Annotated in this window: 73 protein-coding genes and 2 pseudogenes; 33 read left to right on the top strand and 42 right to left on the bottom strand. The window is 61.4% G+C overall.

What is annotated here, in order from left to right; translation table 11 throughout:
• Positions 1 to 80: 80 nt before the first annotated feature.
• Positions 81 to 614, bottom strand: a complete 534-nt coding sequence (locus ACYYKW_RS12845) for a ferritin-like domain-containing protein (RefSeq protein ID WP_090280893.1) — start codon at positions 612 to 614, stop codon at positions 81 to 83.
• Between the two features lie 92 nt (positions 615 to 706).
• Positions 707 to 1,636 (bottom strand): LysR substrate-binding domain-containing protein, encoded by a 930-nt coding sequence (locus ACYYKW_RS12850; RefSeq protein ID WP_172833299.1) that lies wholly within the window; start codon positions 1,634 to 1,636, stop codon positions 707 to 709.
• A 108-nt stretch (positions 1,637 to 1,744) separates the two neighbouring features.
• On the opposite strand from ACYYKW_RS12850, the gene ACYYKW_RS12855 reads away from it, so the two are divergent.
• The 3 genes and pseudogenes from ACYYKW_RS12855 (at position 1,745) to ACYYKW_RS12865 (ending at position 3,418) form a co-directional block, all read left to right on the top strand.
• Positions 1,745 to 2,383: an FMN-dependent NADH-azoreductase gene (locus tag ACYYKW_RS12855; protein ID WP_090280901.1), complete on the top strand. Its 639-nt coding sequence runs from the start codon at positions 1,745 to 1,747 to the stop codon at positions 2,381 to 2,383.
• A pseudogene (locus tag ACYYKW_RS12860) lies at positions 2,383 to 2,445 on the top strand (QacE family quaternary ammonium compound efflux SMR transporter); the annotation flags it as partial. The gene ACYYKW_RS12855 and the pseudogene ACYYKW_RS12860, both read left to right, overlap by 1 nt.
• Before the next feature lie 94 nt (positions 2,446 to 2,539).
• Positions 2,540 to 3,418: a triacylglycerol lipase gene (locus ACYYKW_RS12865; RefSeq protein WP_336355823.1), complete on the top strand. Its 879-nt coding sequence runs from the start codon at positions 2,540 to 2,542 to the stop codon at positions 3,416 to 3,418.
• 95 nt (positions 3,419 to 3,513) lie between these two features.
• Here ACYYKW_RS12865 and ACYYKW_RS12870 read toward each other — a convergent pair whose 3' ends face one another.
• A complete protein-coding gene (locus ACYYKW_RS12870) occupies positions 3,514 to 4,401 on the bottom strand; it encodes a DMT family transporter (protein ID WP_093105272.1) in 888 nt (295 codons plus the stop codon).
• A gap of 96 nt (positions 4,402 to 4,497) precedes the next feature.
• Here ACYYKW_RS12870 and ACYYKW_RS12875 point away from each other — a divergent pair, with 96 nt between their 5' ends.
• The 3 genes from ACYYKW_RS12875 (at position 4,498) to ACYYKW_RS12885 (ending at position 7,003) form a co-directional block, all read left to right on the top strand.
• A complete protein-coding gene (locus ACYYKW_RS12875; RefSeq protein ID WP_464990289.1) occupies positions 4,498 to 5,292 on the top strand; it encodes an AraC family transcriptional regulator in 795 nt (264 codons plus the stop codon).
• 63 nt (positions 5,293 to 5,355) lie between these two features.
• Entirely contained in the window at positions 5,356 to 5,661 is a 306-nt protein-coding gene (locus ACYYKW_RS12880) for a PsiF family protein (RefSeq protein ID WP_090280913.1), read from the top strand.
• Positions 5,662 to 5,989: 328 nt separating this feature from the next.
• Positions 5,990 to 7,003, top strand: coding sequence for an AI-2E family transporter (locus ACYYKW_RS12885; RefSeq protein WP_090280916.1), 1,014 nt, complete (start codon positions 5,990 to 5,992; stop codon positions 7,001 to 7,003).
• 120 nt (positions 7,004 to 7,123) lie between these two features.
• Here the strand turns inward: ACYYKW_RS12885 and ACYYKW_RS12890 are convergent, their stop codons facing one another.
• A complete protein-coding gene (locus ACYYKW_RS12890; protein ID WP_464990290.1) occupies positions 7,124 to 8,392 on the bottom strand; it encodes an Hsp70 family protein in 1,269 nt (422 codons plus the stop codon).
• Between the two features lie 292 nt (positions 8,393 to 8,684).
• Here ACYYKW_RS12890 and ACYYKW_RS12895 point away from each other — a divergent pair, with 292 nt between their 5' ends.
• The 3 genes from ACYYKW_RS12895 to ACYYKW_RS12905 all read left to right on the top strand — a co-directional run bounded on the left by ACYYKW_RS12895 (position 8,685) and on the right by ACYYKW_RS12905 (position 11,519).
• Entirely contained in the window at positions 8,685 to 9,629 is a 945-nt protein-coding gene (locus tag ACYYKW_RS12895; RefSeq protein WP_093105259.1) for a DnaJ C-terminal domain-containing protein, read from the top strand.
• 23 nt (positions 9,630 to 9,652) lie between these two features.
• Positions 9,653 to 9,958 (top strand): chaperone modulator CbpM, encoded by a 306-nt coding sequence (locus tag ACYYKW_RS12900; protein ID WP_093105256.1) that lies wholly within the window; start codon positions 9,653 to 9,655, stop codon positions 9,956 to 9,958.
• Between the two features lie 154 nt (positions 9,959 to 10,112).
• A complete protein-coding gene (locus ACYYKW_RS12905) occupies positions 10,113 to 11,519 on the top strand; it encodes an SET domain-containing protein (RefSeq protein ID WP_464990291.1) in 1,407 nt (468 codons plus the stop codon).
• Between the two features lie 55 nt (positions 11,520 to 11,574).
• Here ACYYKW_RS12905 and ureC read toward each other — a convergent pair whose 3' ends face one another.
• The 11 genes from ureC to urtA all read right to left on the bottom strand — a co-directional run bounded on the left by ureC (position 11,575) and on the right by urtA (position 21,963).
• Entirely contained in the window at positions 11,575 to 13,275 is a 1,701-nt protein-coding gene (ureC, locus tag ACYYKW_RS12910; protein WP_093105250.1) for an urease subunit alpha, read from the bottom strand.
• Positions 13,276 to 13,470: 195 nt separating this feature from the next.
• The gene (locus ACYYKW_RS12915) at positions 13,471 to 13,776 is read right to left on the bottom strand and encodes an urease subunit beta (protein ID WP_090280934.1); all 306 of its coding nucleotides are present in this window, start codon (positions 13,774 to 13,776) and stop codon (positions 13,471 to 13,473) included.
• Positions 13,776 to 14,309, bottom strand: a complete 534-nt coding sequence (locus ACYYKW_RS12920; protein WP_203420549.1) for a GNAT family N-acetyltransferase — start codon at positions 14,307 to 14,309, stop codon at positions 13,776 to 13,778. The genes ACYYKW_RS12915 and ACYYKW_RS12920 overlap by 1 nt, the downstream gene beginning before the upstream one ends.
• 5 nt (positions 14,310 to 14,314) lie before the next feature.
• Entirely contained in the window at positions 14,315 to 14,848 is a 534-nt protein-coding gene (locus ACYYKW_RS12925) for an N-acetyltransferase family protein (RefSeq protein ID WP_464990292.1), read from the bottom strand.
• A gap of 8 nt (positions 14,849 to 14,856) precedes the next feature.
• Positions 14,857 to 15,159 (bottom strand): urease subunit gamma, encoded by a 303-nt coding sequence (gene ureA, locus ACYYKW_RS12930; protein WP_336355816.1) that lies wholly within the window; start codon positions 15,157 to 15,159, stop codon positions 14,857 to 14,859.
• A gap of 225 nt (positions 15,160 to 15,384) precedes the next feature.
• Positions 15,385 to 16,224 carry an urease accessory protein UreD gene (locus ACYYKW_RS12935; protein ID WP_464990293.1) on the bottom strand — a complete coding sequence of 280 codons (840 nt, stop codon included), beginning with the start codon at positions 16,222 to 16,224 and terminating at the stop codon, positions 15,385 to 15,387.
• A 43-nt stretch (positions 16,225 to 16,267) separates the two neighbouring features.
• On the bottom strand, positions 16,268 to 16,966 hold the full coding sequence (urtE, locus tag ACYYKW_RS12940; RefSeq protein ID WP_208938914.1) for an urea ABC transporter ATP-binding subunit UrtE: 699 nt from the start codon (positions 16,964 to 16,966) through the stop codon (positions 16,268 to 16,270).
• 142 nt (positions 16,967 to 17,108) lie between these two features.
• On the bottom strand, positions 17,109 to 17,978 hold the full coding sequence (urtD, locus tag ACYYKW_RS12945; protein ID WP_425516404.1) for an urea ABC transporter ATP-binding protein UrtD: 870 nt from the start codon (positions 17,976 to 17,978) through the stop codon (positions 17,109 to 17,111).
• A complete protein-coding gene (gene urtC / locus ACYYKW_RS12950) occupies positions 17,975 to 19,054 on the bottom strand; it encodes an urea ABC transporter permease subunit UrtC (protein ID WP_464990294.1) in 1,080 nt (359 codons plus the stop codon). The genes urtD and urtC overlap by 4 nt, the downstream gene beginning before the upstream one ends.
• Complete coding sequence (gene urtB, locus ACYYKW_RS12955) at positions 19,054 to 20,556, bottom strand: urea ABC transporter permease subunit UrtB (RefSeq protein WP_464990295.1); 1,503 nt, start codon at positions 20,554 to 20,556, stop codon at positions 19,054 to 19,056. Before urtB ends, urtC begins: the two co-directional genes overlap by 1 nt.
• A gap of 141 nt (positions 20,557 to 20,697) precedes the next feature.
• Positions 20,698 to 21,963 (bottom strand): urea ABC transporter substrate-binding protein, encoded by a 1,266-nt coding sequence (gene urtA / locus ACYYKW_RS12960; RefSeq protein WP_090280971.1) that lies wholly within the window; start codon positions 21,961 to 21,963, stop codon positions 20,698 to 20,700.
• A 299-nt stretch (positions 21,964 to 22,262) separates the two neighbouring features.
• Between urtA and ACYYKW_RS12965 the strand changes: the two genes are divergently transcribed.
• On the top strand, positions 22,263 to 27,071 hold the full coding sequence (locus ACYYKW_RS12965; protein ID WP_464990296.1) for a DUF4329 domain-containing protein: 4,809 nt from the start codon (positions 22,263 to 22,265) through the stop codon (positions 27,069 to 27,071).
• Between the two features lie 42 nt (positions 27,072 to 27,113).
• On the opposite strand, the gene ACYYKW_RS12970 is transcribed toward ACYYKW_RS12965, so the two are convergent.
• From ACYYKW_RS12970 to cbiE, 9 genes and pseudogenes are all read right to left on the bottom strand, one after another.
• Positions 27,114 to 28,487, bottom strand: a complete 1,374-nt coding sequence (locus ACYYKW_RS12970; RefSeq protein ID WP_464990297.1) for a PepSY-associated TM helix domain-containing protein — start codon at positions 28,485 to 28,487, stop codon at positions 27,114 to 27,116.
• Positions 28,488 to 28,614: 127 nt separating this feature from the next.
• Positions 28,615 to 30,735: a TonB-dependent copper receptor gene (locus ACYYKW_RS12975; RefSeq protein ID WP_464990298.1), complete on the bottom strand. Its 2,121-nt coding sequence runs from the start codon at positions 30,733 to 30,735 to the stop codon at positions 28,615 to 28,617.
• A gap of 84 nt (positions 30,736 to 30,819) precedes the next feature.
• On the bottom strand, positions 30,820 to 31,266 hold the full coding sequence (locus ACYYKW_RS12980) for a DUF2946 domain-containing protein (protein ID WP_464990299.1): 447 nt from the start codon (positions 31,264 to 31,266) through the stop codon (positions 30,820 to 30,822).
• A 21-nt stretch (positions 31,267 to 31,287) separates the two neighbouring features.
• A complete protein-coding gene (locus tag ACYYKW_RS12985) occupies positions 31,288 to 31,767 on the bottom strand; it encodes a copper chaperone PCu(A)C (RefSeq protein ID WP_464990300.1) in 480 nt (159 codons plus the stop codon).
• 47 nt (positions 31,768 to 31,814) lie between these two features.
• Positions 31,815 to 32,213 (bottom strand): DUF2946 domain-containing protein, encoded by a 399-nt coding sequence (locus ACYYKW_RS12990; protein ID WP_093105214.1) that lies wholly within the window; start codon positions 32,211 to 32,213, stop codon positions 31,815 to 31,817.
• A gap of 99 nt (positions 32,214 to 32,312) precedes the next feature.
• Positions 32,313 to 32,593: pseudogene (locus tag ACYYKW_RS12995) on the bottom strand (addiction module antidote protein).
• Positions 32,594 to 32,944: 351 nt separating this feature from the next.
• Complete coding sequence (locus ACYYKW_RS13000) at positions 32,945 to 33,673, bottom strand: cobalt-precorrin-6A reductase (protein WP_464990301.1); 729 nt, start codon at positions 33,671 to 33,673, stop codon at positions 32,945 to 32,947.
• Positions 33,670 to 34,767, bottom strand: coding sequence for a cobalt-precorrin-5B (C(1))-methyltransferase (locus ACYYKW_RS13005; protein WP_093105208.1), 1,098 nt, complete (start codon positions 34,765 to 34,767; stop codon positions 33,670 to 33,672). Before ACYYKW_RS13005 ends, ACYYKW_RS13000 begins: the two co-directional genes overlap by 4 nt.
• Positions 34,760 to 35,971, bottom strand: a complete 1,212-nt coding sequence (gene cbiE, locus ACYYKW_RS13010) for a precorrin-6y C5,15-methyltransferase (decarboxylating) subunit CbiE (RefSeq protein WP_336355805.1) — start codon at positions 35,969 to 35,971, stop codon at positions 34,760 to 34,762. Before cbiE ends, ACYYKW_RS13005 begins: the two co-directional genes overlap by 8 nt.
• Before the next feature lie 197 nt (positions 35,972 to 36,168).
• Between cbiE and ACYYKW_RS13015 the strand changes: the two genes are divergently transcribed.
• The 8 genes from ACYYKW_RS13015 (at position 36,169) to ACYYKW_RS13050 (ending at position 50,442) form a co-directional block, all read left to right on the top strand.
• A complete protein-coding gene (locus ACYYKW_RS13015) occupies positions 36,169 to 36,825 on the top strand; it encodes a hypothetical protein (RefSeq protein WP_464990302.1) in 657 nt (218 codons plus the stop codon).
• Between the two features lie 129 nt (positions 36,826 to 36,954).
• Positions 36,955 to 37,773, top strand: coding sequence for a hypothetical protein (locus tag ACYYKW_RS13020; protein ID WP_093105199.1), 819 nt, complete (start codon positions 36,955 to 36,957; stop codon positions 37,771 to 37,773).
• 50 nt (positions 37,774 to 37,823) lie between these two features.
• Positions 37,824 to 38,480 (top strand): hypothetical protein, encoded by a 657-nt coding sequence (locus tag ACYYKW_RS13025; protein ID WP_464990303.1) that lies wholly within the window; start codon positions 37,824 to 37,826, stop codon positions 38,478 to 38,480.
• Between the two features lie 70 nt (positions 38,481 to 38,550).
• A complete protein-coding gene (gene cobG, locus ACYYKW_RS13030) occupies positions 38,551 to 39,933 on the top strand; it encodes a precorrin-3B synthase (RefSeq protein WP_464990304.1) in 1,383 nt (460 codons plus the stop codon).
• Complete coding sequence (locus ACYYKW_RS13035; protein WP_090281023.1) at positions 39,926 to 40,552, top strand: precorrin-8X methylmutase; 627 nt, start codon at positions 39,926 to 39,928, stop codon at positions 40,550 to 40,552. The genes cobG and ACYYKW_RS13035 overlap by 8 nt, the downstream gene beginning before the upstream one ends.
• Entirely contained in the window at positions 40,549 to 41,283 is a 735-nt protein-coding gene (locus tag ACYYKW_RS13040; RefSeq protein WP_464990305.1) for a precorrin-2 C(20)-methyltransferase, read from the top strand. The genes ACYYKW_RS13035 and ACYYKW_RS13040 overlap by 4 nt, the downstream gene beginning before the upstream one ends.
• On the top strand, positions 41,283 to 42,983 hold the full coding sequence (cobJ, locus tag ACYYKW_RS13045; RefSeq protein ID WP_464990306.1) for a precorrin-3B C(17)-methyltransferase: 1,701 nt from the start codon (positions 41,283 to 41,285) through the stop codon (positions 42,981 to 42,983). Before ACYYKW_RS13040 ends, cobJ begins: the two co-directional genes overlap by 1 nt.
• A gap of 292 nt (positions 42,984 to 43,275) precedes the next feature.
• A complete protein-coding gene (locus ACYYKW_RS13050; RefSeq protein WP_464990307.1) occupies positions 43,276 to 50,442 on the top strand; it encodes a TcdA/TcdB pore-forming domain-containing protein in 7,167 nt (2,388 codons plus the stop codon).
• An 82-nt stretch (positions 50,443 to 50,524) separates the two neighbouring features.
• On the opposite strand, the gene ACYYKW_RS13055 is transcribed toward ACYYKW_RS13050, so the two are convergent.
• The 8 genes from ACYYKW_RS13055 to prmA form a co-directional block, all read right to left on the bottom strand.
• Positions 50,525 to 51,121, bottom strand: coding sequence for a MarC family protein (locus ACYYKW_RS13055; RefSeq protein WP_025111770.1), 597 nt, complete (start codon positions 51,119 to 51,121; stop codon positions 50,525 to 50,527).
• 63 nt (positions 51,122 to 51,184) lie between these two features.
• Positions 51,185 to 53,962: a hybrid sensor histidine kinase/response regulator gene (locus tag ACYYKW_RS13060; protein ID WP_093105176.1), complete on the bottom strand. Its 2,778-nt coding sequence runs from the start codon at positions 53,960 to 53,962 to the stop codon at positions 51,185 to 51,187.
• A gap of 97 nt (positions 53,963 to 54,059) precedes the next feature.
• Positions 54,060 to 55,355, bottom strand: coding sequence for a phosphoribosylamine--glycine ligase (gene purD / locus ACYYKW_RS13065; protein WP_093105171.1), 1,296 nt, complete (start codon positions 55,353 to 55,355; stop codon positions 54,060 to 54,062).
• 188 nt (positions 55,356 to 55,543) lie between these two features.
• A complete protein-coding gene (gene purH / locus ACYYKW_RS13070; RefSeq protein ID WP_464990308.1) occupies positions 55,544 to 57,151 on the bottom strand; it encodes a bifunctional phosphoribosylaminoimidazolecarboxamide formyltransferase/IMP cyclohydrolase in 1,608 nt (535 codons plus the stop codon).
• Positions 57,152 to 57,234: 83 nt separating this feature from the next.
• Positions 57,235 to 57,555 (bottom strand): DNA-binding transcriptional regulator Fis, encoded by a 321-nt coding sequence (gene fis / locus ACYYKW_RS13075; RefSeq protein WP_002555375.1) that lies wholly within the window; start codon positions 57,553 to 57,555, stop codon positions 57,235 to 57,237.
• On the bottom strand, positions 57,552 to 58,562 hold the full coding sequence (gene dusB / locus ACYYKW_RS13080; RefSeq protein ID WP_336355796.1) for a tRNA dihydrouridine synthase DusB: 1,011 nt from the start codon (positions 58,560 to 58,562) through the stop codon (positions 57,552 to 57,554). Before dusB ends, fis begins: the two co-directional genes overlap by 4 nt.
• A 184-nt stretch (positions 58,563 to 58,746) precedes the next feature.
• Positions 58,747 to 59,991, bottom strand: coding sequence for a DUF3426 domain-containing protein (locus ACYYKW_RS13085; RefSeq protein WP_464990309.1), 1,245 nt, complete (start codon positions 59,989 to 59,991; stop codon positions 58,747 to 58,749).
• Positions 59,992 to 60,021: 30 nt separating this feature from the next.
• Positions 60,022 to 60,900 (bottom strand): 50S ribosomal protein L11 methyltransferase, encoded by an 879-nt coding sequence (gene prmA, locus ACYYKW_RS13090; protein WP_093105152.1) that lies wholly within the window; start codon positions 60,898 to 60,900, stop codon positions 60,022 to 60,024.
• A gap of 192 nt (positions 60,901 to 61,092) precedes the next feature.
• On the opposite strand from prmA, the gene ACYYKW_RS13095 reads away from it, so the two are divergent.
• Positions 61,093 to 65,049, top strand: a complete 3,957-nt coding sequence (locus ACYYKW_RS13095; RefSeq protein WP_464990310.1) for a type III effector 1 — start codon at positions 61,093 to 61,095, stop codon at positions 65,047 to 65,049.
• 63 nt (positions 65,050 to 65,112) lie between these two features.
• On the opposite strand, the gene accC is transcribed toward ACYYKW_RS13095, so the two are convergent.
• The 5 genes from accC to gcbA all read right to left on the bottom strand — a co-directional run bounded on the left by accC (position 65,113) and on the right by gcbA (position 71,357).
• Positions 65,113 to 66,468 (bottom strand): acetyl-CoA carboxylase biotin carboxylase subunit, encoded by a 1,356-nt coding sequence (accC, locus tag ACYYKW_RS13100; protein ID WP_093105142.1) that lies wholly within the window; start codon positions 66,466 to 66,468, stop codon positions 65,113 to 65,115.
• A gap of 17 nt (positions 66,469 to 66,485) precedes the next feature.
• Positions 66,486 to 66,944: an acetyl-CoA carboxylase biotin carboxyl carrier protein gene (accB, locus tag ACYYKW_RS13105; RefSeq protein WP_093105137.1), complete on the bottom strand. Its 459-nt coding sequence runs from the start codon at positions 66,942 to 66,944 to the stop codon at positions 66,486 to 66,488.
• Positions 66,945 to 66,992: 48 nt separating this feature from the next.
• Positions 66,993 to 67,445 carry a type II 3-dehydroquinate dehydratase gene (gene aroQ / locus ACYYKW_RS13110; protein ID WP_090281057.1) on the bottom strand — a complete coding sequence of 151 codons (453 nt, stop codon included), beginning with the start codon at positions 67,443 to 67,445 and terminating at the stop codon, positions 66,993 to 66,995.
• 243 nt (positions 67,446 to 67,688) lie between these two features.
• Positions 67,689 to 69,635 carry a methyl-accepting chemotaxis protein gene (locus ACYYKW_RS13115; protein ID WP_464990311.1) on the bottom strand — a complete coding sequence of 649 codons (1,947 nt, stop codon included), beginning with the start codon at positions 69,633 to 69,635 and terminating at the stop codon, positions 67,689 to 67,691.
• A gap of 51 nt (positions 69,636 to 69,686) precedes the next feature.
• Entirely contained in the window at positions 69,687 to 71,357 is a 1,671-nt protein-coding gene (gcbA, locus tag ACYYKW_RS13120; RefSeq protein WP_093105129.1) for a diguanylate cyclase GcbA, read from the bottom strand.
• A gap of 385 nt (positions 71,358 to 71,742) precedes the next feature.
• Here gcbA and ACYYKW_RS13125 point away from each other — a divergent pair, with 385 nt between their 5' ends.
• The 7 genes from ACYYKW_RS13125 to ACYYKW_RS13155 all read left to right on the top strand — a co-directional run bounded on the left by ACYYKW_RS13125 (position 71,743) and on the right by ACYYKW_RS13155 (position 79,324).
• Positions 71,743 to 72,810 carry a DUF2333 family protein gene (locus tag ACYYKW_RS13125; RefSeq protein ID WP_090281066.1) on the top strand — a complete coding sequence of 356 codons (1,068 nt, stop codon included), beginning with the start codon at positions 71,743 to 71,745 and terminating at the stop codon, positions 72,808 to 72,810.
• 3 nt (positions 72,811 to 72,813) lie between these two features.
• Positions 72,814 to 73,371: an NUDIX hydrolase gene (locus ACYYKW_RS13130; RefSeq protein WP_464990312.1), complete on the top strand. Its 558-nt coding sequence runs from the start codon at positions 72,814 to 72,816 to the stop codon at positions 73,369 to 73,371.
• 186 nt (positions 73,372 to 73,557) lie between these two features.
• A complete protein-coding gene (locus ACYYKW_RS13135; RefSeq protein WP_041068080.1) occupies positions 73,558 to 73,929 on the top strand; it encodes a translation initiation factor Sui1 in 372 nt (123 codons plus the stop codon).
• A 220-nt stretch (positions 73,930 to 74,149) separates the two neighbouring features.
• Positions 74,150 to 76,063 (top strand): arginine decarboxylase, encoded by a 1,914-nt coding sequence (speA, locus tag ACYYKW_RS13140; RefSeq protein ID WP_090281072.1) that lies wholly within the window; start codon positions 74,150 to 74,152, stop codon positions 76,061 to 76,063.
• 233 nt (positions 76,064 to 76,296) lie between these two features.
• On the top strand, positions 76,297 to 77,646 hold the full coding sequence (locus tag ACYYKW_RS13145; protein ID WP_093105123.1) for a type VI secretion system Vgr family protein: 1,350 nt from the start codon (positions 76,297 to 76,299) through the stop codon (positions 77,644 to 77,646).
• The gene (locus ACYYKW_RS13150; RefSeq protein WP_464990313.1) at positions 77,643 to 78,431 is read left to right on the top strand and encodes a DUF4123 domain-containing protein; all 789 of its coding nucleotides are present in this window, start codon (positions 77,643 to 77,645) and stop codon (positions 78,429 to 78,431) included. The genes ACYYKW_RS13145 and ACYYKW_RS13150 overlap by 4 nt, the downstream gene beginning before the upstream one ends.
• 17 nt (positions 78,432 to 78,448) lie before the next feature.
• A complete protein-coding gene (locus tag ACYYKW_RS13155; RefSeq protein ID WP_464990314.1) occupies positions 78,449 to 79,324 on the top strand; it encodes an alpha/beta hydrolase in 876 nt (291 codons plus the stop codon).
• Here ACYYKW_RS13155 and ACYYKW_RS13160 read toward each other — a convergent pair.
• Positions 79,318 to 80,667, bottom strand: coding sequence for an MATE family efflux transporter (locus ACYYKW_RS13160; RefSeq protein ID WP_464990315.1), 1,350 nt, complete (start codon positions 80,665 to 80,667; stop codon positions 79,318 to 79,320). The two genes, ACYYKW_RS13155 and ACYYKW_RS13160, sit on opposite strands and share 7 nt — an antisense overlap.
• A 159-nt stretch (positions 80,668 to 80,826) precedes the next feature.
• Positions 80,827 to 81,120 carry a hypothetical protein gene (locus tag ACYYKW_RS13165; RefSeq protein WP_093105111.1) on the bottom strand — a complete coding sequence of 98 codons (294 nt, stop codon included), beginning with the start codon at positions 81,118 to 81,120 and terminating at the stop codon, positions 80,827 to 80,829.
• Positions 81,121 to 81,362: 242 nt separating this feature from the next.
• Here ACYYKW_RS13165 and ACYYKW_RS13170 point away from each other — a divergent pair, with 242 nt between their 5' ends.
• The 5 genes from ACYYKW_RS13170 to ACYYKW_RS13190 all read left to right on the top strand — a co-directional run bounded on the left by ACYYKW_RS13170 (position 81,363) and on the right by ACYYKW_RS13190 (position 85,845).
• Positions 81,363 to 81,665, top strand: a complete 303-nt coding sequence (locus ACYYKW_RS13170; RefSeq protein ID WP_093105108.1) for a MazG-like family protein — start codon at positions 81,363 to 81,365, stop codon at positions 81,663 to 81,665.
• Complete coding sequence (locus ACYYKW_RS13175) at positions 81,665 to 82,414, top strand: methyltransferase (protein ID WP_464990316.1); 750 nt, start codon at positions 81,665 to 81,667, stop codon at positions 82,412 to 82,414. Before ACYYKW_RS13170 ends, ACYYKW_RS13175 begins: the two co-directional genes overlap by 1 nt.
• Positions 82,415 to 82,426: 12 nt before the next feature.
• Entirely contained in the window at positions 82,427 to 83,038 is a 612-nt protein-coding gene (locus ACYYKW_RS13180) for a DUF4136 domain-containing protein (protein WP_093105105.1), read from the top strand.
• A gap of 53 nt (positions 83,039 to 83,091) precedes the next feature.
• Complete coding sequence (locus ACYYKW_RS13185) at positions 83,092 to 83,649, top strand: DUF4136 domain-containing protein (RefSeq protein ID WP_464990317.1); 558 nt, start codon at positions 83,092 to 83,094, stop codon at positions 83,647 to 83,649.
• Between the two features lie 198 nt (positions 83,650 to 83,847).
• Positions 83,848 to 85,845 carry a pilus assembly protein TadG-related protein gene (locus tag ACYYKW_RS13190; RefSeq protein ID WP_464990318.1) on the top strand — a complete coding sequence of 666 codons (1,998 nt, stop codon included), beginning with the start codon at positions 83,848 to 83,850 and terminating at the stop codon, positions 85,843 to 85,845.
• Here ACYYKW_RS13190 and ACYYKW_RS13195 read toward each other — a convergent pair.
• Positions 85,842 to 88,595, bottom strand: coding sequence for a PAS domain-containing sensor histidine kinase (locus tag ACYYKW_RS13195; protein ID WP_464990319.1), 2,754 nt, complete (start codon positions 88,593 to 88,595; stop codon positions 85,842 to 85,844). The two genes, ACYYKW_RS13190 and ACYYKW_RS13195, sit on opposite strands and share 4 nt — an antisense overlap.
• Positions 88,592 to 89,035 carry a TadE/TadG family type IV pilus assembly protein gene (locus tag ACYYKW_RS13200; protein ID WP_093105093.1) on the bottom strand — a complete coding sequence of 148 codons (444 nt, stop codon included), beginning with the start codon at positions 89,033 to 89,035 and terminating at the stop codon, positions 88,592 to 88,594. Before ACYYKW_RS13200 ends, ACYYKW_RS13195 begins: the two co-directional genes overlap by 4 nt.
• Before the next feature lie 75 nt (positions 89,036 to 89,110).
• Between ACYYKW_RS13200 and ACYYKW_RS13205 the strand changes: the two genes are divergently transcribed.
• Positions 89,111 to 89,581 carry a prepilin peptidase gene (locus ACYYKW_RS13205; protein WP_464990320.1) on the top strand — a complete coding sequence of 157 codons (471 nt, stop codon included), beginning with the start codon at positions 89,111 to 89,113 and terminating at the stop codon, positions 89,579 to 89,581.
• Between the two features lie 128 nt (positions 89,582 to 89,709).
• Positions 89,710 to 90,495: a response regulator gene (locus ACYYKW_RS13210; protein ID WP_464990321.1), complete on the top strand. Its 786-nt coding sequence runs from the start codon at positions 89,710 to 89,712 to the stop codon at positions 90,493 to 90,495.
• Here ACYYKW_RS13210 and ACYYKW_RS13215 read toward each other — a convergent pair.
• A partial coding sequence (locus ACYYKW_RS13215; protein WP_464990322.1) for a hypothetical protein occupies positions 90,482 to 90,670 on the bottom strand: 189 nt, incomplete at its 5' end. The two genes, ACYYKW_RS13210 and ACYYKW_RS13215, sit on opposite strands and share 14 nt — an antisense overlap.

Genomic DNA, 90,670 nt, shown 5'->3' on the forward strand with positions numbered 1-90,670 from the left:
TCGCGAGCAGGCTCACTCCTACAGGGGAACGCATTTCAACCTGTAGGAGTGAGCCTGCTCGCGATGGCGGTATTGAATGGTTACAGGTCTTTCAGAATGTCCGCCATGTCATCGGCGTGTTCTTCTTCCTGGGCCAGAATGTCTTCGAAGATACGCCGGGTGGTCGGGTCCTTGTCGCCGAGGTACTGGATGATCTCGCGGTAGCTGTCGATGGCGATCCGCTCGGCCACCAGATCTTCGTAGACCATTTCCTTGAGCGTATTGCCCGCCACGTATTGCGCGTGGGACAGCCGCGACAGTACGTCCGGATTGAACTCCGGTTCACCGCCCAGTTGCACGATGCGTTCGGCCAGGCGATCAGCGTGCTCGGCTTCCTGGACTGCATGCTCGAGGAACTCATCGGCGGCTGCTTTGGCTTTCAGGCCGGTGGCCATGAAGTAGTGACGTTTATAGCGCAAGGTGCACACCAGTTCGGTGGCCAGCGATTCGTTGAGCAGGCGCAGCACTTCTTCCCGGTTGGCGCTGTAGCTCTCGGTGACGGCGCCGTTTTCGACGTGTTGCCGCGCACGTTCGCGCAGGGTTTGTACATCTGACAAATGCAGGTCGTCGCTCATGTGAGTCTCTCCTGGAGGCTAATCCGATGGGCGCCACGTTCTGCTGACGCGGTCGCTACCCATGCTGTGAGTGACGCGCGCGGCGAAAAGTTTTACGCGATTTGCGCCGACCGTGGCGTCAACCCGGAGCGCTGCGCTTCTTCACGCAGCCAGGCGAAAAAGGCCCGCACCGGCGGATGCCGCTCGCGGCCCGGCACGCACAAGGCGCTGTAGCCGGCGCCATCGACCTGCACCTCGCCGCGGTACGGCACCAGCACACCGCTGGCGACGCTTTGCGAAACCAGAATATTGCTCGCCAGCACCAGGCCTTGTCCGGCGATCGCCGCTTGCAGGGCGTAATGCTCTTCGTCGTATTCGCGGATGGCCGGTGTCGGGCTCAGCCAGTTCTCGCCAGACTTTGCGCACCACGCCTGCCAGCCATGCGCGTAGAGCTTCGAGTTGTACCAGTGCACGCTGATCAGCGTCGGCGTGCGCCGCGCGGCCAGCGCCACCTGCTCGGGCGAGCCGTAGACGCCGAACGACTCATCGAACAGGCACAGGCCATACAGGTTCGGGTAGTCGTCGAGGCTGTAGCGCAGCACCAGATCGACGCTGGCGTCCTGATGCAGATCGATGACTTCGCAGTGGGTGTCGAGGCGCACATTGATATCCGGATGCTGCGCATAGAAACGCCCGAGCCGCGGCACCAGCCACAGCGCGGCGAACGCCGCAGTGGTCGAGAGCGTCAGGCTGCTGCCGCTGCGTTGCGGGCGCAGGGTATCAACGCATTGCGCCACCTCCAGCAGCGCGCCGTGCAGGCTGCGAAACAGACGTTCGCCACCCTCGGTCAGGCGCACCTGGCGCGGCAGACGCTCGAACAGCGCCACACCAAGCCAATCCTCCAGGGCGCGGACCTGATGAGAAATCGCAGTAGGCGTGACGCAAAGCTCTTCGGCAGCAGCCTTGAAACTCAGCAGTCGGGAGGCTGATTCAAAAGCACGCAGGGCGGTCAGCGGCAACGAGGCGAACATGGGCAACTCCATGGGTGAAATCAATTCATCCCGACTGATTTTTGCTCATTTGAGATGACGCAGCGGCCAGCTTCAAGCTGCAAGCGTCAAGTGGTTAAATTCTAGTCAGGAGATTTATAGATGAGCAGGATTCTTGTGGTGCACGGCAGTCCACGGGGTGAGCGGTCGACTTCGCGGCGGCTGGCGGAAGGTTTTTTGAGTGCCTGGCAGGCGCGTCACTCGGGGGCGCAGGTGACTCGCCGTGAGGTGGGGCGAGCGCTGATTCCGGCGGTCAGCGAGGCGTTTGTGGCGGCGGCGTTCTATCCGGAGCCCGAGGCGCGACCGTTGGTGATGCAGGCGGATCTGGCGTTGAGTGACGCGTTGGTGGGTGAACTGTTCGACCATGATCTGCTGCTGATTTCCACGCCGATGTACAACTTCAATGTGCCCAGCGGCCTCAAGGCCTGGGTCGATCAGATTGTGCGTCTGGGGCTGACCTTCGACCACACGCTGGACAACGGCGTCGCCCAGTACACGCCATTGTTGCAGGGCAAGAAAGCCCTGATCGTCACCAGTCGCGGCGGATTTGGCTTCGGCCCCGGCGGCGAGCTGGAGGCCTTGAACCATGCCGATCCGTGGCTGCGCACGGCGCTGGGTTTCATCGGCATCAATGACGTCACGGTCGTCGCCGCCGAAGGCGAGGAGTCTGCCGAACGCACCTTCGCGGTATCGGTGGCCGCGGCCGAGCAACGGCTGCTCGACCTGGCCCGGACATTCTGATGGCCTGGCTGTTCTTGCTGATCGCTGCCGGGTTTGAAGTGACGTTCGCCATGGGCCTGAAGTAGGCTGGTGGTCGAGTTGTCATGATCCGCGTGGATGCTTGGCGGGCGTTTTGCACATCTTGCATCCACTCACCGACTACAAGGATGTCCGCCGATGTCGACACGTTATCCACTGGTGCTGGTGCCGGGCATGCTCGGGTTCGTCCGGCTGGTGTTCTACCCGTATTGGTACGGCATCATCAAGGCGTTGCGCCGCACGGGGGTGACGGTGATTGCCGTGCAGGTGTCGCCGCTCAATTCAACTGAGGTGCGTGGCGAGCAGTTGCTGGCGCGAATCGATGAAATCCTGCGCGAGACCGGTGCGCACAAGGTCAATCTGTTCGGCCACAGCCAAGGGGCGCTGACCGCGCGTTATGCGGCGGCGAAACGCCCGGATCTGGTCGCCTCGGTGACGTCCGTGGCCGGGCCGAACCACGGTTCGGAACTGGCTGACTATCTTGAAACCAACTATCCCGCCGACAGCGCCCGGGGCCGCCTGCTCGAAGCCCTGCTGCGCCTGGTCGGCTGGGTCATGGCCTTGCTCGATAGCGGCTACCACGGGCCGAAACTGCCGGTGGATATTCATGCCTCGCACCATTCGCTGACCACGGCGGGCGTAGCGCTGTTCAATCAGCGTTATCCACAGGGCTTGCCGCAAACCTGGGGCGGGCACGGGCCGGAAGAGGTCAACGGTGTGCGTTATTACTCGTGGTCGGGCACGTTGCAGCCGGGCAAGACTGATCGGGGCGGCAATCTGTTCGACGGGACGAATCGCAGCTGTCGGCTGTTTGCGAAAACCTTCGTGCGCGAGCCGGGGCAGTGCGACGGCATGGTCGGACGTTACAGCTCACACTTGGGTACGGTGATTGGCGATGACTATCCGCTGGACCACTTCGACATCGTCAACCAGTCGTTGGGGCTGGTGGGCAAGGGCGCGGATCCGGTAAGGCTGTTTGTCGAGCATGCGGCGCGGCTGGAGGCGGCCGGGTGTTAGCAGGCAGACCGGGTTATCGTTCATCGCGAGCAGGCTCACTCCTACAGGGAGCGCATTTCAACTGCAGGAGTGAGCTTGCTCGCGATAGGGCCGGATCAGACGACGCCGATTTTGCGCCCCAGCACCGTGGTCCAGCGCTCAGACAACACCACCCCACCCAACGTCAGCAACCCGCCGACCAGGTGATACATCGCCAACTGCTCCTTTAACACCACTGCCGCAATCAACGCGGTAATCAACGGCAGCAAGTTGAAAAACAGCGTCGTGCGGCTCGGCCCCAGACGCTGCACTGCCTGCATCCACGCCAGCGGCGCGAGCATCGATGCCAGCAGGCAAGCGTACAGCACCAGCGGAATGTTCTGCGCGGTCAGCCCGGTTTTCGGCGAAGCGGCGTACAGCGGAAACAACACGACGATCGCCACCAGTACCTGCAAATACAACAGCACCAGCGGTGGCAAACGCAGCTGCCATTTTTTCAGCAGCGTGCTGTAGATCGCGTAGGCCAGCGTGGCGATCAGCATCATCGCATCACCCAGATTCACCCCGTGTTGCAGCAGACTGCCAAGGCTACCGGACGACACCACCACCAACACTCCGGCGAATGACAGCACCGCGCCAACCAGCGCCCCGGCGGTCAGGCGTTGCCCGAGGCTGATGATCGCCATGGCCAGCGACATCAAGGGCATCAGCGAGAGGATGATGCCCATGTTGGTCGCAGTGGTCAGGGTTGCGGCAAAGTAGGCGAGGCTCTGATAGACCGCCATGCCCAGCACGCCGAGGATGAAAATCCTGCCCAGGTTCGGGCGAATCTGCGGCCAGTGCGCAATGACTGTCTTGAGCATGAACGGGGTGAACAGCAGGCCGGCCAGCAGCCAGCGGTAGAAACCGATCTCGGCCGGGAAAATCGCCCCGACCGCCAGTTTGTTGATTACGGTATTGCCGGCCCAGATAAAAATCGCCAGCAGTGGAAACGCGTATTGCATGAGTTGAAACCAGTACGTTAATGAACGGCAATTATCCCTTGTCCGGATGCAGCCCTATACTGCGAACCGGACAAATCGCCACTGCAACCGGACAGCATGAACAGCAAACACATCGATCTGCTGGATTTCAGCGAACTGCCGTCGGCGGTGTACTTTCGCTACGCCGATTTCAATGCTCACGAATTTGCCGCGCCGCATCGACACCCGTGGGGCACGCTGGAATACGCGGCGCACGGTGTGCTGCACATGGATGTCGACGGCAACCGCTTCATGTCACCGCCGCAATACGCCGTGTGGGTGCCGCCGCAGGTCGAACACAGTTTCTATAGCCATCAACCGGTCAACTATCGCGCGGTGTGCCTCGATCCCAAGGTCTGCGCCGAGTTGCCGGCGCGGGCTTGTACTCTGGCGATCAGCGATATTCTCAAGGCGATCCTCAAGGACTTCGCCGCCCGAGATGTGAAGATCCCGCAACTGGATGCCGATCAGCGCCTGGCCCAGGTATTGGTCGATCAGCTGCAGCAGGCGCCGGTGCACGAATGCTACCTGCCGTACGCCAGCAGCCCCGGCTTGCTGGCGATTCTCGACATGCTGCAAGCTGAGCCGGGCAATAATCAGCCGCTGGCCCACTGGGCGCTGCAGGTGCATGTCAGCGAGCGCACGCTGGCCCGGCAGTTTGTTCGCGAGCTGGGGATGAGCTTCGGTGAGTGGCGCCAGCGCTTGCGTTACCTCGCCGCCATCGAGGCGCTGGAAACTGCACGGAGCGTGCAGGAAATCGCTTTTGATCTCGGTTACAGCAGCGGCTCGGCGTTCATCGCCATGTTCGCCCGTCGAGCCGGGTGCACGCCGGAGCAATACCGCCGCAGCCACCTGGAAGGCAGGAAGGTGTAACAGGATTTGGCTACACTCCAGCCGAGGCCGCATCCATCGGTGCGGCAACCAGGAGAAAACTCCATGAAGATGTTGCGTGTGCCTTTGTTGATGATCGGTCTGCTCCTGTGTTCCCAGGGTTTCGCCGCCACGGCGCAACAGAACAAGATGACCACCTGCAATGCCGATGCGACCGCCAAGAGCCTGAAGGGTGACGAGCGCAAAACCTTCATGAGCACCTGCCTCAAGGCCACCCCGGCAGCGAACGACGGCAAGGTCCTGACCCCGCAGCAGCAGAAGATGAGTACCTGCAATGCCGACGCGAAAACCAAGGCGCTGACCGGCGATGCGCGGAAGGCGTTCATGAGTGATTGCCTGAAGAAGAAATAAGCGGTGCGATGGGGCGCCCAATAATGTGATCGTCTCCAGATTGACCCTCACCCTAGCCCTCTCCCAAAGGGAGAGGGAACCGATCGGGGATGATGAGCAAATGCGTCGACCTGAGAATGCTTCATCGAATCCATAATCGATTGGGTAGTGCAGATCGATGAAGGTCTTGGAGCAATGCGGTCGGTCCCCTCTCCCTTTGGGAGAGGGCTAGGGTGAGGGAAAAATTCGCAAGCCATGCGCGAAAATCCGAAACCCCGCATATCCCTAGTGCTCTCCCCGGATCGCTGGCAGACTGCCCATCCTTTTACGCCGTTCGTTTTGAGGCTGTATGCCAACGTTTTCTCAGCGTCATGTCGTGTTCTGGGTCAGTTGCATCATCATTTTCGGCGGTCTGCTGCTGGTGCTGCCGCTGCGTTTGTTGCCGAGTCTGCTGGCCGGGTTGCTGGTGTTCGAGCTGGTCAACATGCTGACCCCGCAGTTGCAGCGCTTGATCGAGGGCCGGCGTGCGCGTTGGCTGGCGGTGGCCTTGCTGGGCACACTGGTGGTGAGTGTGCTGGCGCTGATCTTCGCCGGTGCGATCAGTTTCCTGTTGCACGAAGCCGAAAACCCCGGCGCTTCCCTCGACAAGTTCATGGGCGTGGTCGATCGTGCGCGCGGGCAATTGCCGCCGTTCATCGACGCCTATCTGCCGGCCAGTGCGGCGGAGTTTCGCGTAGCGATTGGCGAATGGATGGGCAAGCACCTGTCCGACCTGCAACTGGTCGGCAAGGACGCCGCGCACATGTTCGTCACGCTGCTGATAGGCATGGTGCTCGGTGCGATCATTGCGCTGCAACGCATCCCCGACGTGACCAAACGCAAGCCACTGGCTGCGGCACTGTTCGATCGTTTGCACCTGTTGGTGCAGGCGTTTCGCAACATTGTTTTCGCACAAATCAAGATTTCCCTGCTCAACACCTTCTTCACCGGGATCTTTCTTGCGGTGGTTCTGCCAATGTTCGGGATCAAGCTGCCGCTGACCAAGACCCTCATCGTGCTGACTTTCCTGCTCGGCCTGCTGCCGGTGATCGGCAACCTGATTTCCAACACGCTGATCACCATCGTTGGCCTGTCGCTGTCGATCTGGGTGGCCGTTGCGGCGCTGGGCTATCTGATCGTTATCCACAAGCTCGAATACTTTCTCAACGCGCGCATCGTCGGCGGGCAGATCAGTGCCAAGTCGTGGGAGTTGCTCCTGGCAATGCTGGTGTTCGAAGCCGCATTCGGTTTGCCGGGAGTGGTGGCGGGGCCGATTTATTATGCGTACCTGAAGAGCGAACTGAAGCTCGGAGGAATGGTTTGAAAAGCAGCTTTCAGTTGCAAGCTTCAAGCGGCAAGTAAAAGCAAAAGCAAAAGCTGCAGCGGCTCTTGTTTTTGCTTTTGCTCTTACTTGTCGCTTGCAGCTTAAAGCTTGCAGCTGGCGCTAAACGCCATACCGTTTACGGGCTTCAATCGCCAGGCCGCTGCCGATGCTGCCGAAGATATTGCCTTCGACATGCCGCGCGTTCGGCAGCATCGCCGAGACGCTGTTGCGCAGTGCCGGGATGCCGCTGGAGCCCCCAGTGAAGAACACCGTATCAACCTGATCGACTGCTACGCCGGCGTCATTCAACAACTGCGTAACGCTGCCGCGCACGCGCTCAAGCAAGGCTTCGATCGCGGATTCGAACAGCGTGCGGCTTAGCTCGACGCTCAGCCCCGCTTCAATGCGATCCAGCGGCACATGGCGGCTGTCGGTGTGGGTCAGCTGGATCTTGGTTTCTTCGACTTCCATCGCCAGCCAGTGCCCGGCGCGTTGTTCGATCAGCTTGAACAGACGGTCGATGCCGCCGGTGTCTTCGATGTCGTAGCGCATGCTGCCCAGCGCCAGCGTCGACTTCTGCGAGTACACCGAGTTGATGGTGTGCCAGGTCGCCAGGTTCAAGTGGTGGCTGGTCGGCATGTAGGCGCCGCTTTTCATCCGGCTGCCGTAGCCGAACAGCGGCATCAGGCCTTGCAGACTCAGCTGTTTGTCGAAGTCGGTACCGCCGATGTGCACGCCGCCTGTGGCGAGGATGTCGTCGTGACGGTTATCAAGCGCGCGCCGCTCGGGCGACAGGCGCACCAGCGAGAAGTCCGATGTACCGCCGCCGATGTCGACGATCAGCACCAGTTCTTCTTTCTCGATAGTCGACTCGTAGTCGAACGCCGCGGCGATCGGTTCGTACTGGAACGACACCTCTTTGAAACCGATCTTGCGAGCGACCTCGACCAGAGTGTCTTCGGCTTCCTGGTCGGCCAGCGGATCGTCATCGACGAAGAACACCGGGCGCCCCAGCACCACTTGCTCGAATTCGCGACCGGCGGCGGTTTCGGCGCGGCTCTTGAGCTGGCCGATGAACAGCCCGAGCAGGTCCTTGAACGGCATCGCCGTGCCGAGCACGCTGGTGTCGTGCTTGATCAGCTTGGAACCGAGCAGGCTTTTCAGCGAGCGCATCAGCCGGCCTTCGTAGCCTTCCAGATACTCGTGCAGCGCCAGGCGTCCGTAGACCGGACGGCGTTCCTCGATATTGAAGAAGACCACCGAGGGCAGGGTGATCTTGTCGTCTTCCAGCGCGATCATGGTGTCCATGCCGGGGCGCAGCCAGCCGACGGTGGAGTTGGACGTGCCGAAGTCGATGCCGCAGGCACGGGCTGGAGAGGCGTCTTTCATGTCTTTCGGTTCCGGTCAAAAAAACGGCCGCGCAGTGTATGTCAGTGCGCGCCAGATTCGAAGGCCGGTCATCTGCTATTTCGCATCCCGGTTGCCTTGAAACCTCGCGGTTCGCCCCAAACTTGCTGGCATGGGCCGGCAGATACACCGGCGGTCAGCAGAACCGCCGTCCACTGCCGATAAACTTCTGCGGCGCCACCCGGTCACAATCTTGAGATCGGTCAACCCGGCACGTGCCAATCGGGCGCAGGCTGGCAACGGCGCGAAATCGATAACGGATGGTGATCCTTCAATGGACTTCAAAGACTATTACAAGATACTCGGCGTGGAGCCGACAGCGGACGACAAGGCGATCAAGGCGGCCTATCGCAAGCTGGCGCGCAAATACCACCCCGATGTCAGCAAGGAAAAGGACGCCGAGGCCAAATTCAAAGACGCCTCGGAAGCCTATGAAGCGCTGAAAAGCGCCGACAAGCGCGCCGAATACGACGAACTGCGCCGTTATGGTCAGCACGGTCAGCCCTTCCAGGGGCCACCGGGCTGGCAGAGCCGTGGCGGCTTCGGCGGCGGTGGTGCCGATACCGGCGACTTCTCGGACTTCTTCAGTTCGATCTTCGGCAATCGCGGCCCCGGTTTCGGCGGCGGCGAAGGCCGGCAATCCCGTGGACGGCGAGGGCAGGACGTGGAAATGGAATTGCCGGTGTTTCTTGAGGAAACCCTGTCGGACGAGTCGAAGAAAGTCACCTTCCAGGTGCCGCAATACAACGCGCACGGCCAGCACGTCAGCAACACCAGCAAGAGCCTCAACGTGAAGATTCCGGCGGGCGTTGCCGATGGCGAGCGCATCCGCTTGAAGGGCCAGGGCGCGCCGGGCGTCGGTGGCGGGGCGAATGGTGATCTGTACCTGACCATCCGCTTTGCGCCGCACCCCAAGTTCGATGTCGAAGGCGACAACCTGATCATCACCTTGCCGCTGGCACCGTGGGAGCTGGCGCTGGGCACCGAAGTGGCGGTACCGACCCTGACCGGCAAGATCAACCTCAAGGTGCCGGCCGGCAGCCAGAACGGCCAGCGCATGCGTGCCAAGGGGCACGGTTTGAAGAGCAAGAGCGGCGAGCGCGGCTATCTGTTCGTGCAACTCAAGGCTGTGATGCCGAAAGCGGCCGACGATGAGGTCAAGGCGCTGTGGCAGGAACTGGCGAAAAAAGCCGCGTTCAACCCGCGCGAGAACTTCTGAATTCGATGACGGAGTAGCCCATCATGAGCACCCCCCTGAGCGTTCAACTGGACATGGCAGAATTCTGTGAGGCGGCCGATCTGTCGGACGTCTACGTGATCGAGATCGTCGAACACGGCATTCTCGAACCTCAGGGCGGGCCGCCGCGCGAATGGCGCTTCACCGATTACGAACTGGCCCTGGCCAAACGCGCCGCCAAGCTGCGACGCGACCTGGAGCTGGAGTGGGAGGGCGTCGCCCTGGCGCTGGACCTGCTCGAAGAAGTGCGCGAGCTGCGCGCCGAAAACCGCATGTTGCGCCAGCGTCTGGGGCGCTTGCTGGTCGAATAGAGCCGCCATCCACAGTTATTGTGTGCACATGTTTTTCTGGTTTGAACGGGCGGATCGGTCTGCTAGTTTGCGCTGAGGGTCGGCATTGGACGCCGATTCCCGCGGCGCCACTGCATGCCGTGGCGCTGCGCCGTTCTTACAAGGAAACGTACTCATGCCAGTCAAACCCAAACCGCCAACGCCCGGCACGACCCGTGTCGATGTACCCCCTCGCCCGCGCACGCCGGCTGATTCAACGCCGTCCGGAGCAGAAACAACCCGGTTCACGCCTGACCCCGTGACGCGCCGAACACCTGGCGATACGCCTGAAGCTGCCGGCAGCACCGCCGATTCCTCGCAGGCAACGACCTCGAGGGTGCAGGTGCACGTATCGACGTCCACTACCGCTGAAACTGTCAGCGCCGACGTCTCCGCGCTGCAGCAATACCTGATACCCGCGGCGACCACCTTGCCTGATGCTGACGCGGAGGGCGTTCGCACGTTCAAGGGGCGGCGCTACGCCGATGTTCAGGGGGGCGGCACGGTGTTGCTCGCTGTCGATGCGCAAACCGGGCTGCACCGGGCCCGCCTGGCGAGCGAACTGCAAGCCTCGGGGCCGGTGCTGGCACATGACGCAGCCAGCAACCACTGGTATCCATTGCAGGATTTCACCATTTCCACGCCGCAGGCTGTCATGCCGCGCAAGAGCCGTCGCTCGCCTCGCCGCAGTGACGACGAGTTTGAAATGGCCCTGGAGGAATTGCCGCGCACTGATGACGGGGAATCGGAAGAGTTTTTCCTCGCCTCCGAATCCATGCCGATCAAACCCTATACGGCTCAGGAGTTGAGCACGATGCGCAGCGAAACGCGCTATTCGTTTCTCGGTAACCAGTTGGGCACTTACAACCGCGCCAACAATGGCAAATATCCGCTACGTGACGTTGCCGGCAGACCGATCCGCATTCGAAAGTTGCAGACCAAAGTGCGCTTTGAAAACGGCGATCTGTTCACCTCCGAACATATCAAGCCCTACATCAAGTACGAAGGTTATGAAGATGTGGCGATGCTCTACGAAGAAAAGTTGCAGTGGCGAGTGTTTACCGAGGCGGACATGAAAGTCCCCGGTGAAAAGGCCTTGATCGGCCAGTCCATGGTGGTGGCCAACCGGCGCATCGCCAAGGGCGAGGCCATCGGCGTCTACGGCGGTGTCATCACGCCGGCAAGGTTCGTACGGCCTTATGAACAGACGTTCAGCATGCTCGCCGGGATGCGTCTGCAATATGGCCCGGGGCGAATGCTGCCTGATCCGCTGGCGGTCCTGGGCGACAACATCATTTCCCGGATCAACTCCAATTTCGAATACAACGAAGCAGGCAAGCCGATTCGCCAGGCACCGAATGGCTATAACGTAGAAACCGTGCCGTTCGATATCGAGGCGCAACAATGGGTTGGCGATAAACAGGTGACCCGCGACTTTATTCTGAACACGCTGTTCGCTTCGCAGGACATCCCCGCAGGCACCGAGCTGCGTCTGGATTACAACTACAGCGAACAACAGATGTCGTGGGCGTTCCCTGACTGATCAGGCCGCGCTGCCGGGAATGGACGAGCGCCCGTTTCCGACAGCGCAACCGCCATCAGAACAGGAAGTAACGCTGCGCCATTGGCAAGGTTTCCGCCGGCTCACACCACAGCAACACGCCGTCGGCCTTGACCTGATAGGTTTGCGGGTCGACATCGATGTCCGGCAGGTAATCGTTGTGGATCAGGTCGGTTTTCTGCACGTCACGGCAACCTTTGACCACGGCGATTTTCTTTTTCAAACCCAATGCTTCGGGCAATCCGGCGTCTTGCGCCGCCTGACTGATAAAGGTCAGGCTGGTGGCATGCAGCGAGCCACCGTAACTGGCGAACATCGGGCGGTAGTGCACCGGCTGCGGGGTCGGAATCGAGGCGTTGGCATCACCCATCAGGCTCGCGGCAATCGCGCCGCCCTTGAGAATCAGCGTCGGCTTGACACCGAAGAATGCCGGACGCCACAGCACCAGATCAGCCCACTTGCCGACTTCCACCGAGCCGACTTCATGGCTGATGCCATGGGTGATCGCCGGGTTGATGGTGTACTTGGCGATGTAGCGCTTGGCGCGGAAGTTATCGTTGCCTTCGCCGTCCTGCGGCAGCGGGCCGCGCTGTTTTTTCATTTTGTCGGCGGTCTGCCAGGTGCGCGTGATGACTTCGCCGACACGGCCCATGGCCTGGCTGTCGGAGCTGATCATCGAGAATGCGCCGAGGTCATGGAGGATGTCTTCGGCGGCAATCGTTTCGCGGCGGATGCGGCTTTCGGCAAACGCGACGTCTTCGGCAATGCTCGGGTCGAGGTGGTGGCAGACCATCAGCATGTCGAGGTGTTCGTCGATGGTGTTGCGGGTGAACGGGCGGGTCGGGTTGGTCGAACTCGGCAAAACATTGGGGAAACCACAGGCCTTGATGATATCGGGCGCGTGCCCGCCGCCGGCCCCTTCGGTGTGATAGGTGTGGATGGTGCGGCCCTTGAACGCGCCGAGAGTGGTTTCGACAAAGCCGGATTCGTTGAGGGTGTCAGTGTGGATCGCCACCTGCACGTCGAACTGATCGGCGACGCTCAGGCAGTTGTCGATACTCGCCGGGGTGGTGCCCCAGTCTTCGTGCAGCTTGAGGCCGATGGCGCCGGCCTTGACCTGTTCGATCAACGGTTCCGGCAGGCTGGCGTTGCCCTTGCCGGTGAGGCCGATGTTCATCGGGAACGCGTCGGCCGCCTGAAGCATGCGCGCCAGGTGCCAAGGGCCGGATGTGCAGGTGGTGGCGTTGGTGCCGGTGGCCGGGCCGGTGCCGCCGCCAATCATCGTGGTGACGCCGCTCATCAGTGCTTCTTCGATCTGCTGCGGGCAGATGAAATGGATGTGGGTGTCGATGCCGCCAGCGGTGAGGATCATGCCCTCGCCGGCAATCACTTCGGTGCCGGCACCGATGGCGATGGTCACGTCGGGCTGCACGTCGGGGTTGCCGGCCTTGCCGATCGCCGCAATGCGCCCGTCCTTGAGGCCGACATCGGCCTTGACGATGCCCCAGTGGTCGATGATCAGCGCGTTGGTGATCAGCGTGTCGACCACTTCCGCAGCGAGCAACTGGCTTTGGCCCTGACCGTCGCGGATGACCTTGCCGCCACCGAATTTCACTTCTTCGCCGTAGGTGGTGAAGTCTTTCTCGACTTCGATCCACAGCTCGGTGTCGGCCAGGCGCACCTTGTCGCCGACGGTGGGGCCGAACATGTCGGCGTAGGCGCTTCTGGAAATTTTCATGCTGCGTCCTTCAGGAAAATGGTGGTGAGCCATGGACCCTCACCCTAGCCCTCTCCCGGAGGGAGAGGGGACTGATCGCGGTGAGGCGGTTATCGGTGATCGGCTCTCTATCTCGGGAGAGGTGACTGATCGCGGTGATCGGCTCCCTCTCCCTCGGGAGAGGGCTGGGGTGAGGGGCGGCGGTGCACGCCGATGTCAGAGATCACCCATGATGCGTCCGGCAAAGCCGAACACCCGCCGATGCCCGGCGTAATCCACCAGCTCGACTTCGCGGCTCTGCCCCGGCTCGAAACGAACCGCCGTGCCGGCCGGAATGTTCAAGCGCATGCCGCGGCTGGCGGCGCGGTCGAACAGCAGTGCGTCGTTGGTCTCGAAAAAGTGATAGTGCGAGCCGACCTGAATCGGCCGGTCGCCGCTGTTGGCGACTTTCAGGCTGACGGTGCGGCGGCCGACATTGAGTTCGATGTCGCCGGGCTGGATCTGGTATTGGCCAGGAATCATCACTGGGCTCCTTGCAGAATCTTGTAGTAGAGAGCGGTTGGGCGATACGTGCCGTGGGGGTCGCAGGCGTAGTCGGGGATTTCCCCGGCGCGGCTGTAACCCAGGGCTTGATAGAAATCTTCCGCGGGCGAGCCGGCTTCGGTATCGAGATAGAGCAGGCCGCGCTGGTGTTTGCGCGCTTCGAGCTCCAGCGCCTGCATCAGCTGCTGACCGAGGCCGCGCCGCCGCGCGTGTTCGCGCACCAGCAGTTTCTGCACTTCGGCGCGATTGCGGCCGTTGGCTTTCTGGCACAGGCCCAATTGCACGCTGGCCAGCACTTGCTCGTCCTTGACCACCACCCAGAGCAGCACGCTGCCCTTGTTGACGCTGTCCTGCACCTCATCGAAATAGACGCGCGCCTGCGCTGCATCGAGGTCAGCCATGAAGCCGACGCTGGCGCCATAACCGACGGCGTCGAGCAACAGATCGATCAAGCCCTGGCGGTAATGCGCGAAGCTTTCAGCGTTGACGCGGCGCAACTGGGCGGCGTTCATCGGTGTCACTCCTTATGAGCGTCAGGCGGCTGCGCGCCAGGGTTGAGAGTCAGTTGCATGAAGGTCAGGTCGAGCCAGCGGCCGAACTTGGTGCCGACCTGCGGCATCTGCCCGGTGATGCTGAAACCGGCGCGTTCGTGCAGACGAATCGAGGCGGCGTTAGCGCTTTCAATGGCGGCGACCATCACATGCTTGCCGCAGGTTTTCGCGCGCTCGATCAGCGCTGTCATCAGTTGCGGGCCGAGGCCGTTGCCGCGCTGATCGCTGCGCACGTAAACCGAGTGTTCGACCGTATGGCGGAAACCGTCGAAAGGCCGCCAGTCGCCGAATGAAGCGTAGCCGAGCACAGCGTCGTCGCTGTCGACGATCACCAGAATCGGGTAAGCCTGAGCCTGCCGCGCGCTGAACCACGCCTGGCGATTGCCGAGGTCGACGGCTTGCTCGTTCCAGATCGCCGTGGTGTTGAGCACCGCGTCGTTGTAGATATCGCGGATCGCCGGCAGGTCGGTGTGGAGCGCATCGCGAATGGAGTAGGTCATGGCGCGCCTCAGACGATCGGTTGGTGAACGGTGACCAGTTTGGTGCCGTCGGGGAACGTCGCTTCGACCTGGATTTCCGGGATCATTTCCGGGATGCCTTCCATCACTTGCTCGCGGCTGAGCAGGGTGGTGCCGTAGTGCATCAGCTCGGCGACGGTCCGGCCGTCACGCGCACCTTCGAGCAGCGCGGCGGAGATATAGGCCATGGCTTCCGGGTAATTGAGTTTCACGCCACGGGCCAGGCGCCGCTCGGCAACGAGGCCGGCGGTGAAGATCAGCAGCTTGTCTTTTTCGCGTGGAGTCAGGTCCATGGTTCGGGTTCCATCAGGGCAGATTTGTGTAATGTCCGTGCAGGGCGGGGTGCCAGTCAGAGCGGCCCCTCACCCTAGCCCTCTCCCGAGGGAGAGGGGACTGATCTCGGTTGTTTTCAATGGCCAGTTCAGTCAGCAGTATTGTTCAGGCAGATGAATACATTTCAGACGACTCGGTCTGGCTCCCTCTCCCTCCGGGAGAGGGCGGGGGTGGGGGTCTGGATTTCAGGTGCTCCATATTCTTGGCGCGACAGCCTCACGACCGAGCAACGCAGGTCTGAGCAAGCGCCACAAATCAATCAGCCAGGCACGGGCGAGTAATGCTTCAGAAGCCAGACACCGAGCCACCAACAACCCCGGCAACTGCGTCAGATCCCCGCGCACTGTATGGCCCAGCGAACGACAACGCTCCAGCAGTTCAGCATCAATTTCACCGCTCACCAGCAACGTCGCAAACACCGGATGGCCATCCAGACCGATCGGCGAATCGAGCAAGCCATCGGCGCCGACGATGCGCTGGCGTTCATGCCAGAGCAAGCGGCCGTCGCGGCGGATATCCAGCTGCGCCTGAAAGTGCCCCAGGTCGAAGCACTCGCCACTGGCCGGCCTTCCCAGCGCCACGACATCCCAGTAGAACACCCGCGCATCGCCTTCAAGGTCGATGGTTGTGCTCAGTTCAGCCTGCGCGGCGCTGTAGACGATGGTTTCCTGCGGCAGCCATTCCAGCGTCGCCCCGGCTGCCACGTGCAGATCGAGTTGTTGATAAGCCGGCCCTCCGGCGCGGTACCACTTGGCTGCGCCGGGGCTGGTGATCTGCGCCCAGGCGTTGGCTTCGACGCGGGCACTGATGTCGAGGCGATCGCCGCCGGCAATTCCCCCCGGTGGATGGACGATGATGTGCTGGCAGACTTCCGGGCCTTCGGCGTACAGGTGCTTCTGCACGCGCAATGGGCCGAGGTGCCGGCGCAGGGTCGGCCGCGTGCAGTCGCCGAAACGCGCGTAGGCCAGCTCCAGCTCGGCGTGCCAGCTCGGGGTAAACAGGGCAGGTGAGGCAAGTGAATTCATGGTGTGTGATTATCGTTAGGAAGCTACAGATTAGACCGGCGCGTTAGATCGTGACCAGCCCGCGAACACCTTCGGCCTCCATATTTTCACCGCGACCCTGCTGGACGATCTCGCCCCGCGACATCACCAGATACTGATCGGCCAGTTCCGCAGCGAAATCGTAGAACTGCTCGACCAGCAAAATCGCCATGTCGCCGCGTTCCGCGAGTTTCTTGATCACCGCGCCGATCTCTTTGATCACCGAAGGTTGAATGCCTTCGGTGGGTTCGTCGAGGATGAGCAGCCGTGGACGACTGGCCAGTGCACGACCAATCGCCAGTTGCTGTTGCTGACCACCGGACAGATCACCGCCGCGGCGCTGCTTCATTTGTAGCAGCACCGGGAACAACTCGTAGATGAAACCTGGCACTTCTTTGGCTTCACTGCCGGGAAAGCGCGACAGGCCCATCAGCAGATTTTCTTCAACGGTCAGGCGCCCGAAGATTTCTCGACCCTGTGGCACGTAGGCGATCCCGGCATGCACGCGCTGGTGCGGCTTGAGCGTGGTGATCGGTTTGCCTTCCCAGTTCACCGCGCCTTCCTTGGCCGGCAGCAGGCCCATCAGGCATTTGAGCAGGGTGGTCTTGCCTACGCCGTTACGCCCGAGCAGGCAGGTGACTTCGCCAACCTTCACGTCAAACGAGAGGCCGCGCAGGATGTGGCTACCGCCGTAATACTGGTGCAGCTTGTCGACTTGCAGCATGTTCGGATTCCTTAAAATTCACCCAAATCCCTTGTAGGAGTGAGCCTGCTCGCGATAGCGGTGTGTCAGTCAAGTTTTGCATGTCTGATACACCGCTATCGCGAGCAGGCTCACTCCTACAGTTTGGAAGGTGGTTTGCGGATCAGCGGCCGAGGTAGACCTCGATCACCCGCTCGTTTTCCTGCACCTGCTCCAGCGAGCCTTCGGCCAAAACGCTGCCTTGATGCAACACGGTGACATGGTCGGCAATGGAGCCGACAAAGCCCATGTCATGCTCGACCACCATCAGCGAATGCTTGCCGGCCAGTGACTTGAACAGCTCGGCCGTGAACTCGGTTTCGGCGTCGGTCATGCCCGCCACCGGCTCATCGAGCAGGAGCAATTGCGGGTCCTGCATCAGCAGCATGCCGATCTCCAGGAACTGCTTTTGCCCGTGGGACAACAGGCCCGCCGGACGATTGACCGAGGGGGTCAGGCGAATGGTTTCCAGCACTTCGCTGATGCGATCCTTTTGTTCGCCACTGAGGCGCGCACGCAAACTGGCCCACACCGACTTGTCGGTTTTCTGCGCCAGCTCGAGGTTCTCGAACACGCTCAAGGCTTCGAACACCGTCGGTTTCTGAAACTTGCGGCCGATCCCGGCCTGGGCAATTTGCACTTCGCTCATCTGCGTCAAATCCAGCGTTTCGCCGAACCACGCCTTGCCGTGGCTCGGCCGGGTCTTGCCGGTGATCACGTCCATCAACGTGGTCTTGCCCGCGCCGTTGGGGCCGATGATGCAGCGCAGTTCGCCGACGCCGATGTACAGGTTGAGATTGTTCAGCGCACGGAAGCCGTCGAAGCTGACGCTGATGTCTTCCAGGGTCAGGATCGTGCCGTGACGGGTGTCGAGGCCGGGGCCGACGCGCTGGCCGAGGCCGATCGAGTCGCGGCTGGTGCCCTCGTCCTTGTTCGGTTCGACCGGGAAGAAGGCCGGCTCGAGCATGAATTCAGCGCTCGCGGTTACTCTCATTGTTCACCTCGTTTCTTCAGCAGACCGATCACGCCTTTGGGCAGGTACAGCGTCACGACGATGAACAGCGCGCCGAGGAAGAACAGCCAGTATTCCGGGAAAGCCACGGTGAACCAGCTCTTCATGCCGTTGACCACGCCGGCGCCGAGCAGCGGTCCGATCAGCGTGCCGCGTCCGCCAAGAGCGACCCACACCGCCGCCTCGATCGAGTTGGTCGGCGACATTTCGCTCGGATTGATGATGCCCACCTGCGGCACATACAAGGCCCCGGCCAGACCGCACAACACCGCGCTCAACACCCACACGAACAGCTTGAAACCACGCGGGTCGTAGCCACAGAACATCAAACGGTTTTCCGCATCGCGCAGCGCTGTCAGCACACGGCCGAACTTGCTCTGCGCCAGACGCCAGCCGATGACCAGACTCGCCACCAGCAGCAACACCGTGGTCAAAAACAGCACCGCACGGGTGCCCGGTTCGGTGATGCCGAAACCGAGGATCGTGCGGAAATTGGTGAAACCGTTGTTACCGCCGAATCCAGTCTCGTTGCGGAAGAACAGGAGCATGCCGGCGAAGGTCAGGGCCTGGGTCATGATCGAGAAATACACGCCTTTGATCCGCGAGCGGAAGGCGAAGAAACCGAATACCAGCGCCAGCAGACCCGGCGCCAACACCACCAGACACAGCGCCCAGACAAAGCTGCTGGTGCCGGTCCAGTACCACGGCAATTCGCTCCACGACAGGAAGGTCATGAACGCCGGCAGCCCATCGCCCGCCGCCTGACGCATCAGGTACATGCCCATCGCATAACCGCCGAGGGCAAAGAACAAACCGTGGCCCAGCGACAACAGCCCGGCGTAACCCCAGACCAGATCCAGCGCCAGCGCGACGATGGCGTAGCAGAGGATTTTGCCGACCAGCGTCAGGGTGTATGCCGAGACCGACAGGGCATTTTCCGCCGGCAATAACGACAGCAGTGGCAAGGCGAGCAGCAGGGCGAGTACCACCGTGCCGACCGCGATCGTGACTTTCGGCCCGGCCTTTTGTGTGGCCGTGACTAACAGAGGCTGGTTCATCAGTCGATCACCCGTCCTTTCAGTGCGAATAGGCCTTGCGGACGTTTCTGAATGAACAGAATGATCAGCGCGAGGATCAGGATCTTGCCGAGCACCGCACCGATCTGCGGTTCGAGAATCTTGTTGGCGATGCCTAAGCCAAATGCCGCGAGCACGCTCCCGGCGAGTTGCCCGACGCCGCCGAGTACCACTACCAGGAACGAGTCGATGATGTAGCTCTGTCCCAGATCCGGGCCGACGTTGCCGATCTGGCTCAGCGCTACACCACCGAGGCCGGCGATGCCCGAGCCGAGGCCGAACGCGAGCATGTCGACACGCCCGGTCGGCACGCCGCAGCAAGCGGCCATGTTGCGGTTCTGGGTGACGGCACGCACGTTCAGGCCCAGTCGGGTCTTGTTCAGCAGCAGCCAGGTCAGCACCACCACGAACAGTGCGAACGCGATGATCACGATGCGGTTGTACGGCAGCACCAGGTTCGGCAGCACTTGAATACCGCCCGACAGCCAGGCCGGGTTGGCGACTTCAACGTTCTGCGCACCGAACACCAGACGCACCAGTTGGATGAGCATCAGGCTGATGCCCCAGGTTGCGAGCAGGGTTTCCAGCGGGCGGCCATACAGGTGGCGAATCACCGTGCGCTCCAGCGCCATGCCGATCGCCGCCGTGACGAAAAATGCCACCGGCAACGCGATCAAGGGATAGAACTCGATGGCCTGCGGTGCGTAGCGCTGGAACATCAACTGCACCACGTAGGTCGAGTAGGCGCCGAGCATCAGCATCTCGCCGTGGGCCATGTTGATCACCCCGAGCAGGCCGAAGGTGATCGCCAGACCGAGCGCCGCGAGCAGCAGAATCGAGCCGAGGGACATGCCGCTGAATGCCTGACCGAGGACTTCGCCGATCAGCAGTTTGCGTTTGACCTGGGCAAGGCTGGTTTCAGCGGCGGTGCGCACGCCGGCATCGCTTTCCACACCCGGTTCGAGCAGGCCTTCAAGACGTGTGCGCGCCAGCGGATCACCGGTTTCGCCGAGCAGGCGCACGGCGGCCAGACGCACGGCCGGGTCGGTGTCGACCAGTTGCAGATTGGCCAGTGCCAGACTCAGGGCGGCGTGGACACTTTCATCCTTTTCACCAGACAGTTGTTGGTCGAGGAATTTCAGCTGCGCGGGTTTCGCGCTTTTCTGCAATTGCTGCGCAGCGCTCAGACGGATTTTGGCGTCGGCGGCGAGCAATTGATGGCTGGCCATCGCGGTGTCGATCAGACCCCGCAGGCGATTGTTCAGGCGCAGGGTTTTGGTTTGGCCGTCGATGCTCAGTTCGCCTTGTTGCAGGGCGCCAAGCAATTCGATACGCGCCGGATCGGGCTGCGCGGCCCAGGCTTCCAGCAGTCTGGCCTGTTGCGTCGGGTTGGCCGCGACGAAGTCTTCGGCGTCGCCGGCGTGCGCCAGTATCGGCAGCAAGAGTGCGATGGCATAGATAAATCGGTAAAGGGCAGTGGGCATATGCTTGGCCTTGCATAGTGATCGTTCCCACGCTCCGCGTGGGCATGCAGCCCGGGACGCTCCGCGTCCCTGGCGGACGCAGAGCGTCCGTCGAGGCATTCCCACGCAGAGCGTGGGAACGATCAGGTTGAGCGGGATGACTCAGTTGCTCTTCACCGCATAATCGGGCTTCTTGTCGTTGCCCTGAATGAACGGGCTCCACGGTTGGGCGCGCACCGGGCCTTCGGTCTGCCATACGACGTTGAACTGACCGTCGCTCTGGATCTCGCCGATCATCACCGGTTTGTGCAGGTGGTGGTTGGTCTTGTCCATGGTCAGGGTGTAACCGGACGGCGCGGCGAAGGTCTGGCCGGCGAGGGCTTCGCGGACCTTGTCGACGTCGGTGGATTTGGCTTTTTCGACGGCCTGCGCCCACATATGGATGCCGACATAAGTAGCTTCCATCGGATCGTTGGTCACCGCTTTGTCGGCGCCCGGCAGGTTGTGTTTCTTCGCGTAGGCTTTCCAGTCTGCGACGAACTTCTGGTTCACCGGGTTCTCGACGGATTCGAAGTAGTTCCACGCCGCGAGGTTGCCCACCAGCGGCTTGGTGTCGATGCCGCGCAGCTCTTCTTCACCGACCGAGAACGCTACAACCGGCACGTCGGTGGCCTTCAGACCCTGGTTGGCCAGCTCTTTATAGAACGGCACGTTGGAGTCGCCATTGACTGTCGAAATGACCGCTGTCTTGCCGCCGGCCGAGAACTTTTTGATGTTGGCAACAATGGTCTGGTAATCGCTGTGACCGAACGGCGTGTAGACCTCTTCGATGTCCTTGTCAGCCACGCCTTTGGAATGCAGGAACGCGCGCAAAATCTTGTTGGTGGTGCGCGGGTAGACGTAGTCGGTGCCGAGCAGGAAATAGCGCTTGGCGCTGCCGCCTTCTTCGCTCATCAGGTATTCCACCGCCGGGATCGCCTGCTGGTTCGGCGCCGCGCCGGTGTAGAACACGTTCGGCGACATCTCTTCGCCTTCGTATTGCACCGGATAGAAGAGCAGACCGTTGAGTTCTTCGAACACCGGCAGCACCGATTTGCGCGACACCGAAGTCCAGCAGCCGAACACCACAGCGACCTTGTCCTGGGTCAGCAGTTGCCGGCCCTTTTCCGCGAACAGCGGCCAGTTGGACGCCGGGTCGACCACCACCGGCTCGAGCATCTTGCCGTTCACACCGCCCTTGGCGTTGATCTCGTCGATGGTCATCAGGGCCATGTCCTTGAGCGATGTTTCGGAGATCGCCATGGTCCCGGACAACGAATGCAGAATCCCGACCTTGATGGTCTCGGCGGCCTGGACAGTCCAGGTCATGCCCATCGCGGCAATGGATGCCGTGAGTGTGAAAGCCTTGATCAAACTGCGACGCTTCATTGTGCGATCTCCATGAACATTGAGTTTTTATGGTTGGCAGATGCGGACGACTGAAGGGTGTTTTGCAAGGGCTGTGCCCGGTCGGGTTTCAGCAAGAAAATGTCGTATCAGAGCGGTTGCTGGAAGGGGCGGGCGCACCATCAGGGGACGCTCATGGCGCGTCGGTGCACACGGCTGCGCCAGATTGGGGCGTCGTGTCGATGTCGATATGGATACACAAACGATAAACATATACCGCGGTTGACCCGCCCCGCCGACACACACTCACTCGCTCATCCCGATTTCTGCGCAGGTTTTTTATGAGTGATGTGTCTGGCCGGTCCGGTCGCACCGCAATTTCTCCGGCAGCGTTCAAGCTACCGCCCTTGAGCCCGGCATTTCTGAGCGAAGAAGACGCCGCCTATTGGGTTCATACGCGAGTTCCGCTTAATCCCGACAAGGAGTACGGGAGCGTGGTGCTGCTGCGCCCGGACGGAAAGTTTGTGGCCACCTCACCTGCGGCAGGTGAAGCGACAGGCTTCGACTTTGGCACCATTGTCCAGACCGATGCACTTGGCGCAATGCTCCATCCGTTGGGCTACCGCTGCATCGCCAGCGTCCACAGCCACCCGCCCATCCATGACCAGGTCCGCGTGGGCCATTCGTTATCCGATGAAATGCTGGTCAGGCTGTTCATCGGTTTTTACTCCGAGGGCGATTTCATCGGTGATGCAGTAGCGCGGGATTTTTTCCGCAGCGCTTATCTGTCGGGCCCTGACGGCACCCTGCTCAAGTACGTGTCGAGCGGATCGCCAGAGGAGCGCAATTTCTCCCTCCAGTTGCAATTCGGTGCGCCGTCGGCAACTTCCGATGTCGTCGCTTTGATCCGTACACTGGCGACAGTGGGCGAACTCAAAGTCATTGTTTCGAATGCTGATTGGGGCCACTCGGTGGGACGGGTGCCCAGGGACTGGAAGCCGGGCAAGGCGTTTTCCACCGGTGTGCCGAGCGAGTTGCCACTGCTTACGCGGGTCTGTGTCAACGCCGAGCGCGCCGTGCTCGCGGCATTGAAATCCAGAGGCGCACAGGCTGCCGGTTTGCTGTTGAAAAAGCTCAACGGCAAAGCCTATGTCGCGACCCATGCACGCCCGGCCGGATTGGCTGCCTGGGATGCGCAAAGGATTTTCCCGCTGGACGCCGATGGTCAGCTGCAATTGCCGAAAGGTTACGTACTGGAAGGCTTTTACTGCGTCTCGCACCCTGAGTCCGAGCGGGTGCCGTCGGCGCAAGCCTGGCTCTACGAAAATTTTTTCACGCCTCAGGATATCGCCCTGGCTATCGCAGCCAATGGTCGCAACCAACGATGGTCTGACAAGCGGCAGTTGTCGCTGTACCTTCGGACCCGCGATCAGGCGATGTTGCAGTACGTTTTCAGCGCAAGTGCGATTGAAGCGGCGCTGAGCGTCGAGCATGCCGACGGCAGCATTGGCGACAACGGCGTGCAAGCCAGGTTGATGGCGGGCACTCTTCGCCCACGTGTATTCGTCTCGATGCTGGTGCTGGCCGGCAGCCTGAGCGTTGTGCGCGGCAGCGCTTTATGGGCGCAACTGGGGCCGGTGGGCCTGGATTGGCAGCCGTTCGCGCATTTTGACTGGCCGGTGCTGAGCCAGGCTTTTCTCAGCGCCGATGACGCGGCCCGTTACGCGCATGAACAAATCGGCATTCGCCGTGACCGCCAATTCGCCGGGTATGTTTTCCAGCGCAATGACCAGCGTTTTGTCGTGACCGAACCGCGGGAAGGTGACATCGATTCGCTCATTCAGGCTCGGCTCTATCCGGTCGACAACCACGGCCGGACGATTTTCCCTGACGATCATCAACTGCACGCCCGTTACGTCTCCCATGTGGCGTTGTCGCGACTCGATCCGGTGCAGGTCGACTATTACCGCTGGACGCCCCAGGAGGCGCTGCTGAGTCTGCAAATGTTAAACGCCGCAGAAGTACGCCAGGCACTCCAGGACGGGATCACGCTGTATTGCTCCGGCGCGCGCAACAGCCTGGTCAGCTTCAAATCTTCACCGAGTGCGGCGGCGAGGAATCTGGCCAGTCGCCTCGGCACCTCTCGGCAGCCGGGGACATTGGCACGGGAACTGGACACCGGCACTCAACGACCGCAGGCATTCGTCCGTGAGCAAGCGAGGGCCGGCGAATTGTTCAACCTGATCGACGACCCGACATGGGGCTATCGAGGGCGCATTGCAGCGCACTGGAACCTGCCGGTCTCGCCTGTGCCAACGTCCAGCGAACTCCCCACGCCGACACCGGTCACGCACGTACCGACGTTGCCTGCACCGTCCGGTTCCGAGTTTGAGTCACCGCATAATCGCGAATCGACACTGCCCCGGCCGCCCTTGCTGTTGCCACTACCCTGGCGGCGTCCGGCGTTCGTCGTTTATGGTGCGGTCTGTGCCTCGGCAGACGAAGCTGCACACAGTCAGTACGCCCGCGACACACGCTTGCAGGACGACAAGCGCGCGTGGTTCGGCTTTATTCTCAAGCACAGGGCGCACGAGCAGTTCATCGCCACTGAACTGCTGCCGGTCAGCGAACGGCGCGACAATCTGTTCGACCTCAATAGCGTGTTCGACTCACTGACCGCCGAGCCTTGGTATCGCTATCCCGAAGGCTTCGAACTGTTTGGCAGCTTCTATTGCCATCAGCGAGTGAAAGATCCGTCCGACCGGCCCATGGACTGGCTGGCGCATTATTTCATCACCCCCGATGACCTGATCGTTGCGATGTATTACTCGCCGCGGCGTCCAGTGGTCGCCTCGGACTTGCCCGCAGCGCTGTACATTGCCAGTCGTGAAGGCGCGCTGTTGAAGTACTGCCACGGCAAGACCAGCAAACTGTTTCACGATGACACCTCGCAAACGACGCTCGACAAGCTCAAACGCGATCTCGTTTCCGGTGTCAGGCTGCCGACGGATTTTGTCCAGGTTGTGGCCAGTAGCGGCGAACTGTCGGTGTTGCGCACGAGCCTGTGCTGGGATCGCCAAGGCCTGGTGAAACCGACCTGGCAGCCTTGTGCCAACCTCGAGCGCCGGTGGCTCAGCCCGGCATTTCAAAGCGCAGATGACGCAGCGGTGTATGTCCGGTCTCGGTTGCCAAGCGCTGCCGACAAGACCTGGGGCGGGCTGATTCTGCGTCGAGCCGATGGGCTGTACGTGGCCACGCTACCGGTCGAAGTGTCGCGGGAAGATTTTGACAGTACCGAGATCCTCCCGGAGGAGGGCCGTGGCGTCGGCGTGTTTCCTTCCGACTGCAAAATCTCGGCGCGTTACCGATCGCGTGTCGTACGAGAGCTGTCGGTGGCGTTTTCCGCGGTCCAGAAAGAGATCTACCTGAACATGTTGTCGGTCGACACCGTTTATTCGGCGTTCAGCCGCCGTCTGAAAAATTGGGACGAATACCTGTTCGCACCGGATGGGGCATTGATTCGTTACCAGGCAGGTGCCTGGCAGCGCTTTCGTGCTGATGTGCTGGCAGCTTTGTCGGACAACCAGAAGGTGCCCGTCACTCTCGACGCCGATCTGATCAAACAACGCATACACAGCGGTGAGTTGAAACCGATTGCCTGGATCGACTCTCTGGCCAGAACCGGCTACTTGCACGTTGTGGTCGGCAGCGAAGTCTGGGGCTCGCCCCGCGCGGTCCAGCAGTGGGTACCTTATGCCCAAGACCTGCAACCCTCGGCCGATTACGTCAAGGCCACGAGTGAACCACCCTGCAGCCCGGTCTTCATACAGGCCGATGCCGCCGCCCGGTATGTGCACGAGGCAATGGTCAGTCGCGACACGCTGACATTCGGGGTCATCCTGAATGCTCGCGAGGGCGTATATCTCGCCACGTTGCCACTGACCGCGCAACGTTCCGGGTTGGCGCTGGATCGGCTTTTCGTGCAGGGCCAATGGCTGCGCGGCTATGCATGGGACGCGTTGTATCTGCGCGCACCGTTGCCTTCCGTCGGCGTGCGCGCCAATGACGTGCGCCATTCTTTTTTTACTCCCGACGACGTCCAGCAGGCGTGCAGGCGCGCCACCACGCCCCAAGGATACAAGCCGCTCTATTTTTCCTGTGCCGACGGTGCGTTGTTGAAGCTGCAATTGCATGCCTTTGAGCCCGGTGAGTTTTTTGACCGGTTCGGCCAGATCGAATTACGCCCCAACGCCTTCGTATCGCGCGTGCAGGCAGCGGTCGATGAGCGTGCTATGGCCCGAGGCCGCTTCGGGTTCCCCGAATACGTGCAGCGAATGGCCAGGGCCGGTCGGCTTGAGGTCATTGAAACCAGTGAGTGCTGGTCGCGTCATGGGCCGGTGGATGAAGACTGGCAGCCGCGCCTTGCCGACACGCCACCTGAGCAACGCTGGCAAAATCATCCGGTGCCGGCCCTGGGCCCGATCTTCCATCACCTGGACGATGCCGCGCGCTACGCTCACCAGCGTGTCGACAGCGAAACGCTGACCCGAAGCGGCTATGAGGGGGCAATTCTGGCGCGTTCGAAGAGCCAGCGCTTTGTGCCGCTCGAGCCGGTTGCCGTTTTCAACAATGCCGCCAGCCTTGTTGCACAGCTGTTCCGTACCACCAAAGACGCGCAGTCGCGCAACCCGCCACTGAGCCTGTTCGAGGGCTATACCTGTGTCGCCAGCCACCAGTTCAACCTGTCAGCGAGCACCAGGCTGACGGCCGACTTCGAGCAGATCGGAGCTGATTTCCCCAGTTCCGATCGCATGCATGCCCACACCCATGAATTGAAAAATCGGGGGATCGATGTTCAGGCTTATTACTACTCGACACCCGATCAGGCACTACTCAAATACGTACCTGATTATTCAGCCACCGAAAGCGCGCTGTTGCTGTCGGCGCATTCGCTGGTATTCAGGGACGGGCGCTGGATAAGCCGGTTGAGTCCGGCGGAGTTCATTTCGCAGCTCAGGCTGTTGGGCGAACTGCGGGTACTGCTCAGCGGACGCTATTGGCGTCAGACCGGGCGCTTGGGCAGCCGCTGGAAAAACCGCCGGCAGCAGCCCTTGCTTGAGACAACCCTGCGCGCCAGAGACGAGCTGTGAACCGGCGGCGCGGGCAGACGAGACTGCCCGCGCCATTCGGGCTCAAGGCGCAATATCTGCCGTGCGCTGGCCAAACCGTGCCAGTAACAGCCTGTCGAGCAACCACACCACCACCAGCGATGCCCCCACCAGCGGGAATATCACCGCCAGCGCCAGCATGATCGCCACGCCGGTTTTCCATTTCGGCAGATCATGGCGCAGCGGCGGGACACCGAACCTGCCTTCGGGCCGACGTTTCCACCAGATCACCACGCCGCTGACGGCGCTGAGCAGAATCATCAGGCAGATCAGCAGCACGACGATCTGATTGAAGGTGCCGAACATCTTGCCTTCGTGGAGCATCACGCCGATTTCCGTGGCGCGGGCCACCGTGCCGTAATGCTCGAAACGTACATCGGCGAGGACCTTGCCGGTGTACTGATCGACATGCAGAGTGGCGTCGTTGCGTGGGTCATCGGCGAAAACGGCGATGGTGAATACGCCGGTGGCGGTAGTCGGCAGGGTGATGCTGTAGCCCGGTTCGACTTTGCGTTCAGTGGCGATGTTCTGTACGGCTTGCAGGCTGACGGCCGGTGCGGCAGGCCCGGCATGGGCACCCGCATGCGCCATGTGTTCGGCATGGTCGCCGGACATCGGCATCGGCGTGTTTTCCATCGCCCATGGCACGGTCTGGCGCGTGGCGCTGTTGAGGCTGCGCGCTTCAACGTCGGAGGTCGGCACGTTGTTCCACATCGCGGCCGGGAACACGTTCCATACCGCCGCATATTGTTTGCCCCAGAAACCGGTCCAGGTCATACCGCTGAGCAGCATCACCAGCAACAACGTTGCGCCCCAGAACCCGATGACGGCGTGCAGATCACGCCACAGCACGCGACCGCGGGCGTTCAGCCGCGGCCACAAAATGCCCGCTGCCTGACCGCGCGGCCACCACAGGAACAGCCCCGACACCACCAGCACCACGCCCCAGCCGGCGGCCATTTCGATCAGCCGGTCTCCGACGGTGCCGATCATCAATTCGCCGTGAATGGCGCGGGCGATGGCTTGCAGGTTCTGCTTGGCATCCTGCTCGCCGAGAATGTCGCCGTGGTACGGATCGACGAACACGTTGAGTTCGTGGCCGGCGTTGTTGACCACGAACTGTGCGCTGCGCTCGGCGTTCAGCGGCGGCAGGTACTGGGTGACCTGGCCTTGCGGATAGGCGTTTTTCACCCGTTGCAGCAGGTCGTCGGCCGGCACCGTGTGATGACCGGCGGGAACGTTCAGCAGGCTGCTGTACATCAGCGAGTCGAGTTGCGGTTTGAACAGGTAGATGATGCCGGTCAGGGCCAGCATCACCATGAACGGGGCGACGAACAGACCGGCGTAAAAATGCCAACGCCAGGCCAGGTTGTAGAAATTCGGTTGGGGCTGGTTCATCAGGTTTGCTCCGCTTGGCTTGGATCTTCTGGTTGTCTTTGGCGGTTGCTGTGCAACCGATCGCCAGCAGGCTGGCTCCCACAGGATTAGTGTTGAACCTGTGGGAGCCAGCCTGCTGGCGCTGCTGTCAGAAACTCATATCGACTTTGGTCCAGAGCGTGCGCCCCGGTTCATTAATGGCTCGCGGATCGTTGGCCGGGTAGCCAAATCCGGCGTTGCCCGCCAGGTTCAAGTGTTCGGCGTACGCCTTGCCGAAAAGGTTGTCGACGCCGCTGCTGACCTTCCAGTGCTTGTTGATCCGATAGGCACCGTTGACCGAGAACACGCCGAAGCCCGAACTCTTGTCGTAATCCTTGCCGACCACGTTGCCCTTGTTTTCATCGATACGGTGTTGCGCGGCGACCACTCGCCAGAGGGCTCCGGCGCTCCAGTCGTCCTCGCTGTAGGTCAGGCCGAAACGCGCATCCAGCGGCGGCATTTGCGGCAGCGCCGTGCCGTCACTGCTGTTCTTGCCCCAGGCGTAGGCGAGGGTCGCATCGGCTTTCCAGTGGTCGGTGAGCTTGTAGGCCGCGCCGACTTCGCCGCCCATGATTCGCGCGTCTATGTTCTCGGCGCGCGAGGTGCTCATGCCCATCTTCGCCGGGGTGTAATCGAAGAGGATGTAATCGCGCACCACGCCGACGTAACCGGACGCCCAGGCTTCGAGGTCGGCGCTTTTGTAGTTCAGGCCGAAGTCGAACTGGGTGGTCTTTTCCGGTTTGATAGCATCGAATGCATTGACCGAGCCCACCGGGCCGCGGCTTGCGGAAAACAGCTCCCAGTAATCCGGGAAACGCTGCGCGTGGCCCAACCCTGCGTAAAGCGTGGTAGGGCTGTCGGCGAGGTCATGTTCATAACGTATGAAACCGCTGGGCAGGGTGTCGGCGCGCGTATCGTCAGCGCTCGGGTTGGGCCGCGACAGCATTCCCGAGCCGGTGGTTTGCCGGTAATCCTTGGCCGAGGCGCGGTCGAGCCGGGCGCCGCTAACCAGCCGATCACGCTCGGCGGCGTACCAGGTCATTTCGCTGAACACGCCATAATTATGGAAATCGGCGTCCTTGCTGTACGGCAGCGCCTTGTAGGTGTCGATGCCCATTGCACTGCGCTGACGGTGTTCGTTGGTCTGCGCGTCGAGGCCGGTGATCAGCTGGATATCGGCCCAGCGCCAGGTCGCCTTGATCCGCGCGCCGAGGGTGCGGCGGTCGACGTTCGACGCCATCGGCCCGGCCATCATGCCGGTGCCGGACGGGGTGCGCAGGGTGTAGTTGTCCATCACATGGTCGGCGTAGTTGTAATAGACCTGCGCTTCGAACTTCTCCAACACGTCAGTAATGTTTGATTTCTCGAAGCGCAGGCCGAGGCTTTCACGCAGAAATTGCGCACCGTCCATCCCTCGTCCGGCATAACGCGCTTCGCCATCGCCCTTGCCGGCGGTGAGCTCGATCAAGGTGTCGGCGTCCGGGGTCCAGCCGAGTGCGATATCGCCGTTCCACTTGTCATAGCGCGAGGCGACGATGTCGTTGTTGCCGTCGCGATAGTCGTCGGAATGCGCGGTATTGCCGATCACCCGCACGTAACCCAACGGGCCGCCGGCAGCGGCGTCGATGACCTTGTCGAAGCGCCCGTGGGAGCCGGCCAGAATGCTTGCGTTCAGCCGCGTGCCGAGCTCGCCGAAGCTTTCCGGTTCACGCTCGAACAACACCGTGCCGGCCGAGGCGCCCGGGCCCCAAAGTACGGTTTGCGGACCCTTGATCACCGTGAGCTGATCGTAGGTTTCCGGAGATATGTACGAGGTTGGCGCGTCCATCCGGCCGGGGCAGGCGCCGAGCATCATGCTGCCATTGGTGAGGATGTTCAGGCGCGAGCCGAACATGCCGCGCAGCACCGGATCACCGTTAGTGCCGCCATTGCGCACCAGAGCAAAACCGGGAATGGTTTTCAGGTAATCGCCACCGTCGCTGGCCGGCACCGGTTGGCGCGGGTCCCTGGGGTTGGTGACGATGGTCAGCGGCGAACTGGGTGCGATCGCGGTAATCACCGTCGGGCTCAGTTCTTCGTTGTGGCGGGCGTGTTCATCGGCCAGTACCAGCGGGGCCAGCAGGACGCCGCAAAGCACGGCGATGGCATGCCTGAAACGAATCGATGATTCGTGCAAAGCGAAAGACGCCGGGGCAGCACCCGAGCGGGAAACAGCAACAAACCTGGACATGACAATTTCCATCGAACAGTCGTAAACGACACGGCCGGCAGCCTGAAGCTGTCTTCTCAACCGTGTGCAATCAAAGGTGCGTGTTTACGCGGCGATGGGCGGGGCGCGGGTGCGGGCGCCGGGAAAGAAGGGGGGCCGGGCGTGGCTCAGGCGTGGCGAGGGCGGGGTGAAGGTGTTCAGCGGCGGGACGTTGAACGCGACGAAGTCGCCGCTGCCGGTCAGCGCCGGGCAATTGAACAGCAGGCTGCAGTAGCCGCATTTTTCCCACAGCACATGGTGTGAGGATTGTGGCGGGCAGTGTTCGGCAGCCGGTTGCGCGTCATGGCGGCTGTGATCCATGCCGGGCATGTCCATCGACATGCCCATGCTCATCGGCATCAAGGTCGAGGCGTGCTGATCCATCGGCATCGACTGAGAGACCAGTGGGCCGATGAAGATCATCAACATGGCGAACAGGGCGATCCAGCTGCCGCGGGTCAGGTGTTCAGTCTGACGGCGTTGCCGGGTGGGCCTGCTGCTTGTCGAGCGCATGGGCGAGGTGTGCCGGATGGCTTACTGAGCGTGCGCGTGCGTTTGCGTGGTTTCCGGTGGTTTTTTCTGCACAGCGACTTCGACGGTGACGTCACCGGCCTTCTCGAAATGCAGCGTCATCGGGAAGCGTTTGCCATCGCTGAGCAGGCTGCGATCGCTCGGGTTGAGCAGCATGACGTGGTAGGCCATCGGTGCGAAGGTCACGTTGCCACCCGCCGGAATCGCCACGCTCGGCACCTGCTGCATCTTCATCAGATCGCCCTGCATGACGTGTTCGTGCAGTTGCGCGTCCGGAGCAATCGGCGAGTCGACGCCGAGCAGGCGATCGTCGGTCTTGCCGGCGTTGTGAATGATGAAATAGGCGGCAACCGTTGGTGCATTTGGCGGCAGTTCCTGCGACCACGGATGCGCGATTTCCAGCGCACCCGCCTTGTACTCGTGGGCATGGGCAAAGCACGCCGGCAACAGCAGCGCAGCGACGGCGATGAATTTGTTCAACATGGCAGTTCTCCAGAACGATTTGAAACGCGGGTTATTGCGCGAACAAATCAGACCAGAGGGGAGGCCCGGGGATTGAGACTTGGCCATTGCTGGCGCGGCGTTGGTGTTTGCAGTGAGGCGGGCGGGACGCTGCGATTGCTCTCAAAGTGGGCGAAATACAACTGCGGCGAGTGCCCCGGCAGCGCGACCAAGGGCGCCGAGCCGGAGCAACACCAGCAATGCTGCATGTTCGAATGGCTGTCGTTTTGCGGGGCCTTTTGATCGCCGGCGCCGATGTCAATCGCCACCATCTTCATCCCGCTGCCGGTGCAGAAACTGCTCCAGAGCAATTGTTCGGCCGGTGAACTGGCCGCCTGCGCCATCGCCCCGCTCATCGGCATGGCGAGCATGTTGAACAGCACTGCAAAGCAGGCGATCCAGGCAATTGCTAGCCGGCGTCGGTTCATGGGACAGATCCGTTGGAGTGGGCGATCAGGCGCGGACTATTTAGCCTGATCAGCGCCGATAAGTAAAAAAGCGTCGTGCGGCTTGGTGTCGCAGTGCTTTTAAAGTCTTACGGCATGCAGTCTCAAGCCAAGAGCCTTCATGACTTTCATGATAGTTGCGAATTCGGGATTGTCAGTGCTGCTCAGCGCTTTATAAAGACTTCGCGGCCATCCCGTGCCACTTGTGTCATGCCTTGAGCCCGGGCGATGTCATTGAGCGCTGCACGGATAAGGACGCCGTCGCCTTCATCGTCGTCAAAACAGGCATCCAGATACGCCGCCAAGTCCTCGGGAGTTTTGAGGTACTCAGCGGCATCAAAACGGGCGAATTCTTCTGACATTGAATGGGTACGCTCTTGGAATCAAAGATGAGCGTAGAGGTGGACGCTGACTGCCAGTAGTCAATGATTCGTTAAGTTGTTGTGGGCAGTGTCCGGCGCGGTTGTAGGATTCAGGTCATATGCCACAAGACCAGACGTCTTCGCTGGCAAATCGGATCGTTGCTCCCGTTTATCACCCAGGTCAGATATTCAGTCGAGCCTGGGACATTGCAGGAGTGAGCCTGCTCGCGATAGCGGTGTGTCAGGCAATTAGGTGCTGGTTGTGCTGACGTCATCGCGAGCAGGCTCACTCCTACAATGGTCTGTGTCGCTCACATAATCTGTGTAGACCGGAGCGACGGTGCGACTTATTTAAATACGGCAGCAGGTTGCGAGGGCGGTGAGGATTGCTTCGACCGAGCCAAACTCCCGATCAACCGCCGGCAACCCCGGCCGCTGCAACACCAACACCGGCACCCCACGCTCGCGCGCGACTTCCAGCTTCGGCTCGGTGGCGCTGCTGCCGCTGTTCTTGCTGATCAGCACATCGATCTGCTGGCGCTCGAACAGCGCTCGCTCGTTGTCCAGCAGAAACGGCCCACGGGCGCCAATCACTTCGCAGCGTTCGTTGCCGGGGTAAACGTCGAGGGCGCGCAGGGTCCAGAACTGGTCGGCGGGGATTTCATCGAGGTGCTGCAGTGGTTCTCGGCCAAGGGTGAACAGTGGCCGGCGGAACGGTTTGAGCGCAACGATCAACTCGGCCCAGTCCCTGACATCGCGCCAGTCATCACCGGGCTGTGGCCGCCAGGCCGGGCGACGCAAGGCCCAGCAGGGGATGCCGGTCAGTTGCGCCGCAATCGCGGCGTTCCGGCTGATTTGCGCGGCATAGGGATGCGTGGCGTCGAGCAGCAAATCCACGCCTTCATCAGTGATGAATCGCGCCAGACCTTCGGCACCGCCATAGCCGCCAACGCGCACCTGACAGGTCAGATCGCTCGGCACTCGGCCGACCCCGGCGAGGCTGTAGATGTGTTCTGGCCCGAGGGTCCGGGCAATCGCCAGCGCTTCAGTCACGCCGCCCAGCAGCAAAATCCGCTTCATGCAAAACCTCCGGCATGCCCGACAATGCCGCCCTGACGATCGATCGCAAACACCTCCACCTGCACCTGCGCGGGAACCACGCTGCGCGCAAAGTTCAGCGCATGCCGGCACACCTCATCACCGAGTGCGACCCCAGCTGCAGCCGCCATGGCCAGCGCCTGCTGACTGGTGTTGGCCGTGCAGATGCCTTGCTGCAACGCGTCGTCTGCGCCGATTGCCGCCGCCCAGTCGGCCAGTTGCGGCAAATCGATGCTCGAGTGCCGCGAATGCAGGTCCATGTGCCCGGCCGCCAGTTTGCTGATCTTGCCGAAACCGCCACACAGGCTGAGTTTGTCCACGGGCACTTTGCGCAAGTGCTTGAGCACCGCACCGACGAAGTCGCCCATTTCGATCAGGGCGATTTCCGGCAGGTCGTAGACCCGGCGCATGGTGTCTTCGCTGGCGTTGCCCGTGCAGGCAGCGATGTGCAGGTATCCGTTGGTTTTTGCCACGTCGATGCCCTGATGAATCGAAGCGATGTAGGCCGCGCAGGAAAACGGCCGGACGATGCCGCTGGTGCCGAGGATCGACAGTCCGCCGAGAATGCCCAGGCGCGGGTTCATGGTTTTCAGCGCCAGTTCTGCGCCGCCTTCGACATTCACCGTGACTTCGAACCCGCCGCCGTAGCCGGTTTCTGCAGCGAGCAGGCTCAGGTGATCGCTGATCATTTTGCGCGGCACCGGGTTGATCGCCGGCTCGCCCACCGCCAGCACCAGACCCGGGCGGGTCACGGTGCCGACGCCAGCACCGGCGATGAAGCGCACGCCCGGCTCGGCCAGCAGCCGCACCTGCGAATAAAGCAGTGCGCCGTGGGTCACGTCGGGATCGTCGCCGGCGTCCTTGATCGTGCCGGCTTCGGCGCCGTGCGCATTCAGTCGGCAGAACTCCAGACGCATCTGCACCTCTTTGCCTTTGGGCAGGACAATCTGCACCGCATCGGCCGAGGTGCCGCTGACCAGCAGGCGCGCGGCGGCGAGGCTGGTGGCGGTGGCGCAGCTGCCGGTGGTCAGGCCGCTGCGCAGGGGCGCGGGTTGTTCGGCGGTTTCGTCACGCATCGAGGGGTTTGACCAGGTCGAGCAGGGTGATCGGCAAGGCCTGACGCCAGGTATCGAAGTCGCCCAGCGGCTGGGCCTGGGCGACATGAATGCGCGTCAGCTCGCCGCCGTAGCGCTCGCGCCAGTTCATCAGCGTCAGTTCGCTTTGCAGCGTCACCGCGTTGGCGACCAGACGACCACCGGGTTTGAGCTGTTGCCAGCAGGTTTCGAACACACCTTCACGCGTCACGCCGCCACCGATGAAAACCGCGTCCGGGCGCTCCAGTCCGTCCAGGGCCTGCGGTGCCTTGCCGCGAATCAGTTGCAGGCCCGGGATCCCCAGCGCATCGCGATTGCGTTCGATCAGTTGCTGGCGACCAGCATCGGCTTCGATGGCCAGTGCGCGGCAACTCGGGTGCGCGCGCATCCATTCAATGCCGATCGAGCCGCTGCCGGCGCCGACGTCCCAGAGCAGTTCACCGGGCGTTGGCGCGAGGCGGGCGAGGGTGATTGCGCGTACGTCGCGTTTGGTCAGTTGACCGTCATGTTCGAATGCAGAATCAGGCAGCCCGGCCAGACGCGACAAGCCCCGCGTACCGGCATCCGCCAGGCACTCGAGCGCGATGACATTGAGATCGGCTATCGGCGCATCGATCCAGGCGCTGGCCATCGCGTCGACGCGCCGCTCGGCGTCGCCGCCCAGATGCTCGAACACGCTCATGCGGCTGGCGCCGAAACCCCGCTCGCGCAACAACTGCGCGACCGCCGCCGGGCTCTGGCCGTCGTTGCTCAGCAACAACAGACGCACGCCACTGGACAGATGCGCATTCAGTGCCGCCAACGGTCGGGCCACCAGCGACAACGTCACCACGTCCTGCAACGGCCAGCCGAGGCGCGCGGCCGCCAGCGAACAGGACGACGGTGCGGGCAGGATCAGCATCTCGTCGCTCGCCACCTGCCGCGCCAGACTGGCGCCGACGCCGTAGAACATCGGGTCACCGCTGGCCAGCACGCAGACTGCTTCACCACGACGTTCCAGCACGGGCGCGAGGGAAAACGGGCTCGGCCATAATTGCCGCTCGCCTCCAATGCAAACCGGTAGCAGATCCAGCTGGCGCTGGCCGCCGACGATCCGCGAGGCGCCCATCAGGGCACGCCGGGCATGTTTGCCCAGGCCCTTGAAGCCGTCTTCACCGATTCCCACAACCGTCAGCCAAGGGCTCATTCGATCCTCATTTATGCACAGTATTACCGGCCGACATGATAACGCGATGGCTGTGCACTGACTGCATTCTCTTTGCCAGTCGATAGAAATCAAATGTATCGGTTGTTTTTAGAAACTTCGTTTTCTTGTTGTTAGTTTGCTGAAGCGCCTACGAACAAAGTCAGGCAGATATAACAACCTGGTCAAGGAGGTTTTCCGTGAGTGAGATTAATAAGGTTTTGTCCGATGAAAGTAATAGTGTGGTACAGGATGGCAATCTTTTATCTTTTTTTTCTGAAGTGAGCAGGGAAGACAAGCGCTTCATAAAAAACAGCATGCGCTGGGCAGAGCATAATGCAGGCCTGCGCTTCAATAGAAAGCTGGAGTCCGCCAAGTGGTTTGAATTTTATTCGGGCCATCTCTGGTCGGTGGGTTGGGGGCTGGAGCATGAGCCGGTTATTTTTTCTGACAAACGCTTCTCCGGCGATGTTGTCGAGATCTGGGCGAATTCACTTTCCAAGCTATTGAGTCGAGAAAAAGTAAGAGCCATGAAGGCATCATTTCAGTTGCTGGAATTCGACCCGGTGGCTATCGACGTGTTTACCAGCAGTACACGCAAGTTTGGTGATTTCCGGTTTTCTCCGGCGCAGTACAACCGTTACACGGAACTGGAGATAGTGATCAGCAACGTACGTTTTGTGAGTTCAGAGTGGGCCTCGACCTATCTGTTCTGGAATCTGCAGCACAACGGCTCGCAACTGGACATCCAGTCCAGACGTTTCGTCATCAACCGAGCGCAGATCGACAAGTACCGAGAACGTCTGAATGCCGCAGTAGCCGAACTGCGAGTGAGGGAGATTGAATTGGCAGGTTGATACGTTAGTTGCGTGATATCTGCGCCATGGAAACAAGTTGAATGAAGTGTGGTTTGATTGTTCTGTGCTTGGCAGGTAGTTTTATTTTGCGCCATAGGGGTGCGTTGAAATTTAAAAGGGATATAAGTAATGAATATGGAAGTCGAACACGTAATGTGCGCCGCAGAGCGTATTTCCTTGATTGAAGAATGCAATGCGTTTATCGCCGCGCAGCCTGTGCGGAGTGCGCGAACCGCTCGTGTGGGTATTGCACTGCCGATCGATAAGGACGAACTTAATGCCGCCATCATGGGTACCGGTATTGCCGGTTTTGATGCAAGCATGTCCAAGCGCAGTAAGCGGATCGTCAAGAATACTTACATGTATGCCGATCTCGCAGCGTTGTTCAAGTATCCGGCGGCCTCGCAAAAAGAGCAGCGCTACAATGAATTCATGCGTCTTATGAAACTGGCGGGCTGGTTCGCGTTCAGCCAGCCCTATAACCGTTATCAGGCCGAGTCGCAAAAAGTGACGATGGACAATATTGCGCTGTCGATTATTCACGGCGCGGTGGGTGCTGCTGTCGGCCAGGGGCAGGCAGCCCTGAAAGTGCTGTCGACCGTGGCGGACTCGACCATGGAGGCGCTCAAGAATGAGCCGGAAGCGCTGGCACTGTTCGAAAAAAACTCGAAGAAAGCCGAAGGCGGCAACTTCTGCATGACCAGCGCTGTGCAGGATGCCGAGGGCGGGATCACCATGGCGGTTGCGGCAGTACAGTATTTCGCCAGCGCTCAGCAGACCAAAGTGCTGTTCGTGGAGTGGGCGCCGAGCAGTGTCGAGGTTTACAACGGCGCGGCCACCATGGAAATGGATGAAGAAGACTATCTGATCGCCGAGCCCCTGATCGTCAAGGCGCTGACCGCCTTGCGCGAGAAAGCGTTGAGCATCGAATTTGGCCCCAAGGCCTGATTACGCTTAAGGCCAGAGGTGAAAACCTCTGGCTTTTCTGGAGTGGCCAAATGAGTACCGGACTTGGTTGTAATGCATTCGTTTGCGCTGGAACGTTGGTTCTGGTGGCGAACGAGTTGCCAGATGCACAGAAGACTGACGTACTGAATGCGCTGCTTTACGCGCAAACAGTGGCCGACCGCAAGGTAGCAAACATTTCAGCTATCGCTTCGTGGAATCAGGCCAGAAACAGAGCGATGAGCGTGACCGGGGCACTGCTGCTGGGAGAACCGGAGATACATTTTCCAGTGCCCGCGCCGGCCAGTTTCACCTTGCTGACATTGGCGCAGCAGGCCATGCACCGTTTGAATCCGGATATGGCTGTTATTGCCGATGGCTGGCTTCAGGGGTTGCGACTGGAGCAGACACCTGCTGCGCTCCAAGTGCTCGAAAAGCATGTCGTGAAAGAGGAGAAGTGGGTCCGGTTCTTGCTCACGCTCGTCTCTGCGCAAGGTGGCATCAGCACGGTGGTCATCTGCTTTCAGGCAGCCGACCTCAGGGAGGCGTCGGTTTTTCAGCGCCGTTTCTGGGCTGAAGCCTTACTCGGAAACATGTCTATTAGCGCAAGCAAGGCGTTGCTGGAGTCGGAAGACTATGATTTTTCGCGGGCGGCGATACTTTCGTTATTGGGAGAAAGGTGTCTTGAACAAATCGTTGGCTTGACCTGAGCCGCTGTCACTCGAGCCTTCAGCCTGTGCATCTGCCCGTCCCTGTTGCGTTCCGACGGGCAGACTTTTCATGCCGGCGGACAAAGCAGGCATAATACTGCGCCTTCGCTTGCGAAGCGCCTATGCCACGCAACCGGTCAGCCCCTTGAACGAACGTCCGACATCCACCGCTGTACGCCCCTCGGCCTGTCCGGGGTTGCTGCGTATCGTCCAGGCGCTGGATGGCGGGATCTGCCGAATCAAACTCAATGGCGGTTCGATCAGTGCCGATCAGGCCGACGCCGTGGCAGACGCCGCCGAACGCTTTGCCAGCGGTGTGATCGAGGCGACCAATCGCGCCAATCTGCAGATCCGCGGAATCGGCGCGCAGTCGGCGGCATTGATCGACAGCCTGCTCGCCGTCGGTCTCGGTCCACGCACGCCAGTTGGCGACGACGTGCGCAATCTGATGCTCAGTCCCGCCGCCGGGATCGATCGGCAGAGGCGCTTCGACACCCGCGCCCTTGCCGAGCGCATCCTCGACACCCTGCAAAGCCATTCGCGTTTCCATGAGTTGAGCGCCAAATTCGCCGTGCAACTGGACGGCGGCGAAGCGCTGGCGATGCTCGAGCATGCCCATGACCTGTGGTTGTCGGCGTTTGAGCACGGCGGCGAAACCCGGCTGGCCTTCGGCCTGGCCGGCTGCCCGACGGATCGCGCGCTGGGTGCGGTGGCGGTGGAAAACGGCCACGCATTGGTGGTGGCGGTGCTGGAACTGTTTCTCGAGCTGGCGCGTCCCGAGCAAACGCGTATGCGCCATGTGCTGGAAGAACTTCCCGTGCTGGCGTTCCTTGAGCAGTTGAGAAGCCGCGTGCCGGTCAAAGCCATCAGTGGCTGGAAGCGCCAACCTGCGCAGGACGATCTGCACATCGGCGTGCATGCGCAAAGCATTGCCGGACGGGTTTATGTCGGTGCGGTACCGCCACTGGGGCGGCTCAATCCGATGATGCTGCGCGGTGCCGCGCAACTGGCCCGCCAGTTCGGCGACGGCAGCCTGCGCTTGACGCCGTGGCAGACTCTGCTGCTGCCGAATGTCATGGCGGCAGATGCCGGCGAGGTGCTGCGTCGATTGCAGACATTGGGTCTGTTGACCGAGGCCTCTGAGCCGCTGGCGCGGATGATTGCCTGCACCGGTGCCAGCGGTTGCGGCAAAGGCCTGGCCGACACCAAGGGCGACGCCCGACAACTGGCGACGCTACTGCCCACAGCGGTCGATGTACATCTGAGCGGCTGCATGCGTTCCTGCGCGGCGGCACACTGTGCCCCGGCGACGCTGCTGGCCGTCAATCCCGGTCATTACGATCTCTATTTTCGCGATGCAGCGCTGCCGGGTTTCGGCGCGCTGCACGCCTGCAACCTTACTATTGAAGCGGCCGCGACCTTGCTCGCCGCCCGGAGCCCCCTTGATGCTTGATTACATCCGCGACGGTCAGGAGATTTATCGCAACTCCTTCGCGATCATTCGCCGCGAGGCCAATCTGGCGCGCATCCCGGCCGACCTGGAAAAACTCGCGGTGCGAGTGATCCACGCCTGCGGCATGGTCGAAGCCGTCGACGGTCTGCAATTTTCCGAGGGTGCCGGCAAGGCCGGGCGCGATGCGCTGGCCGCCGGCGCGCCGATCCTGTGTGATGCGCGGATGGTCTCCGAAGGCGTGACCCGTGCGCGCCTGCCGGCCAACAATGACGTGATCTGCACCTTGCGTGACGACAGCGTGGCTGATCTGGCTCGCGAAATGGGCAACACCCGTTCTGCCGCGGCGCTGGAGCTGTGGCGTCCGCACCTTGAGGGCAGCGTAGTGGTGATCGGCAATGCGCCGACTGCGCTGTTCTATCTGCTGGAAATGCTCGACGCCGGTGCACCGAAACCGGCGCTGATTCTCGGCTTTCCGGTGGGCTTCGTCGGCGCGGCCGAATCCAAAGCCGCACTCGCTGCCGACAGTCGTGGCGTGCCGTTCGTGATCATGCAGGGCCGCCTCGGCGGCAGCGCCATGGCTGCCGCCGCGGTCAACGCGCTCGCCACGGAGGTGGAATGATGCAGGCCAAGGGACGTTTGATCGGCTTGGGTGTCGGCCCCGGTGATCCGGAACTGATTACCGTCAAAGCCCTGCGCCTGCTGCGCGAATCGCCGGTGGTGGCGTACTTCGTCGCCAAGGGCAAAAAGGGCAACGCGTTCGGCATCATCGAAGCGCATCTGGTCGAAGCGCAGAACCTGCTGCCGCTGGTGTACCCGGTGACTACCGAAGCGCTGCCGGCGCCGCTGTCCTACGAGCAGGTGATCAGCGATTTCTACGACGAAGCGGCCGTGGCGGTCGCCGAGCATATGGATGCCGGGCGCGATGTGGCAGTGATCTGCGAGGGTGATCCGTTCTTCTACGGCTCCTACATGTATCTGCATGATCGCCTCGCCACTCGTTACGAGGCCGAAGTGGTGCCGGGTGTGTGCTCGATGCTCGGCGGTGCTTCGGTGCTCGGGGCGCCGCTGGTTTACCGCAATCAGAGCCTGTCGGTGCTCTCCGGCGTGTTGCCCCATGAAGAATTGAAGCGACGTCTGGCCGATGCCGACGCGGCGGTGGTCATGAAGCTGGGGCGCAACTTTCCCAAGGTGCGTCAGGTGCTCGAAGAACTGGGTCTGGCCGAGCGCGCGCTGTATGTCGAGCGGGCGACCATGGCGAACCAGAAGATCGTGCCGATGGATCAGGTCGAGCCGATGTCCTCGCCATACTTCTCCCTGATCATCGTGCCCGGTGAACGGTGGCAAGGCTGATGACGCAGATCACCCCCGCCATCGTCATTCTCGGCCAAGGCAGTCTGGCCACCGCACGGCGCATTCAGCAGGTGTACCCGGCGTCGCAGATTCACGGTCTCGCCGGGCGCGTCGAAGGTGCTGACTTCGTCTATCAGGAATTCGGCGCGACCCTGCGCGCGCTGTATCAGCAGGCCACGCCGATTATTGCCCTGTGTGCGGCCGGGATTGTCATTCGTACGCTGGCACCGCTGTTGCTGGAAAAGGGCGCCGAGCCGCCCGTACTCGCAGTCGCCGAGGATGGCAGCGCGGTAGTGCCGTTGCTGGGCGGCCTCGGCGGGGTCAACGTCATGGCACGCGACATCGCTGCCGGATTGCAGGTGGCAGCAGCGATCACTACCAGTGGCGAGTTGCGCTTTGGTACCTGCCTGCTCAATCCACCGAGCGGTTATGCACTGGGCGATCTGGAATCGGGCAAGCGCTTTGTCTCCGACCTGCTCGCCGGCCACAGCGTGCGCGTCGAAGGCGTGGCGCCGTGGCTGGATCAGGCGCAGTTGCCGCAGGACCCACAGGCGCAACGCACGATTCATGTCGGCAGTGCCGAGCGTCCAGCGAGCGCCGATGAATTACTGATTTACCCGCGCAGCGTCGCAGTGGCGGTGCGTGCAGAGACAGCCGACCTGGCGCATGCCGTGCGCAGCGCATTGCAACAGGCGAGCGTCGCCTTGCAATCGCTGGCGTGCCTGTTGGCGGCTGACAGTGAGATGGCATCGGCAACCTTGCGCGAAGCGGCGCTGGAGTTTGGCGTGCCGTTGCGCTTTGTCGCGACTGCAACTGATGTGCAGGCAATCGCGCTGGCTGCCGTACCGCAAGCGCAGCTTCATCTTGTGCAGAATCTGGCCATTGCAGTGGCCGCCGAGCCGCTGGACATCCAGCACATCGGCCGCCCTCGCGGTCGTCTCGCGGTGATCGGCCTCGGTCCCGGTGCTGCCGAATTGATGGTGCCGGCGGTGAAGGCCGAACTGGCCCGCGCCACCGACGTGCTCGGCTACGAAACCTACGTGCGCATGGCTGGCCCCTTCCGCGACGATCAGGTGCAGCATTGCACCGACAACCGCGAAGAGATGCAGCGCGCCCGTCACGCCTTCCGCCTCGCTGCCGAAGGGCGTTCGGTGATCGTCGTGTCCTCGGGTGATCCCGGTGTGTTCGCCATGGCCGCGGCCGTGCTCGAAGCGTTGCACGAATCGAGCGACCCGGCGTGGCACAGCGTCGATCTGGAAATTCTGCCCGGCGTCTCCGCTTCGCTGGCTACTGCCGCGCAAGCCGGTGCGCCACTGGGCCATGACTTCTGCGTGATGTCGCTGTCGGACAACCTCAAGCCGTGGTCGATCATCGAAAAACGTCTGGACCTCGCTGCACAGGCAGATCTGGCGCTGGCGTTCTATAACCCGATTTCCCGTGCGCGCCCCTGGCAGTTGGGCAGGGCGCTGGAGATCGTTGCGCAGCACCGCACTCCGGAAACACCGGTCGTGCTGGGGCGCGATATCGGCCGCCCGGGCCAGACCTTGCGCACCACTACCCTCGGCGCGCTGACGGCCGATCAGGTCGACATGCGCACGATGGTGCTGATCGGTTCCTCCACCACCTGCACGTTTCCCCGTGCCAGCGGTGGTGAATGGGTTTACACACCGCGTTGGTACGGCGAAAAGCCGCTTGCCTGAATTGCACGCCGAGGCAAGTTGTAAGCAACTTGTCTCGGCGTGACATCCGGTCAAAATTCCTGTCTGAATCTTTCCCTTTGAAACCGGACGATGCTTGCGTCAAGAACGCCGCTTTGGCTGTCTGACCAATGACTGGCGGGCAACTTATCTGTTGCCGGATAGTGCGCGTGAGCAACATGACTGTTATTCGATGTTTCTCCGGTAATTATTTGAGTTTTGTGTTTTTTGAAGTCACTGCAACAGCGGCATAACTTCGTCCAGGTTCACTTTAATGAATCAGGGATGAAGGCTTATGGGTGTCATGGAACAGTATGTCGGCGAAGCGGATCTTATTTCTGCCGAAGATTATTCAGCGCTGCAACGCGCCTTGAAGGAGTTTTCCGCTACTGGCGAATATGCCGAGTTGGCAGCGCTTTACGAGAGTGCCGGCAGGGCCTCGGATTTCACTGAAAAACTGCAAGTCGTAACGCTTTTCCTCGACAACTTCGAGCGCCTGGCCAAGCGCAAGACGGCGCCCATGCCGGTGGCCATTGATCGAATCGAGAATGGGTTGCGCGATTACGCGGCGCGCCTGGCGGCAACGGTGAGCATATTCAGTGACGTACCCGCGCCAGTGCCAAAAACAATGCACTTTGTCTGGGTCGGCGGCAGCCAGGTCGGCGCTATCCAGCGTGATTACATGAATGTCTGGCGCCAGGTCCTGGCCACAGAGGGCTACCAGTTCAATCTCTGGTACGACAGCGATGCCTTGCTGGCTTTCGAAATGAATCGGGTCATCTCCGACAGCGCCCGCGTCGATGCGATGGAGTCGGGTGGTGACACCGTGAGCAAGCCCGGCGAGTTGGCGAAGATGATCGAAGACCGGGCGCGAGTATTGAAGCACGAGATGTTCACGTTTCTGCAACAACCGCAATGGCAAGGCAAAGCCGATCAGGCCCGTATTGAATTGATGGTGCGCGCCTACGGTAAAGACCGGGCAACACTGGAGAACTTTCGGCAGGAATGTTTGCACAGCCATCAGCAAATGGCCGGCAGCGACTTGCAGTTGCGCGATGTCCATCGTGAGTTTTCCGGACATTTTCTAGAGGATGTCTATCAGCGTGAAGTGGCGATGCGCGGCAACTTCGCAGCGGCCAGTGATGTTGTGCGCTTGCAGGCTGAATATCTGGAGGGTGGTCGTTACAGTGACATGGATTACTTGCCACCGCTGGCCGACAAATTGGGTGGCGTGGATATCAGCGGTTACAGCGAAGAACAACGTATTGGCGTACTACAAGTGTTGCTCAATAACGATGAAACCTTGATGCCGGGTCGTGACCGGCATCGCTATGTCGACAGAGTAGAGACTATTGCTGCTGCAGACCGGGAGGCGTTGCAGACGTTTGCTCGCAACAAGCATCCTCCAGGGGAGATCTTCGTCGCCCCGCAGGAGCATTCGGTACCACGGGATGCGATGCGTCTGGGAACGGCTCATGGGGTATCCGTTGCGGGGGAAATGAACGCGCATATGCTCGCCCACGCAGGCAGTGGCATGACCATGGCCTACATGCAGATGATCCGTCTGAATTATGACTGCCTGCTGCAAGTGGAGCGTCGTGCGATCGCCGCCGGTATCGATATGAACGACGCGGGGCGTTTGATCGCGGTTATTCAGAACGTCGTGAATGAAGTGCTCGCGCAAAAGAAATTCCCGTCTTCAACGATCCATTTCGCCGCAGGCAGGCTCATCGAAGCCATCCATTCCTATTATCAGGACGGCATTCGGGTCGGTGCTCGAAGCACGATCACCCTTACCGGACCGGGGGCAGCGGCCGCCGGGCTGACCAAATACATCGAAGAACATTTGCTGCCTGAGCAGATCGACCGCATCCGCAATCATCTGAAACTGGTTGAGGGCTATAACGTTTTTACCGAGGAGGAAATGATCTCCGGCTGGACCGTCAATGACGATGAGGCGCAGTGGCTGGCCAAAGAGCAGGAAAAATGGCGCAGCGGCAAACTCAAGTCGCGTTATACCGGCCAACTGGCGGATCTGCTCAAACCGCAACAGACGCTGACGTTCAAGCAGGGCTGGCCGGTGGTGGGCGGTAAACCGGTATTGCTGACGTCGGTCCTGCAGCAATGGATGGATGACCTCGGCGAGCCCTTTGTCCGGGCCATGCGCGAAAAACTCAGCGGTGAGATCACCTTCACCGATGCTTTTGCCATCGGCTTCGACACGCGGCAGTTGATTGCGGCGCAACCGCAGGGCGAGCTGCCGGTTTCCCACGGCGCCGAAACGTCCAGCAATCTCAACGAACTGTTCAGTCGGATTGCCCATGACGCGCTGCCGCTGCAACAACTCAGTCCGCTGGTGCGGGTCATGCTCGGTGGGATTTTCGGAGCGGACAGTCTGGACGATGCGGGTTTTGCGGGCGTCTGGCAGACCGTGCGTGAGCTTGCCGTGGCAACCGATGGCGACGGCACTTTCGCGCGTTTTGACGCCATCGAAAAAGCCCTTCACCAGCGGCCGGAATTCGCGACGGCACTGACGCGGGGTGAGGCGCATGAAGTGCTGACTGCGCGTGAACTCAAGGTCCAGGCGCTCTTCGAAGCGCTGACGGTGCGGCAATGGAGAGAGCGTATCGGGCAGATCAAGCGCACCGCGCAGCGTGAATACCGCACCCGGATCATTCAGCGCAGTGCGCAGGTGCGGGAAACTTTCATCAGCGCCGGCGCGACCTCGGCCCGGCAATTGTCGCAGGACTTACTCATGCAGGGAGCGAGCGACCCAGGGCGCCGCTGCTATCCGCTGGCATTGTTGGTTGGCGCCGCCGTGGCTGCCGGCGAGTCGGCCGAGCGCACGCTGGTCGGGCATGTCGCGACGGCCAGCATCAGTCCTGAACACACCAGCTCACGGGCTTTGCTCAGCGCGTTGAACGAATTGCGGACGTTGCCGACGAGTGCCATCGGGGAGGCTCGCGGCTTGCAGAGTCTGGATACGCTGATGCAAGCGCTGGAAGCAAAAAGTACACCTGCAGTCCTGTTGCTCGACACCGGCGATCACGCGTTGCTGTTGGCAAAGGTGCAAGTGGGCGACCGGTTCGTCTACCGCTTCTATGACCCCAACTTTGCCATCTATGCGTTCGCCGAAGGTGCCCAGGCGAAGCTCGGCGTGGAGCGTTATCTCAGCGCAGGCGATAGCGCACTGGCCAGGCTCTACGGTCTGGGTGACATGGCCGGTGCACAATTCAATGTGGTCGAGCTGAACACGGATGCCATCGTCACGCGCAAGCTGTCGGCGGGGTTGCCTTTGGACAGCTTTCTGCACTCGCCTTCGAGCGATTCGCGCCGTGCCTCGGTCTGGGCCAGACAAGCACTGGCGCGCCAGCGCTCGCTCAGCGAAAACGCGCGCATGGGCACAAGCCTGGCGCAAGTGGATGCACGGTACTGGGCGCAGGCATTCGGCGAGGCCACGCAGCAATTGCGCAGTGAACACTCGCTCGGGCGCGAATATCTGCCGTTGCTCGACACCCTCAAGCCGCAGGCGGACGGCGCTTTTTCGCTGACCCTGGTCGATGCGCAAAACCCCCGTCAGGCGAGAACGGTCAGTACAACCGACCCGCGATTCAACACGCTCAAAGAGCATCTGCAGCGGTTGGTCAAAGCGGCCAAACCCGCGGCCCCCGCTGAGTCTGACGGCGGCAGTCGCTTGAGCTTTGCCTTTGCGATCCAGACCCTGGTCACCGAAATGCGCCAGCGCGATTACCAGGCTGGCGATCAGTTGCCAACCCTGTCAATTGCCCTGCAAGTGCAGGTCTACGTCAGTTATGCCCAACTGGGTTTCGGCGTGGTCAGCGATACCGCTCAGGTGATCAACCTGGTGCGGCAGGTGGCAGCCAGTGAGCAAGCGCTGCTGTTGCGTCAGTCGTCACTGGTCGGCCGTGTGCTCGGGCCGGCAGCCACTGGTGTCGGCTTTGCGTTCTCGCTGGTCAACATCGGCTTCGACATCTACAACCTTTCGCTGGCGCAGAACCACGAGCAGCGCTCACGTTTTTCCACGTCGCTGGCGTTCAATGTGGCGTCACTGGGGCTGGACATTGCCGCGCTGGCCGTCGGTGGAACGGCCGGCGCGGCGGCAGCCATTCTGTCGGTGCCGTTGCTCGGTATCGGCATCGGTGCCACCGCGATTGCCAGCAATCTGGGGCAAATCGCCGACAAGGCTACGGCGGTCGGCAATCATTTGCGTGCCATCCACAACGCTTACCAGCCAGGCGCTTTTACCTTTGCCGACGGGACGCTGCAGTTCCCGCCCGAAGCCGTCATTACCCAGCTTGATCTGCAAGACCGGCAGGTTCGTTTCGACAGCCAGCGGTTCTATCCATGGGGCGGCGGCCCGCTGGAGCTGCCGCAGTACAGCGATGATCCGAAGCAGATCCACCGATCGCTGAACATTCGCCAGGCCTTCGGTCTGGCCGAGAGCGCACCGCTGGATATCCGCGACGATGTTGCGCTGCATACCGTGGTGCTGCCCTGCACGCCGCTTTGCTATTACGGTTACGAATATCAACTGGGGGGCGCCGGCTATGTCTACGAGGCCTTGCCGGGAGAGCAGGTTGAACCGCGTAGCGCCAGTGAACATCCCGACCCGAACTGGTTGTCGTATTTCAATCCGCTCATGGTATTGGGCGATACCCTGAGAATACAGCTTGATGAGCGTATCCACACCCGCTACCCGCAGTTGCGCAACAGTGTGGCAGACAAGCTCGAATACGATGAGCGAGGCAACCGGCGTTTCTATCTGCACAGCACGCCGTCGCTCAAACACATTCTCTACAAGCTGCATCCGGTCTATAAACCGACCACGATTCGTGTGCAGCTCAACGAGCATGTTCGTCAGTTGGCGGTGCCGACGTTGCCGGTGGAGTGGCTGCACAAAATTTCCTATGAAATCACCTCCATGCCCGGTCACTGTCAGTTGCGCCTGACTCGCGGTCTGAGCGAGGTGAAATTTAACGGCTTTGGCAAATGGCTGGTGCATGCGCCCTGGGTCAATCTCGAGCAGGTCCGCTTTGCTGATGCAGTGATTGCGGATGACGACGGCCCACGGTTATATCTGGCGGGGCGTCAATTGACGATTGACGGCATCGTGCTGTCGGCTTTCGAGGGGCTGATCGAACTGGCCGGAGGTGAACTGTACGAGCTGGACTGGCAGCACAATGCATTGCGCCTGGTGTCCGTTACCCTTGGCGATACCCACCATTCCCGCGATGTCCTTGCGCGACTAAGCAAACTCGGTGACGAGGATCGTCTGGCCGCCGGCTATCTGAGGCTTGAGCGATTCAACGTGCCGTTCACCCCGGCCAGCCAGCCGCTGAGGACCACGGCTTTTTACGATGGCCCGCGCAGACGCCTGTTATACGCGCGCAACCTGCCTGGCGCGGTCAACGATGGCTTGCTGCTGGGCGCCGCCACGGCAGATGAAGCGTGGTTTTATCATCCCGATCACGCCACCGTCTGGCGCGTCAATGTGCTCAGCGGGCTGGTCGTGCAGCGCTATCGTTTGCTGAGTCTGGAACCCGGCACGAAAATCAGCGCTTTCGCGCAACTCGCAGACGGCACTCTGCGCGTCTCGCAGCAGTTGGTCGAGCGGAAAAACCTCAATGTGCAAACCACGCTGGAATTTCATCTGGCTGACAAGGACGTGACACTGACCGACATCACGCTAAGGTCGCGCGGGTTGGAAAATTCGCCCCTTAAAACTGAAGAAGGCAGTCGGATCGTGTTTTTCCGTCATCGCCAGAAACAGCCTCGCCCCTATGCCGACGAAACCCCCGGCATGGCTCCGGCCATCAGCACATGGCGCTACGCACCGTATATTCATGCGCAGGCTTATTCCTTCGATCAACTGCTCGAGCGAGCCTGGATTGGCGCGGAAAACGGCCGCTACTTCCGCGCCGACCCGCTCAGTGACGCGGACAGAGTGTTGCTCATGCCGCGATCCGCTGATCCGGCCACGGCACGGCTGTTCTACAGCAAGCAGAGCCAGATGCTCAGCCATGGCATCGAACCGCGTGACAATGTTTTCATGCAGCAAGCGCTGGCGCGGGATGTGGTTGACATCAGACGTGTCGGTGACAGCTATCTCGCCACGTTGAGCGATGGACGACTGTTCGAGATCGACCTCGGTGCCCGTGAGGATAACTGGTTGTCCGAGATAGACAGGGATGTGCTGCAGTTCGTCGGCCTCAGCCAGCGCTGGCTGCAACAACATCCCGACTGGCTGGCCGCACTGCCGGCGCTGGCCAGGCAATACAACAGCGCAGCATTTGCGATCATCGGCTTGCGCGCCCAGGCGGGCCAGCCCTTTCTGGCGGCGTGGTGCGTGGACGAAAAGCTGGTACTGGCGCAAACGCCTGGCATCCGTGAGCTGACGTTACTGGGCCTGACGCCGGACCGGCAAGCCGTCTGGCTGCTGGATTCCGATGCCGGAGCAATCTGGCGGCAGACGCTGGTGTCATTCGAGGAAGCTCGCGCGGCGTTCGGCAACAGCAGCGTCGTGCAGCATCGCCAGGCCTTGCCACAGGCCGAACCGGTCTGGTCATCGTGGACATTCGGCGAAGTCCTGCCGCAGGGCGATGGCCTGCTCGGACGCACCCGCGAAGGCGTGACGCTGCAACTGCAGGATCAACAACCGGCGCGGATTGTCGGCACGGAAAATCGCTGGTCCTGGCGCCTCGGCGAAACGCCCGCACAATTGTGCGAGCGTTTGAAGCAACTGCTGCACGGGCAAGCCCATGCCGCTTTCCTGCCCGTAGAAAATACCGGCAATCGTTACCAATATTACGTGCCAACGCTGAATCGGCTGTTCGATGTGTCCGCCCGGGAGGATGGCCGGTGGGCGACGTTCCTCGGTACGCGCGATACCGATAATCCGCTGTTGCTCGACTCGATCGACGAGCTGGTTTTCAGTGCCGGAACGACCGACAGCGTGTGGTTGCCGGGCAGCCATGCCCAGCGTGATGCGCAGGTCATGACGCTGCAAGTGAGCGATGACCTCACCGAAGTCCAGCCGCTGCTGGTTGACGGCGTGGACACGTTGATCCTGAGCTTTGGTTCGCACACGGAGGGCTACCGGATTTCGGCCGATAGCTGGCAGCGTCTGGATTGCATTGTCGTCGATGTGCGGCGTCCGTCCTCCAGCGAAGCGTCGGAGCCAGGCTTGCTCGCGCTCGACGTGGGGGAATGTGGGCATTGGTTAATGTCGCGGGTCGATGACGAGCTGCTGCTTGCCGATCCGGACAATGGTCGCAGTCTGATCGTGCGCCACGCCCAGGAGCAGAGCGCCTGCGAGTTGGCGCTCAGTGTCTCGGGTCGCCTGTATCTGGTCGCGCTGGAGCAATGGTTGCTGGCGTTCAAGGCCGCACAGGACAGCGACGCCACCGCTACGCTGGCGGCTGTGATTGAACAGTTGCCTTGACGGGTTGAGCCTGCACACAAAAACGCCGCGAACGTTGCCGTTCGCGGCGTTTTTCTTGTCCTGTGCGTACAGCTGCCAGCGCTCAAGGCACCAGATAGCCTTTGACGCCGGTAAAAATGATCTGCGCTGCCAGCGCGCAAACAAACAGGCCCATCAAGCGGCTGACGATCTGCAAACCCTGATCACCGAGAATTCGCTCGATGCGGTTCGATAGATAAAGCACCACGCCCACCGTGAAACTGGCCAGCGCAATACTCATGATCGCGGTGAGCTTGTCGTCCCAATGCGGTTGGCTGACGCCCATGACCAGTAACGCACCGATGGTGCCGGGGCCGACCGTCAGCGGAATGGTCAGCGGCACGATGGTGACGTCCTGCTGTACGTTATCGGCCTGTACTGCCGGCTTGCCCTGCGCCATGCCCAGCGCGGAAATGAACAACACGCTGCCGGCACCGATGCGGAACGCATCAACCGTGATGCCGAACACATCGAAGATCACCCGCCCGAACAGGTACAGCAAGACGCTCGAAACCAGCGTCGCCACCGCGACCTTCCAGGCCAGGCGCCGTTGTTCCTTGCGCGAATAACCGCGGGTCAGGCTGATAAAGCAGGACAACACGAAGAATGGGCTGTAAAGCACCAGCATCTTCAGGTAAACGCTGAACAACACATGGAGCATGGGTGCAGGCTCACTGGCGGGGGAATCGTAAGGAGTCTATCAGGCACCGCAAAGCCTGTCGGCTTACGAAGGTTGCGTCGAGGTGCGGTTCTGTTGGTCGCGCTGGGCCACCCAATGCTCGATCAACTCGCGCAACTGCGACAGCTCGACGGGTTTGGACATGTGCCCATCCATGCCGGCCTGACGCGCGCGTTCCTTGTGTTCAGCGAGAATATGCGCGGTCAGCGCCACGATCGGCGTGCGAACACGCTGGTTACTGACTTCCCAGGCGCGCAATTGCTGAGTCGCCGAGAAGCCGTCGAGGATCGGCATCTCGCAGTCCATCAGCACCAGGTCGTAACGCTGGGCCTTCATCGCTTGCAGTGCTTCTTCGCCGTTGGCGGCGGTGTCCGGTTGCAGGTTGAGCTTGCCGAGCATGCCGCGAATCACTTTGGTCGAAATCGTGTTGTCCTCGGCCACGAGGATGCGGAAATCGCTGGGTACTTTCGCCGCCGTGGCCGCCGTGAGCACTTGCGGCTGAAACACAGTCTGGCCTTTGTTGCGCTGGTTCAGCTCGTCGGCCAGGGTGGTTTTCAGGGTGTAGCCTGCCACCGGTTTGGCGAGGATGCGTTTGATCCCCGAGTTGCGTGCAATGATCTTGCTCGGCGCATTGCTGATGCCGGTGAGCATGATCAGCAGGATGTCGTGATTGAGGCTTGGATCTTCCTTGATCTTGGCCGCGAGCTGCATGCCGGTCATGCCCGGCATGTTCTGATCGAGCAGCACCACATCGAAATAGTCACGCAGGTGCGCCTTGGTTCGCAGCAGGGCCAGCGCTTCCTTGCCCGACGGCACGGCGCTGACATTCAAGCCCCAGGCACTGCACTGCTGGACCAGCACTTTGCGGCAGGTGTCGTTGTCATCGACCACCAGCACCCGCGCGCCTTGCAGTGGGCTGTCGAGGTCCGAAGTCGGGTGTTCGAGGCGATCGGGATCCAGCGGCAGTGTCAGCCACAGGGTACTGCCCTGCGTGGCGCCGCTCTTGATGCCGAATTCGCCATTCATCAGGCGGATCAGTTGCCGCGCGATCACCAGCCCCAGATTGCCGCCCAGGCGGTTGGCCGACAGGAAGTGCTTGCTGTGCAGTTCGGCGTGCATCAGCGCGTCGCGTTCCTCCTGCTCCATCGGCTGGCCGCTGTCCTGCACGGCAATGCGCAAACGTGGCTTGTTGCTGCGCTCGTCGAGGGCGACGACGATCAGCACTTCGCCTTCATCGGTTTTCTTCAGGGCGTTTTCCAGCAGGCTCAGCAGTGTCTGGCGCAGACGGGTCGGGTCACCGCTGATGACCCGCGGCACTTGCGGCTGAATGAAGCTGATCAGCTCGACGTTCTGCTGTTCGGCCTTGGCGCGGTAGATGCTCAGGCAGTCATCGATCAAGGCGTTGAGGTCGAATTGCACGTCGTCCAGTTCGATCTGTCCGGACTCGAGTTTGGAGATGTCGAGAATCTCGTTGATCAGCGTCAGCAGTTCATTGCCGGCGCTGTGGATGGTCTGCACATAGTCGCGCTGCTTGACCGACAGCGGCGTGCCCAGCAACAGTTCGGTCATGCCCAGTACGCCGTTCATCGGCGTACGGATTTCGTGGCTGATCTTGGCGAGGAACTCGGCTTTGGCGTTGATCTCGGCGTTGCTCGCGGCCAGATCGCGACTGACGCTGAAACGGCTCTCGGTGATGCTGCGCTGACGCTCGCCCAGGGCGACGCTCATCAGCAAGCCGCTGATGCAGATGAACACCATCAGAATCATGATCAGGCCTTGCGGCGATACCAGTGTCAGCCCCAGCAGCGCCGGCAGAATGATCAGCGTGCCGATGTTGAACACCACCATCGCCGCAACAAACAGCCGCGCCGGGCGGTAGCCTTTCTGCCAGTGGTAGAAGCCGACGAACAACATGCTCAGACCGGCCAGCGCCACCAGCGCATACGTGATGATGTTCAAAGGCAGGGTGTTGACGAACAACAGAAGCAGGCTGCACGTGACGATGAGCAGGATGTCGCCAAGCAGCAGTTTGTTCAGCGGGTGCGGCCCGAGCGGAGCGAAGTAGCGGTAAGCGAACATCAAACCGGCCGGCGCGGTCAGCAGCAGCGCCAGATACGCGCCAGGGGTCTGCACCGCATGCCAGTTCGGCAGCCACGGACCTGCCAGATTGAGCAGCAGCAACAGGCTCAGCCCCAGCAAACCCTCGCAGACCGCCAGCCAGAGGCTGCTGCGCGAACGCGAATAGGCGTAGCGCACCAGATTGTGCAACAGCAGCATGGCCAGACAGCCGAAAAGCATGCCGAACAGTAGCGTCTGATGGTGGTCGGCTGCACTCGTCACCGCCGATTGCAGCGTCACGTGAGGGCGCAATTGATGATCGGAAACCATGCGCAGGTAGACGTCGAGCGATTTTTCGCTCTGCGGCAGCGGCAGCATGAAGTCGCTGCTCGGCAGCGGTCGTTCGGCCTGAGGCTGGTCGGTGCCGGTGTTGCGTTGCTCGATCAGCCTGTCGCCATCGAGCACATACAGATTGAGCTGCGAAAGGTCCGGGGCAAAAATGCGCAGCACCTGTTCATGCTTTCCCGGCGCCAGCCTGAAACGCAGCCACAAGGCGCCATCGGGCGCGGCCGCAGTGAGGCGGTCGAGTTCGATGGGGCTGAATTGATTGGTGTAGCGGGCAGAGCGGATATCGCTCAGTTGCAGGTTGCCTTGATCGTCAAGCAATACCGACCAGCCACTGCCTTGACCGGCGAGGGCCGGAAGCATGCAGAGCAAGGTCAGCAGCGTGACGGTGAAGCTTATGGCAATCCTGAGCCAGCGCACGGCGAAATCCCTTCGTAGGTTGATGCCAGAATATAACGACGCGCGGCGGCAGAACAGCCCGGCGAGGAAGGACATTCCACGCCGGGCATGACTCAGCTTATTGCTGGGTTTCGCCACGTTCACGGGCAATGGCACGGTAGCCGATGTCCTTGCGATAGAAGCAGCCTTCCCAGTCGATGGCCGCAGCCAGCTTGTACGCCTGCTGCTGCGCTTCACCCACGGTTGCACCCATGGCCGTTGCGCACAGCACACGACCACCGGCGGTGACGACGGCGCCGTCTTTCAGTGCGGTACCGGCGTGGAATACTTTACCTTCCAGGCTTGCCGCTGCTTCCAGACCGTTGATCGGCGCACCCTTGGCGTAGTCACCCGGGTAGCCACCGGCGGCCAGCACGATACCGACGCTAGGACGCGGATCCCACTGCGCTTCAACCTTGTCCAGCGCTTGCGCCAGTGCGGCTTCGACCAGCAACACGAGGCTCGATTGCAGACGCAGCATCACCGGTTGGGTTTCCGGATCGCCGAAGCGGCAGTTGAACTCGATGACTTTCGGATGACCGGCCTTGTCGATCATCAGACCGGCATAGAGGAAACCCGTGTAAACGTTGCCTTCGTCGGCCATGCCGCGCACGGTCGGCCAGATCACCTGGTCCATCACGCGCTGGTGCACGTCGGCGGTGACCACCGGGGCAGGGGAGTAAGCACCCATGCCGCCGGTGTTCGGGCCGCTGTCGCCGTCGCCGACGCGTTTGTGGTCCTGGCTGGTGGCCATCGGCAGGACATTCTTGCCGTCGACCATGACGATGAACGAGGCTTCTTCGCCGTCGAGGAATTCCTCGATGACCACCCGCGAACCGGCGTCGCCGAACGCGTTGCCGGCGAGCATGTCGCGCACGGCGTCTTCGGCTTCGGCCAGGGTCATGGCGACGATGACGCCTTTACCGGCCGCCAGGCCATCGGCCTTGATCACGATCGGCGCGCCTTTTTCACGCAGATAAGCCAGCGCTGGCTCGATCTCGGTGAAGTTCTGGTAGTCGGCGGTCGGGATCTTGTGGCGCGCGAGGAAATCCTTGGTGAAGGCTTTCGAGCCTTCGAGCTGCGCAGCACCGGCGGTCGGGCCGAAGCAATCCAGGCCGCGGGAGCGGAACAGATCGACAACACCGGCGACCAGCGGCACTTCCGGGCCGACGATGGTCAGGGAAACGTTTTTCTCGGCAAAATCGGCCAGTTGCTCAAGCGCCAGCACGTCGATGGCGACGTTCTCGCACTTGGCTTCGATTGCCGTACCGGCATTGCCCGGCGCGACGAAAACCTTCTGCACGCGCGGATCCTGAGCCACTTTCCAGGCCAGAGCGTGTTCACGGCCACCGCTGCCAATGATCAAAACATTCATTTCAAAACCTCGGATGACGCTAATTCTGTTTTAAAGACTAAAGCGCTTCACGCTGTAGGAGGTCGCAATGAAGTCGGTAGATGCAAGGCGGAGTCGACCTCGATGAGCGGAGTTGCCTTTTGGCAATGAGCATCATCGAGGTCGGCTCCAACGCAGCAGATGCCGGCTTCAGTGCGGCCGTTGGCTAGTTAGTGACGGAAGTGGCGCATGCCGGTGAATACCATCGCAATGCCCGCTTCGTCAGCAGCGGCAATCACTTCGGCATCACGCATCGAACCACCCGGCTGGATCACCGCAGTGATGCCGACCTTGGCCGCGTTGTCCAGGCCGTCGCGGAACGGGAAGAACGCGTCCGAGGCCATCACCGAACCGGCGACCTGCAAACCGGCGTGCTCAGCCTTGATCGCGGCGATACGTGCCGAATTTACGCGGCTCATCTGGCCGGCGCCGACACCGATGGTCTGACGGTTCTTCGCGTAGACGATGGCGTTGGACTTGACGTACTTGGCGACTTTCCAGGCGAAGATCAGGTCGTGAATTTCCTGCTCGGTCGGGGCGCGCTTGGTCACAACCTTCAGGTCATCGGCGCTGATCATGCCGATATCGCGGCTCTGCACCAGCAGGCCACCGTTGACGCGCTTGTAGTCCCACGCGGCGGCGCGGTCTGCCGACCACTCGCCGCAGGCCAGCAGGCGCACGTTGGCTTTGGCAGCGACGATGGCGCGGGCTTCTGCGCTCACGCTCGGAGCGATGATCACTTCAACGAACTGACGCTCGACGATGGCTTTGGCGGTCTCGGCATCCAGTTCACGGTTGAACGCGATGATGCCGCCGAATGCAGACTCGGTGTCAGTCGCGTAAGCCAGTTCGTAGGCCTGACGGATGCCGCCTTCGGCATCCGGGCTGACCGCCACGCCGCACGGGTTGGCGTGCTTGACGATCACGCAGGCTGGCTTGACGAAGCTCTTCACGCATTCCAGCGCGGCGTCGGTGTCGGCCACGTTGTTGTACGACAGCTCTTTGCCCTGCAGTTGGGTCGCGGTGGCGATGCCGACTTCGGCAGGCCTGGCTTCAACGTAAAACGCCGCGCTCTGGTGCGGGTTCTCGCCGTAGCGCATTTCCTGGGCCTTGATGAACTGGCTGTTGAAGGTGCGCGGGAATTCGCTGCGGCCTTCAGTGCTGAGGGTTTCAGCCGCCTGATTCACCGTGCCCATGTAGTTGGCGATCATGCCGTCGTAGGCGGCGGTGTGTTCGAAAGCCTTGAGCATCAGGTCGAAACGCTGCGCGTAGGTCAGGCCGCCGGCCTTCAGGCTTTCCAGCACGCTGGTGTAATCGCTGGCATTCACCACGATCGCCACGTCTTTGTGGTTTTTCGCCGCCGAACGGACCATGGTCGGGCCGCCGATGTCGATGTTCTCGATGGCGGTCGGCAGGTCGCAGCCTGGCTTGTTGATGGTGGCTTCGAACGGGTACAGGTTGACCGCGACCAGATCGATCGGCTGGATGCCGTGTTCGCTCATGATCGCGTCGTCAATACCGCGACGACCGAGAATGCCGCCGTGGATTTTCGGGTGCAGGGTTTTCACCCGACCGTCCATCATCTCGGCGAAACCGGTGTAATCCGCGACTTCCACTGCGGCAACGCCGTTGTCACGCAGCAGCTTGAACGTTCCGCCGGTGGAGAGGATCTCGACGCCGAGAGCTTCCAGCTCTTTGGCGAATTCGAGGATCCCGGTCTTGTCGGAAACGCTGATCAAGGCGCGGCGGATCGGCAGGCGGGTAGTCTGGTCGGTCATCTCAATTTCCATCAAAAGCAAAGGAAGTCAGCAAAAAAGGCGACCGTTTTTTACGCGGGCGCCTTTCTGGTTTGATTGAATGCTTACAGCAGATCGTACTGCTTGAGTTTCTTGCGCAGCGTGCCGCGGTTAAGTCCCAGCAGCTCACTGGCCTTGGTCTGGTTGCCCTTGACGTAGTTCATCACGCTTTCGAGCAGGGGAGCCTCGACTTCGGAGAGCACCAGGTTGTACACATCCGTGACGGACGCGCCCTCAAGGTGGGCGAAATAATTGTGCAGCGCCTTCTCGACACTCCCGCGAAGGGTCTGGCCTTCTTCGCTCGGCGTGTTGAGGTGCTGTTTCAAATTCACGTTGTCGCTCACGGGTGTTGTTCCACTCACTAAAGTCTCGGTCATCATCGTCATGCGGCCACCCCTTCTTCGTCCCCTGTCAGGCTCTTGTAACGCTCGGCGAAGAACTCCCGAACGTTGGCGCATTGTGTTTCCGTACCATCCAAACGATTGAAACGGGCGCGAAACTCCCTGGCGCCCGGCAAGGTTGCGAGATACCAGCCCACATGCTTGCGCGCAATGCGCACGCCCATCACGTCCCCATAGAAAGCGTGAAGGGCGGCCAGATGCTCCAGCAGAATGCGTTCCACCTCGATCAGCTTCGGTGCCGGCAATTTCTCGCCGGTACGCAGGAAGTGCTCGATCTCGCGAAAAATCCATGGCCGCCCTTGAGCGGCACGACCTACCAACAGGCCATCGGCACCGGTCGCATCAAGCACGTAACGGGCCTTCTCTGGCGAATCGATATCGCCATTGGCGAAGACCGGAATCGACACCGCCTGCTTGATCGCGGCAATCGTGTCGTACTCGGCTTCCCCGGTGTACAGATCGGCGCGCGTGCGGCCATGCACGGCCAGCGCAGTGATCCCGGCCTGTTCGGCGATTTTCGCCACGGTCAGGCCGTTCTTGTTCTCGCGATCCCAGCCGGTGCGGATCTTCAGGGTGACCGGTACATCCACCGCAGCCACCACGGCCTGCAGGATCTCGGTCACCAGTGCTTCGTCCTTCAGCAACGCGGAGCCGGCGGCCTTGTTGCACACCTTCTTCGCCGGGCAACCCATGTTGATGTCGATAATCTGAGCGCCCAGCTCGACGTTGGCCCGGGCCGCCTCCGCCAGCATCTGCGCATCACCACCGGCGATCTGCACCGAGCGTGGCTCGGGATCACCTTCGTGGATCATGCGCATGCGCGACTTGCGGGTATTCCACAGGCTCATGTCGCTGGTAACCATTTCCGAGACTACAAGCCCTGCGCCCAGACGCTTGCACAGCTGACGAAAGGGCTGATCGGTGACGCCCGCCATCGGGGCAAGAATCAAGCCGTTCTGCAATGTGTATGGGCCGATGCGTACCGCCGACATAGGACTTCCCTGAGGTGGGGCCGGATCATGAGAGTTCGAAAAAGGGTGGGCATGATACCCGCTCTCGATGACTGGTTAAAGGCTGAATTGAACAAAATCTGAACAGTAATTTTGTTATCGCCGCTGGTTTGGTCGTGCACGGCGAAGTCAGAAAACCGCCGTCAATCCACAAACCTCGCGGGCTTCACTCGGGTGAGTGGAAACTCAGGCTGTAATTCACCGCTTTCGGGCCCGGATCGAGAATGTCCAGTGCAATGTGGATCGGCGTCTGCGGCGGCATCTCTGGCAGGCCTTCAAGATCGCCCTTGAGGTATTCGCCGGGTTTGAAGCGACGACTGGCGATCAGATGACCATTGAGATCGGCAAAGCGCAGTTCCAGCAGCGGGAACGGCTGGGAAAACGTCGCCCGGTTGTAGATGATCGCATCGACCACCAGTGCACCATTGAATTCCGGATGGCTGCGCACCACCAGATTGCTGCTCTTGATTCTGGCGATGTCGACCTTGGACGGGACTGTGCAGCCGATCTGCGGGCAGATTTGCTGGAACCATGGGCGGTATTGGTCCTGCCGGGCCAGTTCGTCGAAATGATAGGCGATGTACTGCGCCGCCAGACAACCCGCCGCGATCAGCACCAGCAGCAGCCAGAGCAGGCGTCGGCCCCAGGGCGAGCGGCGTTTTTGCCAGTCGAGTTGCAGCGGGTCGTCGGTCAGGTCTTGCAGGACTTCGGCACGTACGCCGGGTTCTGCGCGTTCGCGCTTTTTGCGCAGCGGCGCGATCGACGGCAAATCGTCATCATCGCTGTCGTCGCTGGCCGACAGCCGTTCACGGCGGGCATTCGGGTCGATCGGGTCGTGCAGGCGCAACTGCGGAATGCGCGGCTCGTCATCCAGATCCACCGGTTCCAGCGACAGCGAGGGTTCGGTGCGTTCGGGTTCGAGGGTTTCGATGGCTTCGATGTCCGGCTCGCCATCCGGCTTCGATGTGCGCTCATCGGCCGGTTCGCTGAACAGGCTGCCCGGCCATACCGCGTCATCCGGTTCGGGGCTGTCGCGGCGTGCACTCAGAGAGTCCTCGCGAGCGCGCCCCGGTTCGGTGACCGGCTGAATTTCGCGTTGCTCGAGACGGGCCAGTTCCTGATCCAGGTCGAGGCTGTCGAGATCCAGTTCCGAAGCGTTCCACTGCTTTTGGCTGATCGCGCGTGGCGCTGGCGTTTCACCGACAACAGGTGATGGTGCTTCAGCCTGCGCCGGCGCGATGGGCGTCAGTGCATCCTTGCCGGCGTGTTGTTCAAGCAACTGTTTGGCGGCGTTGAACACTTGCAGGCAGGAGCCGCAGCGAACCACCCCGCGGGCCACGCTCAATTGAGCATGGCTGACGCGGAAACTGGTTTGGCAATGCGGGCACTGAGTGACGAAGCTGTCGGTCATGCGGCGATCCGGTTTATGCAGGCGCTCATATTAGCGCCGACGGCCAGTGATGCGCACCCAGCCGTCGCGATTGGCAATCGGGTCGAGATCGAAGTCCTGTGCATAAGCGGCGGCGACTTCGTCACCTTGTTCGGCGAGGATGCCCGACAGCGCCAGACGCCCGCCGGGCTTGACCAGGCCAGACAGTTGCGGCGCCAGCGAAACCAGCGGGCCGGCGAGGATATTGGCGACCAGCACATCGGCTTTGACCTGCGGCAGGTCTTGCGGCAGGTACAACGGGAACAGTTCGTCGGCGATGTGGTTGCGCCCGGCATTGTCGCGCGAAGCTTCCAGCGCCTGCACGTCGATGTCGGTGCCGACCGCTTGTTTCGCGCCCAGCAGCAGCGCCGCGATCGCCAGAATCCCTGAACCGCAGCCGAAGTCGAGCACGTCGCAGTCTTTCAGATCCTGGCCGTCTAGCCATTCCAGACACAGTGCGGTGGTCGGGTGCGTGCCGGTGCCGAAGGCCAGGCCCGGGTCCAGCAGCAGGTTGACCGCGTCAGGTTCCGGTGCTGCGTGCCAGCTCGGCACGATCCACAGGCGCTGACCGAAGCGCATCGGCTGGAAGCCGTCCATCCAACTGCGCTCCCAATCCTGATCTTCGATCACTTCACTGTGGTGCTCGGGCAGCGGGCTGCCGGTCAGCAACTCCAGATGAGCCAGAACCGGTTCCGGTTCAGTGCCACCCTCGAACAGCGCCAGCAAATGCGTGTGCGACCACAGCGGGGTGGTGTTGAGTTCCGGCTCGAAGATCGGCTGATCTTCAGCGTCCATGAACGTCACCGACACAGCGCCCACCTCAAGGAACGCGTCCTCGTAGGTTTCGGCTTGTTCCGGAGTGATGGCGAGACGGACTTGCAGCCAGGGCATGGCGGTTACCTTTGAAATCTGTGGGGCAGCCCGAAGCTGCAAAAGCGCGCAGTTTACGCCAGGTCGCCAGCAAAGTGGACAAGCCGGTCTGCTGTTACACATTCACGGGCGCGATATACCGGTGTATCGCCTGAGCGCGCTGGTCGGCAAATACAGTGGAGGCTCATTTCTACGCAACGACGGGCCGGGAATATGGCGACTCAACAAGGGATTGTAGAAGAAACCGCAGCCACCGCTGCGTCTGCAGGGACGGTGCAGGAGGTTTTGCTGCGAATTACGCGTTGGCAGGTGTTGATCGACAAGCGCCTGAGCAGCCAGATGAGTTTGTTCGAGGCCATGGAAGATTTCGCATTGACCGAACTGCGCAGTCATCACTCTGACGGCAATATCGATCCGGGTTTTGTACAGGTCCTGCTTGATGCGATTGTGCAGAAAATGATCGATGGCAAGCCTCTAATGTACCTGGCGATCCGCGACGCTCCGTATCGCTGGCCGGGTGGCGCCGATCAGGGACTGCCTGCCAGCCATCGTGAAGCGGTCATTCAGACAGTTGATAGCGTTGCCGAGCATTTCCTTGTTCAGTACAAAAACTACCTGCAAGAGCATTGGCAAACCAAGGGGCAGGAGGCGGCGTTCGATCGCCTCGTCGTGCGCAAGCTGCAGCGGTTTATTGACGATATCGACGCGCTGTTCAACGCAGATCGGCTCGCGAACCTGACGCTGGATCGATTGCGCAGGCAAATCGAAAAGATTGAGGACCGAAACGCTCGCCGGTATCGGTTGACCGCGCTGGCAACCGGTGCGGAAAAGAAAATTCTTCAAGCGCAGTCATACGCGAGTTTGCCGCACTGGCTGCGAGTCCTGAACGAACCGGACCGCGCCAGATTGCGCCAGTATCAGCAACAGACGTCACTGGCCCAGGCCGCGCTTGATGACCTGCTGGAAGGCTATGGATCGCTGCGCGCCTTCGCCCGTCAACAAGCAATCGATTACATTCTGCTCAAGCTCGACATCGAAGTAGAACCGGACCGCATCGAGGTGCGCTTGAAATGGCGCTCGGCGGTTGGCGAGCCGACGCAGAACCGCAGCCTGAGCGAATTGCTCGCGGCGGGGCCGATCGGTAAGGATTTCGCTGCGGTGCTGGACGTTACCAGTGGTCCCGCGCAACGTAATCAGCCTCTGACGCCGACATTGGTTGCCGACATGCTGGCAGAGCTGGACTGTCCGGCGGATTACCTGCAAGTTCTAGCCCGGCAGTACAAGCGCGAAGACGTGCAGCAAGCCTCGTTCGACTGGCTTGTCGCGCGGCTCAAACAAAGCGCGTTCGTTGCGCGTTGCGCTGGGCATTTGACCGTGGCCGACCATGACCGTCTCGGTCAGGCGTGGGCGACAGATGTCACAGAAAAAACTCTGCGATTCGCTGCGCTGACGCTGCCCAACGGCATGCAGTGTGCTGACCTGCTGGTGTGTTATCGCCAGGAGACTGCGCAAAAGGTAGAGGATCTCTTGCTGTACGCGCCGAACAAGCCAGACGGCCAGGAGTGGATGCGCTTGCGTTCGCTGGCGGCGTTGACCGGAGAAGTCTGGAGCTGGACGCAGAGCGAATCCGGGCGCGAATACCTGTTGCAGCAACTTTCGCCAACGGCACATCGCACGGCGCGCGATTACCTGTTAGCCGTGTCGGCGAGCCCGCCTCTCTGGGGAATGACCAGCGACATCCGTCGTGGCCCGACCTCGTTCGCCGAATGCATCAAGGCCGTGGTCGAAATGGGCCTGGCAAAAAACCTGCAGCGTGTCGAGGAAGACAACTCGCTGCGCTGGTACACAACGCTTGGTCTCGAGGCACGCCGGCGCATCAGTGGCCTGAATCAGGAGCTGGTAATGCATCAGCAGGCTTTCAATGAATTACTGGGCGGTTTCGAAGTTTTCGTCGACTTCGCCAGGCGCACGGTTGCCGCAGCGATTGCGCCGTATTTGCGCAGCAAGAATGTGCTTGAGCCGGTCGACCCAGCGACCGTGTTGATCGATTACAGCCCCGGCATTGCCGACCGCAGGAAGCAGCCGTCAGCCAGTCTGCTCGATCTGGCGATCTACGGCTACGATGACAACGCTGGCATCGAACATCCGAAAAGAGGTGTGCGCTCGTCAGTTGGTCAGGATTTGAGTCAGGTGCGCAGTGCCGATCTGGCGCGGTACATGCGTGGGGCCTGGCTGGGTGAACAGTACGCGAAAGAGATTCGTGGCCAATACCTGGACGCTCGCGATGAAGCCTACGAGTTGCGTCGGTTCGGCTACCGCAATGTGCTGTTGTCGAAAATGGATCGTGACCTGCGCATTGCCAGAAGTCAGGCGCGCTTGAGCGATGCGGTGTATTCGGCGCTGGTCCGTCAGGTCTCGCTGCTCAGCCAACCGCCAACGTCGGGAGCGCATGTGCCGGGTGCCGACATTGCTGCGAGCGACGGCGTGTTCAAGTTCACCGTGCGCCATAACGTCGTGCTGGGGGTATACGTTTTTATCTGTTGCCAGCCCGAACCGTCCCGGTGGCTATACACGCCGGATGCTCCCGACGGTCTGACGGTGCGCCCGTATCTGTCACTGGAGGGCGAGGTCGCCGGTACATTGCATGACTACCTGATGGCGCGCTGCCCCGTCGCTGCGCGCAATACCGTGTCACGCTCATTGCGCGCGATAGCGGCAAAGAAACAGCGCGTCGATACGCTGTACGAAGCGCAGCGAGTGATTGACGCGCGCAATGAGTTCAACGCTTACATCGAGCGCACGGTCACGGACGTGGAGGACATCACCACCAGCCGTGCGGAAATGATCGAAAGACAAGTGGTGAAGGGACTGATGTTCGGCGCGGCGCCGTTTTGTATGGTGTTTCCGCCGTTTGCCTTGCTGCTGGATGTTGTATTCATCGCGGTCAGCGCCGGCCAGGCAGTCGCGGCACACCTGGAGGGCGATGTTGATAGCGCGCTCGGTCATTGGCTGGAGGCATCCTGGGGCGCGCTGTTTGCCATGGTGGGTGTCGGCAGCGCGGTCAAGTTGCTCGCCGGCACGGCCAGAAGCCTGAGACGCACGACGAGGCCGGTCTCATTGTTGGCCGAACGCCTTGAGACGCTGGCGCCGATTCGCAAGGAAACACTGCCGGCGGTCCGGGAGGTGCGTTTTCGCGCCGGGCAGGCCGTTGGCAAGGCGCCCGAACAGTTGCAGCGGGTCACTGAAGAAACGGTGTTTTTCGGTACCTGGCGCAGTCCGCCAAGCGCCGGGCAGCCTCAACCAAGCTATTACATCCGCAATAAAGGCAAGTATTTCCAGGTCCGGGAAAATCCGCATTTCGGTGGGCTCAGCCTGATTGATGCCCGTCGCCCCGCGGCCATTTATCAGCGGCCCATACGTTTGACAGCCAACGGTAAGTGGACCCATGACCGTGTCGGGCTGCGCGGCGGCAATGATCAGGTGCGCAATCTTGGCCATGTGAATAATCTGCGCAACGCATTTCCCGGGCGTCTCGAGCCGGTGCTCAACCGGGGCGCCATGCAGGGTGAGGCTGTGGTCGCGAAGTTCGTTGCCGGGTCGAAGGACAATTATCTGTTTTCGCTGAACGCGCAGACCTGTGTCATCGCCTCGATGTACAACCCGCTGACGAAGGTTGGCGCGGTCGTCCATTTCGATCACAACATTCGCTCGCTGATCGAACGCACCGTTCGGGACGTGATGAAACGATTGGGAGGCTCGACCAAGGATGTTCGCGCTACGCTGGTCGGTGGAGACTGGTTGACGGGTACCGATATCGGTGGATCGGTCAGAGGCGTATTGCGCCAGCAAGGGCTGCGGCCGACCTGGGATTACTGGTCGTATTCTTCTTGTCTGGGTAATAACTATGCCGTGTCGTTGAATTTGCAGAACGGCGTGTCGACCGTGTTCAAGACTTCTGCCAGTCAGGTTGAACGGTTGTATACGCCGGTTTTGCAGCGGGCGCGGTATGCCAATGACGCAGTCTCGACGCGCGCGACGAGCTTCATGCAACGGGTGCGCAGCAGGCCGTTGTATGAGGATGGCTCGGGCAACGTCGTCGACAAGGCCGGCCGTCGGGCCACCGCCGCGATGATCGACGAGCAGGCTTTTTCGATGGTGTTGATGAACTGATGTGTTTGTCGCAGGCATAAAAAACCCGATCACAGGGATCGGGTTTTTCACGCCAATGCAGTCTTACGATTGCTTGGCCAGCTTGTGCTCAAGGTAGTGAATGTTCACACCGCCTTTGCAGAAGCCTTCGTCGCGGACCAGATCACGATGCAGCGGGATGTTGGTCTTGATCCCGTCGACCACGATTTCGTCCAGGGCATTGCGCATGCGCGCCATGGCTTCTTCGCGGGTCGCGCCGTAAGTGATCAGCTTACCGATCAGCGAGTCGTAGTTCGGCGGAACGGCATAACCGCTGTACAGGTGCGAATCGACGCGTACGCCATTGCCGCCCGGGGCGTGGAAATGCTTGACCGTACCCGGGCTCGGCATGAAGGTTTTCGGGTCTTCGGCGTTGATCCGGCACTCCAGCGAGTGACCGCGAATCACCACGTCATCCTGAGTGAACGACAGCTTGTTGCCAGCGGCGATGCTGAGCATCTCCTTGACGATGTCGAGACCGGTGACCATCTCCGAAACCGGGTGCTCCACCTGAACACGGGTGTTCATTTCGATGAAGTAGAAGCGACCGTTTTCGTAGAGGAACTCGAAAGTGCCGGCGCCACGGTAACCGATGTCGATGCACGCCTTGACGCAACGAGCCAGGACTTCCTGACGCGCTTTCTCGTCGATGCCCGGTGCCGGCGCTTCTTCGAGAACCTTCTGGTGACGACGCTGCAGCGAGCAATCGCGGTCGCCAAGATGGATGGCGTGGCCCTGGCCGTCGGACAACACTTGCACTTCGACGTGGCGCGGGTTGGTGAGGAATTTTTCCAGATAGACCATCGGGTTGCCGAACGCCGCGCCTGCTTCGGTGCGGGTCAGTTTGGCGAAGGCGATCAGGTCTTCTTCCTTGTGCACCACACGCATGCCGCGACCACCACCGCCGCCAGCGGCCTTGATGATCACCGGGTAGCCGACTTCGCGACCGATGCGCAGTGCCGTTTCTTCGTCTTCCGGCAGTGGGCCGTCGGAACCTGGAACGGTAGGAACGCCTGCTTCGATCATTGCGTGCTTGGCCGAGACCTTGTCACCCATCAGGCGAATGGTTTCGGCTTTCGGGCCGATGAAGGCGAAGCCGGAGTTCTCGACCTGCTCGGCAAAATCGGCGTTTTCCGCGAGGAAACCGTAGCCTGGGTGGATGGCGGTAGCGCCAGTCACTTCAGCGGCGGCGATGATGGCCGGGATGTGCAGGTAAGACTGAGAGGCAGACGCCGGGCCGATGCAGACGGATTCGTCTGCCAGACCCAGGTGCATCAGCTCTTTGTCGGCCTTGGAGTAAACGGCGACGGTCTTGATGCCCATCTCTTTGCAGGCACGCAGAATCCGCAGGGCGATCTCACCGCGGTTCGCGATCAGAACTTTTTCCAACTTCGCAGTCATCAAAGGCTCTCCGCAGTTCAAACGATGGTGAACAGCGGTTGGTCGTACTCAACCGGCTGGCCGTCTTCGACGAGGATGGACTCGATCACACCGCTGGTTTCAGCTTCGATGTGGTTCATCATCTTCATGGCTTCGACGATGCACAGGGTGTCGCCTTTCTTCACGGTCTGGCCGACTTCAACGAAGGCTGGCGACGCTGGCGAAGATTTGCGATAGAACGTGCCGACCATCGGCGAACGGGCAACGGTGCCGTTCAGCGCCGGGGCAGCAGCGGCAACCGGGGCGGCAGCAGCGACTGGAGCGGCGGCAGGTGCAGCGGCCGGAGCCTGCATCGGGGCCGGCGCGTAGTATTGCTGAGCCGGGGTCTTGCTGTGACGGCTGATGCGTACGGACTCTTCGCCTTCCTTGATCTCGAGCTCGTCGATGCCGGACTCTTCCAGCAATTCGATCAGTTTCTTAACTTTACGGATATCCATGAATCATCAACTCCCAAGGGTCGGTCAGGGGCGTTTAACGCTTGTTGTTCAAGTCGTTGCCTGTGTTTCAAGCTGTTCTAGCGCGGCCTCCAGGGCCAGTCGGTAACCGCTGGCGCCAAGGCCGCAGATCACTCCCACCGCTACATCGGAGAAGTAGGAGTGATGGCGGAAAGGTTCGCGTTTGTGCACGTTGGACAAATGCACTTCGATGAATGGGATGCTCACTCCCAGCAGCGCGTCACGTAATGCGACACTTGTGTGCGTAAAAGCCGCCGGATTGATCAGAATGAAATCGACACCTTCGCCGCGGGCGGCGTGGATGCGCTCGATCAATTCGTACTCGGCGTTGCTTTGCAGATACAGCAGATGATGGCCGGCTTCTCGGGCGCGGCGCTCCAGATCCTGGTTGATCTGCGCCAGCGTCGTCGAACCGTAAGTGCCGGGTTCGCGGGTGCCGAGCAGGTTCAGGTTGGGGCCGTGCAGCACCAGTAGGGTCGCCATCTGCGGAGTCCTTGTCATGAATGAGCAATCGTCAGAACCCGGCGACTATGCCGCAAAGCCTTTGTGACTGTCCAGTTCCATGCAATAGCCAGCACGATGGCCGATGTTTGCGCGAAGTATGTGACTAATGTGTCGAATCCGGTCATTCAGTGGCGGCTGGGCTGACGCCATCGCGAGCAGGCTCACTCCTACAGGGGGGACGCGATCCGATGTAGGAGTGAGCCTGCTCGCGATAGCGATTTGTCAGACGCGAAAGGCCTGTACGGCGGTATGCAGTTGCCCGCCCAATACCAGCAAGTTCTCGCCTTGTTCGCGACCACGACCGATGCGCAGCAGATTTTCCCCACCCAGCTGATGAATTCGCTCGCTGTGATCGCGGATTTCGCTGACTGCGCCGCTCTGCTGTGCGGTGACGTCGGCAATGCGAATCGCAGTGTCGGAAATGGTCTGGATTGCCCCGACAATCTTGTCCAGTGCACCGTCGGCCGCTTGCGCCTGATTGGCGGTGGCCTCGGCGTGTTCGACCTGGGCACGCATGCCTTCGACCGATTGCCGGGCGGCGGTTTGCAGGCCGGCAATCAGCGTCTGGATCTCCGCCGTGGCGCCAGCCGTGCGTTGCGCCAGCGAGCGTACTTCTTCGGCGACCACCGCGAAACCGCGACCCATTTCCCCGGCGCGCGCCGCTTCAATCGCCGCGTTCAGGGCGAGGAGGTTGGTCTGGTCGGCAATCGAGCGAATCACCGTCAGCACGCCGCCGATGGTGGCCGACTCTTCGGCCAGGTGCTCGATCATCTGCGCGTTGCCTTGCACTTCACCGACCAGCGCATGCAGCCCGGTGAGGCTCTGGCCGATCACCGTCTGACCATGCTCAACGGCAAGGCCCGCGTGGCGGCTGGCGTCCGCTGCCTGCTGCGCATCGCCGGCGACCTGTTGAATGGTCGCCTCCAGTTCGCCCAGCGAATCGCGGATCAACGCGGTGTCGCCAGCCTGATGCTCAGCGCCGCTGTGCAGGTCGTTGCTCAATTCGGCCAAAGTGCGGCTGCTTCCGGCGACTTGCTCGGCATTGCCGCGAATGGTCCCGACCAGATCTACCAGATAGGCACGCAAGCGATTGAGCGAGGCTTCGATGTCATGCAGTTCGCGGTTGGTCTTGCCCAAGCGGATGTCACTGCTGAAATCGCCCTCGGCCCAGGTCGACAGCGCCGGGGCGAGATTGGTCAGGGTGCGCGCCAGGCGACGCTGCAAGGTGTCGATCAGCAGCGCGATCAGCAGAATCAGGCCGATCATCACGCCTTGCATCAAGCGAACTTCGCCCTGGATCTGCCCGTGCTGGGCGCGCACCGCCGGTTCCAGAGCCGCGATGGCTTGTTGCACCGCAGCGATTTTCTGATGGGTCGCGACACTCAAATCAGTGCGTTTCTGAATTTGCTCACGGGTGCGCTCAAGCTCCGCCGGATAACGACCGAGCAGGCTGTTGAGTTCCCGTTTGAGGCCGACACCAGCGTCTTCGGCGACGGTTTTTTCGCTGTTCTCGATGCCCATCATCGCGGCGAAGTCGTCGCTGCCGGAGGCGCTCTGGCTGACCACGCCGAGCAGGGGCAGGGCGTCGATGGCTTGCGCCTGGGCGCGGATGTTGCTGACTTCGCGCTCGACATCCGCAGCCAGTTCGCTGCGTCCGCTGCTGACCAGTTTGTCGCGTGCCAGCGAAAGCTTGCCCAGATGCTGTGACGCCACCAGCAGGGGCGTCAGGTAGCTCGCGTTGCCGTTGGCGTACGTGCTCAGTTGTTCGAGGCTGGCGCTCAATTCGCGCTCGGCTTGTAGCAGCAAGGCCTGCGGATCACCGGCCAGTTTGCCGGCGGCGAGCAGGTCAGTCTTGCTGAACTCGGCCAGCCCGGACAGGCTCGGGCGCAGCGAATCGGCCAGCGTCGGTGGTAGATCAGCCAGTTGCGTTTGCAAGTCGTCGATGGCCTGGCTGGCGCTGCTCAACCGCAAGGCGTCGCCGCTGGCGAGGTAATCCTCGACGTTGCGTGCGACTTCGTTCTGAAATTGCTGGGACAGGCCCAGATATCGCTCCATCAGCAGATAGGGACGTTCGAGGGCTTTTTGCGACCACCACAGCGTGGCGCCGAGTGCCAGGCACACAGCGACCAGCAGCAGCGTATTGAGATTGGTGAGCAACTTCAGGCGCATGACGGCTACCAACGGCAGAAATGGTAAGCGCCTGAATTTATTGCGGTTCTGTTACAGGGTTATGACCGAATCAGTGGATTCCGATGAAAAAGTGGCACTTTGCTTTGAGTGCCGTGCGGTCTGCACCCGATTGCGTCCGGCCCCCTTGGCACGGTACAGCGCTTCGTCGGCCTGACTGGCCATCATCAGGCTGTCGCAGTCGTCGTGCATTTCCACCACGCCGGCGCTGAAGGTGCACCACAAGTCCTGCGGCTGCGCCGGATAGTGGATTTCGGCGAAGCGCTGGCGGATCTCATCGAGCACATTGTGTGCGGCTTCGATGTCGGTGTCGGGCATGACGATGGCAAACTCTTCACCGCCGTAACGGCCAATGAAATCGGTCTTGCGCAGGCGCTGCTTGAGAAACAGCGCCAGGCTCTTGATCACCCGGTCGCCCATCGGGTGGCCGTGGCTGTCGTTGACCCGTTTGAAGTGGTCGATGTCGAGCATGGCAAAACTCAGCGGCTTGTTCTCGCGGCGGGCGCGGAACGAGCAGTCCTCAAGCAATTGCAGGATGTGCGTGTGGTTGTACAGGCCAGTCAGGCTGTCGCGCACCATCCGCGCTTTCAGATTGCGCGCGCGGGCGGCACGGTTGCGCACCGTCGTAATCAGGTGGCGTGGCTTGATCGGCTTGGTCAGGAAGTCATCGCCGCCTTCGCTCATGGCGTCGAGCTGCTTGTCCAGATCGTCCTCGGCCGACAGATAAATGATCGGCACACTGACATAGCGGTCGTTGTGACGGATCACCTTGGCCAGTTCGGTGCCGGTGCAGGCCGGCATGTACATGTCGAGGATGATCAGGTCGGGCTGGAAGTCCGCCAGTTCCGCCATCGCCTGGATCGGCTCGATCAAGGTGCGCGTGACGATCCCGGCGCTGTTGAGCAGGCGCTCGGTGTGCAAGGCCTGGGCGCGCGAGTCATCGATGATCAGTACTTTATAGGGTTCGTACTGCGCAACGCAGGTGAGCACTTCGATTTTTTCCAGCAGGCTCGACGCTTCGAGGGTGCCGGTGAGAAATTCCTGGCCGCCGGCGCGCACGGCGGCGAGGCGGGTCGGGGTGTCGGTTTCATGCAGGCTGAAAAACAGCAGCGGCAACGGCTCGTCGAGACCGACCTGGGCTTCAGCGGCAAGTTTCAGGCCGACGCCGGGCCCGCTGAAGTCCACGTCCATGACAATCGCCGCCGGCAGGCGCTCGACCATCGATGAGCGAAACGCCGAAACGCTGTCCAGCGCCTGCGCGCTCAAACCGAAAAACTCCAGTTGTTTGGCCAGCCGTTCAGCGCGGTCATAATCTTGCAGCAGCACATAGATCGGCTTGCGCAGCGGCGGCAGAAAGGTTTGCTCGAGCTGATCGCCATGCCGCAGGCCGGTGCGCGACAGGCGCTGCATCAATCGATTGAGGTCGGTAATCAGCCCGCTGCTGAGGCGACCGCGATTGGCGTCCACCGCTTCCAGCGACTGGCTGATATGCCGCGCCAGTTGCGTGTGCTCAGGCTGTTCGAAACGCTCGGCAAAACGCAGCAGGCGCAGGTTGGCCTCGCTCAGTTCGGCGAGGTCGACGGTTGACCATTCGCTGCGCTGCAGGCGCTGCCATATCTCGAGAATCTGACGCGCCTGATGAATTACCCGCTGGGCAAAGTGGTGCTTGAGACGCTCACGGCTGGGGTCTTCTGGCTCGGTCATATCCTGACTACTAGTTAGGCTGCATGCTGAGATCGACTGGTGGCTCTATGCTAGCACCTCTTTTCCCTTAGACGAGTGTCGTACGTCAATAATCTGATGTGCGACACCATTCAGTTTCTGACCGGTTGGTTTCGTGCCCGGCCTGCCGGGCGCATGCTGCGCCGTGTGCGGGCGTCGTCGATGTTGACCCAGAGCGCTTTCCAGCGGTGGTGCTCGCCTTGTGCGTCGTACAAGGGTGAGCTATGGACTCAGGGATTCCCCTAGGGCAAGCGTCACTCGCCCGCATCATTTGCGGCTTATCGCAACCGGCCAGTGCTAGGCCTTGGCACGTTGTTGTATGGTTGTGGTCGAACCGTTGAACTCAAGTGATTGAAAGGATATCGCCATGCTGGACTGGAAAAACCGCGCGGGCAGCGCGCCTGAACGTGCCGCCGAGCCCAAGTCGGCCACCCGCAGCTACGTGAGCGGGCTGTTGTTCAGCCGCGCGCTGGCCACACTGGTCGGCCTTTATCTGCTGGTGACCATTGGCCTTGGCTGGTACTGGAGCCAGGAGCCGGCGCTGTTTCCGGTGGCGCAAAATGCCCAGGTCGCGGCCGAGAAAGAAGGCAAGCAAATGGTCGTCGGCTACACCACGGTCGAAACCCTGAAGACCGTCGCCGGCACCTTGCTCGACAAGCCGGGCGGCTACATTTCCAACGACCGTTTCCCGCCGGGCCTGTGGATGGACAATACGCCGAGCTGGGAATACGGCGTTCTGGTGCAGGTGCGTGACCTGACCCGTGCCCTGCGCAAGGATTTTGCCCGTTCGCAATCGCAGTCGGCCGAAGACGCCGATCTGGCCAAGGCCGAACCGCGTTTCAACTTCGACAATAAAAGCTGGGTGCTGCCGTCCAGCGAGTCGGAATATCAGGAAGGCATCAATTCCCTGAGCCGCTACCAGTCGCGCCTGTCCGATCCGAACCAGAAAAACGCATTGTTCTACGCGCGCGCCGACAACCTCAATAACTGGCTGGGCGATGTCGGCACCCGTCTCGGGTCGCTGTCGCAACGGCTGTCGGCCAGCGTCGGTCGGGTCAAACTCAATACCGCGCTGAAAACCGAAGTACCCGCGGTTGGCGAAGTACCGCAGGTCGACGAGGAAGTCGTCGAGACACCGTGGATGCAGATCGACAACGTGTTCTACGAAGCACGCGGTCAGGCTTGGGCGCTGTCGCACCTGCTGCGCGCGATCGAAGTCGATTTTGCCGATGTGCTGGCGAAGAAGAACGCGACGGTCAGCGTGCGTCAGATCATTCGCGAGCTGGAAGCCTCGCAGGAACCGGTATGGAGTCCTATGATTCTCAATGGCAGCGGCTTCGGCGTACTGGCCAACCACTCGCTGGTGATGGCCAACTATATTTCCCGGGCCAACGCTGCGGTGATCGATTTGCGTCAACTGCTCAATCAGGGCTGATCAATGAGCCACAACGCCAGGGAGGCAGCCCATCGCGCCGCTTCCGATGCTGAACAGATCGCCTGGGTCGACGAGCACGACAACCTGCTCGGCGCCCTGGTGCGCTCCGATTTGCGCGAGCGCGGGCTGATTGGCCGTGGCACCTACATCATGCTGTTCAATTCCGCCGGTGAGCTGTGCGTGCACCGGCGCACGTTGAGCAAGGCGATCTATCCCGGATATTGGGACGTCGCCGCGGGCGGCATGGTCCAGGCGGATGAAAGCTATGCCGAGTCGGCGGCTCGCGAGCTGGAGGAGGAGCTGGGCGTCAGCGGCGTCGAACTCACCGCTCACGATCATTTCTACTTTGAAGACACCGGCAACCGGCTCTGGTGTTCGGCGTTTTCCGCCGTCTGGGACGGACCGCTGAAACTGCAGCCGGAAGAAGTCCTCGAAGCGCGCTTCATTCCCGTCGATCAGGTCATGCAGGAAATCTTGCACAAGCCTTATTGCCCGGACTCTATGGCCGCTTTGCAGCGCTATCTCAAGGCGCAGCAAAGCAACGTCGCAAAGAACACATGAATTGGCGCCGATTGGCACTTAGCAATCGCGATTTTTGCCGTTACACTGCGCGACCTTTTCAAGCTGCGCCGAGTCGTTTTCATAAACATTCGTTGCAGTAGCGCTGCCCCTGCCTGAGTGGGGCTTCGCGGTCGCGGACCTTGCCCAGGGTCGCGATCAGTCTTTGTCCTCCCGAGAGGATTGCCGGTGGCCAAAAAAGCCGCATCCTTCGCCGCCCTGGGCGGCCTGGTATTTTCTACCGACGCAGGTCGTCATTGTCCGGAATGCAGTAAACCGGTGGATGCCTGTATCTGCAAACAAACCGTGATCCCGGCCGGTGACGGCATTGCCCGCGTGCGTCGCGAAAGCAAGGGCCGTGGCGGCAAGACGGTGACCACCATCACCGGCGTGCCCCTGGCCGAAGACGCCCTCAAAGAGTTGGCGACGACGTTGAAAAAACGTTGCGGCACCGGCGGGGCGCTGAAGGACGGCGTCATCGAAATCCAGGGTGATCATGTCGAGCTACTCCTGGCTGAGCTGATCAAGCACGGTTTCAAGGCGAAGAAGTCCGGCGGCTAGCAGCCTCTGTGAAACCCTCCGGCGGCTTGATCCGGTTCTGCAGCGTTGCAGATCCGGCATCGTCGCCATGGTTTTCACAGAGCCTGTTCATGACCGGTTTCTAAACTCCACGCAGTCAGTGCGGTCTACCGCCGCACTGACGAACCGTCATTTTCATTCTTTAGACTGCGCCGGCCTGAACGACAGGCGACGCACTCTGACTTCTTTATAGGGGACTTCGATGTCCGTACGACGCACACGTAAAGACGATGGCAGCCAATGGACAGTTGCGGACAGCCGCAGCGTTTACGGGATTCGCCATTGGGGGGCCGGGTATTTCGCGATCAATGAAGCCGGTCGCGTCGAAGTACGTCCGAACGGTCCAAGCAGCTCGCCCATCGACCTGTTCGAGCAAGTCGACCAACTGCGCAAGAGCGGTTTGTCCTTGCCGTTGCTGGTACGTTTCCCCGACATCCTGCAAGACCGTGTCCGTCAGTTGACCGGCGCTTTCGATTCGAACATCGAACGCCTGGAATACCAGAGCAAATACACCGCGCTTTACCCGATCAAGGTCAACCAGCAAGAAGCGGTGATCGAGAACATCATCGCCACCCAGAATGTCTCCATCGGTCTGGAAGCCGGCTCCAAGCCTGAGCTGCTGGCGGTGCTGGCGCTGGCGCCGAAGGGCGGCACCATCGTCTGCAACGGTTACAAGGACCGTGAGTTCATCCGCCTCGCGCTGATGGGCCAGAAACTCGGCCACAACGTATTCATCGTCATCGAGAAAGAATCCGAAGTCGGCCTGGTGATCGAAGAAGCCGCCTCGCTCAAGGTCAAGCCACAGGTTGGCTTGCGCGTGCGTCTGTCTTCGCTGGCCTCCTCGAAGTGGGCGGACACCGGTGGCGAAAAATCCAAGTTCGGTCTGTCCGCGGCGCAACTGCTGTCGGTGGTCGAGCGTTTCCGCGCCGCCGGGCTGGATCAGGGCATTCGCCTGCTGCACTTCCACATGGGCTCGCAGATCGCCAACCTGGCCGACTACCAGCACGGCTTCAAGGAAGCGATCCGTTATTACGGCGAGTTGCGCAACCTCGGTCTGCCGGTCGATCACATCGACGTCGGCGGTGGCCTGGGTGTCGATTACGACGGTACCCACTCGCGTAACGCCAGTTCGATCAACTACGACATGGACGATTACGCCGGTGTAGTGGTCGGCATGCTCAAGGAGTTCTGCGACGCGCAGAGCCTGCCGCATCCACACATCTTCTCCGAAAGCGGCCGCTCGCTGACTGCTCACCACGCCATGCTGGTGGTGCAGGTAACCGACGTCGAGAAGCACAACGACGAAATCCCGCTGATCGAGAACAAGGAAAGCCTGCCGGAAACCGTGCAGTGGCTCGTTGACCTGCTCGGCCCGACCGACATCGAAATGGTCACCGAAACCTACTGGCGCGCCACTCACTACATGAGCGACGTTGCCGCGCAGTACGCCGACGGCAAGCTGACCCTGGCGGAAAAAGCCCTGGCCGAGCAGTGCTACTTCGCCGTGTGCCGGCGCCTGCACAACTCGCTTAAAGCGCGTCAGCGTTCGCACCGTCAGGTGCTCGACGAGCTCAACGACAAACTGGCCGACAAGTACATCTGCAACTTCTCGGTGTTCCAGAGCTTGCCCGACACCTGGGCGATCGATCAGGTGCTGCCGATCATCCCGCTGCACCGTCTCGACGAGGAGCCGCTGCGCCGCGCGGTGCTGCAGGACCTGACCTGTGACTCCGACGGCAAGATCAACCAGTACGTCGATGAGCAGAGCATCGAAACCAGTCTGCCGGTGCACGCCTTGAATGAAGGCGAAGATTACCTGCTGGGCGTGTTCCTGGTCGGCGCCTATCAGGAAATTCTCGGCGACATGCACAACCTGTTCGGCGACACCGATTCGGTGAACATCTACCAGAACGCCGATGGCAGCGTGTACCACGCCGGCATCGAGACCCACGACACTATCGAAGACATGCTGCGTTACGTGCACTTGTCGCCGGAAGAGCTGATGACGCATTACCGCGACAAGTGCGCCAGTGCACGCATCAGCGCCAGCGAGCGCACGCAATTTCTCGATGCCTTGCGTCTGGGCCTGACCCGCTCCTCCTACCTGTCTTCCTGAGGCCAGGTGGCGATCTCGCCGGGTTGTCTGAAACTTTCCCGCAAGCTGCGGAAAATTCGGATGATCCGGTGGGATGTCTCCCAAAATCTGCGCGAAATGCTTGCCGGTCCCGGCCAGCAAAGTCATCCGGTCTGCTTTTCGCGTAGGTCATTTCCTAAGTTGTACTTCAGCTCTCTACTCGGCCATGGCTCTCGGCGAGAATCGCCGGCCGCCCCTCCTGTAGAGATCCGCCCATGTTCGATCCAGTCAACGAGTCGTCGTTTCGTCTCGATGTAGCGGGCCTGTCCGACCCTTTCGAAGTCCTGGCCTTCACCGGTACTGAAGCTCTCAGCGAAGCCTTCACGTTCGAGATCGATGTCTTGATCGACGATCCGCACCTGGACCTCGCCGGCCTGCTGCATCGTTCGGCTTTCCTCTGTTTCGGGCCGTCGGGGGAGGGCGTGCACGGGCAATTGCAAAGTCTTGTCCAGCATGAACATGACCCCGGCCTGCGCTTGAGCCGGGTCCGGCTGGGGCCGAAACTCGCCTGTCTGGCCCTGCGCCTGAGTCAGCGCATCTTTAGTGGCCGATCGGTGCCGCAGATCCTCGAACAAGTGCTCAGGGAACACGGCATCGTCGGCAACCAGCGCCGCTTCGAACTGCGCCGCGACTACCCGACCCGCACGTTCTGCACGCAATACCGCGAATCGGATCTGCAACTGCTGCAGCGTATGTGCGCGCAGGCGCAAATCCACTATTACTTCGAACACCAGCGCGACCGGCATTGTCTGGTGTTCACCGATGACCCGGCGCAGATGCCACTGGCCGGTGCAGCGCGGTATCAGTGTGAAGACGACGAGCAGCACGCTGCACCGGCACTGCGCCAATGGCGATTGCACAAGGCGTTGCAGTCCGGACAGTCAGGGCTGCAAACCGTGGAGCACGCCGAGGGTCATAGCGACCTGGCCGCGTTGCGCAGTGGGCATTGGCTGCGTCTGGCCGGCCATCCCTTCGCCGAATGCAATCGCCAATGGTTACTGACGCGCATTGAGCATCGCGCCGATCCTGCCCTCGAACCGCCTTATACCAACCGCGTATTCGGCGCGGTGCAGTTGCCGAGTCCAGCACTCAGTACAGCCTCGCGCGTGCGCATGCACAGCCTGCAACGGGCCTGGGTGGTGACGGTCGATGAGCCACAGCCCGATCATCAGCGACCGGTAGCCGTGCAGTTCGACTGGCTCTATCAGGGTGAAGGCGCTGCGCCGAGCCACTGTTGGCTGCCACTGGCACCCTCGCTGGCGCAGTCGTCCATGCCCGCGCTGAACGATGGCGTCGAAGTGGTGGTGAGCTTTTTCGAGGGCGACCCGGATCAACCGATGATCAGCGGTGTGCTGCAGCCATCGCTCGCCGCGGTGGAGGATGACGCTGACCCACCGCCGCTGCCTGACAGCCTGGAAAGTCATGGGCTGCTGCAACTGCTGATGAGCGCTGAGCCATTGCTGTTGCTCTGCCTGATCCCGGGAGGCGGAAGTTTCAGTCATTGTGCGCAGGCGGTGTGCAGTTGTCGGCTGGTCACGGCGCTTGAACAGAGCGGCGCAACATGACGGGCGCCCAGCCCCAGACGCAGTGGCTGTTGCTCGACAGCCTGGATGCCCCGCAGGCCTTGCCAGTGTTGCGCCAGGCGTTCAGCGCCGTCCGCCGATTCAGTCTGTTCGACGGCACCGAGTTCGAACCGGTCAGTGGGCACGGGCCGCTGCTGATCGATCTGAGCGAATGCCCGGCCCTGACCGCATTGTGTCACCGCGACCCGAATACGTGGCGCGGGCTGTTGCTCACCAGCGAGGTGTCGGCGCAACAGATGCTTGGCCATTTGCAGCGCATGCTCACCGTGTCGTTCGGCCTCAGCCACCGCGCCTTGCTCAGCTATTACAACCGGGAGACCGCGAGCTATTTCTTCGATGCCTGCGATGCTGCCGAACTGAGCCGCTGGCTTGGGCCGATCCGCCAGTTGCGCTGGTTCGGCGGCACCTGGGCCGACCGGGCGATCGGCAGCCAGGGCTGGCAACAGTTGCGCAATCCGGGGCTGGCCGTCGAGCCACTGAACATCGAAGAAAACCTGACCCGGCGCCAGCGCGAGCGCCTGCAAACCTGCTTGCTCGAACAGCACATCTGGCGCTGGAGCCAATCGCTGGGAACCGAATACGCCACCATGGCCTCCCATGTCCAGCAAGGCCTGGCGCTGGGCTTCAGCGACCGCAGCGTGCTCGATGGCTGGTTGTGGCTACGCTTGTTGCATCCGCGGGCGGCGCTGGTGCCACCGCCGGTGGGGCTGACCCAGCAACAACGGCTTGACCATGTGCGGCGCCAGTGGCGCGGTGATCAGCCCTGAGACGAGGTTCCGCGCAGATGGCAGGTTTATTCCGGCAAGGGTTTGGCGCAATGCTCGGCAGCCTGTGGCTGCTCGCGCTGTGCGCGTGTTCGCCCGTGCAAGTGCTCAATGCACTGACGCCGGACAGCAGCTACAGCAAAACCGCAGGCATCGCTTATGGCGACGATTCGCGACAGAAGCTCGATGTTTATGTGCCGCGTACGGCATTGTCGGATGCGCCAGTGGTGGTGTTTTTCTATAGTGGCAGCTGGAACAGCGGCTCACGGAGTGACTACGCTTTTGTCGGCGAAGCGCTGGCATCAAAAGGCATCGTCGCGGTGGTGGCGGATTACCGTTTGTACCCACAGGTGCGTTATCCGCTGTTTCTGCAGGACGGGGCCCGCGCCGTGGCGTGGGTTCGCACGCATATCGGTGAGTTTTCCGGTAACCCGCAAAACCTCTATCTGATGGGGCATAGCTCGGGCGCCTACAACGCGGCGATGCTCGCGCTGGACGGCGAGTGGCTGGCGGCGGTGGGCTTGGCGCCCACGGATTTGCGCGGCTGGATCGGGCTGGCCGGGCCGTATGATTTTCTGCCAATCAAGAACCCTGCCGTGCGCCCGGTGTTCTTCTGGCCGGATTCACCGCCGCAGTCGCAGCCGATCAACCACGTCAGTCGCGGTGCGCCGCCTGCGTTGCTGATTGCGGCCCGTGAAGATGATCTGGTCAACCCGACGCGCAACACCGGCGGCCTCGCCGACAAGCTGCGCGCCGCCGGTGTTCCGGCGCAGGATCTGTATTACGCGCGACCCAACCACATCACTTTGGTCGCGAGCCTGTCACGGCCGTTGCGGCGCCTGGCGCCGGTGCTCGATCAGGTGGTCGGCTTTGTCCGCCATACGCCGACTCAGTGAACGCCGCCGTTGAACCAGCCATCGTTGCGCTTGAGCCACCAGCCCTGCGTGCCGAGGGTGAGGCTGCGCAGCACCATGAACAGCAGGAAAGATATCCACAGCCCGTGATTGCCCAGACCCTGCAACGCCCAGGCGAACGGCACAAGCAGCACAACCGTGATCAGCATACCGTTGCGCATTTCCCGCGCGCGGGTCGCGCCAATGAACAGGCCGTCGAGCAAATAGCTCCACACCGCAATCAGCGGCAGCACGGCGAGGTACGGCAGGTAGATGAACGCGGTGTCGCGCACGCTCTGAATGTCGGTCTGCATCTCGATGAACAGGTGCCCGCCGAGCAGAAACAGCACGGCAAAACCGAGGCTGGCGATCAGCGACCAGCCCCCGGCGATCACCAGTGAACGCCGCAGGGCGAGCCGGTCGCGGGCGCCGATGGCGTGGCCGCACAAGGCTTCGACGGCATGGGCGAGGCCGTCGAGTGCATGAGCGGTCAGCAGCAAGCCGTTGAGCAGCAGCGCATTGGCCGCCACGGTCGCATCGCCCAGTCGCGCGCCTTGCACGGTGATCATGAAAAACACCGATTGCAGCGCCAGGCTGCGAATGAAGATGTCGCGGTTGACTGCCAGCAACGGGCGCCAGCTCTGCCAGCGTTTCAATGCGGGCCAGACGATGTGCCCCGGATACGCGCGCAGCGCCTTGCGTGTCAGCAACAGGCCGAGCAGGGCGCCGCTCCATTCAGCAATCACCGAGGCCCGCGCCGAACCGACCACACCCCAGTCCAGGCCCATGACGAACCACAGATTAAGCACGATGTTAATCAGATTGGTGGTCAGTAGAATCGTCAGCGGCGCCCGAGCATTCTGCGTGCCGAGGAACCAGCCGACCAGCGCATAACTGGCGAGCGCCGCGGGCAGGCCGAACAGCCGCGTATGGAAGAATTCGCGAGTGAGTTGCTCCAGCTCTGCCGAAGGTTGCATGAAGTGCAGCGCGACCCCGCTCAACGGCACGCCCAACGTGCCAAGCAGCAGCGCCAGGCCCATCGCCAACAGCAATCCCTGCAACAGGATCTGCCGCAACGCCGCGCCATCGCTGCGCCCGGCGGCCTGCGCGGCAAACCCGGTGGTGCCCATGCGCAGAAAGCCCATGGCCCAGGCCAGAAACGTATAAAGGCTGGCGCCCACCGCCACCGCGCCCAGTTGATGAGCGTGCGGCAAATGGCCGATGACGGTGCTGTCGACCAGCGCCACCAGCGGCACGGAAATATTGGACAAAATCATCGGCGCGGCAAGCGCCCAGACCTTGCGGTGGGTCAGGCGGTCGCGCCAGTCGGCAATCAGAGTGGACATGCAGGCTCCTTCGGGGAGCCGCATTGTAGCGATTCATGAGACCTGAAACGCGATCCCGTGTAGGAGCGAGCCTGCACGCGAAGGCGTCAGTTCAGGCGAATCATTGGTGACTGACCCACCGTTATCGCGAGCAGGCTCGCTCCTACAGGCGTTGTGCTTTCAATGAATAATCCAGCTGAGCAACCATAAGCCCAGCAACAGCCAGATGATCCCGGCAATGATCGACGCGTTCATGAACGCGCGAATGGCCGACCACAACAGCATCAAACCGACGATCAGCGCGATGATGCTGATGATCGAAGTGTCCATCCCCAGCGTGCGGGAGAGCCCCTCGACGAAGTTGCCTCCGGCGTTGCTCAGCAGGTTGAACAGGCCGCTGAGCCCATCGACGATAAAGCGGATTACCGAACCGAGCACCTGCCCGAGCCATTCGAAAAAGCTTTCTACCTGCATGTGTGCGTCCTGATGAAAGAGCTGAGCCTTGGGCCACAACGGTAGTGGCCGAGTTCCCTGCATCATAGAAGGTTTACCACAATCCTGTAGGAGTGAGCCTGCTCGCGATGGCGTCGTGTCAGGCAAATCAATTTCAATGACACGACGCCATCGCGAGCAGGCTCACTCCTACAAAGATCAAGAGCGCCGCGCTTGCCTTCAGCCGTTATCCCCCCGAAGCTATACGCCTTCAGGAGAGCCCGATGAACCTTGTTGAACTGACCGAACGCCTGCACGCCATTCGCGACCGCAATGACTGGCGACAATTTCACAGCCCGAAGAACCTGGCGATGGCCGCCAGCGTCGAGATGTCCGAGCTGGTGGAAATCTTCCAGTGGCTGACTGAAGACCAGTCGCGCCAGTTGCCCGCCGACCAGCTTGCCCACGCCGGGCAGGAAATCGGCGATATCGTCCTGTACCTGTTGTTGCTGTGCAGCGAGCTGGGGTTGGACATGAATGAAGTGGTGCGCGCCAAGCTCGCCGACAGCGAACGGCGGTTCAGTTGATGGGCGACCGGCATTTCGATCAGTTGGCGACGCGTTTCGCCGAAAAAATCTACGGCGGCGCCAAAGGCGCGATTCGCCTCGCGGTATTGCAGGCCGATCTGTCCGAAGCGCTGCCCGACCGTCCGTTGCGCGTGCTCGACATCGGTGGCGGGCTCGGCCATATGTCGCTGTGGCTGGCCGAACGCGGGCACGACGTCACGTTTACCGAACCGGCCGAGCCGATGCTCGAAGGCGCCCGCCAGCGTTTCGCCGATGCCGGGCAACGCGCCACTTTTATCCAGGCACCATGGCAAGCGCTGCCCGACCAGCTCAGCGAACCGTTCGATCTGGTGATCTGCCACGCCGTGCTCGAATGGCTTGCCGAACCTCACGCCATTCTGCCGGTGCTGCATCAACTGACCCGGCCCAGTGGCTGGCTGTCGCTGGCGTTCTACAACCGCGACGCGCTGATCTACCGCAACCTGCTCAAAGGCCATTTCAAGAAAATGCGCAAGAACGTCATGGCTGGCGAAAAGCAGAGCCTGACCCCGCAGCAGCCGCTCGATCCGCGCGAGTTGGCAACGCAACTCGACGGTCTGTGGCAGGTCGAAAGCCAAAGTGGCGTACGGGTTTTTCACGATTACATGCCGGTGGAATTCCAGGCCCGCGCCGACCTTGCGGATTTGCTCGAGATGGAGCTCGCCCACCGCCGTCATCCAAGCTTCGCCGGGCTTGGGCGATACTTGCACTGGATCTGCCGGCCGATCTGATCGGAGCGCGTCATGAAAGCTCAATCCGGGTTGTTGCTCATGTGTCTGGGGTTGGCCGCCTGTCAGGGCAGCAACCCTTACGTGGCGCAATCGCGGCCATTGCCGCCGGCACCACCGCAAGCCGCCAGCACCTTCGACCGCAGTGCCTATCCGGCGCCGCCGCGTGATTACGCGCGCTACCGCAGTTGGGCCTGGCGCAACGGCCAGCTGCCGCCGGGCACGGTGTGGGCGGACTCGGCGCAAGTCGCCGAAGCGGTCAGCAATGCTCTGGATCAGCGAGGTCTGCGCCCGTTGCGCGACAACCGCCCGGCGGATGTGCTGGTCAGCGCGAACTTGCGCATGGAAACCCGCTTGCGTCAGGTCCGCGACGACTACGGTTATTACGGTGGGTATGGCGGCTACGATCGCTACGGGCGTGGTTACGGCATGTACAACAGCGTGCCGATCGTGCGCACCTATCAAGAGCAGGTCGTGGTAGTCCAGGTCGATCTGTTCGATGCCGGAAACGGTCAGCCGGTGTGGAGTGCCAGCGCCGAAACCGCCGCCACCGGTAATCAGATCGAGCGCAGCGATGCGATTCGCGAGGCTGTGGAAAAGGCCTTGGCGGCGTATCCTCCGGGTTGACTTCGCAGCATTCGCAATTCCTGCAGGTTCATGTCTTCATCCGGAGAAAAACCATGTTCCGCCGTCTCGCTCTACTCGCCATGGCCGCATTGCTCAGCGCTTGCGCGGCTAACCAGGTCAATCACGATTTCGACGCCAGCCGCGACTTCGCCGCCTATCGCAGCTGGAGCTGGAAAGACCCCGCCCTGCAATATCGCCCTGACGATCCGCGGATCAAGAGCGACCTGACCGAGCAACGTATCCGCCAGGCGGTGGCCGATCAACTTGATCAGCGCGGTTTGCGCCCGGCGCCTGCGGGCGCCAGGGCTGATTTGAACGTGCAGACCTACTTGATCGTCGAGGACCGCCAACAACAAGTGACGACCAACTATGGCGGCGGTTGGGGTGGTCCGTGGAACGGCTACTGGGGCGCGCCGATGTACAACGAAACGCGCAACATCACCTACAAGGTGGCGACCGTCCAGGTCGATCTGCTCGACGGCAAGGACGGCAAACTGGTGTGGCGCGGCAGCGACGAGCAGATGCTCGCCAGCCGGCCGAACCCGGAAGACCGCAGCAGTGCAATTCGCGAAACGGTGACGCGGATTCTGAGCAACTATCCGCCGCGTTGACCCAAGATCGACATTCCCAATGTGGGAGCCAGCCTGCTGGCGATGACGGCGGCACATCCTGCAGCGATGTGCCAGACCCACCGCCATCACCAGCAGGCTGGCTCCCACAATGTTTCAGGGCGCAGCGCAAAGTGCACAGCCCCCAGCCCCGTCTACACTCACCAGCACCCACAGGAGGTCACGGCAAAGGAGTGCGCCATGTCGCCTCGTTCGCGATTCAACGGCCCGGCCCGGCAACGCGGGGCGATCGGGTTGATGGCGGCGGCCACGCTCAGCCTGGCGGTGGTCATGCTGTTGCTGGTGGTCGACAGCGGCCGCTTGTATATGGAGCAACGCAAGTTGCAGCGCGTGGTCGACAACGCTGCGCTTGAAGCGGTCAGCCGTGGCGGCACTTGCCTGCCGGGCCTGAGCGCGGCCAATTACGCCGGGCAAAGCGCGCTGCGCAATGGCTACATCGTCGACGCCAGCAACACCCTCGCCACCACCTGCGGCACCCTGCTCACGACAGCGACCGGGCTGCGCACCTTCAGCGTGGATGCCACGCAAGCGGTCGCGGTGAAAGTCGCCGCCAGTCGCACCGTCACCAGCAGTTTTGCCGGTGGCGTGCAGGCGTTGTTCAGCGCCAACCCGGTCAGCCTCAATACCACGCTGAATGCCTCGGCAGTGGCCGCCAAGCCGCAGCCGACCGTGGCCCAGCTGAATATCCGCAGTAACCTGGCAACGATCGACACGGCGCAATCGAACATTCTCAACCCGCTGTTTTCCGGCCTGTTGGGCGGTAACGTCAACCTCACTGCGCTGGGCTGGGAAGGCTTGCTCAACACCGATATCAACCTGCTGAAATACCTCGATCAGTTGGCGATCAATCTCAACGTCACCGCCGGTGATTACACGCAATTACTCAATACCCAAACCAGCGTCACGCAACTGATTCAGGCGGCGGCGACGGTGGTGCAACTCGGCGGCGCGACTGCCCAGGTGACTACCGCACTGGGCCAGTTACAGGTGGCGGCGATCAACGCGGCACCGATCAGACTCGGCGACATCCTGCAATTGCAGACCGGCACTACGGCGGCGGGGCTGGACGCGAATCTGCAACTGCTGCAACTGGTTCAAGGCGTGGTGCAACTGGCCAATAGCAAGAGCGCGGTGGCGGCGACGTTGCCGGTCAGCGTGCTGGGGCTGGCGAATGTCACGGTGCGGGTCAAGGTGATCGAGCCGCCGCAGCTTTCCGCGATTGGCGATCCGGCACGCGCCAGGCTCAATCCGCTGGGAGCTGACAGGATTTATGTGCGCACGGCGCAGGTGCGTACGATGCTTTCGGTGAATCTTCCGGTGCTCTCCGGTGTGACTGGACTGACCAATGCGGTGCTGGGACTCGTTGGCGGATTGACCCCGACACTCAACGCGCTGCTGAGTCTGAATCTGGTTGGCACGCTTAATTCAGCGCTGTGCCTGCTGGGTGCGGGTTGTGAGCAACTTGATCCACTATTGCTGCCATCGCCACGGATCGATATCAGCCTCGACGCCGGCGGCGCGAAAAGTTATGTAACTGATTACAGCTGCCCGACTGGCACCAGCGGCACCAAGAGCCTGACCGCGCATACCGTCACCTCGCTGGCCGACCTCAAGCTCGGCAAGATCGACCCGATCAACGCTTTTTCTTCCGCCGCCCAGCCGACCGTCGCGCCCTTGCCATTGATCGACCTGGGCATCGTCACCTGCCACAAGATCCTCTTGCTCGGCACCTGTAATCCCGCCACTCACGTTCCATTTGGGGCAGGGGGCATCGGCATCAAGCTCGACACCAGCGTCGCGCAGAACTCGCAAGACCTGGTGTTCTCCAGCACCACGCCGTTCGCCGCGCCGGCCAACCTGAAAATGCCGCCGAGCGTGCTGCCCGCCGTGCCGACCAGCAATCTCGTCGGCAGCCTGTCGAATACGCTGGCGGGGATCAATCTGATTGTCTACAAACCAGTGGGCAGCAACCCGCTGGGTGCGATCATTACCGGCGTCGCTTCGTTGATCAGCGATGTCACCAACCGTTTGTTGCCAGTCGTGACCAGCACCATCAGCCCATTGCTCGATCCCTTGCTCAACAACCTGCTCAAAGGCCTGGGCATCAACCTGATGGACGTCAAGGTCGGCGCCAACATGACCTGCGGCCAGACCGGCAAGGCCTATCTGGTGATCTAGGCGTCGCTGGCAATCGGCAATTCGATGCAGAACCGCGCGCCCTCCACCGAGTTGCGCACGCTCAAGCGGCCACCCATGTTGTCGATGATGCCGTAGCTCACCGAGAGCCCCAGGCCGGTGCCGACGCCGATTGGCTTGGTGGTGAAAAACGGCTCGAAAATACGCTCGAGCAAACGCGCATCGATGCCGCCGCCGTTGTCCTCGACCCACAGCCGCACATGCTGCTCATCGCGTTCGACATACACCGAGATCCATGGCTTGAACGCTGATTCCTTCTCGCGCTTGCTGAGCAATGCGTCACGCGCGTTGACCATCAGGTTGATCAGCACTTGCTCCAGTTGATCGACGTAGCCGCGCACCTGAACCTCGAACGTGGTCTCGCTGATGCGCAGGTCCACGCCTTTGCCACGCATGCCTTCGGCCAGTAGCGATAACGTACCTTCGATGGCGTAAGCGGGGTTGAACAGTTGTTGCTCGATTTCCGAGCGCCGGCCAAACACGCGCATGTGATCGACCACTTTCGCCGCGCGCTGCACTTGCGCGTCGATGCGGTTGAGCTTGTCGGTCAGGTAGTCGATCTGCACGTCACCGTTGCCCAGACGTTTTAGTACGTTGACGATGGCCATGCGCATCACGTTCAGCGGCTGGTTGATTTCATGGGCCAGGCCGGTGGCCATTTCGCCGAGGGTGGCCATTTTCGCGCTTTGCGTGAGTTGTTGCTGCGAGCGGCGCAACTCGGTGTTGTCGCGGCCCACCGCTTGCACCTCGATCAAGCGACCCTGTGCGTCGAACACGCCGCGATCGGACCACACCCACCAGGCGTGTTCGCGGCCGGGCAGTTGCAGGCTGATCTCAGCGGTGCTTACCGGTTGCTCCGGGGTCAGCGCGGCGAGACGTTGAACGAACGCGCTGCGCTGCTCGTCGGACATCCAGCTGCCGAGATCGACTCCCGGGAGTGCCTGCGGCGCGCATTCCAGATACGTCGCCAACGGGCGGTTGCCGAAGGTCAGAATCAAGTCAGGGCGATAGCGACAGATCATCGCCGGCGAATCCTCGACCAGAATCCGGTAGCGCTCTTCGCTGTTTTTTACCTGCTCGGCGGCCAGCGTCGCCTCGGTGACGTCCAGCCACAACCCCACCGCTTCGACCGGCAGGCCAAGGTCGTCGCGCAGCAATCTGGCTTCGTCGAGCAGCCAGTGATAACTGCCGTGACGGTCCCGCAGGCGATAACGCCCACGCACCGACCCTTCGCGCAGCAACTGACGCGTGCGCTGAAAATACAGGTCGCGATCGTCAGGATGGATCATCTCGATCAGCGCGCCATCGCTGCAATCGGCCAGGCTCCAGCCGAGCAACGGTTGCAGGCTGGCGCTGAAAAACGTCGGGATCAGTGCGCCTTCGCTGTACTGCTGAACGTAAATCACCGCGGGCGAACTGGCGATCAGGTTGTCCAGCCGTGCGTGTGCGGCGGCGGCGCGTTGCTGCTGGTTCTGGATGTCGCTGATGTCGAGCATGAACCCGACCACCCGCCGATGGGTGCCGTTACCGATGGCCTGGCCTTGCACCCGATACCACGCCGCGGGCTGCGCAGGCTCGCGGCCGGCCAGGCGCACCGACAGCGTCAGGGTCTCGCCGTGCTGCTGCAAGGCGTGCAGGCGGCTGCGCAACTCGTCGCGGTCGGCGGGATGGATCTGCGCCAGCCAGTCTTCAAGGGCTGGTTCGCCAGTGTCCAGCTGCAGCGCGGCGGCCAGCGTGGGGGCCAGTTGCACGCGCTGGCGCTCGGCGTAAATTTCCCACCAGCCGCTGCCCAGCAGGCTTTGCAAGGCTTCGACGCGCTCCAGTTGCAGCTGATGCTGGTGTTCGCGCAGACGCCCCAGCAACGGGCCGGCGAGGGCGCCGAGCAGCGCCGTCCAGTCGCGTTCGTTCAGGTACGGCGCGGCTGTCTCGACAGGGTAAAAAGCGCAAAGCAGCCAGGCGACCACGCCACGTTCATCGCTGTACGGCACGGCGAAACCTTCGGCATTGCCGAACAGCGCCTGCACCCGCGAGTGCTCATCGAAACCCGGCTGCCCGCCGATCCGCTGCGGCGTCGCGCCGCTCAGGCTGTCTAGCGGCGTGCCGAGATGCTGGCCGTCGTCCCAGAGGTTCGGCGCATCGTGAGCGCGATACTGTCGATAAACCTGCCAGCCCTCTTCATCGTCATCGAGCAAGGCCAGCGCGACACAAGGGATGTGCCAACGCTGCGCGATCACTTGCAGTTGTTCGACGACGACCTCCGGCAAACGCGTCTGGCTGCAGGCACGCACCTGCTCGCTGATTCGCGCGGCAATCGATTGGCACGCGTCGCGCTGACGCGCTTGCTGGCGTTCAAGCAACAAGTCGCCGATATCGATCAATTGCAGCAGCCAGCCTTGGCCCAGCGGCTGCACCCAGCCGCGCAGGTGCAAGGTCTGCTCGCCGAGGCCGGAGAAGTCGAGATCGAGCAACAGGCCTTGCCACTCCCTGGGGCGGCCTTCGATAGCCAGCGTGCTTTGCGCTTGCACGTAAGTGCTCAGCGGCAAGGGCTTGTCGTGGGGTTTGTGCTGCGCCAGCAGATGCCGCAGCGGCCCGGCCATTTGCACCACGCCACCGTCGTCGTTCAGGTAAAGATGCAAACCACTGGCGGGCGAGCCGAGCCGGTCGGGCAATTCGTGGGCGGCGAATGTGGTGCGTTTGAGCAAGCGCCCGAAGAGCTTGTCGCCCGAGGTCAAAATTGCAGGCTCGAGGTAGCGGTCAGATGACTGGGCAGACTGGGGACCGGGCCGATGCCCGGCACCAGCAGAAACGGCATGACCTGATTGAGCTTGCTGACGGGGTAACTCACTTGCACTGTCAACAGACCGGTCCCGCTGTATTGGGCGCTGGTATCAACGCCAACCACCAGATTGAAGACCGGCGGAATCCACGACAATTGCTGGGTCAGCGTCGCGTTCGCGGTATTGATCACCACGGTTGAATAGTTGGGCGTGTTCGGATCGACCGCAACACTGCGGCGTACCGCTTCGGCCGTGGCCTGATTGAACGACTGCATCATCACCAGCGGCAGGCTGTAGCTGACCAGACCGTAAAACACCGCAAAAAAGATGATGAACACCAGAGCGAACTCAATCGCCACCGCACCTGTTTGCGACTTCCGGAAGGCGTATTTCATGAGTGCGTCTACCCTGACTGTCACTGCGTAGTATCAGCATAGAATCATTCAGCAAAAACGGACGGCTTTTAGCGGATGCACAGTTTTATCCTGTTGCTTTGGCTGGTGTTGTGCGCTGCGCAAGATGCGCGTCAGCGGCGCATTGCCAACGTGCTCACTTTGGGGGCTGCTGCGCTGGCGCTGGTTTATCTGCTGGTGACCGGCAACACTTGGCTGGGCGCGGAAGCCGGGCAGGGTGGCTGGGCGGTTCTGATAGCGCTGGGGCTGACTTTGCCAGGCTTTTTCATGGGGCGCATGGGCGCTGGCGATGTGAAATTAATGACAGCTCTCAGCCTTGCGACGAACGGTCTGTTTATTCTTTGGGTGTTTATCGGCGCTGGGATCGCCAGTGTGATGTGGATGCTGCTGGCGCCAAGACTCTGGCTTCATATGAGTCAAGGGCTTAGAGAGCGTTTGCGCTATCTGGCGCCAGACAAGTCAAAAAAGCTGCCATTTGCACCGTTTGTGCTGGCCGGGGCGATGTCTGTGCTGCTCTGGATTCATTGATCGCCAAGCGCCACTAGTCCTATGTACATAGTCGGAAAGTAGGTCTACTTTCAACTGGAACGGGTTATACCGCTAAACGCTGGCAGTACAGGAATGGTCAGCTTTGGCCCAGGGCAATGGAGTGGCACGTGAACAAGCTTACGTCTGCGGTGAAAATCCTTGTGGTCGACGATCAGCCGTTGGTGGTCGAGGAACTGTGCGAATTTCTGGAAAGCAGCGGTTACCGCTGTGTGCCGTGCCAATCCAGTCTGCAAGCGATCAACCGCTTCAGCGACGACGCCGAGATAGGCCTGGTGCTGAGCGATCTGCACATGCCGGACATGGATGGCATTCAGCTGATTCAAGAGTTGCAGCGGCTGGCTGGCAAGCATCGGGTGTTCGAGGCGATCATGCTCACCGGGCGTGCCGACAAGCAGGATGTGATCAAGGCGTTGCGTGCCGGGATTGCCGATTACTATCAAAAGCCGATCAATCTGGATGAGTTGCTTGAGGGCGTGCAGCGTCAGGAAGCGGCGCTGCAGGAGCGTCAGAAGAATCTGCATCTGGGGCATCTGAATCAGAAATTGCAGTTCTTGTCGGAGTCGATCGACGATCTTTATCAGGATCTGGACAAGGTGCGGCGCAGTCCGGCTACGGTTCGCGATGTGTTGGGCGGGGAGCCTGACGGGGGTGAGGCCCAGGAGACGCCGGCGCTGTTCAGTCAGTTGTCGCCACGCCAGCTCGATGTGGCGCGGTTGGTGGGCAAGGGGCAGACCAATTATCAGATTGCCTGTGAGTTGGGGATTACCGAGAACACGGTGAAACTGTATGTGTCGCAGGTGTTGCGGTTGACGCATATGCATAATCGTACGCAGTTGGCGTTGGCCTTGGCGCCCAGTGGTTCTGCGTTGCGGCAGCGGGTTACGGCGCATTGACCTTGGCGGCCTCAGGGCCGACCAGGCTTTGGTTGTTTTTGGGTGTATATCCGTTGCTTCGGGTGTTGCTTCTGGCGGTTCCGCTCTTACAGCGGGTCACCTTTTTCAAACGCCAAAAAGGTAACCCAAAACGCTTGCTCCTACGTACGGCCCTCGCAAGCTCGGGTCCCTTCGC

It is taken from the genome of Pseudomonas sp. 15C (assembly GCF_055484735.1).

Bases quoted from the DNA above. Each gene is read 5' to 3' on its own strand.
- accB (WP_093105137.1), bottom strand. From the start codon at position 66,944: ATGGATATCCGTAAAGTTAAGAAACTGATCGAATTGCTGGAAGAGTCC.
- cobJ (WP_464990306.1), top strand. From the start codon at position 41,283: ATGACGCAGATCACCCCCGCCATCGTCATTCTCGGCCAAGGCAGTCTG.
- fis (WP_002555375.1), bottom strand. From the start codon at position 57,555: ATGACGATGATGACCGAGACTTTAGTGAGTGGAACAACACCCGTGAGC.
- ACYYKW_RS13115 (WP_464990311.1), bottom strand. From the start codon at position 69,635: ATGCGCCTGAAGTTGCTCACCAATCTCAATACGCTGCTGCTGGTCGCT.
- gcbA (WP_093105129.1), bottom strand. From the start codon at position 71,357: ATGACCGAGCCAGAAGACCCCAGCCGTGAGCGTCTCAAGCACCACTTT.
- ACYYKW_RS12920 (WP_203420549.1), bottom strand. From the start codon at position 14,309: ATGAACGCCGCCCAGTTGCGCCGCGTCAACGCTGAAAGCTTCGCGCAT.
- purD (WP_093105171.1), bottom strand. From the start codon at position 55,355: ATGAATGTTTTGATCATTGGCAGCGGTGGCCGTGAACACGCTCTGGCC.
- ACYYKW_RS13165 (WP_093105111.1), bottom strand. From the start codon at position 81,120: ATGCAGGTAGAAAGCTTTTTCGAATGGCTCGGGCAGGTGCTCGGTTCG.
- ACYYKW_RS13125 (WP_090281066.1), top strand. From the start codon at position 71,743: ATGCTGGACTGGAAAAACCGCGCGGGCAGCGCGCCTGAACGTGCCGCC.
- ACYYKW_RS12905 (WP_464990291.1), top strand. From the start codon at position 10,113: ATGCCAGTCAAACCCAAACCGCCAACGCCCGGCACGACCCGTGTCGAT.
- ACYYKW_RS12975 (WP_464990298.1), bottom strand. From the start codon at position 30,735: ATGTCCAGGTTTGTTGCTGTTTCCCGCTCGGGTGCTGCCCCGGCGTCT.
- ACYYKW_RS12855 (WP_090280901.1), top strand. From the start codon at position 1,745: ATGAGCAGGATTCTTGTGGTGCACGGCAGTCCACGGGGTGAGCGGTCG.
- ACYYKW_RS12895 (WP_093105259.1), top strand. From the start codon at position 8,685: ATGGACTTCAAAGACTATTACAAGATACTCGGCGTGGAGCCGACAGCG.
- urtB (WP_464990295.1), bottom strand. From the start codon at position 20,556: ATGCCCACTGCCCTTTACCGATTTATCTATGCCATCGCACTCTTGCTG.
- ACYYKW_RS13145 (WP_093105123.1), top strand. From the start codon at position 76,297: ATGTTCGATCCAGTCAACGAGTCGTCGTTTCGTCTCGATGTAGCGGGC.
- ACYYKW_RS12970 (WP_464990297.1), bottom strand. From the start codon at position 28,487: ATGAACCAGCCCCAACCGAATTTCTACAACCTGGCCTGGCGTTGGCAT.
- ACYYKW_RS12845 (WP_090280893.1), bottom strand. From the start codon at position 614: ATGAGCGACGACCTGCATTTGTCAGATGTACAAACCCTGCGCGAACGT.
- ACYYKW_RS12980 (WP_464990299.1), bottom strand. From the start codon at position 31,266: ATGCGCTCGACAAGCAGCAGGCCCACCCGGCAACGCCGTCAGACTGAA.
- ACYYKW_RS12865 (WP_336355823.1), top strand. From the start codon at position 2,540: ATGTCGACACGTTATCCACTGGTGCTGGTGCCGGGCATGCTCGGGTTC.
- ACYYKW_RS13005 (WP_093105208.1), bottom strand. From the start codon at position 34,767: ATGCGTGACGAAACCGCCGAACAACCCGCGCCCCTGCGCAGCGGCCTG.
- ACYYKW_RS13040 (WP_464990305.1), top strand. From the start codon at position 40,549: ATGATGCAGGCCAAGGGACGTTTGATCGGCTTGGGTGTCGGCCCCGGT.
- ACYYKW_RS13170 (WP_093105108.1), top strand. From the start codon at position 81,363: ATGAACCTTGTTGAACTGACCGAACGCCTGCACGCCATTCGCGACCGC.
- ACYYKW_RS13130 (WP_464990312.1), top strand. From the start codon at position 72,814: ATGAGCCACAACGCCAGGGAGGCAGCCCATCGCGCCGCTTCCGATGCT.
- speA (WP_090281072.1), top strand. From the start codon at position 74,150: ATGTCCGTACGACGCACACGTAAAGACGATGGCAGCCAATGGACAGTT.
- ACYYKW_RS13025 (WP_464990303.1), top strand. From the start codon at position 37,824: ATGAGTACCGGACTTGGTTGTAATGCATTCGTTTGCGCTGGAACGTTG.
- ACYYKW_RS12985 (WP_464990300.1), bottom strand. From the start codon at position 31,767: ATGTTGAACAAATTCATCGCCGTCGCTGCGCTGCTGTTGCCGGCGTGC.
- ACYYKW_RS13035 (WP_090281023.1), top strand. From the start codon at position 39,926: ATGCTTGATTACATCCGCGACGGTCAGGAGATTTATCGCAACTCCTTC.
- ACYYKW_RS13155 (WP_464990314.1), top strand. From the start codon at position 78,449: ATGGCAGGTTTATTCCGGCAAGGGTTTGGCGCAATGCTCGGCAGCCTG.
- ACYYKW_RS13055 (WP_025111770.1), bottom strand. From the start codon at position 51,121: ATGCTCCATGTGTTGTTCAGCGTTTACCTGAAGATGCTGGTGCTTTAC.
- ACYYKW_RS13020 (WP_093105199.1), top strand. From the start codon at position 36,955: ATGAATATGGAAGTCGAACACGTAATGTGCGCCGCAGAGCGTATTTCC.
- purH (WP_464990308.1), bottom strand. From the start codon at position 57,151: ATGACCGACCAGACTACCCGCCTGCCGATCCGCCGCGCCTTGATCAGC.
- ACYYKW_RS13095 (WP_464990310.1), top strand. From the start codon at position 61,093: ATGGCGACTCAACAAGGGATTGTAGAAGAAACCGCAGCCACCGCTGCG.
- aroQ (WP_090281057.1), bottom strand. From the start codon at position 67,445: ATGGCGACCCTACTGGTGCTGCACGGCCCCAACCTGAACCTGCTCGGC.
- ureC (WP_093105250.1), bottom strand. From the start codon at position 13,275: ATGAAAATTTCCAGAAGCGCCTACGCCGACATGTTCGGCCCCACCGTC.
- ACYYKW_RS12935 (WP_464990293.1), bottom strand. From the start codon at position 16,224: ATGAATTCACTTGCCTCACCTGCCCTGTTTACCCCGAGCTGGCACGCC.
- accC (WP_093105142.1), bottom strand. From the start codon at position 66,468: ATGACTGCGAAGTTGGAAAAAGTTCTGATCGCGAACCGCGGTGAGATC.
- ACYYKW_RS13205 (WP_464990320.1), top strand. From the start codon at position 89,111: ATGCACAGTTTTATCCTGTTGCTTTGGCTGGTGTTGTGCGCTGCGCAA.
- ureA (WP_336355816.1), bottom strand. From the start codon at position 15,159: ATGGACCTGACTCCACGCGAAAAAGACAAGCTGCTGATCTTCACCGCC.
- ACYYKW_RS12880 (WP_090280913.1), top strand. From the start codon at position 5,356: ATGAAGATGTTGCGTGTGCCTTTGTTGATGATCGGTCTGCTCCTGTGT.
- ACYYKW_RS13190 (WP_464990318.1), top strand. From the start codon at position 83,848: ATGTCGCCTCGTTCGCGATTCAACGGCCCGGCCCGGCAACGCGGGGCG.
- ACYYKW_RS12915 (WP_090280934.1), bottom strand. From the start codon at position 13,776: ATGATTCCTGGCCAATACCAGATCCAGCCCGGCGACATCGAACTCAAT.
- ACYYKW_RS13150 (WP_464990313.1), top strand. From the start codon at position 77,643: ATGACGGGCGCCCAGCCCCAGACGCAGTGGCTGTTGCTCGACAGCCTG.
- urtA (WP_090280971.1), bottom strand. From the start codon at position 21,963: ATGAAGCGTCGCAGTTTGATCAAGGCTTTCACACTCACGGCATCCATT.
- urtC (WP_464990294.1), bottom strand. From the start codon at position 19,054: ATGAACCAGCCTCTGTTAGTCACGGCCACACAAAAGGCCGGGCCGAAA.
- ACYYKW_RS12885 (WP_090280916.1), top strand. From the start codon at position 5,990: ATGCCAACGTTTTCTCAGCGTCATGTCGTGTTCTGGGTCAGTTGCATC.
- cobG (WP_464990304.1), top strand. From the start codon at position 38,551: ATGCCGGCGGACAAAGCAGGCATAATACTGCGCCTTCGCTTGCGAAGC.
- ACYYKW_RS12925 (WP_464990292.1), bottom strand. From the start codon at position 14,848: ATGACCTACTCCATTCGCGATGCGCTCCACACCGACCTGCCGGCGATC.
- ACYYKW_RS13085 (WP_464990309.1), bottom strand. From the start codon at position 59,991: ATGACCGACAGCTTCGTCACTCAGTGCCCGCATTGCCAAACCAGTTTC.
- prmA (WP_093105152.1), bottom strand. From the start codon at position 60,900: ATGCCCTGGCTGCAAGTCCGTCTCGCCATCACTCCGGAACAAGCCGAA.
- ACYYKW_RS12870 (WP_093105272.1), bottom strand. From the start codon at position 4,401: ATGCAATACGCGTTTCCACTGCTGGCGATTTTTATCTGGGCCGGCAAT.
- dusB (WP_336355796.1), bottom strand. From the start codon at position 58,562: ATGTCGGCGGTACGCATCGGCCCATACACATTGCAGAACGGCTTGATT.
- ACYYKW_RS12875 (WP_464990289.1), top strand. From the start codon at position 4,498: ATGAACAGCAAACACATCGATCTGCTGGATTTCAGCGAACTGCCGTCG.
- urtD (WP_425516404.1), bottom strand. From the start codon at position 17,978: ATGAGAGTAACCGCGAGCGCTGAATTCATGCTCGAGCCGGCCTTCTTC.
- ACYYKW_RS12900 (WP_093105256.1), top strand. From the start codon at position 9,653: ATGAGCACCCCCCTGAGCGTTCAACTGGACATGGCAGAATTCTGTGAG.
- ACYYKW_RS12965 (WP_464990296.1), top strand. From the start codon at position 22,263: ATGAGTGATGTGTCTGGCCGGTCCGGTCGCACCGCAATTTCTCCGGCA.
- ACYYKW_RS12850 (WP_172833299.1), bottom strand. From the start codon at position 1,636: ATGGAGTTGCCCATGTTCGCCTCGTTGCCGCTGACCGCCCTGCGTGCT.
- ACYYKW_RS13000 (WP_464990301.1), bottom strand. From the start codon at position 33,673: ATGAAGCGGATTTTGCTGCTGGGCGGCGTGACTGAAGCGCTGGCGATT.
- ACYYKW_RS13180 (WP_093105105.1), top strand. From the start codon at position 82,427: ATGAAAGCTCAATCCGGGTTGTTGCTCATGTGTCTGGGGTTGGCCGCC.
- ACYYKW_RS13050 (WP_464990307.1), top strand. From the start codon at position 43,276: ATGGGTGTCATGGAACAGTATGTCGGCGAAGCGGATCTTATTTCTGCC.
- ACYYKW_RS12890 (WP_464990290.1), bottom strand. From the start codon at position 8,392: ATGAAAGACGCCTCTCCAGCCCGTGCCTGCGGCATCGACTTCGGCACG.
- ACYYKW_RS13175 (WP_464990316.1), top strand. From the start codon at position 81,665: ATGGGCGACCGGCATTTCGATCAGTTGGCGACGCGTTTCGCCGAAAAA.
- ACYYKW_RS13185 (WP_464990317.1), top strand. From the start codon at position 83,092: ATGTTCCGCCGTCTCGCTCTACTCGCCATGGCCGCATTGCTCAGCGCT.
- cbiE (WP_336355805.1), bottom strand. From the start codon at position 35,971: ATGAGCCCTTGGCTGACGGTTGTGGGAATCGGTGAAGACGGCTTCAAG.
- ACYYKW_RS13200 (WP_093105093.1), bottom strand. From the start codon at position 89,035: ATGAAATACGCCTTCCGGAAGTCGCAAACAGGTGCGGTGGCGATTGAG.
- ACYYKW_RS13160 (WP_464990315.1), bottom strand. From the start codon at position 80,667: ATGTCCACTCTGATTGCCGACTGGCGCGACCGCCTGACCCACCGCAAG.
- ACYYKW_RS12990 (WP_093105214.1), bottom strand. From the start codon at position 32,213: ATGAACCGACGCCGGCTAGCAATTGCCTGGATCGCCTGCTTTGCAGTG.
- urtE (WP_208938914.1), bottom strand. From the start codon at position 16,966: ATGCTGCAAGTCGACAAGCTGCACCAGTATTACGGCGGTAGCCACATC.